Origin of the sequence: Flavobacterium rakeshii, from assembly GCF_009741375.1 — a bacterium.
Lineage (GTDB): Bacteria > Bacteroidota > Bacteroidia > Flavobacteriales > Flavobacteriaceae > Flavobacterium > Flavobacterium rakeshii.
Window position 1 is genome coordinate 1 of sequence record NZ_WOWP01000034.1, and the last position, 115,343, is coordinate 115,343.

Sequence of the window (115,343 nt, forward strand, 5' to 3'; positions counted from 1 at the left end):
ATCTACATTACCACCGGTGATTTCTGTGTCTTTTGTAGTTAAATCAAACTCCTCAATACCATCGTTAGCATCAGGGTCCGTCTGGTCACACTGAATGTAGTTCGTGATTGGGGTTAATATAACAGGTTTTTCATTAACTATTAAATCCATTGTTACAACTGAGTAACATGAAGCAACTACAGCTCCCTGCTCCTGTACTCTAAAATAGATTGTTTGTGCATTTGGTACAGTAGTCGTAAATAATGGTTGTGCCTGAGGGTTTATGTTTGCATCTGCATCTGCCTGAGAAAGGTGAACAGACACATCAAGAGTCATTCCCGGCTCATTTGCCATAATACCATCTATAGCATCTGTCAAATCAAACTCGGCAAGACCATCATTAGAAGCATCATCACACGTTTCCATTGATGCAGGACTAACTACATCGTTAGGAAACTCTGTAAGATTAACATTAAAATTTGTTATATCATAACATCCTTCATCACCAATAACAGCCACTCTTATAAATATTGTCTGACCATCTGCAGCATCATAAGCATCCGGAGTAGTTATAGCATTAGTATTAGAATCAGCATCAATTAGTGAATCATAATAAAATACTTCAAAAACATTTGGATTTAATCCAGCCATAACATCGTTATACTGTACTGTAAGATCTACAATTTCATTACCGCTACCGTCTAAATCACATACATTAATATCATCAACCTCTCCAGCAACAGGAGCCTCTGTTATTATAATATCAAAAGAAACAACTTGATAACATCCTGTAAGTACATTTTCTATCCTTGCAAAAATAGTCTGACTAGCATCTGTAGAATACGCAGTATCAGGAATTATCTGATTAAAAGGAGCCTCAGCATCAGCAAGTGAAGGGTGATATGTAATAGGATACTGGAATTGGTTATAACCATTTCTAATAATCGGTGTATTTTCAGTTAAATCAAATGTATATGGAGGAGGATTACTAGAACATACATAGAAGTTATTAGGAGTACCTAATTCAAGAGGTTCATTAACTTCTACCGTTACATTCTGTGTTTTAACAACTTCAGTACCATCACAAGCAGTATATATAGCCTGAGCAGTATATGTTGTTGTCTCTTCCGGACAAACCGTAATTGTAGTATCTGTGCCTATTTCGGTAGTTCCCAAAAGCCAAGAAAACTCAACATTTGAATCTCCGTTTGGAGTAAACCTCCAAGCTTCGTTTGTTGCTGTCCAGCTACCTGTATTACGTCCTGGAGGCACAGCAGCCTGTGTACCACCTGCATTTTGAATACCTATAACACCAACACCTTCTTGCCATGAAGTACAAGGCACCCTTCTCTGAACGTATACCTCTACAACATTTGTTGTTTCATATAATACTATTTGAGAAGTTTGGGCACCAATATTAGGATCACCTTCACAAGCACTATAAAACTGTGCTACCTGAGAGAAGTTAACCACAAGTGTGCGACATGGCGCACTACCTAAAATAGCATAGTTAATATTAGGGTCGGCAAATGTATTATTAACACCCGGATCAATATCCTGATAAACACCATAAATAGCATTTCTTATAGGAAAACTAGTATTAGGTATATCCCCACTAAACGCGTATTGACAGTACGCCCCAGGAGTAAATGTGTTAGTATCAAATGTAATAACACCGTTTGATCCAATTAATACATTGTCATAATTTTGACCATAAAAACAAAATGAAAACGGCAGTGTAACCAATGGAGACCACACGTCATCTGTATTTACGGATACCTGTGTACCACCAATAAAAGGATATGGCGGAGCATAATCAACAGAACTCACCTCATAAGAGGTAGTTTCACCTGTTTCGAAATACTCAGCAATAAGGTCGGTACAATCACCTGGGTTACACAAAGGCGCTGGAGCATATGTCCCTACATCAGGACAACCCGGAGCTTGCGAAAAACCTTTAAAACTTAAAATGCTCAGAAAGAACAACAAAAGGTACTTGTTTCTCATTTTTTTAATTGTTTTTTTGAAACGCGAAATTTACACAAATTTAAAGCGCTGACCAGAAAAAATTATTATTTTTTAGCTTTAAGTATAAAAATATAACTAAAACATACATAATAATACTACAACGCTTATTAATAACAGTTATTATTTAACTTACCCTACCTTGTTTATTTTTTTTAACATTTTATTTTTTTTAAGTAAATTTAAAAGGGTAAACATTATTTGTTACAAACATAACATATTATTTAATCTTTACACAAAACCCAAGTGAAGCAATAAAATAAAATTTCAATGAAAGCTACAGCCTTTAAAATCAACTTTTATAACTATCTTTGCGTCCTGACTTTTTAGAGTATATATTAATTATTGTATCAATGATTGCTAACGAGGATTTAAAAGACGATATTGGAGAAAACCATATTGCAACAAGCGCAGAAACCCCTTTAAGGGCAGACGCTTTTGAAATGAGTGATGACCAAAAGATAGAAGCCATAAAAAAAGATGTTGAAAGCATTTTACATACACTGGGAATGGACCTTACAGACGATAGTCTTAAAGGAACTCCTAACCGAGTGGCAAAAATGTTTGTAAAAGAAGTTTTTGGCGGACTGAACCCTTCTAAAAAACCGGGATCATCTACATTTGAAAACAAGTATAAGTATGGTGAAATGCTTGTAGAAAAAAATATAACTATTTATTCTACCTGCGAACATCACCTTCTTCCTATTGTAGGACGTGCTCACGTAGCCTATATATCTAACGGAACAGTTGTAGGACTTTCTAAAATGAACCGTATTGTGGATTACTTTGCAAAAAGACCTCAGGTTCAGGAAAGACTTACCATCCAAATTGTAGAGGAACTTAAAAAGGTGCTTAACACCGAAGATGTTGCCTGTGTAATTGACGCTAAACACCTTTGTGTTAACTCAAGAGGTATTCGTGATATTGAAAGTAGCACGGTTACTTCAGAATTTGGAGGAAAGTTCAAAGAAGAGAATGTAAGAAGAGAGTTTTTAGATTACATAAAACTTGATACACAATTCTAATCCTATTATTTTTATACCGTAACTTACGGATTCAAATTAACCCATATGCAATTGTATAAAAACCAGGCTTTAAAAATTTATAATTCGCTTAGCGGAGACAAAGAACTGTTTACCCCAATACACGAAGGCAGCGTAGGCATGTATGTTTGCGGACCTACGGTATATAGTAATGTACACTTAGGGAACTGCAGAACCTTTATCTCTTTTGACCTGGTTTTCCGTTACCTGAAACACCTTGGCTTTAAGGTTAGATACGTGCGTAATATTACCGACGTAGGCCATATTGAAGACGATGCCGATGAGGGTGAGGATAAAATTGCAAAAAAGGCAAGGATAGAAAAACTGGAACCTATGGAAATTGTTCAGCAATATTCTGTAGATTTTCACCAAATCCTTGAACTGTTTAATAATATGCCGCCAAGCATTGAGCCTACAGCTACAGGACACATTATTGAGCAAATTGAAACCATAAAGCAAATAATAGAAAACGGTTTTGCATACGAGTCTAACGGCTCAGTATATTTTGACGTGGTTAAGTTTAATGAAACCAACCACTACGGTAAGTTAAGCGGAAGGAATCTTGAAGACATGATTTCCAACACCCGCGACCTTTCCGGACAGGATGAAAAAAGAAACCCTCAGGATTTTGCACTTTGGAAAAAAGCCGAACCACAACACATTATGCGTTGGCCATCACCTTGGGGTGACGGTTTCCCGGGATGGCACCTGGAGTGTACTTCTATGAGTACAAAATATTTAGGAAATCATTTTGACATTCACGGTGGGGGTATGGACTTAAAGTTCCCTCACCATGAATGTGAAATTGCCCAAAATGAAGCCTGTACAGGTCAGTCACCTGTAAACTTCTGGATGCATGCCAATATGCTTACGCTTAACGGCAAAAAAATGTCAAAATCTACAGGGAACAATATTTTACCAAGAGAGATATTCTCGGGTAATAATGAAATTCTTAGTAAGGCATTTTCACCAACAGTTACCCGCTTCTTTATATTACAAGCACACTACCGTAGTATACTTGACTTTAGTAACGATGCTATTCTTGCAGCCGAAAAAGGTTTTAACCGCCTTATGGAAGCCCTTGAAGCACTGGAAGGACTAAAGACTTCAGACAAATCGAGTATTGACATCGAGGCTTGGAAACAATCCTGCTATGATGCCATGAACGATGACTTTAACAGCCCTATACTTATAGCTCAGCTTTTTGAAGCCGTTCGCTACATCAATCTCCTGAAAGAGAATAAGGAAACTATTACAGTAGCTGATCTTAAACTGCTTTCTGAAACATTAAACGCTTTTGTTTTTGATGTACTTGGACTTGTTGACGAAAAAACAGCTTCAAACAACAACGATAAGCTTGAAGGTGTTGTTAACATGCTAATTGGTATGAGAAATGAAGCCCGAGCTAACAAGGACTTTGCCCTTTCTGACCAGATTAGAAATAAACTGACAGAACTTGGTATAGAACTAAAAGACAGCAAGGAAGGTACTACGTTTTCAATTCAATCATAATGATTTGACATTAAGGAAAATTATAATAACACCCTTTGTATTATTAGTACGCTTTTATCAGGGTGCTATATCTCCTTTCCTGCCTTCGGCTTGCCGCTATACCCCTACCTGCTCTCAATACACTATTGAAGCCCTCCAAACGCACGGACTTTTTAAAGGCGGATGGCTAAGTATTAAACGTATTGCCAGCTGTAACCCATGGGGCGGACGCGGGTATGACCCTGTGCCTGAAAGAAAATGCCGTCATAATCATTAATTAACGGTTTTTAGACTTGGCAATCTTTCACATTTATTTATTTTTACAGAAATTAAACCAATTAAAATGACACACGCTTTAAGCTTTGTATGGAACCCTCACGAAGGTATAGACCTTGGATTTTTCCTTTTACGTTACTATAGCCTTATGTGGGTAGTAGCCTTTGGACTGGGATGGTATGTAATGAAAAACATATTTGTTCGTGAAGGCGAATCTATGGAAAAGCTGGACAAACTGTTTATTTATACTATAGTTGCCACCATGATAGGCGCTCGTTTAGGTCACGTAATATTCTATCAACCGGAACTGTTTAAGGAAGACTTCCTTAATGTTTTCTTACCATTCAGAACAACACCAAAATTTGAGTTCACAGGCTTTGCCGGACTTGCCAGCCACGGTGCTGCGATTGCCATTATACTTGTAATTTTTTATTACAGTAAAAAAATCATTAAAAGACCTGTACTATGGATGCTGGACCGTATTGTGGTTCCGGTAACACTGGGTGGAATTTTTATCCGTATAGGAAACTTTATCAATTCTGAGATTTTGGGTACCGAAACTACTGCAGATGTACCTACAGCCGTTAAATTTATTAGAGGCGAAGAAGGAGAACTGGGCAGACGTGCCATAATGGAAGCCACCCAACAAACAGACTACAATAAGGCATACAACCTTGTACAAAATGACCCAAGGTATACCGATATACTTAACGCTATACCCTATAGGCATCCGGCACAGTTATATGAAGCATTTTGTTATATATTCGTGTTTGCTATAGTATATTACATGTACTGGAAAACAGATTCAAGAAAACAACACGGACTTATTTTTGGAGTATTCCTTGTACTATTATGGACTGTACGTTTTGTAGTAGAGTTTGTAAAACAAAGCCAAGGAGGGTTTGAAGGAAAAGAACCTATATTACTTACAGGTCAATGGTTAAGCATACCTTTCATACTGGTAGGACTATACCTTATATTTACTTCTAAGAAAAGAACTGAAACGCTTTAATAAGAGCCCAAAATAACAAAATAAAAAGTCCCGCACATTTGCGGGACTTTTTATTTTTTATCTTCAAGAATTTTAAATCTAATCTGTAAGCTTAAAGTTGTAAACAATCTCACCTATTTGTTTATCAGGAGCACTGTCACTACTGTTAAACCTGGTATTCATTGCAGCAATTTTAGCCTGATCTAACAAACATTTAGCCGAATTGGTTGTACCTCTGGCACCAGGCTTAGCCGAAATAACAGTACCGTTTTTATCTACCGAGATTTCAACTACTACAGTCCCCTGCTCATTACACAAATACTTAGGAGCCGGTTTTGTTAAAGCTTTACGACCGGCAAGCCTGTAATTGCCAGAACCGGTACCTGCTGTACCTCCACCTCCGTTACCATAACCACCCTGTAGAGAACCATCAATTTTCCCCTTATCTCCGGCTTTATTATCATCACCCTGCCCCTGTGTTGCAGTACCTTCGCTTTTAGGCCCGTTTATAAGACTGTTTAAAGCATCTGTAGTCGTTTTTGACGGCTGAGGCGGCTTAGGGGTTTCCTTTGGTTTTTCCGGCTCTTTAGCAGGTTCTTTTTTAGGTTTCTCCTTAGTAATAACAGGAGCATCAACTGCATCTTCGGTAATTACATCTTCGGTAACCGGAGATGACTCAGGCGTTGATGGTTGCGGTTGCGGTGCCGACTGTATGGGCTGCGTAGGTTGTACATCCCCCATACCATAATCAGTAGTACCAAAATTAATGGCGATACCGTTTTCCGGTGGCGGATCCATATACTTAAGTCCGAGAAAGAAACACAAAAGCAATAGCAAAGCAAATACTGCTACAGTTATTGCAAACGATTTCTTTTCCTGTTCTGTTTCTAAATATTTCATTATTCCTATTATTTAGGATTAACTGCTAATACTATTTTAAGCTTATTCCTTTTAGCGATATCCATCACCATTACAGCATTTTCAATAGGCACACCCTTTTCAGCACGTAATACAATAGCTTTATTTTCATCTCCCGAAAGTAATTCTAAAAGTTTAGGCTCAAGCGCTTCTTCTGCTGTAGGCTCCTTATCAATATAATACTCCAAATCTTTAGTTATACTTACAGATACACTTTGATTATTTTCTGTCTTCCCTTTAGCATTTGGAAGGTTAAGATCAAGCGCATTGGTTGTAACCATGGTAGAAGTAAGCATAAAGAATATCAATAACAGGAATACAATATCTGTCATTGACGACATGTTAAACTCGGGCGTTACCCTGTTTCTGCTTCTAAACTGCATAATTATACCGGATCGTTTAATAGGTCAAGGAATTCAACTGCGTTGGCTTCCATTTGGTTTACAATTTTATCTGTTTTTACTACTAAGTGGTTATACCCTATGTAAGCTACAATACCTACAATCAAACCAACCACGGTAGTTGTCATTGCTGTATAAATACCACTGGCAAGAGCATCTACTTCAATTTGACCTCCGCCACTTGCTATTTCATGAAATGCAAGTACCATACCAACTACAGTTCCCAGGAAACCAATCATAGGACCCGCACCCGAAATGGTAGCAAGTATACTAACATTTTTCTCCAGGCTGTAAATTTCCAGTTTACCGGCACTTTCAATAGCTGTATTAATATCTTCAAGCGGTTTACCAATTCTTGAGATACCTTTTTCTACAAGTCTCGAAACCGGAGTATTTGTATGCTGACATAAAAGCTTAGCACTATCCAAACGACCATTCATTATATGATCCCTAATTTGATTCATAAATCCTTTATCTACCTTAGATGCCGCTTTAAGTGTAAGCAATCGCTCTATATAAAGATAAATGGCTACAAATAAAAGTACCGCCAGTACGATCATAATTATCTGACCGCCAATACCGCCACTTGTAAGAAGTTCGATAATAGATAATGTTTTTTCTGTAGACTGTTCGTCTAACAAAGCTTCCTGAGCCACTGCCAGGCTATCGGCAGCATTCTGAATGTTCACCATAGAGAATTAATTCTTAAAATATTTATCTTTTAAATTTTAACGCTAATATAGTCTAAAAATTGCTTAATAGCCATCACGCTAACATCTCTTTTAGAAATAAAAAAACCTGCCTGAAAATCAGGCAGGTTTTATATATAATGTAATCTGTTATATTATTCAGCTGTATTGTGAGCTGTCTCAACAGCTTTTTTCTCTTTTGCAGATACTGTATCTACAAGTATTGGAGTTGCAATGAATAGTGACGAGTAAGTACCTACTACGATACCTACAAGCATTGCAAATACAAATCCTTGTATAGACTCACCACCAAACATGAACATAATTAATAATACAAGCATTACAGTTAATGACGTATTAATTGTTCTTGATAATGTAGTGTTAATTGACTGGTTAACGATACTGTTAAAGTCTCCTTTAACAGAACCTCCAAGGAATTCCCTTACCCTGTCAAATACAATTACCGTATCGTTAAGTGAGTAACCAATTACCGTAAGGATAGCCGCTATAAAGTGCTGGTTCATTTCCATTTGGAAAGGAGCTACTTTATAACATACTGAGTAAATACCTAATACGATGATAACATCGTGAGCAACAGCTACTACCGCACCTAAACTAAACTGCCATCTTCTAAAACTTAGCATTAAGTAAATAAATACTATAGATAATGAACCAAGTACAGCCCAGTAAGAGTTTGTTTTAATATCTTTTGCAATTGTAGGACCTACTTTAGAAGCCTGCATAATACCTACAGTCTTTCCATCATAAGTATTTACAAAATCATCATAAGAAATCTCTTTAGAATAGAATTTCTTAAGATTATTGTATAGTATCTCGTTAACTTCTTTATCAACTTCAACACCGTGAGCATCAACTTTATATTTGGTAGTAATTCTTAACTGATCGTCAGTACCAAATACTTTAGCATCTACAGCACTACCAAAAGCATCGCTTAACACACTCTTAACCTCTTCTACAGATACTTTGTTTTCAAACCTTACCTGGAAAGTACGTCCACCCACAAAGTCAATACCCTGATCTAAACCATTTGTAAAGAACGAAGCGAAACTACCAAGGATAAGTAATCCGGAAATAAAGTAAGCAATTTTCTTTTTAGAAAGGAAATCAAAGTTAAACTTAGTAAACCAGTTCTTAGTAATACTTGTATTGAAAGTTAAGTTACCACTTTTGTTAACAGCCCAGTCAAGTAAAACTCTTGTGATAAAAATAGCTGTGAACAAAGAAGTACATATACCTATAAGTAATGTAGTAGCAAAACCTTTAACAGGACCTGTACCGAATATTAAAAGCACTAAACCTGTAAGGAACGTAGTTACGTTAGCATCGGTAATAGAAGACATCGCACCTTTCCAGCTAAATGAAGCCTTAATAGACTCTTCAAGCGTTTTACCCAGACGCATTTCTTCTTTTGCCCTTTCGTAGATAATAATATTAGCATCTACCGCAGTACCCATTGTTAATACGATACCAGCAATACCAGGTAATGTAAGTACAGCACCTAAGCTAGCAAGGATACCGAAAATGAACAGTAAGTTAACAGCCAGTGCAATGTTTGCATACCAACCTGCCTTACCGTAGTAGAATATCATCCAGAAAGAGATTAATAATAAACCTACTAAAGATGAAGTAATACCGTTATCAATAGCTTCCTGACCCAATGACGGACCAACAACCTCTGATTGTACTATATCTGCAGATGCAGGAAGTTTACCTGCTCTTAATACGTTTGCTAAGTCTTTTGTTTCAGTTACATCAAATGAACCTGAAATTTGTGAACGTCCACCTGAAATTGGACCTGAAGATACACCCGGTGCTGAGTATACAATGTTATCAAGCACAATAGCAATGTTACCTTGCTCCTGGTAAGCCTGACCTGTTAACTCTTCCCACTCTCTTGAACCTTTAGCATCCATTTGCATTTCTACACATGGCTTACCTAACTGGTCAAATGAATCGTTAGCTCCAGTGATAACACTACCGCTTAATGGCGGAACGTTTTCCCTGTTACCTCTTAAAGCATATAGCTCAACTATACCTTCATTGTTTTTGTCTTCTTTACCCCATGCAAAACGAGTATAACGAAGATCTCCCGCCAAAGCAGAACGAACCTCAGGCTTTTTTAAGTAAGAATTAATTTTAGCCGTATCTGATACAGAAGCCATACCTAATATAGGGCTACCCATTGGACCAGGGCTAAATATTTCAAATAATGGATTGTTACCTTTAGCTGTAGCAGAAGAATCCTGAGCATTGTTACCAATTAGAGTATCAATTTTAGCTGCCTCCGGCTGTTCAGTTGTTTTCACATCTGCTTTCATTGCCTCGTTAGCCGCTGTTAACACACCTACCATTTGGTCTACTTTGTAAGTTTGCCAAAATTCAAGCTGAGCTGTACTTTGTAAAAGTTTTTTCACCCTGTCAATATCCTTAGCACCCGGAAGCTCTACAAGAATTCTTCCTGATTCTCCAAGTTTTTGAAGGTTTGGCTGTACAACACCAAATTTATCTATACGCTTTGTTAGTACTCCAAATGCACTGTCAATAGCCTCATTAACTTTTCTTTTGATAACAGTTTTAACTTCATCGTCAGACATTTGTGTATTAACATCATCAGATAAATCTCTGTTAGCAAAAATTTCCGGTGAAGACAACTTAACTGTACCGTTTGATTCTTTAGCGAAGGCTACGAAAAACGCGTCCAGATAGTCCTGATTACCTTGTTGTTCCTGTGCAGCCACATCTAAAGCTTTGTTGAAAACAGGATTAGTAGTATTATTAGCTAAGTCCTTAAGGATATCTTTTACAGATATCTGTAGGATAACGTTAATACCACCTTCAAGGTCAAGACCCTTGTTAATTTGTTTGTCTCTTACCTGATTGTAAGTATAACCAAGAAAAACTTCCTGCTTCCCAATTGAGTCAAGGTATGCAAGCTCTTTTTGAGAGTCGCCGCCGGCAGCCGCCTTAGCATCTTCCTGAATACCATTAGAAACAAATGTGAATGAAAGCTGGTAAATACTTACTATCGCAAAAATAATTGCGAAAAATTTAATGAGTCCCTTATTCTGCATTAGTACTAAAAATTAATTATTCCATTTTTTAAAAACGAGCAAATATATAATTCTCCAAAAGATTAACCAATTTATTTTCTAAATATATCATAAAAAAAAGACTGCTTAAAGCAGTCTTTTGCTATATATTAAGAAAATGTTAAGCTAATACTGATTTCAACGCTTCATTCATATTCCTAACAGCGTCGGCGCTTTTAGCGAATAAAGCTTTCTCTTTCTCGTCCAGATTTATAGTAACAATTTCCTCTACTCCGTTTTTACCAATTATACATGGTACACCGATACAAATATCACTTTGACCATACTCTCCCTCAAGGTAAACCGAGCACGGTATCATTTTCCTCTGGTCGTTAAGAATACTATCTACAAGATATGCTACAGATGCTCCCGGCGCATACCATGCCGATGTACCCAGTAAACCTGTTAATGTAGCCCCTCCTACCATAGTATCGGCTGCTACTTTGTCCATCACTTCCTGAGAAAGAAAATCAGACACAGGACTACCATTGTAAGAAGCGATTCGTGTAAGCGGAATCATGGTAGTGTCACCATGACCACCTATAACCATCCCCTGAACATCGTTTGACGGTTTATCTAAAGCCTTAGACAGGTAATATTTAAAGCGTGAGCTATCCAGAGCCCCTCCCATACCTATAATTCTGTTTTTAGGCAATCCGGTTGCCTTAAGCGTTAAATAAGCCATAGTATCCATTGGGTTAGACACCACAACTATAATTGCATCGGGCGAATATTTAAGAACGTTATCTGCCACAGTTTTCACAATACCGGCATTAATACCTATAAGTTCCTCCCTGGTCATACCCGGTTTTCTTGGAACCCCCGATGTTATTACCACCACATTACTGTTTGCTGTTTTAGAATAGTCGTTTGTACTTCCTGAAACTTTTGTATTAAATCCGGTAGTAGTGGCACATTGCATTATATCCATAGCTTTACCCTCAGCAAAGCCTTCTTTAATATCTAATAAAACCACCTCACTGGCAATGCCTCTGTAAGAAATCACATCGGCACATGTAGCACCTACATTACCGGCACCTACAATTGTTACTTTCATAGTATTATATTTTTAGATTGGTTATCGAAAAAAAGTTATTGTTCCTAACAAATATAACAAAACCAACCATTTAAAACACGTCAAATTACCAATATTACATTAATATTTACCCTTTATTATATTTTAAATACAAAACGGGGTGCCATTAACATGACACCCCGTTTTTTCATAATTATTTTATCAATAAAGCCTATGCATCAATTTTTGCATATGCCGCATTTTTCTCAATAAACTCTCTACGTGGCGGTACTTCATCCCCCATTAGCATAGAGAAGATCCTGTCTGCCTCTGCAAGACTGTCAATACTTACCTGACGGAGCGTTCTGTACTCCGGATCCATGGTAGTATCCCAAAGCTGCTCTGCGTTCATCTCTCCAAGACCTTTATAACGCTGAATCGTTGCTCCACCACCCATTCTTTCATTAATCATATCACGCTGAGCGTCGTTCCATGCATACTCTTTTTTAGCACCTTTTTTAACAAGATACAATGGCGGAGTAGCAATATAAACGTGTCCGTTCTCAATAAGCTCTTTCATAAACCTAAAGAAGAACGTAAGGATAAGCGTAGAAATGTGGCTACCATCAACGTCGGCATCACACATAATCACTACTTTATGATAACGAAGTTTCTCTAAGTTAAGTGCTTTACTATCTTCTGCCGTACCAACGGTTACACCAAGTGCTGTAAAAATGTTTTTAATCTCATCGTTCTCAAACACTTTGTGATGCATTGCTTTCTCTACGTTAAGAATTTTACCCCTTAACGGAAGGATAGCCTGGAAGTTACGGTCACGACCCTGTTTTGCAGTACCACCTGCCGAGTCACCCTCAACAAGAAATATTTCGCATTTTGCAGGATCCTGCTCAGAACAGTCAGAAAGTTTACCCGGTAAACCACCGCCGCCCATAACGGTTTTACGCTGTACCATTTCGCGAGCTTTTTTAGCAGCGTGGCGTGCCTGAGCCGCTAAAATAACCTTTTGTACAATGGTTTTAGCATCGTTAGGGTTTTCCTCAAGGTAGTTTTCAAGCATTTCACTTACCGCCTGGCTTACAGGCGCCACTACCTCACGGTTACCGAGTTTGGTTTTGGTTTGCCCCTCAAACTGAGGTTCTGCCACCTTAACCGAGATAATTGCCGTTAAACCTTCACGGAAGTCATCACCCGAAATCTCAAACTTAAGCTTATCAAGAAGCCCTGATGAGTCGGCATATTTCTTTAAGGTATTGGTTAACCCCCTACGGAAGCCCGATAAGTGAGTACCACCCTCGTGTGTATTAATGTTATTTACATAAGAGAAAATATTCTCTGTATAACTGGTATTGTAAACCAACGCCACCTCTACAGGAATCTCACCCTTATCTGTCTCCATACTGATTACCTCTGCAATGATAGGCTCACGGTTACCGTCAAGGAATTTAACAAACTCCTTTAAACCTTCTTCAGAATGGAATGTTTCGCTTAGATACTCACCTTTATCATCTTTCTCTCTCATATCAGTCATTGTGATACTGATACCTTTATTAAGGAAAGAAAGCTCACGCATACGTGCAGCAAGTGTATCGTAAGAGTATTCTGTAGTTTGGGTAAAAATGGTTGCATCCGGTTTAAAGGTTACCGTAGTACCTCTTTTATCGGTTTCACCAACCTGTTTTACAGGATAAATAGCTTTACCCCTTTCATACTCCTGTTCGTATATTTTTCCTTCGCGGAATACTGTAGCTTTTAAATGATCGGATAGCGCGTTAACACACGACACACCCACACCGTGTAAACCACCGGAAACCTTGTAAGAGTCTTTATCAAACTTACCACCGGCACCAATTTTAGTCATAACTACCTCAAGTGCAGACACGCCTTCTTTCTTGTGCATGTCTACTGGTATACCACGACCGTTGTCTTCTACAGTGATCGAATCATCTTCATTAATAGTAACATAGATAGTATCACAATGCCCGGCCAGAGCCTCATCTATGGAGTTATCAACTACCTCATAAACAAGGTGGTGTAGACCTCTTGTACCCACATCTCCAATGTACATGGAAGGACGCATCCTTACGTGTTCCATTCCCTCCAGGGCCTGAATACTGTCTGCCGAATAATTGTTTTGCTTTACCTCTTCACTCATATAATCTGTATTCTTAATGAATTTTTAAGTTAACGAACAAATATATGAAAACGCAACCTATATTACTACCAAAAGCCCGCTTTTAGCAACTAAGTTATTAACAATTTATTAAATTTTGATTTTTAATGTAAATAAACCGCAATACACTCCCTAAACCCATAAAATAACCATTTAACAAGCTAAAAAGCAACCCGTTTAAACACAAAAAACACCATGCATTGCTTCATGGTGTTTTTAATAAACAAACAAACTAAAAATTCCAAAAAACACAACGTTATCACACCTCAACCCTAGCCTGTGCAATAGCCGTATCGGCCATTACGTGAGCCGCATTAGCCCTACCGCTGGGATCGGTATTTTCCTGCCATTTAGGTATCCATTTTCTTACGGTTTGCGCCGCACTCCTTTGTGGAAAGTGCTTATGGAAAACCGACCTGTAATAATAAGCTTCTTTTGTTGCCGGGGTATTGTACGGGAAACGCTCTTCGGCCTTTTCCATCTCTGCATCACTAACCTGCGAGGCACAATACTCAATAAGCGTATCTATCCAACTGTAACCTACCCCGTCTGAAAACTGTTCTTTTTGCCTCCACAACACTTCATCGGGCAGGTAAGGCTCTTGTGGCGTATCAAACGCTTTTCTTAAAATATATTTCTCAACTCCGCAGTAGGTTTTAGGCTGTTTTTCCTGTGGTTTGATTTTCATAGCCACTTCTAAAAACTGCTTATCTAAGAACGGAACTCTCGCCTCGAGACCGTGAGCCATGGTCGACTTGTCTGCCCTCAGCAAATCGGCTGTAAACAGCTTTTGCACCCTATCTATAAGTTCTTTCTGGAAATCTTTTTCGGTTGGTGCATTACGGAAGTACAGGTAACCTCCAAAAACCTCATCAGCTCCTTCACCTGAAAGCACGACTTTTATGCCTTTTTGCGTAATGGCCTCAGAAAGGAAATACATAGGCGTACTTGCCCTTACCGAAGTTACATCGTAAGTTTCAAGATGCCATATCAGTTTATCCAGTACGGCTATTCCCTGCTCAATGGTAAAATATATTTCATGATGCTTTGTATCTAAAAACTGAGCGACCTTACGGCCAGCCACCACATCGGGTGCGGCAGCATCAAGCCCTATTGAGAACGAATGCAACTCCTGCCCTCTTTGTTTTGCGAGCCTTGATGCGATAGATGATGTTAAGGAAGAGTCCAGCCCACCACTTAGCAACACCCCTACCGGTACATCACTCATCAGTCTTTTATCAACTGCCTGTGTAAGTCCTTCTCTTAAAGCTTCTAAATCTACTTCTTCCACGGCTGTTGCAGCATCTTCCCATTGTGGTTTGTAGTATTTCACAAATCCTGTTTCCGGCGTATAGTAATGCCCCGGCGGAAACGTTGAAAATGTTTTACACTGGTCTGCCAATGCTTTCATTTCGGAAGCAAAGTATATGCGTCCCCTTTCATCCAGTCCGTAATACAATGGTTTTACCCCAAGCGGATCACGCCCGGCAATAAACTCATCTCCTTTTATAACCACAAAGGCAAACATACCATCCAGTAAATGGCAAAACTCATTACCAAACTCTTCATACAGGTGTACTATCACTTCTGAGTCAGAATGTGTTCTGAACGTATGGCTTTTTAGCACCGTATCCCTAAGTTCCTGATGATTGTATATTTCTCCATTATGCACCATCCAGGCATTATTAGTACCCTGTATTGGCTGTTTACCCGTTGTTAAATCAATAATTGATAAACGTTCATGACTTAAAATATGCCCTTTCTCTGTTACATGCAGGTCACTTTCGTCCGGTCCTCTATGGGACATTCTTTTTGACAACTGCTTAACAAGGGCTTCATCTTTCCCTCTTCCGATGATTGCTAAAATTCCGCACATAGTATTTAAATTTTATCTCATTTTAACCCTTTTGGTTATTTTTTATAAGACAAATTTGAATTTTAACTTTCAATTTAAAAACATATAACAACTTAAAGATTACACTTTAAAACAAAAAATAAATAATTAAATACATTTTAAAAGTAAAACAGAAAAAACAGCCCCTTTTTGCTTACAAATTAAAAAAGCCACCTCTACAGGTGGCTTTTTTACTATTTATTTAATTTCAATATTGTTTTTAAGATAATCAGGCAAAGTAACTATTGCTTCTTTTAACTTCTCTTTACTGGCCAACCTGACAGCCTCATCACTGATAAAATGATTATAATTTACAAAAAGGCAATATATAAGCATCCTATTATAATCGTCAAGTTCACTATATTTAACCATATTAAGCATAGTCTGCTCAAAAACTACCCTCTCTTTAGATTCCGACAGCGCCCTGCCTACCCTACTTATACTGCCATAGTAATGGTTTTGCGAAGGATTTTCCACTCTTAAACAAATACCCAATAATAAATCAGGCACATTAATATCAAGCTCTTCCAGTTCCTTAATATAGGTTTGCCGTTCGGCCTGTGCATAACTACCATCACTCATTCTGTTAAACCTGTCGTTCATTATATCTAAGTGAGCCCGTAAAAATATTTCCCATGTAGCTGTTTCTCCTGCGAGTTCGGCAATGTGAAGAGCATGGTAACGCGGACTTCTGTCCATACTACATTGTCCAACAACCTTTCTGCTTCGTTTAAGAAAGAGTGCTTTTTGAGGTGAGTCAAAATGAGTAACATATCCCTCAAATTCATCACTTGCCCTTTCATCCCCTTTTAGTGTTATATCCAGCGCCTCATTAAACAGTTTTTGCGCTTTTTCATCCTCATTAAACAACTCAATTTTCTTTTCCCAATCACACTTCCACTTTTTCAACTTCATATAAGAAAGAAAAGTGAATACTTTACTTTTTGGATCATAACTGGGAAACATGTCGTCATTTGCATTTTCAAAAAACACCTGAGCAGTAGTATCTACAAGACATTCAGAATATTGAACTTTACGTGAATACTTTTCTGGGAGGGATGTGCTTTCCATCTTTCGATGTAAGTAATAAACCGTTAACTCTTCCTCGCTATACTCACTTTTTTCATGATAAAGATAATACCATTGCTGTTCCTTAAAATTTTCAGCTAATGTTTCATAATACGGAGTATCTCTCCAATCATAAGTTATAAAATCAAAACTAATCTTTTCTCTTTCTTTATAATCTTTATATTTATAAACAGCAAACACATATTCACCTTTAACTACTGCATCCGGATATTTTTCGATAAAGTCCTTATATGATATCCCTCCATCAATGTCCTTACTTGCTAAACGGGACTTTTCCCCTTTAAGACTAATACAGGTTGCACTACTTTGTTTTTTGGAATAAAACTCCTTATTCTCACAAACCTTAAATTTAAGATTAAGGGAATCTACGATATGCCGCAACTCTCCCATAGCCTTACCAGAGTAAATAAGTCCGTTATCGTTTTTGACAAACTCTCCGTTTTGACCAAAACACAACAGAGAAAAAAAGAAGCACGCAGAAAGAAAGAAAATGTTTTTCATAAACAGGAAATTTAAAGTTTAACAATCCCTTATTTACAAATTAAACGAATTCTTCAACAATATATTTTGTGTTATTAACCTCAACTTCAAACCCTTGTTCTCCACCAAGCAATTTACTACCTAACGGAGATTGTGGCGACAGGGCAAAAACGGTAGTCCCTTCAACCACAATTTTTGGCAGCGCCGTACTTAAAAACAAATACATATTATTTGCTTTTACCAAACTGCCTAATATAATTTTTGATGAAACCGCATCGGTCTCAATTTTATCTAATACTGATTTTTGCTCCAGTATCTCCTTTAGTTTATGATTTAGCTTTTCCTGCTCCAGGTGCATCATGGAAAGGGCTGTTTCATGCTTATCGCCAGCTGAACCTTTAGCATCGTTAGCAGCTCCTTCTGTAAGGGCATCTATCATATCCCTAAAAGCGTCTTCTTTATCCTGAACCTGCTGCCTGTAATAAGCAAGCACTTTAATTTTTAATGACTGCATAAAATCTTATATAAAAAGACAAAGCTACACAGGATTTTATACCTGTATAGCTTTGTATGTACTATTATTTAAATAAATCTTAGAAATTAAACTTGTAAGAAGCTCCCACAAGGAACTGGAAGCCCTGTACCGGGTAGTTTACCCAACGCTGGTAATTTTGGCTGGCAATGTTATTCAGTTTTAAGAAACCTGTTAACCTTTCACTGTACTTATACCCCACATGAGCATTAGCATCAAAATAACTATCCAGTGTAACAACAGCTTCTGTAGCTAAAGGATCAACAAAATCAGGATTGTTAACCGCTACAAAATCTTTTCTTTCACCTACAAAGAAAACATTAGCACCGGCATACCATTTTTCGGTAATATCAACATCCAGGTCAGCACCTATTTGTATAGCCGGAAGATTCCATGCTTCCTGAAGATTTTCCATAGAGTAGCTACTAAAAGTACCGTTTACGCCAAAGCTTACGCTTTTAGAGAAATCGGCTTTAAGTTCCCCAAAGAAACTAACGGTTTGCATTTTATCATAAACCAGCCCAAAAGAGTTACCGTTTGCATAAGCAGGAACCTCAACAGCAGGTTGTGGTTGTGGTACAAGAGCAGGATTATAGTTTGCAAAGAAAGCCCTGTTGTCTTCATTTTTATATGATCCGCGAATATTATAAGCCACATTGCTTGCCAACTTACCTTTTAAACCAACATAGATGTCATACTGCTGATCTGTTGGTGCAACGATAAGATTTGGCATCATAAAATGATTTTGTTCTACAAAATCAGCATACGAATTTTGTTTTAGTGTTCCTTCGGCACCGGCATAGGCAATCATTAAATCGCCCACTACTTTGTAAGAAGCCTTAACCTGCGGATATACATAAAACTTATTATCGCTTTCTCCCATTAGCTTACCCATACTGTAAAACAATCCGGCTCCAAGCTGTACCGAAAGATCATCTCTTTGGAACAACACACTTGGCTGAATACCTACGTTGAAGTAATTATAGTCTATAGCCGAATACAGGCCGTTCTCTTCAAAGTTACCACCTACATAATCAGCAATAAAATCTACTTTTATCTTTTCGTCAAGCACATCTATATCCAGTGACGGTTTTACATAAAAACGGTTTTCTGCCGAATTGAATGCATCCCAAAAACGTTTGTACTGTACTGTAGCATCTCTAAAGAAACTGTCTTCAGCAGCTACCTTACCACCCACATAAAACGTATGGTAGGTTTGCTGCGGATCTATAGTCGCTATATACTCGTCTGTAAAAGTTTGGTATTCCAACGGTAAACCGTACCAGTTGTACACCTGATTATGGTAGCCCAAATCGGCATTCCAGCTATAGGCCTTTTGCCTGTTACCATAAGTTAAATCAAGCGATGTGTCGTAGTACTTATCATCAAGTACCACATCTTTTATACCTCCCTGTGAGGAAAGGTGGCGCAACATACCGCCTACATACTCGTTACGGTTTAGGTTTTCGGTTACAAAAAGTTCGGCATTAACAGTACCGTAGTTCCCTGCACCAAGAGTGGCATAATTATTATAAAGCGATTCTCTTTTCGCTCTTTTAACCCCTGCTGCCTTACCCTTTGCAGGTGTAAATGTAGAGGCTACCGGAAAAGAGAATATGTTGTATTCTATTTCCTTTTTCTGCGCATTATCGTCGTCCTCCACAACCGGAGTTTCTTTTACTTTAAAAGCATCTGAAATAGTAGGGGTATATGGTTTTACTACGTTTACCACTTCGGTCCCTATATTCTCGTCTTTCTTTTGGGCCGTGGCAGCATGAAACCCTGCCAGGGCTAAAACAAAAGCTATTTTATATTGAAATTTGATTGTCATAACTAAATTTTAAGAGGCTTGGGTTATACTTAGTTTTGGATAGATGAATTGGTTTTTGCTTCTTCATCTTTAATCTTTTTAAGCTCTGCCTGAGCTTCCTCAACCACATCAGGGTAGTCTTTAAAGTTCTTGACCACACTCTCCAGTATGTATGTTGCCTGGAAACTGTCTTTTAAGCCATAGAAGTTTTTAGCCATTACCACAAGAGCTTTGGCTCCAAAATATTTATAACCCGAATAGTCTTTAGAAAGCTTTTGCACTGCTGCATTTGAAGCCTCATATTTCCCTTCCTTGTTCTTAAAGTAAGCATCATAATACAACGCCTCTGCTGCAAGCTCACCCTTTGCAATGGTTAGCAGTTTAGCATAAGCCGTTTTTGCTTTTGCTTCATCGTTAGTTTTAATGGCCGAACGCGCTATAATAATTTGCGCATCACTCTTAACCCTGTCTTCTGTTTTAGTATTAGCCATAACCTTCTCTGCATATACCACTGCATTGGCATAATCTTTTTGATCATAGTAACACTTCATAAGGTTAGACTGTGCAAACGTTACATTTTGCGGGAAGTCGGCCTCTGCCTCCAGTCTTTTCAGTACCGGAAGGGCTTTCTCATAATTTTTATTCTTTAAGTGTATTTCTGCAAGCCTAGCCAAAGATGATTCGGTAAACTCATTTCTTGATTTACCAATTACATACTCATAGTGTGGCACGGCATTGTTTTCTAACTTCTCTGTAAAATACGATTGCGCCAGATAGAAATTAGCTTTAAGCGCCGATATACCGTTAGGGAACTGTGCCAAATAACTTGTTAGTCCCGATATAGCACCTTTAGTATTGTTTTGCAGGTATTGTTTTTCGGCAGCCTCAAAAGCAGTATTATCAAGATCGGCATCACTTACATCAACAAAGTCAAGTGTTTTTACCCATGCTGCATACTCCTCAGTTCTTCCGCTATCCACATAAATAAGACGTGCTGTACTAACAGCCTCCATAGCCTCTGGCGTATTAGGGAAGTCGGCAACTACTTTCTTGAATTTATCAAGTGCCTGCTTATCGTTTTTCGCATTGTAATATATAAGCGCCTGACGCATCATGGCTTTAGATACATATGAACTGGTTTTATACTCAGCTATTAGCCTGTCGTACGTTTGTAATGCCTTTGTGGTATTGTTTTCTGTAACATAAGTATTACCCAACTCATACAGGGCATCATCGGCATATTTTGATTTAGGATACGATTGTACGAATTTGGTTAAATCTTCAATCTTCCTTTCATTCCTGCCTACAAAACCGTAGCTAATTCCTTTTTGAAAGAAAGCATAATCGGCATCAATACCTTTCATATCAATAGCCTTATTATAGGCCTCCATAGCCGGCCAGTATTTTGTAGAAACAAAGTAACTGTCACCAAGGCGCAGGTACGCATCGTTAAGTCTTACTCTGTCGTCTTTAGCGGTCTCTACATATTTCTGGAAAAACTCAGCTGCCTTTTCATATTCCTTCAGCTTAAAGTAGGTATACCCTAAGTTATAGTTTATATGCTTATACTCCGGAGTTGATTTTGCCTCGTCAAAACCTGTAAACTGCTTAAAGCTTAAAAGCGATTCGTTAAACAGCCCAAGTACATACTCAGTTTCTGCTTTCCAAAATGTTGCCCTTGCCGTAAACCTAGCATCACGCTGTTCGGCAATCGATTTTTTAAACAAATCAAGTGCATCATGGTAGCTACCGTCTGTATATAATTCAAGACCTCTGTAAAAAGCTACTTTTTGGTACGCCAGTCTGTTTTCTGGAGATTTGTTTTTCTCCAGTAAGCTTAAAGCCTCTTTGTAGTTTTTAGAAGTAATATAAGAGTCGATAAGTAATCCCTGAACTTCCTGCTTAAATGGTGTTTGCGGATATTTATCCATAAATCCTTTAAGCACTTCCGGCACGCTTTGGTACGGGTTACCTATCTCATAACTCAGCTTTGCATAGTTTAGGTAAGCATCTTCCTGGATTTTTAAATCATAATCCATCTCCGATGCATTTTTGAATGCATTAAGCGCCTGTTGTTTTTTATCGGTTTTCAGGTAACTTTCTCCTAAATGGTAGTAAGCATTTTGTGCCACAAAGTCGTTACCTTCAATAATTTTATTAAACTGGGCAATGGCGTTTTCATAATCACCCTGCTTGTAGTAAGCGTAACCCAACTGATAATAATCGGTATTGTTCCACTTACCACGTTTACCTTTATATTCGTTTAGGTAAGGGATAGCCTTATCATACTTTTTAAGGTTAAAGTAACTCTCCCCTATAATTTTATTTAGCTCTGATTTTTCCATAGTATTAGATTTGGCAAGTTGTGGCTCGCCTAAATCAATTGCTTTTTGGAAATTACCCAGCTTAAAGTTCATATCAGCTTGGAAGTAGGACATTTTCTCTTTGTACTCATCCTGATCTTCTACCTGATCAAAATACTCATTAGCACCTTTATAATTATCGCTTTCGTAAGCAAGGTAACCTAAGTAATATTTAGCCTGAGAGCCAAATTCCTTAGAGTTTATTACTTTGTTCAGGTATTTTTCGGCCTGCTTTTTATCGCCTGCATTAAAATAACTGTACCCCTTCTGGAAGTTATACCTTTCCCTCTCAGTATTTGACATAGAAGCTTCGTCTACCTTATCATACCACTTTAAGGCCTGTGGGTATTTCCCCTGATTAAAGTAGTAGCCAGCCACCTCAACATAAGCCTGGTTTTGCTTAGTGCTGGTTGGGTAGTCTTCCACAAAGTTTTCCATAAGCATATCGGCATTCATTTGCTCCAGTCTTATGGCACAGTTTGCTATATAGTAAGCACAGTCGGCCTGCACTTCCATTTCCTTGTTTTCGGTTTTGGTTTTCTCAAAAAGAATTTGTGCAGCCTGGTATTGCTTTTCACCATACAGCGTTACTGCCTTATCAAAGTCTTTTAGGTTGTGTGTGTAAATTTTAGATTGTTGTGCCGATAGGCTAAGGGCACATAACGGTACTGAAAATAATAGTAACCTGTTTAGTCTGCGCATATTGGTTTTTTTATTTTATGGGTAGCCAAATATATCAATTCTTATTCTATTAAACGGTTTTTAAGATAGATTTAGTATTAGTTTAATAAAAACCTCAAAAGCATAAAAAAGGTTAAATTACAACCGCCTTACAGAATAATTTTTTGAATAAAACCGTTTACTTTATTACTTTTACCAAATAAACCTACTAAGACTATGTCCCAACCCGTATTATCGTTAAAAAACGTAAATGTATATCAGGATAACAATGCCGTAATAACCGATATAAACCTTGAGGTTTTTCCCGGAGAGTTTATTTATATTATTGGTAAAACCGGGTCTGGTAAAAGTAGTTTTATGAAAACCCTGTATGGCGACCTTAAGCTAAAACAGGGACAGGGTACTTTTGTAGATTATGATCTTGCTACACTAAAAGAAAGAAACATCCCTTACCTGAGAAGAAAAATAGGAATCGTTTTCCAGGACTTTAAACTCCTACCCGACAGAAACGTGTATGACAACCTTTTATTTGTACTTAAGGCCACAGGCTGGAGCGAAAAAAGGGAAATGGACGTTAAGATAAACGAGGTACTGGATAAAGTAGGAATGAAAAATGCCGTATACAAAATGCCTCACCAAATATCTGGGGGTGAGCAGCAAAGGGTTGCAGTGGCACGTGCACTGCTAAACGACCCTGAGGTTATTATTGCCGATGAACCTACCGGAAACCTTGACCCGCAAACCAGTGTAGAGGTTATGCAACTGCTTAAAGAAATTAACCAAAACGGTAAAACCATTATTATGGCAACACACGATTATGCCCTTTTAATGAAGTTCCCTTCTAAAACACTTAAATGTGACAGTGGTACCCTGTTTGAAGTGGTACAGCGAACGGTTTAAAGCTTAGTCAAACCTTATATCTCCATGCTATCTGTACTTATACCTGTATATAATTATGATATAACTAATCTGTTACAGGTTTTGCACAAGCAATGTATTAATGCCGGTATACCCTTTGAGATAGTTGTAATAGATGACAAGTCTGATACGTTTTATGTAGAAAAAAACAAAACAGTTGCCGCACAGCTAAATTTCAAATTCATTAAGAACGAAGTTAATCTAGGGCGTACTCAATCACGCAAACTACTTGCCCAGGCAGCGCTTTATGATAAACTCCTTTTTTTAGATGCTGATGTTCTTCCTGTTACCAATGATTTTATAGCTACCTACATTAAAGTAATAAATAAGGCTGCGGTAATACTAGGAGGCATAGCTTATAAAACCGAACCAAAAGAACCAAATACTGTTTTAAGACTTAAATACGGGATTGAAAGGGAAGCAAAATCTGCACAAATAAGAAGTCTTAATCCTTATGGCAACATACTTTCGGCAAACTTACTGATTGACAAACACGTATTTTTGGAAAATAATTTTTCTGGAGAAACTAATCTATATGGATTAGACATCTATTTTGCTTATAACCTCTATATAAAACAGGTAACTATACTACACATAAACAACCCTGTTTACCATATTGGGTTAGAAAGCAATGAAATCTTTTTTCAAAAATCACTTAATGCCGTAAAATCCAGAAAAGATATTTTACTTCATAAAAAAGGGATAGAGAACATTAATTCCTTATTAAAGCATTACAAGAAACTTAAAAAATACAGGTTAAACGCCCTTGTTGCTTTTGGGTTCAAAATAGTAGAACCTGTTCTTAAAAGAAAAATATTAAACAGCAACCCTAACCTTTTTTACCTTGATTTATACAGGCTTGGTTATATTTGTTCTCTAAAAAATTGATACATGCCTTATTTCTCTGTAGTCATACCGGTATACAATAAACAAACCGACATAAAAGCAACTTTGCTTAGCGCACTTAAACAAAGTTTTGAGGATTTTGAGCTTATTGTTATTAATGACGGATCTAGAGATGATAGTGAAAGTGAAATACTTTCGGTTACAGATGAAAGACTGATTTATATAAAAACAGAAAACAGAGGTGTTTCTCAAGCCCGAAATCTGGGGATTGAAAAAGCAACAGGAACTTATATTGCTTTTCTAGATGCCGATGATTACTGGTACCCTAATCATCTTAAAGTACTTTATGAGCTTTGCAAAGCTTTCCCAAAGGCAGGTGCAGTTACCACAAATTATGAGTTTTTACATCCTGACGGATATATAGAAAACACTCTATTTAATGACATTGACAAAGCATATGTAGGTATTGTAAACGACTTTTTTAAATCAAGCCTCAAGTATCGCTTAATATGGACTACAGCTGTTGCTGTTAAAAAAAAGGTTTTTGACAGTATAGGTAATTTTGACAACAACATTACACTGGGCGCCGGTGAAGATACTGATATGTGGACCCGTATAGCACTAAAATACCCTATTGCTTATAATGATACTATTACGGCTACCTATAGACTTGAGGGCGGAAACAGAGTATCACATACCCAAACACTTAAAAGGGTATTTGCTAAACTCGATAAATTTAAGGACGAAGAAAAAACAAATAAATCTTTACAAAAATTCCTTGATTTATACAGGGCATCTTATGCCTTAAAACATAAACTTGCAGGAGATAAAAAAACATTTCGTTTTTATTATAACTCTATAGCTAATAAAAAAAATATATCTAATAAAAGTGCTGTATTACTGCGCTTACCTAAACCGTTATTAATGTTTTTTTATTGGTTAAAACAAAAGCTCAAAAAGTCAAACATTCACTTTGATATTTACAACTAAACCATTTTAAACTTAACAAACTCATCAAAATCGCGTATATAATCATCTTCAAGATATACTTCTGAAGCTATTACCAAGCATACTGCCCCCGATGAAAAGTTTTTGAGCTCACGCCATATTCCTTTAGGTAGTAATAATCCCTTATTAGGAATATTAAGAGTTACAGTCTTTTCATCTTTTCCATCGTGTAATACAACCTCAAAGCTACCGCTAAGCGCTATTAAAAACTGTTGCAGGTTTTTATGGGCATGCCCTCCCCTTTCAGCTCCACCGGGAACATCATACAAATAATAAACTCTTTTAAATTCAAAAGGTATAATATCCTTTTCTATTACCGAAAGGTTACCTCTCCTATCCTCAATTCGGGGTAATGAAATTATCTGTAAATCGTTTATGGTACTATTTGTATTCATTTTGTTTGTAAATAACTGTTTTTGCCTTTTATAAAATAACTAAATGCAAAAGGCACCTTAAAAAAAGATAGTTTTCCCTGTTTTATATTGAATCCAAAATAAATAAAAATCCACAACAAATAACTACCGGGAAACATTCTTTTATAATAAGAACCTAAAGTTTCATACCACTTTTTAAATGGTATTTTATCACTGTTTTTATCATTACTGTGCCTTACAATGTATTCTTTGTAAAAACCCAGTTTATAACCGGCTCTTTTTAAATCACCTAAAAAAATATGCTCTTCTCCCAAGGGAAAAGCAGCACCTAATCCAAAGTTCTCATCAAACCTTAATTTAGAACCCAGTATTTTTTCTTTATTATACACCAGTTCTATTGACATGGCCGAAAGAATATTTAGATATGACAGAGCTTTATTTTTTGAGGGGTAACTTTTTAACCTGTTTCGCTCTTTATCTTCAGCACAAAATTGTATAGCGGCAAAATCTTCACAACCATTATTAAATGCTTTTACAATATTCTCATCAAAGTCTGGTGTAAATTCAACATCATCATCGGTAAGTAAAATGAGTTTATTTTCTGCATTTTGAAGCGCCAAATTTCGGCTTTTACTTAATCCTTTTTCAAAAGAATTAATTACCCTAACACCCGGATAACCTGACTGCAACAAATTACCTTGGGTTGTTTGGTTTATAATCAATATTGAATAATCAGAGAAATGAACAGGAAACATTGGTTTTAAAAAGTCTAGAGTACTTCTATTCATGGTAGAAACCAAAATTTCAATATCCGTTTTTTTAAATCCTTCCTGCAATTGTTTATATATTTACACAAATATAAAAATTTCCCTACTCACTAATGAAAATACTTTTACTTGGCGAATATAGCAGGCTCCACAATTCTTTAAAAGAAGGTTTAACCGCTTTAGGTCATGAAGTAATCATAGTAGGCACAGGTGATAGTTTTAAAAAATTCAATACTGACTATTCAATATACCCTAAGCTTTTTAGCAACTACTGGTTTTTTAGAAAATTTAAAAATCTTGTACACAAATTAACAGATTATAATTTAGAGGAAACCGAAAAAAAATATCGCTTTAAAAAACTGTTACCCAAACTAAGAGGGTTTGACCACATTCAGCTAATTAACTCTGACGCTATTGAAGTACAGCCTAAGCAGTCCTTACAACTATACAAGAAGCTTTTATCACAAAACAGGCAAATGAGCTTGTTAATTTGTGGAGATGATACACCAATTATAGATTATTGCCTTAGCGGAGAACTTAAATATTCCATCCTTACCCCATTTCTGGAAAAAAAAGCTCCGCAAAGCTATTTTAAATACTCTCTAAAATATGTTAAACCCAATTATAAAAAGCTTTTTGAATGGGTAAAAAATAATTCTGTTTGCCTTATTACTTCTGATCTGGATTATGAAGTCCCCATGAAAGCAATGGGATATAAAACCCATTTTATACCTAACCCTATAAATACGGATACCATAACATATAATCAACCGGATATAACAGATAAGATTGTTGTTTTTTTAGGGATTAACCGATTGAGCTATATAAAAAAAGGAATTAACTTTTTTGAAGACGCTCTTACTGTAATAAAGGACAAATACAGTAACAAAGTAGAGATTATAATTACAGAAAATGTACCTTATAACCAATATATTAAACTATATGACAGGGCTCATATACTACTCGATCAAACTTATGGTTATGACCAGGGATATAACGCCCTAGAGGCAATGGCTAAAGGAAAAGTAGTTTTTACCGGCGCAGAAACCGAGTTTACACAACAATACAATCTTAAAGAAAGAGTAGCCATAAATGCGCTACCTGATACAAAAGCAATTGTTAACGAACTATCTTACCTTATTGAAAATCCAAATGAAATAAAAGCGATAAGCCTAAGAGCCAGATCTTTTATAGAGAAAGAACATAACTATATTAAGATTGCAGAAAAGTATCTTAAGGCTTGGAATCTCTAAATAAGTTTCTTCCTAAAAATCATTAATAAGAGTAGTAAGTATAAAGCATACGTAAAAGCATGAGCGATAACTGCACCTTCTGCCCCATACTGCTTTATAAAGTATGTTGCAGATAAATACAGGGTTACAAACGAAAAGACCTCTGTTGCTATAAATGCTTTTGTCATTTTCTTGGCAAAAAATTCGTATCCCAAAATAATGGAACAGGCCTTTAAAAAATCGCCCGCTAACTGCCATTTAAAAAGAGAACCAACGGGTAAAAACTCATCACTTAAAAGAACCTTAATAATTACATACTTCAAAACAAAAATTAAAAACAACCCTGCACCAAAAAGTGGGATTACGGTTTTATAATAGCTGTGAAACACGGTTTTGGTCTCTTTATTGGTTATTGCCGCACTTAGTTTTGGTAAAAAATAAACCGTTAGTAAAGTAGTAATAAACATAAGATAATATGACGAGAAGCGGTTAACCGCTTCCCAGTACCCTCCTTGTGTTTCACCGTATAAATCAATTATAAGGTTTCTTATATATAATGTAACCAATGAACCCGTAACTACCGTAACCAGCGTCATTAAGCTGTAATAAAAGAGATTTTTAAGCATTATAGCCCTAAAAAAAGATCTCCTTATAAATATTGTGAGAGATATCTCTCTTCTTAACATAATAAAGGAAAAAATTAATAGCAATGCCGGGCTAAGCGCTACAGCTATCAAAGCGCCGTTTAGCTGATGATAAATAATAAGAATAGCTGAAAGTAATACAGCACAAATATTACCTAAAATATTAACCTTTATTACTTTTTTATAATTACCTAAACCGTTTAAAACAGAAATTAAAAATATATTCCCGGCATACCATGGCATAGCAAAAGCTATCATTTTAAAAACCCATTTATAAGCTGTATCTTTAAAAAACACCTCGCTAAAATAACCGGCACCAAAAAAAACAGCAATACTTAGTATAGCAACTACTCCCAGTAAAATAAAAAAAACAGTACTTAAAATTTCTTTTAGTTTTGTTTCATTTTTTTGGTGCTGAGCGACATACTTAACAATACCGTTTTGAAAACCAAGCGTAGAAACCGAATCGGTTATGGAAAGTACATTTCTTAAATTACCTATAAGTGCAAGTCCTGCCGGACCAAGAAATTGTGCAATGATTTTTGAAGTTATTACACCACCTGCTAACCTTACTCCTACACTAAGAGAATTAAGGGAAAAAACCTTAAGAACAGGATTGCCTTTTATCGTATTGATTAACTTCAAATTTCAAATAATTTTTAAAGCTATTCAGTTATTACCACCTCATAAAAGTCCTGAACATATACACTACAGCCCAGTTCTTCTTTTTGCTTAAGTAAACCGGCATTATAACCGTTTTCCTCTGTAACAGTTCCCATATCAAAAAAACACTTTAAACTGCTAAACTTTTCAATAAGTGTTATAAAAAGATAGTCTAAAGCTCTTAGTTCTTCACCTTTATCTGTAGTAGCTCCATATTGTGATTTCACAACTGTTCCCGAATCAAAAAGCGTTATTCCCGCTACAATATCACCTTCAAAATAAACATTATACTGAAATATGTTTTCGGGAAAACGACTATGCAGCAACTCTATCTCTTCAACAGTATGTACCGGCTTTGCATTATGCCTTTCGGCAAGCCTTGGAACAAGAACATGTTGCCAAAAATCTTTAAAATTATTATCCTGCTTTATTTCCATCCCTAAGCCGCTTACTCTCCTGTAATGTTTCAATTTACTTTTGGAAATTGTAAGCGGAAGCGAATAATCAATTGCCAGATTCATATCCCTGCGGACAATATTTGCCCCTTTTTTAAAAAGGGCATAATCTGCCTCATAAGCCGGATATTTATGGTATATAGGTAATATTTGTTTTATACTGCCTTTTTTAAACCCTTTATCAGTAAGGTATCTAAAAACGGTGTCAACTATTTGCTCTGTTTTTGCTCCCCCTGTTTTGGTCTCTAACAGAAAACCTCCATATGTAAGCCCCTGATGGGAATATATAATATCGTTTTTACTATTAGCCGGAAAAAGCGCTATCAGTTTATTATTTTCAAATATAAGTAATGAGAAATCTATAAAACGATCACTGTGATATTCCATAAAATCACGATGAAACAAAAACGTACCATTTTTAGAACGGCTTACAAAATCATTCCATTGTGTGTAATAATCAACTGTATATTTCTCAATTCTATACATGTTTATTTTTCTGTCTTTTCAAACACATATTCTCCTTTATCATTTATATAAAGATAAAGACCTTTAGGCTCCCTTAGGCGCACATAGCTCTCATCTTTCTGCAAATTATCAAGATACGATTTATCCTGAGCCAGGTAAGAAAACAGTATCCTGAAAATATTCACATTTGTTTTCAGGTCTTTGTCATAATCAGTAACCTCAGCATCATTCCATTTTATTGCCAATAATGCTCCAAACATTGAGTTTATTTTATACTTATTAGTTGTTTTGTAGCTCGATTGTAAACTATAAGCAAAGCCGGCAAAACCACCATGATCGGCACCAATAATTATTATTGCTCCCGGATCTTTTTCCTCAATATGAGCAATAACCTTTTCTAACCATATATTAGCTTCCTTAACCCCGTTAAGGTATTTATCTTTTTCTTCTTTTATAGCTTGGTCTTCTGCAATTCTGCGTTCATAAACACTTATATGACCCGGAGTAAACTTTTCTATAAAGAAAAAATTTCCTGCATCAGATGTTTCCTGCATTTGCTTCTTCAAGTCATCAAAAACATTATAATTTTGAGACCATCCATCTTTTAAAAGCGGTAATTGCCCGTAAGATACATTGCAAAAATCATAACCTAAATCAGGTCTGTTTATTAACAGGTAAGGTTTTTCTGTTATAAAATGAGTTTTATAATCATTATGCTTTAATGTGCGCAATACAGCATTATCACCTACAATTATTTCTCTTGCTCTGTATTCTTCAATATCATTTGCGCTGTAATGATGCTTCATGGAAAGCATTGAAGAATTTGAAAGTAATGTAGAGTAATAATTAGATCTTTGATTTTCATACACTTTAAATCCTTGCTTACCAAGGTAACTCCAAAAAGTTGTATTGTCAAAGTTATAAATACTATCCCTAAAGTTTACGGGATTAGTGTAGCCATCTGGCTGAATGTAATAGATATTTGGTTTCTTTTTAAACTGTATCTTTTCGATATCATCTGGTTGCTTACTCCAACTGTTATCATATTTTAAGGCAATTACAGCAACCCTTACTAAAGGTTTTAAGTTAAACAGGGAAAGAAAAAACATAAGTACAATGAACAACTTATAGTATTTTTTATGTTTTTTAGAAACAAACCAGCTAACAATCAATATAACTATAAGTGTTCCCTTTTCTGTAAACGGTAATGTAATAAGTTCAAAAATGTAGTAAAAAAATAAAACAGGCATTACTACAAAAAGGTAATTTTTCCTGTAATTTTCCATTTTAAAGAGCGGCAATATTTTGTATCCTCCATATAAAATCACAATAGGTACTAGTACATAATAAGCCGCAAAAAATAAAAACTGAATTAGCGAATTAGCTAAAGCAAAGTTTTCAGAATAATAAAATAACATGAGGTAAAACCCTATTGCTAATCCTGCCAATATAGGAGTATCCTTCTCAGAATTAATAAAATCTAAAATACGTTGCCTTAGTTTTTCTATCATACTTATTTTCTTTTAAGTAAAAACATTGTTCTGTGTGTATTTGGTATTTTTTGTTTCTCTACAACATCAAAGTACACACTGTATTGCTTTTCAAAGTCGGTAAGATTATATCCGTCAAAGTGATTTTTAAATTCACGCTTACTCCTTAAAAGGAAATCAACCCATGAGTCTTCTCTATCGGGAAACTCTATAATAAGATAGGGCGTTAGTGAAGCAAACAACTTAGCCGACATATCAAAAGGCACATTACCTGTAAGGGAAATATGATGTATTAGGGCAAGCGCCATAGCTACATCATAATTAGCATTTTTAACTCTGTCCAGTAATGAATCTCTTTCGGTATTGTTTAAACCTATACCCGGCACCGGGTTAACTAAATCACTTACCAAAGGTAAAATATTAGTTTCCTTTTGCTTTAGTACCTCTATATAGTTTTGATCTACCGCATTTGGGTCAATATCGGTTACCAGTATCTCTTTGGCTAAATCTTTAAGAACTCTTGAAAAAGTACCGTCGTTACCGCCAAAATCAATTAATTTATCGGCATTAATACCCTGGTACCATTTTCTTACAAGCTCTTTTTTATAAGCAAACGAGTCGGCATCATAGTTGGTTACGCTATAGTAATCTTTCCACTCTGTCTTCTCTTTAAGCTCAAGGTCTTTTATATAATTGTATAAAGAATCAAGAATCTTAATTTGTGATTCCTTAGGTATATTAACTTTCTTTTCCTTGCTACTTTCCTTATCACCACTGTATTTAGAATCATACTTTGCCGTAAGGTAAATATTGGTGTAAAGTACAGGGCTAAACCTGCATTTAAACGGTAACATTTTAGCCACTTTATCTAGCGGAACTCCGTCAATATACTGCAACATTATTTTAAGCATATCGTTACCGTAGTATTTTGCTAAAAGTAAAGGTGCAAAAAAGTGCATTAAAAATTGCTTATACGCTCGCCAAGGCTCTCCTTGGTTATAAAAATCAAACGAAAGTGTATCTACAAATACAGGCTTCCCTTTATGGTAAGTTATATTAAAGGCTGTTGCATCTTTAAGGCTATAACCATTTTGCAGGCAATACTTTTGCAGCTTTAAGGTATGCAAAGCCGCATGCTTATATTGATTAAAACTCCACTCGTAGGGATAGGAAAAAAAAGATATATTTTCGGGTTTTAAGGTAATACCGGTTTGAGTTGCCTCAGTTTCCTCATGTGGAATAAGTAGCCCTACTTTAAAAAGCTTTTCATAAAAACCACTGGCTTTAAGCGAGTTATACTGCTCAAAATAAATGGGATTTACCTGCCTAAAAACCTGGTCTTGGTTAGTAAAGATATAACCTGACGGATCCCTGAACGAAGAAGAATGCCTATTCTTTGTCTGCATCTGATTTTTCTTCTATATCAATATCACCTAAAAGATTATCTTCCTGCTTTTTACCAAAAATCGATTTAAGCTTTAGGCTTATCCTTTTATAAAATAAAGCTATTGAAGCTCCTATCGCTACTAAAAACTGTACAATAAGCGCTCCCGTACCCGGATCGAAATATAAAAGTATGTGACTCATAATTATAATTTGAATTGGTAAAAATAAAAAAATCTACGGCATATACAGAATTAATCATACCTAATCGATAAAAACTTCCTTTTTATTACCTATTTAGGTAAAAAACAGCAGCTTTGGTAAATATTTTCTATTTTTAAGCAAAAAATTAAACAACTTGCAGTGAAGAGAAAACTACTTCCTTTTATATTTTTATTACTTTGTACTTTAACCGCTAACAGCCAGGTAGATATTGAACTATATGAGCAGTTTAACGGCAGGTATGATTTTACCTTTGTAGGTAATACATTAAACCTGCAACCTAATGGTGCCGGGGTAGACTGTAGTATACTTACATCATCATCGGCCGAACTTACACTTAACCCTGATGACACTATACTTAGAGCCTACCTGTACTGGGCAGGATCGGGCAGCGGGGATTTTAACATTCAGCTAAACGGACAGGATGTAGTAGCATCACGCACCTTCCCTGTAGTATTTACCAGTAGTACTGATTTTATTCCTCGTGATTTTTTTAGTGCCTTTGCCGATGTAACCGCACTAGTACAAACTACCGGAAACGGTACTTATACCGTATCTGATCTCGACCTTACCGATGTTATTAATAACGATGTACCGCCCACACAAAACCTATACTGTGTAAACGGAACTAACTTTGGCGGATGGGCCATATTTGTAGTTTATGAAAACGACAATCTTCCGCTTAACCAGGTTAATTTGTATGACGGACTACAGTTTGTACCAAACTCTATAGATATTGAACTCCCTAGCCTTAACGTTATTGATAACATAGGTGCTAAAATAGGTTTCATTGCCTGGGAAGGCGATGAGAATATTGCTAATAATGAAGTGCTTTCCATAAACGGAAACGTTTTGGGCAACCCTCCGTTAAACCCATCAAATAATGCTTTTAACGGTACTAATAGTGTAACAGGCGCAAGCGATATGTATAACATGGATTTGGATATTTACGACATTCAAAACCTTATACAAATTGGTGATGAGTCGGCAGATATTAGCCTGGAATCAGGTCAGGATTTTGTAATGGTAAATGCCATTATTACCAAGCTTAACAGTCAGTTGCCCGATGCTACCATAGAGGTAGATGATATTACCCTAGCCTGTAACTCACTTGTAATTGAGGCCGATTATACTGTGTACAACGTTAACAGTACCGATCCGCTTCCGGCAGGTACTCCTATAGCCATATATGCCGATGGTGTACTGGTAGCTACAACACAAACTCAAACAGAACTCCCTATTGACGGAAGTGAAAGTGGTTCTATAACTATTACTCTACCCGCAGGGACTCCAACCGATTTTGAACTTGTTTTTGTTGTAGATGATAACGGTACGGGGACAGGTATAATTACCGAAACCAATGAGAATAACAACAGCTTTAGTGTGAATGTAAGCCTACTGGTGTCTCCCCCATTCCAACAACTGGAAGACATAACCGTTTGCGAAACATTTAATGGCAGTGGTGTTGGTATTTTTGATTTTTCGGCTTATGAGGAAGAACTTAAAAACTCCCCTACTGATGTAGTTCGTTTTTACACTTCTATGGAGGATGCCGAAAATGAAACAGACCATATTACCAATCCGGAAAATTACACTTCAAACGGACCTTCAGAAATTATTTATGCCCGCCTGCAAGATGAGAACGGCTGCTATAGTATAGGGGCTTTTGCGCTGCATGCAGTAGACTGCTTTTTCCCCGATGCTACCATATCTATAAACGATATTGAAAAATCGTGTGACTCACGCATAATAGAGGTTGCCTTTACGGTTTATAATTTAGATAGCGACGATATACTGCCGGCAGGAACACCAATATCCATTTATGCCAACGGTCAGTTTATTGAGTATACCGAAACCCTATTAGACATCGCCATAGGCGGAAGCGAGGATGATGTAATTGTACTTACCATACCCGATGGTATACCTATGGATTTTGAACTTACTTTTGTGGTTGATGACGATGGTACAGGAAACGGAATTGTACAGGAAATTGATGAAACTAATAACAGCTATAGCATAAACGTATCATTGGTATCATCTCCTGTAATTACTGGGTTGGAAGATATAATTTCCTGTAACGAAGGTTTTGGTTTAGGTACTTTTGATTTTTCTGATTATGAACAAAGCCTGAAACAAAACCCCGATGATATTGTAGCTTTTTACCTTACTCAACAGGATGCCGAACAGGGAATTAATCCTATAACCAATACTTCACAGTTTATAACTACCGATAACCCTCAGGAAATTTTTGTGAGGTTAAACGATGAGTTTTGCTACAGTGTAGCATCATTTTTGCTTTATACCAAAAACTGTCCGCCACAAACTTACAATTATGTTACTCCAAACGGCGATGGTATAAATGACACGTTTTTTGTAAGGGGGCTGCGTAACATCTTCCTTAACTTTAAGATGAGCATTTATAACCGCTGGGGAGCACTGGTATGGGTAGGTGATCACAGTAAAGAAGACTGGGACGGAATAGCCAGCGAAGCCAAAATAGGAGCTGATAGCAGAACTGTACCTGTAGGTACTTATTATTTTGTGCTGGAACTTAACGACCCTGATTATCCGCAACCTATAGTAGGATGGGTATATGTAAGCAAATAACACACCTTAATGAGAATAAAAGACCTTAATGTTAACGAGGATATACTCGAACTTTTTAACTATACACTAAACGGTGATGCTAAAGCCGAAGTAAAGAAACTACTTTCCTTTCCGCTTGTTAGTACAAGTGAGATACTGGAGCGCCAAAACATACTCAAAGGTTTCATGGAAAACTTTTCGTTATTTGAGGGCTACTCCTATTCCCGTATTGATTTTAGGCAGGTATACATCTTTTTAAGAAACTTTGATGAGCATGACTTTCTTCCTAAACGACTGAAGTTAAGACTTAGACTCTCTAAAAAAAAGCATTATGATTACCGAGGGTGGTGTGTGCAGTTAATAACGCTTTTCCACAGGCTGCACAACCATTACATTAAAAGGCTTATTACAGCCCCATTCCCCGAAAAGTATAAAAACGACATTAGGTTACTGGATGATTTTTTAAACAGTTTTAAACTGGACTATTATGAAAACCTTATACGGGAACACAAATTTGGCGTAAAGCACATTGTACAAATTATAAAACACATTTCGCTAAAAAAGCAGAAAAAGGAGATTACACCCTTCCAAGATACTTATACCCTTTTTGAAGCCTACATATCAATCATTACAGGAATAAAAAAACATAATTTCTGTTTTCCTGAAATCAGTACAGGGCAGGTATCATTGACAGATTTTTACCATCCCCTGCTAAAAGACCCTGTTAAAAACACGTTTACCTCAAACAGTAATGTTATTCTTATAACAGGCCCTAATATGTCGGGCAAATCCACTCTGCTTAAAGCCATAAGTCTTTGTATTTATCTCGGCAATATTGGGTTTGCCGTACCTGCAAAGGCCGCCCAGTTACCACGGTACAACAATATATCGGTATTTATTAATCTTAATGATGACATGCAAAGCGGGTACAGTCATTTTATGACCGAGGTTATAAATCTCAAAAACGTAGCACTGGAAGCCACCAACGACAGTCCTAATTATGCAGTTTTTGACGAACTTTTTAGAGGTACTAATATTGAAGATGCACTGGAAATAAGCCAAACTACCCTTAGAGGGCTGCTTAATTTTAAAAATTCCCTGTTTTTAGTCTCCAGCCATTTGCATCAGCTTACCGAAATGAAAGAGATACAGGATAAAACAATTGATACTTTTTATCTGGACTGTAACCTAAAAGCAAACATACCGGCATTTACCTACACTTTAAAACCAGGCTGGAGTGATGTAAAAATAGGTCGCATACTTTTTGAAAAAGAAGGGCTAAATACCATTTTAAATCCTAAACATACCTTATCATGAACTCAAAAGGCTGGAAAAATTTTGCAGAATACATTAATGGAGAATACTTTAAAAAAGGATTTTGGTATCCGCCTGCGGTAAAAAAAGCACATAATGGCTATACCATAGTGTTTGAGAATTATTCTACAGGTGGTGAAACTCCTGTAACGTGTACAAAGGTTTACACCTACATTATCCCAAAAAAATATTTTGAATTTCATATATACAACAGCAATATATTTAGCTCAATAGGCAAGTACTTTGGCATGCAGGATATAGAAACCGGAGACCCTGTTTTTGATAAAAATTACATTGTAAAAAGTAATGATGGGTTTAAAATAAAACAGTTACTACGAGACCCAAAAGTAAAACATGAAATTGAAAACTTTAAACGTTTAAATTTAAAACTCTCAAAACCCGGAAAACTTTGGAAAAAACTTCCTGAAGGGGCTTATGAGATTGAATTTATAACGGAAAGAGACATTCATGATTACAGGGAGCTTGAAACCATTTACTTACTTATAACAACAGTATTAGATAAACTGGAAGAGATAGGTATTCTCAACAAATAAATTACATAGTAGTTAAATAAAACAGTAACAATATGGCAATATAAGCTACTAATTATTATGTAATACTATTTCGAGATATATCAATAAACAACACCTTACTATGAAGCCAGAAAAATGGAATGAGTTTGCCCAATATATTAATGGTGAATATATTAAAAACAGTGCATGGCACTCGGCAAAAACTATTAAAAAATATAAAGGCCATTCAGTAATTTTTGATAATTACACAACCTATCAAACGGTATCAAACACTACAATTACACAAGTTTTCACAAGGCTAACAATACCTCTTAATATAAATTATGAGTTCAGTTTTGAAATTTACAGAAAGAACCTCATAACCAGTATAGGTAAACTATTTGGTATGCAGGACATAGAGGTTGGACATACTAAATTTGACAGGGATTTTATTATAAAAAGTAATAATGGTTTTAAAATAAAGCAGATTTTAAACAATAAGGAAGTAAGAGAATCCATAGAACAGTTTAAAGGAGTTTATATCACAACCTCAAAAAAAGAGGGTATTTTTGGAAAAAAACTTCCTAAAAGCAAAACAGAACTTACACTCTATACCTACGATGACATAACCGATTTTGAAATGCTTAAAGCCTTTTATGACCTGTTAACTATTTTGACAGACAAGCTTGAAAGTATGGACTATATAAAAACCGAAGCTATCTAATTTTTACCCAGTGACGGCAACGACCATTTAAACACCACGGCCATTAACCTAACGGTAATAATAACCCCAGATGTAAGTATATACAGGAGTCCGTTAGATACATCTAACGTTTTTAGTAAAAAGAAAACACCTCCGCCTAAAATACAAATGGTGGCATATATTTCCCTTCTAAAAACAACTGGTATCTGGTTACATAATATATCACGGGTTACTCCGCCAAAACAGGCTGTCATGGTTCCCAAAGCAATACAAATTACAGGATGCAGGTTAACATCCAGTCCTTTTTCAAGCCCTATAAGGGTAAAAACTCCCAATCCTATAGTATCAAAAAAGAAAAGGGATGTGCGTAGCTTATCCAGTTTTTTCCTGAATATTATGGCCAGTACAAACCCGGCAGTAATAACGTATACATAGTTAAGGTCCTGCATCCACCCTACCGGTGTACGACCTATAAGTACATCACGCAGGGTACCACCGCCCACAGCCGTTACAAAGGCAATGACAAATACCCCAAACGGATCCATTTTTTTGTTTAGCGCCGTTAGCACCCCCGATATGGCAAAAGCCATAGTTCCTAAAATATCTAGCAGGTAAAAAAACATTACATGTTTTGGGTATAGTAGTTATAATCTTTTATAATAGTACTTACAAAGGCCATGTTGGTGTTTGACACCGATTTTATACCGGTAACCAATTCAATTTTATCTACCAGTTTAACTATAATTTCATGATCGGCAGATTTTATCGCTGTTTCATACGTTTCCTTAATAATCCTTACATCATTATCAGTAAGCTTTATTACCAACGGATAAGTAGGCACATAATCACTTTTAAGCTCAGTTAGTATAGTATGATTAATATTAATTTTATTTTTAAGGGTAATTACAGCCGTACCGGCTGCCATATCACCTATTCGTTGTGTTTTGTTACTTACTATCATAACAATAAGACCAATAAAACTAAACGGTGGTGTTACTTCAATTATCCTGAAAAGCCATCTTATAAGGTAATCGGCAAAACTGGACTGATATCCGTCTATTTTTATCACCTTTATTTTTAAAATCTTTTTTCCTACAGTTTGACCTTCCATCAGGTTTTCAAAAAACAATGCGTAAAAAGCCACAGGCAGGGATATAAATCCGTACACAGCCATTAATGAAGCACTGTCTGTCCCTATAAAATGTTCAATATCAAAAACATTGAACACCAAAGATATAACTACTCCATAGTAGCAAAAAATAATTAGTACATCAAGTAAATATGCCAGTACTCTTTCACCTACAGATGCGGTAGTGAAATTTATATTAACATTTTGAGTAGTTGTTATAGATAATTCTGACATATTTTTTATTTTAGCTTCCCTATGAGAGAAGTGGCATTTATAAAACAAAATAAAGAAAAATGGCTTGAATTTGAACAGGCTATTTTTGGTAAAGCTAAAAAAAATCCTGATGAATTAGCCAGTTTATATATTCATTTGGTTAACGACCTCTCGTTTGCACAAACCTACTACCCTAAAAGCAAAGCCGTTACCTATTTAAACCACCTTGCTTCTATTACCTATCAAAAAATTTATAAAACTAAAAGAGAAGAAAGCAATAGGTTTATAAGCTTCTTTAAAACAGAGGTGCCGTTAATAGTATATCAGTACAGGCGATATGTTTTATATGCTTTTATACTTTTTACAGTTTTTACGGCAATTGGAGTTATATCTGCAATGAACGACACCACTTTTGTAAGGCTGATAATGGGCGATAACTATGTTAACATGACACTTGAAAACATAGAAAAAGGCAACCCTGTAGCTGTATATAAAAGTGGCAGTAATTGGGGAATGTGGTTTTCCATTACAAAAAATAACCTGGAGGTAGGACTTAAATCTTATTTCTTTGGCATATTTGCCGGCATTGGTACTGCTTATATACTATTTAGAAACTGCGTTATGCTGGGATCGTTTCAGTATTTTTTCCAGGAGCAGGGTGTTTTTTGGGAAAGCGTTCGCGGTATATGGATACATGGTGCAATGGAAATATTTGCTATTGTGATAGAAGCTGCAGCAGGTTTAATTTTAGGCGCATCATTGCTGTTCCCTAAAACCTACTCACGTAAAGCTTCACTTAAAATAGGTTTTAAAAACAGTTTTAAAATAGTACTGGCTACAATGCCGTTTACCATAATGGCAGGTATACTGGAAGGTTTTGTAACCCGTTACTCGCCAGATATGCCTCTGTTTTTAAATATATTTATTATACTTGCTACTTTAGCACTTATATCTTTTTATTTTTTGATATACCCATTCATTGTACATAAAAAAACACACCTGAAAAATGTTTAAATTATACCGTCTTCGTGATTTTAATGCTCTAATTAGCGATAGCTTTTCTTTTTTTAAATATCACGGAAAAAATTATTTTAAAAATTACTTCATCATAAATGGAGGTATACTGGTTGTAATAGCACTACTTACCTATCTTGTTACTAATGTTATTTTTACTTCTATAGGTGACTTTAACTCGCCGGGAGCCCAAGAAATGATTTTGAATTATTTTGAAGATAATGTATGGTACTTTATTAGTGTAGGCGGACTTATATTACTATTATTAATAACACTCTCACTACTTAATTACAGTTACCCAATACTATACCTTAAAACATTACAGGATAAACAGGAGCCTACCGTTAAGGACATATTAACCCTGCTAAAATCAAAAGCAGGAAAAATAATATTATTCCCTATTGCTTCATTAATAAGTTTTATACCTTTATTTACAATAATTGCTCTTATATCGGCATTTTTTGTGGTCACTATAATTGGTATTCCGGTTGCGTGTATCATAATAGTTGCAATGGGAAGCTGGATATCACTATCTTTTTACGACAATATCACTACTAATAACGGTTTTTTCACTTCTTTCTCTCAGGGAATAACAATACTAAAAAATAATTTTTGGGCAAACATAGGTGTAAGTTTAATAATTGGTATTGTAGTATTTTGTATTGATTTATTCTTCTCAGCAATTCCTGAATTATTAGGAAGCTTCACCCTGTTAGATGAAACTACCGATACTTCTTCAATATCAGTAATCCTTACTATAATAGGTACTACTATATCAGTATTTGTGAGTTATTTATTAACCAATCTTACTGTTATCTCTCAGGGAATGATTTATTATAGCTATGAAGAATCAATTCATAACAGGTCACTTGATTCAGAAATAGACTTAATTGGAGGTGAACGTGAGTAAAAAGATTTTAATACTATATATATTCTGTATTTCATTTTTTCAACCTGTTTTTGCCGGAACAACCGTGCAGGACACACTGAAAACCGAAATGCATTTCCCTATATCTGATACGGTTAAATACACACAAAGACAATTATCCCCAAACTTTAAAGAAAAATATAAAGGGAAAGAGTTTGTGTATGAAGTTAAACCAAAGGCTAAAACTGCATGGGATCGTTTTTGGGAATGGGTTGGACGACTTATAAGGGATATTTTAGGAGCTGGTGATAAAACCTCAAATTCTAATTTTCTCATCTATACCATAAGGACATTTGCATTTGTTGCGATAGGGTTTGTAATTTACCTTACAATAACAGCGTTACTTGGAAAAGACAAATACTGGATTTTTAAACGTTCGAGCAAAAAAATAACTGCCGAAGAAATAATGACAGAAGAACTGTCTCAGGCAAACTTTAAAGATCTAATAGAAAAAACAAAACAGAACGGCGACTACAGGCTTGCTACAAGGTATTACTACCTGTGGCTGCTAAAGCTGCTTACCTACAGGGAAATTATACAATGGCATCCTGATAAAACAAATACAGACTATTTGTATGAAATTACAAACCCTGAATTAAAAGAAGATTTTAAATACCTTTCATACATATATGATTATATATGGTATGGCGAATTTGAAATAAAAAATGATGCTTTCATTAAAGCAGAAAAAGCATTTACTAAAACCATTAATACCCTTTAACCATGAAAAAAAGCCTTATTGCATATATAGTGCTGTTTGCATTGGTTTTAGTCGTTATTATGATTGTAGATGCAAATAAACCTGAACCTGTAAACTGGTTACCGAGCTATAAAACAGAAGAAAAAATCCCTTTAGGACTTTATGTTTTAGATAAAGAAGCAAAAACCATTTTTAAGGACAGTGAGCTTAAAAAGTTTAGTATTACTCCTTACGAATACATCACTCCCCTATATGACTATGATCTTGAAGATTATACCGAAAAAGGCACTTTTATAAACATTGACGAGTCAAGCAAAATTGATAACGAGTCGGTACAGGAACTGCTGTATTTTGCCGAATACGGGAGTACTGTATTCTTAAGCATGAAGGATTTCCCTAATGCTATTCTCGATTCTCTCCATTTAGGGATATCTTATCGTTATTACAGTAACGATTCGTTAAAACTTACCCTTGCCGATAAAACTAAAAACATCGACAAGCTATATTACAATGAAGGAGTTGGATTCACTTATTTTGATAGGCTGGATACCTTAAACACCCTAATACTGGGCTACCAAAGGCTGGACAAGAAAAAAGATGTCAATTTCATTAAGGTTCCTTACGGTAACGGCTCTTTTATATTACATACACAACCTGCGGCATTTACTAATTTTCATCTTTTAAAAAGTGATCATTACCGTTATGCCGAACAGGTACTGTCATACCTTCCTCAGGGTAATATATACTGGTACTCAAAATCGTTAATAGATGACCAACTTGAAGGCTCAGCTTTAAGATATTTCTTAAAACAACCTGCCTTTAAGGCGGTATACCGCTTAGGGCTATTATGTTTGTTTATATTTATATTCTTTAATGCCCGAAGAAAACAACGTATTGTAGATGATATACCCCCGGTAAAAAACACAACGATAGATTTTACAAAAACCATAGGTAACCTTTATTACCAGGAAAAAGATCATCATACTATAATCCAAAAGAAAATTATTTATTTCCTGGAACATATAAGAACCGTTTACCTTATAGATACTTCCAGTTTAAATAATGAGTTTGTAGAAAAACTACACCAAAAAACAGGAAAGCCTCTTGAAGATATTGAAAAAGCCGTAAGTTTGATAAAACGACACCGAAACAGCTTTGAAAGTAGCGAGGCAGATGTGATACAGATTAATAAAGCAATAGAAAAACTGATACTATAATGGAATCATTTGAAAATAATAACACCGAAAACAATCCGGAGAACCTTACTAATACACAAAACCACACACCGGAAAACAATAACGTTGAAACACAAAGCGACAATATTAACTTTGGTATGAGGCTTGATTTAAACGAGCTACAACAAAGCATAAATGATGTTAAGCAGGAAATAGGCAATGTTATTGTGGGTCAGCATAAAATGATAGACAGGCTGCTTGTTGCCATACTGTCTAACGGACACGTGTTGCTTGAAGGTGTACCGGGTGTTGCAAAAACCATTACGGCAAAACTTTTGGCAAAAACCCTTTCGCTTGATTTCAGCAGAATTCAGTTTACGCCCGATTTAATGCCTTCAGATATACTGGGAACATCGGTATTTGACATGTCTAAATCTTCCTTTGATTTTAAAAAAGGACCAATATTCTCTAATTTCATACTAATTGATGAGATAAACAGGGCTCCGGCAAAAACACAGGCAGCACTTTTTGAGGTAATGGAAGAAAGACAAATTACCATTGAAGGCAGCAGTTACAAAATGGAATCTCCGTTTCTTGTAATAGCAACACAAAACCCAATTGAGCAGGAAGGTACTTATCGCCTGCCGGAAGCTCAGTTGGATCGTTTTCTTTTCAAAATCACTATCGATTATCCAAAACTAGAAGAAGAGATAGCTATACTGCAAAGAGAAAATGCATTACAAAACAAAGAGAAACTGCAGGATGTAAAAACCATACTTTCTCAGGCAAACATTGTTAAATATCAGGCACTGGTAAAACAAATTGTTATAGAGCCTCAGCTTTTAGAGTACATTGCCAAGCTTGTAGCAAACACACGTGAAAATGCTTTCCTTTATCTTGGAGCCTCTCCGCGTGCCTCTATCGCTATACTAAACGCTGCAAAAGGATATGCTGCCCTTAGAGGCAGGGACTTTGTAACACCAGATGATATTAAAGATTCTGCCGTACCTGTACTACAGCACCGTGTTGTAATAGCACCGGAAAGAGAAATGGAAGGACTTACCGGAGAACAGATAATAAGACAGATAATTGACACTGTAGAAATTCCGCGTTAATGAAGTGGCTTAAGCAAATATATCTTAACAATTTCTTTTTCTATGTATTTATAGGCATACTAATAAGCTTTACACTAGCTTATTTTATCCCTGCACTATACCATGTAACCTGGATTTTGTTTTACATTTTTATTGCCTTTACGGTGATTGATTTTGTATTGCTTTTTACCAACCAGAAGTTTAAGGCATCCAGAAACACGCCCGAAAAGTTCTCTAACGGGGATGAAAACCCTGTTACAGTAACAATAGAAAGCAGTTATAATTTCCCGGTACATGCAAAAATTATAGATGAAATTCCGTTTCAGTTTCAGGAACGCAATTTTGAAATTAAAAAGAAACTCTCTGCCAATACAAAAGAAACCCTTAAATACCAGCTTAGACCGCTAGAAAGGGGTGAATATCACTTTGGTAAACTAAATATTTACATATCCTCCCCGCTACAGTTGGCATGCAGGAGGTTTATTTTTAATGAAGGTGAAATGGTACCCACCTACCCTTCGTTCATGCAGCTTAAAAAGTACGATCTTATTGCTTTTTCTAATACACTTATGCAGTATGGATTAAAAAAAATAAGACGCATAGGTCATACTATGGAGTTTGAGCAAATTAAAGAGTACGTATCGGGCGATGATATTCGTACCATTAACTGGAAAGCCACTGCAAAAAGAAAGCAACTTATGGTAAACCAGTTTCAGGACGAAAAATCACAAAACGTATACATGGCTATAGATAAAGGCCGTGTTATGAAAATGCCTTTTAACGGGTTAAGCCTTTTGGATTATGCCATTAACTCAACCCTTGTACTCTCTAATGTTATTTTAAAAAAACAGGACAAGGCAGGTATGTTCTCTTTTTCCAAAAAAGTAGAAAACCGTGTTGCATCGGAAAGGCGTACTTCCCAAATGCAAAAAATAATGGACAACCTATACAATGTTGAGACCGACTTTTTTGAAAGTGACTATGGCAGGTTGTATGCAGATATTAAAAGGAACATCAACCACAGGAGCCTTATTATTTTATATACTAACTTTGAGACTATGGATGGGCTTAAAAGGCAATTACCCTACCTAAAAGCCATTTCAAAAAACCACCTGCTTGTGGTTGTATTTTTTGAAAATACCGAGTTGGATGAGTTTATCAATAAAAAGGCCGATGATATTCAGGAAGTGTATGACAAGGTGATTGCCGAAAAGTTTGCTTTTGAGAAAAGGCTTATTGTAAGCGAACTAAAGAAATACGGTATCCATTCGGTACTAACAAAACCCGAAAACCTTACTATAGAAAGCATTAATAAGTATTTAGAGATAAAAGCAAGGGGTATATTATAATTAATATACTTTGTACCTTTACCGCCTTTAACCCTGCTTACATGAAACAGATTTCAAGTACACAAAATCCCTATATCAAATCGCTTGTACAACTTCAGGACAAAGCCAAAGCCCGCAGGCAAAGCGGAACTTTTCTTATTGAAGGGCAACGTGAAATAATGCTTGCTGCAAAGGGAGGCTATACTGCCGAAACAATTTTGTTTGTACCCGATATGATTAGCGAATCTCAGGTAAGGGAACTTAGCCAGCCTGATACCGAATTAATTGAAATAAGCAGGGACGTATACCAAAAACTGGCCTATCGTGATACTACCGAAGGGATTTTGGCTGTTGCCAAAACAAAATCATTAAGCCTTGATGATTTAAAACTGGGCGATAATCCTTTAATTATGGTAGCCGAAGCCACCGAAAAACCGGGTAACCTGGGTGCTATACTCCGTACTGCCGACGCCGCTAACCTGGATGCGGTTATTATTGCCAATCCAAAAAGCGACATGTACAACCCTAATATTGTACGCTCCAGTGTGGGTTGCCTGTTTACCAATCAAATTGCTACAGGTAGCACTGCCCAAGTAATAAAATATCTTAAAAACAAAGGCATAAGCATATACTGTGCAACCCTACAGGATTCTACCTACTACCATACACAAAACTACACCACCCCTACCGCACTTGTTGTAGGCACCGAAGCTACAGGACTAACACAGGAATGGCGGGATGCATCTACCAAAAATATTATAATACCCATGCAGGGCGAAATAGACTCCATGAACGTTTCTGTAGCGGCTGCCATACTTATTTTTGAAGCTAAAAGACAGAGAGGTTTTTAACTTCGGCTTTATACTATAATTACAGGAGAAACCGTTATTTTACTAAATTTATTCCTGTATAAATTTATGGAGCATATAATCGCACCTAATCAGTAAAAACAACAAAATAAAAAATGCACACTAAACTATTAGCCTTATTCATTACACTTATTTCTTTTACTGTTTATGCTCAGGAAAACGAGGGTATTAACTGGGACGAGTCGACCATAAACGACAAAATAAAACTCAGCATCCCGCTTAGCGAGTTTCAGGATCGTTATAAAAGTGCCGATAGTACTGCTACTGTTTACAGATATTCATGCACTGATACGCAGGAAAAAGAAACCAAATTTTACTACTACAAAGGCGTAGCTTTTGAGTTGGTTAACGATACATTACACTTTAGAAGCATTGATTTTACTGCCCGAAAAGCCATGTATTTTGCTACAGATGACGACTGGTTTGACCATACCACAAAACTAAAAAGCTTTGGACGTTCTTTCCCCGAACAGTCTCAGTACGTGGAAGACCTTTATGACGAAGTAACTGACGAAGAGTACCAAAGAGTAGTGATTTTCCCGAGAAACCTTTCGGCAGATTACGAATGGAATTTCAATTTTAAAGACGGAAAACTCTCCTCTATTGAATATGTAGAAAACTGCATGTAATGGGTATACCAAAAGCCTATCATAACCCCATAAACGGGGAATATACCAAAATACTGGAAAGCGCTGCCGATACTAATGGCGAATACACATTCCTTGAAGTAAGCCTTATGCCGGGTGGCGGGAATCCGCCGCATTACCACACTAAATTTACCGAAGAGTTTATTGCCGTAAAGGGGCTGCTGGGCATACAGTACGAAAAGCAGGATATTCACCTTAAACCCGGCGAGAGCAGGTTGGTACCCATACGCACCGTGCATCGTTTTTTTAATGATTCCGATGAGGAAATTGTTTTCAGGATTATACTCCGCAAAGGGCAACCCGGTTTTGAGAACTTTATAAAAACCCTTTTCGGACTCGTAAACGACGGTAAAACAACCAAAAGGCAAACCCCTAAAAATCCGTTACACGCGGCACTATTACTACGCTGGGGCGACACCTATTTAAAAAATCCGTTTTTTTACCTCCTTACCCCTTTTGCCGGACTGGCATATTTTTTGGCGAAGGTTACAAAAACCGATACTAAACTGCAAAACAAATACTGCCGCTAACCCTTATAAAATAAGGCTATAGCATTATAATATAATGTTATGCATACCTATTGTTAATATTAATATATTTCACTATTTTTAAGGCTATTGTTACAGATATATGATAGAGATAGATATAGAACAGGAAAACAAGGCAATTGCCAAAGAGTACAAAGAGCTACTGCGCATTAGTTACCAAACCCTTACAGAGGAAGACAAAAAACTGATACGTAAGGCTTTTGACGTGGCTGTAGATGCCCATAAGGACCAAAGAAGGAAATCGGGAGAAGCATACATCTTCCACCCTATTGCCGTGGCTAAAATTGTAGCTGCCGAAATTGGTTTAGGCGCCACCTCTATTGCCTGTGCCCTTATGCATGATGTTGTTGAGGATACTGATATTACTGTAGAAGACATCGAGAAGATGTTTAATCCTAAAATTGCACAAATTGTTGCCGGACTTACCAAAATTGCCAAGGTAAAAACCGATCAGGAAATATCAATACAGGCAGAGAACTTCCGTAAAATGCTTCTTACCCTTAATGATGACGTTAGGGTAATACTTATCAAAATTGCCGACAGGCTACACAATATGCAAACCATGGAATCGATGGTTGACTATAAGCAGGCAAAAATAGCATCGGAAACGCTTTATATATATGCCCCACTGGCACACCGCCTTGGTTTATACAACATTAAAACCGAGCTGGAAGACCTTGGCCTTAAGTATACAGAGCCCGAAACTTACAATGATATTGTGAGTAAAATGAAGGAAAGCAAGGAAGAACAGGATGCTTATATCAAATCTATTTCAGATGTGCTTAAGGATTCCCTAAATGATGAGGGTATTGAATACAATATTAAAGGAAGACCAAAATCCATATACTCCATAAGGAGAAAAATGCTGGCACAGGGAGTTACCTTTGACGAGGTTTACGACAAATTTGCTCTTCGTATTATTTATAAAGCCAAACCACAGGAAGAAAAATTCCTGGCTTGGAAAATATACTCCATTGTTACAGATCATTACAGGCCCAGCCCAAGCAGGTTAAGGGACTGGATTTCTTCACCTAAATCTACCGGATATGAAGCCCTGCACATTACCGTGATGGGACCTAAAGGACGATGGGTAGAAGTACAGATTCGTAGTGAACGTATGGACGAGATTGCCGAAAAAGGTTATGCAGCACACTATAAATACAAAGGTAATGGCGGTGAGGAACACGGACTGGAAACATGGCTTAACCTTTTAAAAGAGGCGCTGGAAAACACATCGGGCAGTGCTGTTGACTTTGTAGAGGACTTTAAACTTAACCTCTACTCTAAAGAGATATATGTATTTACACCAAAAGGAGATATCAAGTCGTTACCTAAAGGAGCCACATCGCTGGATTTTGCTTTCAGTATCCACTCTGAAATTGGTATAAAAACAAGAGGTACACGTGTAAACGGTAAACTGGTTCCGTTAAACCACGTGCTTAACAGTGGGGATCAGGTAGAGATTATTACTTCTGCCAACCAAAAACCGAATCCGCACTGGCTGGACTATGTAACCACCTCACGTGCCCGAAACAAAATAAAGAATGTACTTAACGAAAGTACCAAGAAAATTGCCGAAGAAGGTAAAGAACTGCTTACACGTAAACTACGCCACCTTAAGGTTACACTTAATGAGAGCGTGGTTAACGAACTGGTTAACTATTTTAAATTAAAAACCAGTCTGGATTTATTTTACCGCGTGGGTGTAGGTACTATAGACAACCAGCAACTTAAAGAGTATGCCGCGCTTAAAAGCAACACCTTTATGAACTTCTTTAAGGGTAATAAAATTAAGCGAACCCCTAGCCATCCGCAGGAGCAGGTACATAAAGATGAAATCAGCAGGAATTATGACCTGTTGGTATTTGGTAAAGATCAGGATAAACTGGACTATAAGCTTGCCAACTGCTGTAACCCTATACCGGGAGACGATGTATTTGGTTTTGTAACCATAAACGAGGGGATCAAGGTGCATAAAAAAGACTGTCCTAATGCTATAAGGCTACAGTCTAACTATGCTTACCGTATTATCCCTGCAAAATGGATAGATTCTTCTCAGGAAGAATTTAAGGCTACCCTTAAAATCACCGGAATGGATACACTGGGGCTTGCCAACGAGATTACCAAGGTAATTTCAAACAATATGCATGTAAACATACAAAGCATATCCCTTAGCGGAAATGCCGGAATATTTAACGGACAGGTATCGGTTATTGTACAAAACAATACCATACTTAAAAAACTAATGGAAAATATTAAAAAGATAGACGGAATTGATAAAGTAACAAGGATTACTAACAATTAACTACCTAACCTTTTACTTCACAAAATTTAGTTTATCTTTGCACTTTGATTCACAAACTGATGGAAGAGAATAAAAACCAGGAGATTGTAAAAAATGTTTTCACGAAGTTCCTTGAAGATAAGGGACATCGCAAAACCCCTGAGCGTTATGCTATACTTCAGGAAATATACAACAGCCAGGAGCATTTTGATATAGAGTCACTTTATATCAAAATGAAAAACAAAAACTACCGTGTTAGCCGTGCTACGCTATACAATACTATAGAACTGCTTTTGGAAAGCGGCCTTGTAAGGAGGCACCAGTTTGGCCAAAACCAGGCACATTACGAGAAATCGTATTTTGATAAGCAACATGATCACATTATCATGACAGATACCGGAGAGGTTATAGAGTTTTGCGATCCAAGGATACAAAGCATCAAAAAAACCATAGAGGAGATTTTTGGTATTGAAATTCATAACCATTCTTTATACCTTTACGGCCAGAAAAAACAACCTGCTACCGATAATTAATTCGGTTGCATTAAGAGATATAACAAACCAACTCTTTATAAGAAGTTGGTTTTTATTTTGTTAAGGACATACAATATCAGCATAATATAAACAAACAAGAACACAGAATGACTGTAGATTTGCTACTTGGGTTACAATGGGGAGACGAAGGCAAAGGTAAAATTGTTGACGTACTAACTTCTAAATATGATATTATTGCCCGTTTTCAGGGAGGGCCTAACGCAGGGCACACTCTTGAATTTGACGGTATAAAACATGTTTTAAGAACTATTCCATCCGGAATTTTCCATGAAAGCTCCGTTAACATCATCGGTAACGGTGTGGTTATGGATCCGGTTGTTTTCCAAAAAGAACTGGAAGGCCTTGAAAAATTCAATATCGATATTAAATCAAGACTGCTTATATCCAGAAAAGCACATCTTATCTTACCTACTCACCGTTTGCTTGATGCAGCATCTGAGGCTTCAAAAGGTAAGGCAAAAATCGGTTCTACATTAAAAGGTATTGGCCCAACTTATATGGATAAAACCGGAAGAAACGGTATCCGTGTAGGCGATATTGAGCTTGAAGACTTTAAAGAGCGTTACAGAGCTTTAGCTGATAAGCACGAGGCTATGATTTCTTTTTATGATGTAAACCTTCAGTACGACCTTAAAGAAATGGAACAGGAGTTCTTTGCAGCTGTAGAAGCACTTAAAGAACTTACCTTTATAGATAGTGAAGCTTACCTAAACCAAGCGCTTAAGGATGGTAAATCTATCCTTGCAGAGGGTGCACAGGGATCGCTTCTTGATATCGACTTCGGTACTTATCCGTTTGTTACATCATCAAACACAACTGCTGCAGGAGCATGTACCGGTTTAGGTATTGCACCAAACAGGGTTAAAGATGTATTTGGTATCTTTAAAGCATACACTACACGTGTAGGTAGCGGACCATTCCCTACTGAGCTTTTTGACGAAGTTGGAGCTACTATGGCTAAAGTGGGTAACGAATTTGGTTCTGTTACAGGACGTGCAAGACGTTGCGGATGGTTAGACCTTGTAGCACTTAAATATGCTGTACAGGTTAATGGTGTAACTCAGCTTTACATGATGAAAGGTGACGTGCTTTCGGGCTTTGAAACTCTTCAAATTTGTACTGCATACAAATACAAAGGACAGGAAATAGACCACCTTCCTTACAACATTGAGCCGGAAAACGTAGAGCCGGTATATGTTGAGAAAAAAGGCTGGAACGCCGATCTTACCGGAATGACTTCTTACGAAGAGTTCCCGGCAGAATTAAAAGAATATATCGAATTTATTGAGAAAGAACTGGAAGTGCCTATCAAAGTTATCTCTGTAGGGCCAGACAGGACTCAAACGATAATAAAATAATAACAAAGCGCTTTAGAATCCTAAAGCGCTTTTTTTATACTTTGGTTCGGTTATTGCTCTCCCACAACAGTTATAAACAATTAAGGTTAATGAATTGTATTTTACTTAAATTTGCAACAAATTTTTACACATTGAAAAGACTGTTTTTTATTTTACTCTCATTTTTAGCTTTTTACAGCACCCCTGCCCTTGCCCAGGAAAAAATAAGAGTACTGCATACCGACTATACCGATAAAAACGAAAACGAAGTACCGGGTGCCATTACCCTTATAGGCAATGTTGAAGTAGAGCATAACGGTTCTATCATGAAGTGTAACAAGGCCTATATACTGGAAAAGGAAAACTACCTAAAGGCTTATGGTAACATAAAATTCAATCAGGGGGATACCCTGCACATGAATAGTGATTATGCCGAATATAACGGTAATAAAAACTTTGCATTTGCATCGGGCAATGTAGTGATGCGTTCACCGGAAATGACCCTTACTACCGACACCATTTATTTTGACCGAAACAAACAGGAGGCTTATTACAATTCGTATGGTACCATAGTAAACGGCGACAATACACTTAAAAGTAAGTCGGGTAGGTTTTATGCCAACCAAAAGAAATACCAGTTCCTTACTGCGGTTACGTTAACCAATCCGCAATATGTATTAAAGTCAAACCATCTTGATTATTATACCAACTCGGGCCATTCCTATGTATTTGGGTCAACAACCATTACAAGTGAGGAGAACTATATTTATACCGAGAAAGGTTTTTATGACACTAAAAAGAACTTTGCCCACCTGTTAACTAACTCCTATATTAAATATGACACTCAGGTTATAAAGGGTGATAGTATTTATTATGACAGGAACAGAGAATTCTCATCGGCAACAAATAATGTAAGGGTTACCGATACCGTAAATAAATTTGTGGCAAGAGGGCATTATGCCGAAGTATACAAACAACTGGATTCCCTATACCTTACAAAAAGAGCCGAAGTGGTTACACTGGTAGAGAAAGATTCGCTTTATACGCATGCCAAACAAATTGTAATTACCGGTAAGGAAGGCGAAAGAGTTGTGAGAGGTTATAACGATGCGCGTTTTTACAAAGTAGACATGAGCGGTAAGTGTGATTCTATACATTCTGAAGAAGTAACCGGACTTACACAGCTTATTGGTCGCCCTGTGATATGGAATGGCAAAAGCCAGCTTACAGGCGATGTTATGCACCTTATATCTGACACTAAAACCGAAAAGCTGGACTCCTTAAAGGTAATCAACAATGCCTTTATGATACAACTGGACACTATATCGGCAAAGAACAACCCTAACTACAACCAAATAAAAGGATTAAACCTGTATGGTAAGTTTAAGGATAATAAACTCTCGTATGTAGAGTTCAACAAAAATACCGAGAAGATACTTTATAATTATGATAAGGAAAACCTAATAGGAATAGACAAAAGCGTGAGCAGTAAAATTAGCTTACATTTTGCGGACAATGAATTATCTCAGGTTTTTTCACACAACAACTTAGAGGCTGTTACCTATCCTCCCGATATGTTCCCCGATAATATTAAAAAACTAAGAGGCTTTATTTGGCGTGGCGATGAGATGATTGAAAAACGGGAAGATATTTTCCCTCCCGAAGAACAGGAACTGCACGAACAAATCGTGAAAGAAAGTCTGGAAAAGAAAAAAGAAGAAGACACACCTATGGAAGTGCTGCAGGAAACACTTGATTATGACAAGAACAATCCTAAGCCTAAACCTCCTGTAAGTAAAGAATAACACATTTACATTATGATTAATGACTTTTTAAAGTACCAGGCACAAACTTCTCCCCATCCGCTGGGAATGGAAGTTTCACACGCCAGGGGCTCTTATATATATGACACTGATAACAAAGCCTATCTTGACTTTGTAGCCGGAGTATCGGCAGCCAGCCTGGGGCATCAGCATCCTAGGGTAAACAATGCCATAATCGATCAGCTTAACAAGTATTCGCATGTTATGGTATATGGCGAGTATGCACAGCATCCTGCCACCGAGTTTTGCAGGCTTTTAGCCCAAAACCTTCCGGCTAAGCTTAACAAAACCTACCTGACCAATTCGGGTACCGAAGCAACCGAGGGAGCTTTAAAACTGGCACGCAGGGTTACAGGCAGGAGTCAGTTAATATCGTGCTTTAACGCCTACCACGGCAATACTATGGGCTCTATGAGCGTTATGGGATTTGAGGAGCGCAAGCAAATATTCAGACCTTTAATTCCGGATGTAGACTTCATTACGTTTAATAACGAGGAAGACCTGCAAAAAATAACCCATAAAACGGCCGGTATTATACTGGAAACCATTCAGGGTGGTGCAGGATTCATTCAGCCGGAAAACGATTTCCTTAGAAAAGTAAGGGAACGCTGTGACGAAGTAGGTGCGGTAATGATACTCGACGAGATACAACCGGGCTTTGGCCGTACCGGAAAACTGTTCGGTTTTCAAAACTATGATATCGTTCCTGACGTAATTATTATGGGGAAAGGTATGGGCGGAGGAATGCCTGTAGGTGCCTTCACCGCATCGGATGAAATGATGGACCTGCTTAGCCACGATCCTAAACTGGGGCATATCACCACTTTTGGCGGGCATCCGGTTATTGCAGCAGCCTGTCTTGCTACATTACAGGAGCTAACGGAAACCGACATAATGGCACAAACCCTTGAAAAGGAAAAACTGTTTAGGGAACTACTCGTACACCCTTTAATAGATGATGTAAGAGGCCGCGGACTAATGCTTGCAGCAATGACCAAAAGCGACGACATCACTAACAGAGCCATTTTAAGATGCCAGGAAAAAGGACTTATTCTTTTCTGGTTGCTGTTTGAAGGTAAGGCCATACGAATTACTCCTCCCCTAACTATCTCAAACGAAGAGATTAAAGAGGGATGTGGCATTATTATTGAAGTATTAAATGAGATTTTAGCAGAACAATAACAGGATAAAACCCTCAAAAAATTGTTAATTAAATTGTTCAAAACAAATAAGGATATATTCTTATTGAGTGTTACATTTTGTAACTTTAATAAGGATAATTTTAAACTAAAGGGAGTATGAATTTGAGCCACGAAGAAGAAGATCGCAGTTTATCCTTATCAAAGTTCGAATCAATGTTGAAAACCAACAAAGTATTCTTCTTTGATTCCGAAGAGTTTGAAGACATTATTCTTCATTATCTTGATTCCGGAAAAATTAATTTAGCTAAGAAGGCCTTAAAATTAGGTTTGGAACAACATCCCAAATCAACAGGTTTAAAATTAGTACAGGTTGAACTATTAGTGTTTGATGACAGGCTTGATATAGCCGAAAGATTACTTAATGATCTTTATGCCATCGAACCTACAAACGAAGAAATTTACATCCAGAAAGCCAATATTTATTCTAAAAGGGACCAGCACGATAAAGCCGTAGAGCTGCTACATGTTGCCCTAAAGTATACAGATGATTATGCCGATGTATACTCACTTATTGGCATGGAATACCTGTTTATGGATAACCTTGAGCAGGCAAAAGAAAGTTTTATTAAGTGTCTTGAAGAAGATACTGACGACCACTCTGCATTATACAATGTAGTGTATTGCTTTGACTTTTTAGACCAAAACCTTGAAGCAATTGATTTCCTTAACAGCTTTATTGACCGAAATCCATACAGCGATGTGGCATGGCACCAGCTGGGCCGCCAGTACTATGCTGTAAACAATTTCGAGCAGGCATTAAGGGCATTTGACTATGCTACCCTTATTGACGAGAGCTTTCTGGGTGCTTTTCTTGAAAAAGCAAAAACTCTTGAAAAACTAAAACGTTATGAGGAGGCTATTGGGTGCTATAATATCACTATGGAGCTTGATGACCCAACCTCTTTTGCACTGCTTCGTGTAGGTAAGTGTTATGAAAGACTTGGCGATCATGAAAAGGCACTTAAGTTTTATTTAAAAACGGTTCACGAAGATCCGTTACTGGACAAGGCATGGATAGCTATAACTGATTTTTATATCCGTCGCCAAAATTACCAGAAAGCACTTTACTATGCCAACAAAGCAATAGGCATAGACAACGAAAATAAAATGTACTGGAAACGCTATGCCGTAATTAACAAAGCGCTTAACTTCCATGAAGAAGCCGAAGAGGGTTACCGTAAAGCTGTAGAATATGGCGATTACCAGTTAGACACATGGTTGTTTTGGACAGATACACTTCAGTTCCTTGGCGAGTATGAAACAGCTGCAAATACCCTGCTACAAGCATCTGAATATTATCCCGAAGAGTATGAGGTAGAATACCGCCTTGCCGGATTGTACTTTATGATGCACCAGGAAGACAAAGGCGTTTTCCACCTTAGCAACGGGCTTAGGCTTAATTTTAAAAACCATGTTCTTTTAGAAGAGTTTTTCCCTACCATATGGGAGAACACTACCGTACAGGAAACTATTAAAAAGAACAGGGCAAAATAACAGAGAAATAAATACCGTAATATTGGCTGGCAACATAGAATTTACAATCTTTGTTGCCAGTTTTTATTTACAAAAACCACCAACACATAAATTAACAATTAGAACACAGCCTGATAACAAAGAAATAGCAATCTTTGTGAGAAGCTTTTATAAATTGAGCCAAATAAATGAAGGACATTTTGAAAAAGAAGTCAAAAAAAATATACGGACTTGTAGGCAAAGGGATTAGCTATTCGTTTTCTGCCAAATATTTTAATGATAAATTCACCAAAAAGGAGCTGGACAACTGCTACTATCAGAATTTTGATTTGGAATACATCGGTGAACTACGTAACATACTGGAGGAAACCAAAAAGCTTAGAGGCCTTAATGTTACCATACCGTATAAGGAAGATGTTATTTCCATGCTTGATTCGCTTCATAAAACAGCACGTGTAATAGGCGCAGTAAACACTATAACCATTTCCAAAAAAGGAAAGCTTAAAGGCTATAATACCGATCATACCGGATTTAAAAAAGCACTAAAGCCATTACTGGAATCACACCATCAAAAGGCACTTATACTGGGAACAGGCGGAGCATCTAAAGCTATAGCCTATGCCCTGCGCAAACTAAAAATAGAGTACGACTTTGTTTCCCGCAAAGAAAGTGATGTGATATTTTCATACAACGACCTTGACAGGGAAATTTTTAATGAGTACCAAATAATCATAAATACCACTCCACTGGGCACTCACCCTAATGTAGACGAATGTCCGCCGTTGGATTACAGCCTGTTTACCGATAAGCACATCGCTTTTGATTTGGTATACAATCCCGAAGAAACAACCTTTATGAGAAAGGCTGCCGAACACGGAGCCAAAACATCTAACGGGTACAAAATGCTGGTATATCAGGCAGAGAAAGCCTGGAAGATATGGAATAAATAAAAATTTAAATATTTAAACTTATTTAAATCAAAAAGTTAACTAAATATTCAAAACCAAACTATAATTAACATAAAATAGCGTTTTTTTTTGAATTTTAAACAGGCTTTACTATCTTCGGGAAGTAAAGTACAATATAAACCTTAAGCATTTAAAGAAATGTTAGAAGAAAAGAATGATAACCTGCAGGATGCAGATGGAAAGGAGTTAAAGGAACTAAACGGAGCAATAGACAAGAATGAACTTGCCAACGTACCCAATGAAGAAAACAAAGGGCTTAACGAATTTGGCGATATTCATGAAACCGAAGGGCAAATGCCTTTTGCTCCCGAAGAACTATTGAGTGCAGGAAACGAAAACAACGAGCAGGAAGGCACTCCTAAGAAAAAATCAGCAGTCGAAGCGATAGAAGATTCTAATGCAGAGGACAGCGAAGATGATTCCGCTTCAGAAAGGCATAATATACCTATGCAGAACTACGAAGCTTTTTCTATGGAAAAACTTACCGATGAGCTGGAAAAATTAGTAGCTCACGAGAAAGTAATGTCTGTTAAAGAGCACGTTGAAGAAATAAAGAAAGAATTCTATTCTAAATATAATCATCTCATCGAAGAGAAAAGAGATGAATACAGCCATGATAATGATGGCGATACATCGGGGTTTGAATATCACTTTCCGTTAAAAAGCAGGTTTGATTCTGCCTACAGTGAATACAGAGATAAAAGAAATGCACATTTCAAATCACTGCAAAACAACCTTAAAAACAACCTTGATAAAAGGCTTGCACTTATAGACGAGCTTAAAAAGGTTATAGATGGTGACGAAAGTATAAGCGATTCACTTAAACACGTTAACACTATCCGTGAGCAGTGGAAAACTGCGGGACCTATTCCGCGAGATAAATACAACCACGTTTGGAATAACTTCCATTTCCACATTGAGCGTTTTTACGACCATCTTCACCTTGACAGGGAAGCACGTGATCTAGACTTTAAGCACAACCTTGAGCAAAAGCAAAAAATCATAGAGCGTGTTGAGGAACTATTGCAGGAAGAAGACACTAACAAAGCCTTTAGGGAACTACAGTCTTTACATAAAATATGGAAAGAAGAGATAGGTCCTGTAGACAGAGAACACCGCGAGGAAATATGGAATCAGTTTAGCGAACTTACAAAACAGCTACACGATAAGCGTGAGGCGTTTTTTGCTCAACTGAGAGGTAAGGAAGAAGAGAACCTTGCAAAGAAAAAAGAAATCATTGCCAAAATTGAAGAGATTGCTAATGAAAAAGTTAGCTCTCACAATGCATGGCAGGGACAAATAGAAAAAATTGAAGCTTTAAGATCTGCGTTCTTTGAAGCAGGTAAAGTACCTATTGAAGTTAACGAAGACACTTGGGCACATTTTAAGTCGGCAGTAAGAGAGTTTAATGCTAACAAAAACTCTTTCTATAAAGACATTAAGAAAGAACAGCAGGACAACCTTACCAAAAAAATGGAACTGGTAGAAAAGGCAGAATCACTTAAAGACAGTGAAGACTTTAGTGCTACCACTCCTATCATGAAACAGATTCAGGAAGACTGGAAAAAAATAGGTCATGTTCCAAGAAAGTATTCTGATAAGGTTTGGAAGGAATTCAAAGCGGCATGTAACCACTATTTCGACAGGCTTCACGCTGTTAGAAACGAAGTTAACAAAGAGGAAATTGAGGCTTTTGACAAGAAGAAAGAATACCTTGAAGACCTTAAGAGTTTTGAGCTTACAGGCGACCATAAAACCGATCTTGATGCTATTAAGCAACATATAGACAACTGGAAAAACTTGGGTCGTGTACCACAGTCAAGACGCCATATTGAGGGTAAATTCAATAAAATACTGGATGCATTGTTTGACAAACTGAGCCTGTCTAAAAAAGAGGCTGAGATGGTTAAATTCAATAATCGCCTTGAACAACTTGTAGACAGCGATGACTCCCGCAAACTTGAAAACGAACAGATTTTCATTATGCGTAAGATTGACGAAGTACAAAGCGAAATACTACAGTTAGAAAACAATATTCAGTTTATCTCTAACGCTAAGGCCGATAATCCTTTCATAAAAGAGATTCACAAAAATATTGACCGCCATAAGGAAGAGTTAAAAACCTGGAAGGAAAAACTTAAACAAATAAGAACTATCCAAAAGGAAAATAACGATAACGACGAATAATAAAAAAGCCATCTCAGTGAGATGGCTTTTTTATTTATAGTTTTTTAGCCTCATTCCAAAACACATCCATTTCGGCTAGTGTCATATCGGCTAGTGATTTACCCATTTCGCCTGCTTTACTTTCCAGATAGGTAAACCGTTTAATGAATTTTTTATTGGTACGCTCCAAAGCATCTTCGGGGTTTACATTTAAAAAGCGTGCGTAATTAATCATGGAAAACAGCACATCACCAAATTCAGATTCGATTTTATCCTGATCGCTTCCCTGTACCTCATCATGCAGCTCCTGAAGCTCTTCCTGTACCTTTTCCCAAACCTGTTCGGGCTCTTCCCAGTCAAACCCTACTCCTTTTGCCTTATCCTGAATACGGCTGGCTTTTACAAGTGCCGGTAAACTTTTAGGAACACCTTCAAGCACTGATTTTTTCCCCTCTTTAAGCTTAAGCTTTTCCCAGTTTTGTTTTACTTCCTCTTCATTTTCCACCTTTACATCACCATAAATATGCGGATGGCGGTGTATTAACTTTTCACAAATTTCGTTTGCCACATCGGCTATATCAAAATCATTTGTTTCGCTTCCTATTTTGGAATAAAACACAATGTGCAGCAATATATCGCCCAATTCCTTTTTAACTTCCTGCAGGTCGTTATCCAGTATGGCATCACCCAGCTCATAGGTTTCCTCAATGGTTAAGTGACGTAAGCTCTGCAGGGTTTGTTTCCTGTCCCACGGGCACTTTTCCCTTAAATCGTCCATTATATCCAGTAACCTGTTAAAAGCCTCTAATTGCTGCTGTCTTGTATTCATAAGAAGTATGTTTTAAACAAAGATAAAATATAAAAAGAGTTTATCCCTAATGAGTATTTTATAAGTGTGTAAAATAAAAAATCCTGCCGCTGTATGGGATAGCGACAGGATTAGTTAATTTAGTAAGATAAATTTTTATTCCTCTGATTTAACTTCTGCTTCTGTAGCAGGAGCTTCTTCACCTTCTGCAGGCTCATCTTTAGAAACAAGTCCTTTTGGCTGAAGCATGTTATACCAGTTAAGTATTTTTTTGATGTCAGAAGCATATACTCTGTCTTCGTCAAACTCAGGAAGCACTTCTCTAAAGTAGTTAGTAAGCGTATCGTTGCTTTCTTTGTGAGAAATAGCAGAACCGTTATCTTCTTTTTTAGCGATTGCTGTGAATACTTCGCTTAGGCGAACTTCTCCGTCATACGTATAAATAGAGATCTCAGATAAAAGGCTAACATTACTTCTTAAACCTACAGTAATTTTTTTACCATCTACTAAAGACTCTGCAACAAACCCTGTACGAGTTTGTAATTTAAGGGCATATAAACCCGGTTTTCCTGAAATTGATAATATTTTCTGAATGCTCATTATTGTTGTTTTTTTTTAAGGGAGACAAATATCTAATCTTTGGCTATAAAAACAAAAATTATCTGCCTTTTTTGGCAACAAATTTCATTTTATAATCAGGTCTTGTTTTCCCTTCCATTATATTTTGCAGTTTTTTCTTAATAAGCTTCTTTTTAAGCGTAGAAATCCTGTCTGTAAATAATATACCTTCTATATGGTCATACTCATGCTGAATCACCCTTGCAATAAGTCCGTCATACACATCAGTATGCTTATTAAAGTTTTCATCATAGTATTCAATTGTTATTCTCTCTTTACGGTATACATCTTCACGTACATCCGGTATACTAAGGCAACCTTCATTAAAGCCCCATTCTTCTCCTTCTTCCTTAGTGATAACAGGATTTATAAACGCCTTTTTAAAACCGCTTAACTGCTCCTGCTCTTCTTTAGAAAGCTCCTCATCATCTGCAAACGGACTCGTATCTATAATAAATAGTCTAACAGCAAGCCCTATTTGTGGTGCAGCAAGACCTACACCATAAGCATTATACATCGTCTCAAACATATTAGCTACCAGTTCGCTAAGGTTTGGATAATCCTGTGGTATATCTTCTCCTTTTTTCCTTAAAACCGGATCGCCATATCCTATAATCGGTAAAATCATATCTATTTTAATTTATTTTGGGCTGAGCGCAAAAATAGTAAATAAAAACGATACTCTTTTTGTATAAACTCCTTATAATGCCAAATGCTAAAGTTTTGTGAGAATTAACTCGTAAACAAACATAAATTTTAAAGCATTTAGTAACTTTGCACATCATTCGGACACGTATGATTGAGAGATTAAGACGCTTTGCAGACAGCACCAATTTTACTAAAGCAGTTATAGTAACCATAGCTTCGGCAATGCCGCTTATTATACTCACGCAACTGGGTTACTTTCAATATGGTATCGCAGTGGCACTGGGCGCTTTTCTTACCTACCCTGCCGATATTCCCAGTAACCTGCAACACAAAGTAAGAGGATTACTTATCACTACCCTAATAGTATCGGGCTGTACCTTTATGGTAAACCTGCTACACCCTGTACCATTGCTTTTTTACCCGTTTGCCATAGTAATGGTATTTTTCCTTTCCATGATTTCGGTTTATGGACAAAGAGCTACTATGGTATCGTTCTCAGGACTGCTTGCCATAGCACTTGCTACAGGGCACCTTCGTGACGGATGGGACATTGCAATATACACAGCACTATCACTTGCCGGCGGACTTATATACACTACCATATCAGTACTGTTTAAGCTTGTTAGTCCGCACCGATACACCGAACTCCAAATGGTAGAATGCCTTAAACTTACTGCCAAGTACATGAAACTGCGCGGTAACCTTTGGGAAAAAGATGCCGACAGGGAAAAAATAGTAGAGAAACAGCTACACCTTCAGGTGGAGTTAAACACCATACACGAGAGTTTAAGGGAAATACTTATACGTAACAGATCTACAGCGGGTAGTTCCAACCGTACCCGTAAAATGCTTTTGGTTTTCATATCCATGGTAGATATACTGGAACTGGCACTCTCTACCTCATTTGACCACAGTAAGCTACAACATAAATTCAGTGACCATCCTAAGGTGCTTGATACTTATCAAAACCTGGCGTATAACTTAGGGGCTTCACTTAAAAGGATTGCCAAAAGTATAGAGAACCGAAAAAAATACATCTCCAAACACAACCTTATTGAAGATTTGGAAAGTGTACAAAGAGCCATAGAGTCTTACCGTAATGCCCTTAGCGAAGCCGAAGCCTCTGAAGGGGTATGGATGCTTTTAAACATGCTGCATTATGCCGAGAAACAGGTTGAAAAAATCAAGACTATTGAAAGGGCTTTTACTACCACAATGAACTTTAAGGAATTAAAGGAAAGAGATAAGGATTTGCAAAAATTCCTCACTCCCGAATATTACCCTTTCAGGATACTTAAAGAAAACCTTAGTTTATCGTCTACCATTTTCAGGCATTCGTTACGACTAACAATTACCATGATAATAGGTTTTGGTTTAGGGCTTATTTTCCAGATGCAAAACCCTTACTGGATACTGCTTACCATAATCGTGATTATGCGTCCCGGTTACGGACTTACCAAACAGCGTTCCTTTCAGCGTATTATAGGTACGGTTGCCGGTGCAGTTATTGCCTTTGCATTGTTAAGCGTTATAAAAAACACATCCATAATTGCCATACTGGCTGTTACTGCTATGGTACTGGGACTTGCTTTCACTTCCATCAATTACAGTATAGGAGCTACTTTTGTTACCATATATGTAGTGTTCCTATATGGTATGCTTACCCCAAATGTTAGGGAAGTAATCCAGTACAGAGTATTCGATACTGCCGTTGGTGCAGTGCTGGCTTTTGCAGCTAATTATTTCCTGTGGCCGGCATGGGAGTTTTTGAGCCTTCCGGTATATATTAAAAAATCTATTGAGGCTAACAGGAATTACCTTAATGAAATATCTCTTTTCTATAATGAAAAAGGAAGTGTATCTACCGCCTATAAACTGGCTCGTAAAAGTGCCTTTGTAGAACTGGGCAACCTGATGTCATCCTACCAGCGTATGATACAGGAACCAAAATCAAAACAAAAACAGGTACAGCAGGTATACAAACTGGCGGTACTTAACCATACACTGGTATCGTCACTGGCATCGCTGGGTACTTATATACAATCGCACAAAACATCAAAAGCATCTGAAGCTTTTAATGTAGTGGTAAATGCCGTTATAAAAAACCTGGATCATTCGGTTGCATTGCTTTCTGCAGAAACCTCAACACAGGCTTACTGTTCTGACAAGGAAGAACTGGCTATGCGTTTTACAGAGCTCAGAAACATACGGGCTCGTGAGATTAAAGAAAGTACACCTGATGATGAAAATGAATTCCGTTTAAAAATGGAGGAAGCCAACCTGATAATTGAACAGTTGGTTTGGCTTAACGGACTATCGGAAAAAATACTTACCGCAACAAAACAACTGGAACTTACCAAATAAAAAAATCCCCTGCATGGCAGGGGATTTTTTATGTATATACTATTTTGTATTAATCTTCTAAGCTTACAAGGCCAAGCATCTTTTCAGAATGCTTTCTTACTTCTTTAAGAAGCTCCTCGTTCTCATTAAGCGGTTGCCCGAAAGAAGGTATCATTTCCTTAAACTTAGCCTGCCATTCCGGCGAAGCTACTTTTTCAGGGAAACAACGCTGAATAAGATCCAGCATAATAGATACTGCTGTAGATGCTCCCGGAGATGCTCCTAAAAGCACTGCCAGCGATCCGTCGGCACTATTAATAACCTCTGTACCAAACTCAAGCTTACCTCCTTTTTCCTCATCTTTCTTGATAACCTGAACACGTTGTCCGGCATTTTCAAGAACCCAGTCTTCCATCTTAGCATCCGGAAGATATTCTTTAAGCGCTTCAAGCCTGTCGGCTTTAGATTGTGTTACCTGTTCAATAAGGTATTTGGTAAGTGACATGTTATGGTAACCTGCTGCAAGCATTGGTCCAATATTGTTTGCTTTGATAGAAGTAGGCAAATCAAAATAAGAACCGTTTTTAAGGAACTTAGTACTGAACCCTGCATAAGGACCAAATAACAACTCTCTCTTACCGTTTATCATACGGGTATCAATGTGAGGAACCGACATAGGCGGTGCTCCAACCGATGCTTTACCGTATACTTTAGCCTGGTGCTTTTTAATAACTTCTTCGTTAACGCATTTAAGCCACTGGCCGCTTACAGGGAAACCTCCAAAACCGTTACCTTCAGGGATTCCTGCTTTCTCTAACAGGTGAAGTGACCCTCCACCGGCACCGATAAACACGAACGGCGTGTATTGCCTGAACTTTTTACCCGTTTCAAGGTTTTTGATTTTAAGTTTCCATTTTCCGTTACCAAGGCCTGAACGTCTCATACTCGATACTTCGTGACCGAAGTATAGGTTTACTCCTTCCTGCTCGCCTAACCATGCAAACATATCACGTGTTAGTTCGCCAAAGTTCACATCGGTACCAATTTTCATATTGGTCGCTGCAATAGGCTGTTTCTCATCACGACCCTCCATAACAAGAGGCATCCATGATTCGATAGTTCCCCTTTCGGTAGAGAATTCCATTCCTTTAAAAAGTGGGAATTTTTGTAAAGCCTCAAAACGTTTTTTAAGGTACTCCACATTATCTTCACCCCAAACAAAACTCATGTGTGGTACACTCCTCACAAAATCTTCGGGGTTAGTAATACGGTTTTTCTCTACAAGATAAGCCCAAAATTGTTTTGAAACCTCAAACCATTCGGCAATCCTCACGGCTTTTACAGTTTCTATAGAGCCATTGGGAAGCTCGGGAGTATAATTTAGTTCACAAAAAGCAGAGTGCCCTGTACCCGCATTATTCCATGCATCAGAACTTTCGGCAGCTGCCACATCCAGCCTTTCATAAATATCAATCTTTACTTCAGGCATAAGCTCCTTCAGGAACATACCTAAAGTGGCGCTCATAATACCGGCGCCAATAAGAACCACATCTGGTTCGTACTGTATAGTAGTGGACATTGTGTAAATTTTGAAAGTGCAAAGTTACTTTTTAACTATCAAAAAACTATCATAAACCTCCCCTATACTTATGTTAAAGTTAATTTTTATGAAATGTTAACAAAAAGTTATATTTTTTTTCTTGATAAATAATCCTGAAGCAAAATTGTTGCAGAAATCTCATCAATTAAAGCTTTATTCTGTCTTTGCTTCTTTTTAAGCCCACTATCTATCATGGTTTGAAACGCCATCTTACTTGTAAAACGTTCATCTACCCTTTCTAATTCCATATCAGGAAATTGCAGTTTAAATTTCTCCACAAAAGCGTTAATTAACGGCGCACTTTGTGATGGTTCGTTATTCATTTGTTTTGGCTCTCCAATAAGTACTTTTCCTACATTTTCTTTAGCGAAATAATCGGCTAAAAAGTCTAGGAGTTTAGGGGTATCTACAGTGGTAAGACCCGATGCTATTATCTGCATATCATCGGTTACTGCTATACCTGTTCTTTTTTGTCCGTAATCTATTGCCAGTACTCTTGCCATGTTATAAATTTTGCTGTTTAAAGTGTAGTTTGCTTACGCTTTCCAATACGCAAAAGTAATGGAAAATAAACTTTTTTATCCCCTTTTTGCCAGGCTTCTCTCAGCGATTCCCTAATCAGGTCGACAGGATTGGAATTGTGCTGTTTTATATAATGATGCACTGCCGACCATGTTTCAAGGTACCCTATAAGTTGTTCAAACTCCCATGTAAATTCATTTACAAACTTAGGGACTTCCTGTTCTTCAAAAGGAAATGGTATTGTAGTATAGTTTTCATCCAGATATTTACGTTCGGGGTCCCAGTACGGCCCCACTATATCTGTATAAAAATCATGCAGTACCCTGTCGGCTCCGGCATTGGTGTAAAGGAGTCCGTACCCCAATACAGCAAACAATCCGTTTGGTTTTAATATACGATATACCTCTTTATAAAAAGCATCAAAATCAAACCAGTGTATTGCCTGTGCCACAGTTATCAAATCAAAAGTATCTGCATCAAAGTCTGTTTGTTCGGCAGGGCTAATGCTGTAAACTATATTCTCCTTTTTTATGGCATTGTCCAGTTGTTTTTGGCTAATATCATTAGCAAACACTTTTGTAAAATGTTCTGATAACATCCCGGCTACCTGTCCATTTCCCGTAGCAACATCGAGCGCCTGTTCTTTATTTACAACCTGCAATACTATATAATCAATCATCTCCTTAGGATAAGAGGGACGAAATTGCGCATACAAACCTGCCTGAGTGGAAAAATTGTCTTTCATACTTTGATTCGCTAATACTGTAAAGATACCAAATAAGGAATAATTTAATAGAATGGCGTTAGTTTGTGATATTTGTTTATTCGTTTTCAGTTTTGTAACACCTATGCTTATCTTTGCGCAAAATAAAATTTGAACATGAGCAATTTACAAACCATTATAGAACAGGCCTGGGAAAACAGAGCCCTGTTACAGGAGGAGACAACAACAAATGCGATTCGTGAGGTTATTGAGCAGCTTGACTTAGGTAAGCTTCGTGTTGCCGAACCAATTGAAGGCGGATGGCATGTAAACGAATGGGTTAAGAAAGCAGTGGTTATGTATTTCCCTATCCAGAAAATGGAAACCCTTGAAGCAGGTATTTTTGAATACCACGACAAAATGCCTTTAAAACGCAATTATGCCGAAAAAGGTGTTCGTGTGGTACCAAATGCTGTGGCACGTCATGGTGCTTACATCTCATCGGGTGTTATTCTTATGCCAAGTTATGTAAATATTGGTGCCTATGTAGATGAAGGCACAATGGTAGATACCTGGGCAACTGTGGGTAGTTGTGCTCAAATTGGTAAAAATGTTCACCTTAGCGGTGGTGTAGGTATAGGCGGTGTATTAGAGCCGTTACAGGCCGCTCCGGTTATTATTGAAGATGGTGCCTTTATAGGTTCAAGATGTATAGTGGTAGAAGGTGTAAGAGTAGAGAAAGAAGCCGTACTTGGCGCTAATGTTTGCCTTACTGCATCTACAAAAATTATAGACGTTACCGGAGATACTCCTGTAGAGATGAAAGGTATTGTACCTGCGCGCAGCGTAGTAATACCAGGTAGCTATACCAAGAAATTTGCAGCCGGAGAATATCAGGTTCCGTGTGCGCTTATTATTGGTAAACGTAAAGAATCTACCGATCTTAAAACATCCCTTAACAATGCACTTAGAGAGTATGATGTAGCAGTATAATCATACCGTTCATATAACAAAAAAGGGATTGTTTTCACAATCCCTTTTTTATATACTGAAATTAAATAATATTCACTCCTTTCTCTCTGTAAATACTCAATTCCTTATTATCAGAAGAAGCTTCAGAAATAATGACGTCAATATCATAAATACCGCATACTTTATAAGGTTCGGCAGTACCAAGCTTTTCCAAGGTAGACAATGCAATTACTTTAGATGTCATTTTACTCATAACTTTATTTACCTGTGCATCTTCATAATTCAAGGCAGTTAACCCAGCCTCAGGATGGAGAGCACAAACCCCCATAAAACAAACATCAGACTTGATATTATTAAAAACCTCTATTGTTTCATGACCTCTGGTTATAAATGAAGGTTTAAACAAACGTCCTCCTGCAAAAATGAGTTCCGCCTTGGGATGATCTTCTATAACAGCAGCCACCGGAAAACTATTAGTTACAACAGTAATATTAAGATCTTTAGGGAGGTTTTGAGCAACAGCCAATGCCGATGTACCTCCATCAAAAACAACAATTTGTCCGTCTTTAAGAAAAGACAAGGCTTTTTGTGCAATAATCTGCTTATTGGCTACATTATAATTTTCACGAGCCCTATAGTGATGTGGTATAGGCGAATGAGCAATGGCACCACCTCTCACAGCTTGCAAAAGCCCTTTATCTGACAGTATTTTTATATCACGCCTCACAGTATCTTCTGATACATTGAGCAACATACTCAAATCCCCCAGCAACACCTTTTGGTCTTTAGACAGTTGGTCTAATATTATCTGTAAACGCTCTTCTTTAATCATAAAATTGCAACTTTATGCAAAGTTAACATTTTTTTGTTGCAAAATATTGCAATATTAAATTAACTTTGCTTCACTAAAAAATTTATTGAAAATGAGAAAATCAATTGCAATTGACATGGATGGCGTTATGGCCGATGTTGAAGCCCAGATTATAACCTATTACGAAAAACAGTATGGCAAGAAACTGACTAAAAAAGATCTTGAAGGTGCTGTTGAGCGACAACTTTTTCCCGAAGAAAATGCCCTGTTAAACATATTACACACGCCAGGTTTTTTTAGAACGTTACCTGTAATGGAAAATGCCATAGAAACCATACAGAACCTAATGACAGACTTTGATGTATACATAGTTTCTGCCGCTATGGAGTTCCCTCTTTCTTTAAAAGAAAAGTATGACTGGCTGGAAGAGCACTTCCCTTTTATAAGCTGGAAAAATATAGTTTTGTGCGGAGACAAAAGTATTATTAATACCGATTTTATGATTGATGACCATTCCAAAAACCTTGATTATTTTAAAGGCACACCTATAATGTTTCATGCCTTTCATAACATACATGAAAACCATCATAAAAGAGTAAATAACTGGAATGAGGTTGCAACCTTAATGCAGGAATACGTATAAAATTGCATTTTATTGCAAAAAAAGGGATTATTTTCACAATCCCTTTTTTTATTTCTTTTTCCCTTTCAGCTTTCGCTTCAGGTATTTCTTTTTGGTAATCTTCTTTTTAAACGCTAACGTTTTTTCCATTAATATAGCATAAAGCTTTTCGGCAGGCTGGTTGCTTAGTTCGGCATACTTATCCGCCATAATCTTAACCATAGCTCGCGACGGCCATAACTTTTTAAAGTTATCCATACGGGCTTCGGTATCCATATCCTCAAACTTCATCCTGTTAAGATCAATCAGGTAAAAATCATATTGCCCGTTACCCTTATTCACAATAAGTGTATTTCCCGGCGAATGATCTAAAAAGTTAACCCTGTTTTCATGCATCTTAAAGGTAAACTCGGTAAACTGCTCCAGTATAACCTTTCGGTTTTCAAACATAGGATCGTGTATCAGCTCCCTAAAGGTAAAATCATAATCTATATGCCTGCAGATGTAAAAACTCTCCTTTAACCCTGTTACCGTACGTTCTTCCACATAAGCAATAGGAAATGGCGTAAGTATATTATGCTCCAAAAGGTACTGTGCATACTCAAACGATCGCCTGGCTTTAGAGGGCCTTAACCACGAATACACTACCGAATTCATTGCATTAGGTCGTTTAAAGTACTTGATATTGACTTTTTCGTTGCCTAGTGTGTTTATCTTTATAATGTTTCGGGAGCCTTTAACCAGCAGTTGCCCCTCGTTGTGAAATCCCTGCACCAAACTGAGTATTAAGTCTTTTTGGGAAGCATAGTCGGGATGGGTATAGATGTTTAAAGGCATAGAATAATTTTGCCTTAAAAGTAGAAAAAAAGTATTACTTTGCAATAGATTTAGTTGTATGAAGAAAGTACTTATTATCCAAAATAAGCGAATAGGCGACGTTTTAATCGCATCGGTAATTGCAAATAACTTTAAGGCAAAATACCCTAACAGTGAAATCCACCTTATGGCATACGATTTCACCGAAGGTGTGGTAATGAACAACCCTAATATTGACCGCTTTATTTCGCTTAATGAAAAGGAACTGAAAAGACTCCCTGTACTTATTGAAACCATACAACAGGTTAGGGCTGAAAAATATGATATTATTTTTGACTCCTACTCCAAAACACAAAGCAGGATTATCTGTAAATTCTCGGGCGCTAAAATGACCATCGGCAACAAAAGCCGTAAAAAGCTGGGCAACTGGGGGTACTACACCCACCCTACCCGTCCGCTGAAAGAAGGGACACATATTTGCGGAAAAGCCATTGAAGACCGTATACACCTGTTAAGGATAGCCGATAATTTTGAAACGGTAGACTATGAGCCGCACATATTCCTTTCGGAAGAAGAAAAAAAGGAAGACTGGCTAAGCAAATACAGCGACAAAAAGGTTATTGTTATGGGCGTACTGGGCAGCACGCCACAAAAATCAATGCCTTATGAGTATGTTGCCGAAATGTGTGACTTTATTGCCGAAAACTATAACGTGTACATCTTTTTCAACTATGCGCCGCACCAAAAGGACGAGGCCATGAAAATTTATGAGATGTGCAAACACAAAGAAAACATAATACTGGATATATACCCTAAAACTATTCGCGACTTTATTAAAGTAATGTATCAGGCCGATGCCCTTGTAGCAAACGAAGGCGGAACGGTACACATCGCTAAGGCTTTAGGCAAACCTACATTTACTATTTTCTCTCCCTATGTAAACAAGGCACACTGGGCAAGTTTTGAAGACGGCAAGTTTCATAAAAGTGTACACCTGCTGGAAATGAAACCTAACCTGTTTGACAGCTTTACTTATGACGAACGTAAGAAAATAGAGAAAGACCCACACGAACTGTACAAACAGCTTACCCCGGAAATGATTTTACCGGAACTGGACACTTTCCTTAAAGGTAACCTATAGAGCAAAAAAAAGCACCGTTATTTAACGATGCCATAGTCTGTCCATTTTCTTTTCTCGGTTCGGGTTACTTTCCTTATCGACCTGTTTTTGTTTATCGATTCGGGAGTTGCATAACCTCTTGGGTGATCTAAGTGCAGGCAAATAGTACTGTAACGTATTTGTTTTGGTATAATCCCAAGATTAACCAGCCTTTCTCCCAGTTCCCTGTCCTGTCCGCCATACTGCATTCTTTCATCAAAACCGTTTATAGCCTTAATGTCTTTTATCCAACCCGAAGAATTGTGACCGTTCCAGCTTGGCTTAGTTGTGGTTACCATATTAAGTATAGCACTCTTTACCCCCATAGCATCTACCTTATTATTTTTAAATGAGGTAGCCATACCATTCTTTTTAAGCCAGTCTACATCAAAGCATCTGCCCGAATATATATCTTCTTTAGAAAGTGATTTTGAAAGCTCCATAGGCAGTTTATGGTATCCTCCCGAAAGGAAATACCCCTCTTCCCTAAACTTAATGTGCTGCTCCACAAAGTCAGGTCGTGGTATACAGTCACCATCGCTCATTAACACATAATCTGTAGTACAGGCAAGCAGCGCCTTGTTTAAAATTTGTGATTTTTGGAATCCGTTATCTTCATGCCAAACGTGAATAATAGGGTAAGAAACCTCTTCCCTCATTACATCAATCATTTGCTTTGTATCCTCACGTGAACCATCATCTGCAATAACCATTTCAAACTCTTTATAAGTTTGAGTGTTATAACCCCATAGCACTTTTTTCAGCCATTCTACCGAATTGTACGTACTAATTATTACAGAAATATTCTTTTGCATCATGCCGCAAAGATAATTCAATTTTTTTTAGTTTTGTGTAATTCTAACCCGCTATAGCTTATGAATAAACTTTCTGTAATTATCCCGACCTATAATGAAGAAGCCTATATAGAGGATGCTGTAAAATCTGTTAAAGGAGCTTATGAGATTATTGTAATAGACTCCTATAGTACTGACAGCACCAAAGAAAAGGCTCTTGCACTGGGATGCAAGGTTATAGAAAGGAAGTTTGATAATTTTTCGGCGCAAAAAAACTTTGCCCTACCACATGCTACCGGAGACTGGATACTATTTATGGATGCCGATGAGCGTGTTACCCAAAAACTATGGTTTGAAATACAGGACACTATAGCCAACCCAAAACACCAGGGCTATAAAATTAAGTTCCTGCACTTTTACATGAACCGCTTTTTATACCACAAAATAGACCGTGTTACCAGACTGGTAAAAAACAATGATATTAAATTTACCGGAGACGTACACGAAAAACTAAACGTAAACGGCAGTATAGGCAAACTTAAAAACTTTATGGTTCACTACACCTATAAAGGCTTTTTTAACTGGTTACAAAAAAAGGATTCTTACGCTTGGTTCCAGGCAGGCATGAGCCTTAAAAAAGGAAAAAGGGTAACTTATTTCCACCTTATATTTAAGCCTATGTATCGTTTTTTTCATACCTATATTATTAAAGGAGGCTTTTTAGACGGTGTACCGGGACTTGCCCTTGCCAGTATTAATGCCTATGGAGTATTATCACGCTACGCAAAGCTATTACTATTGCAAAGAGGCCTAAAATAGTTTTAGCTTACCAAATTTCAGTTTTAGTTTAAATTTAAAAAGGCTGTCTTCGCCCTTTACATCAATGCGCTGTATTTCGTAGTTTTCCCTTAACGGATATTTATTAATCCTGTTACCTATTTTAAGTCCCATTTTCATTCCGTTTTTATTTAGCAACTCCTTAAAATGAGATTTTGCAGGCTCCTTTTTAGGATAATTCCCATATGGGTAAGCTACCGCCGGATATACTTTAAGATTGTTTTCGTCAATAAAAGCATGGCATTGGTCAAAATCATTATCTATCTGCTCATCATTCATTTGCGCATAACGACTGTGCATAAAAGAATGATACCCCAACTCAATCAAATCACTATTAAGCGACTTTAACTGCTGTATATCCATAATCGGTTCAGTACCTTTATTCCACATATCTGATTTACCCACATAATTAAACGGGATAAAAAAGGTTGCCTTAAGCTTATATTTCTCTAATAACGGCACGGCAAACTCTAATTGATTTACAGTAACATCGTCAAAAGTTATTACAACACCCTTGCCTATATTTTTTTCATTTTTATTTTCATTTTTTTCGAGTTCAGATAAATGAAAAGTAGTATAATTGCATGCAAGATATTTAAACTGCTCCTCTAGTTTTTCTTGCGAAATTGTTAGCCCTTTGCTCATTTCGTTAAAAGCACACACGTTATGATACATTAAAACAGGTAATTGTGTCATTTTTTTTAAAAATTTTAGTAAGCGTAAAATTATTACATTTGCCAATTATATAACATTTATGCCAGAAAATAATTTGAGTACGAAAATAACTGCCCTCGCCATTACTTATAATGAAGAAGAGAATATAAACAGGTATGTGGAAAGCCTGTCTTTTGCAGATGAAATTATTATCGTAGACTCATATAGTACTGACGCTACCGAAAAACTGGCAAACGAGCTTAATGTAAAGTTTATAAAAAACGAATTTATTGATTTTTCCAGCCAAAGAAATTTTGCCATTGAGCAGGCGTCTAACGACTGGATATTATTTTTTGACCTCGACGAAATTGTTACTCCTGAACTTGAAACCGAAATAAAAAAAGCTGTAGAAAACAAAGACGGTATTGTTGCCTATTTTGTTAAGCGTAAATTCCACTTTATGGGTAAACACATTCGCTTTGGCGGATGGAGAACCGATAAGGCTGTTCGTGTTTTTAACAAAAAACACTGTAAATATACCGGGCTTGTACACGAGGTGATTACAGCAAAAGGGAGAGTTTGCACACTAAAGGAAAAAGTAGATCATTACAGCTACCGAAGCTTTGACAATTACAACAACAAGCTAAACCTTTACAGCAAACTACAGGCAGAAAACCTATATGGAAGAAAAGTAAGACCAAATGCCTACCATTTTTTATTCAGGCCGTTTTACCGTTTTTGCTGGCAGTACTTTTACAGGCTTGGAATACTGGATGGTAAAGAAGGCTTTATACTTGCCTACATCCACTCCTTCTCAGTATTTAAACGTTACATTCAGCTTTGGATGAAGTACAGAAAAATAAGCTAACAATTACAGGTACTGGCTTACCCCCTGTTCACAACGCACTATTTTATTAGCAATAGTTTCCTGTTGTATCCTGTCGTTAGCCTCAAAGTTATCTCTTGAGTTTATTTTGTGGTGTATATGGAAAACAATTCCTGCATAGCGCAGTCGCTTTGCTATAACCCCGTTATTCCCCATACGGATAACCAAATCAGAGTCTTCCCTGCCCCAACCTTCAAAAGCTTCGCTATAGCCGTTTACCGCTATAAAATCACTTTTCCAGTAAGACACATTACATCCCCTAAATTTATCTGAATATTCTTTGTGAGGTTTATACATACCTGCTAAAAAAGGAATATGCAGGCTGCGTGTTTTATTTTTTATCAGTTTTGAAGAAAACCCAAATGAAGTAACCTTATCCTCAAGCACCTGTGCTACTCCGTTTTCCAGTATATTTACCCTGGCACCATACAGATACATCCCCTTTCGGGCTGCCTTTACATGATCTTCAATAAAATTGCGATGCATAATACAGTCTCCGTCAATTTGGATAATATAGTCAGATGTGCTTCCTGCAACTGCTTTATTAAGTATTTTAGATTTCCTGAAACCGTCGTCTTCCTGCCAAAAGTGTTTTACAGGCATATCTATTTGGTTCGCAAAACGGTCTATTAATTGTCTGGTTTCATCTTTAGAACCATCGTCAGCAATAAGAATCTCACTAGGCTGTACAGTTTGTTCTTTAAGGCTTTTAAAAACCAGTTCCAGAGCCTGTGGCCAGTTATAAGTAGATACTAATAAAGAAGTACGCATTGATTGTGTTTTAAATACGGGCTTTTGCAAAACTATTATTTTTTTTGTTATTACTTTGCGAAAACAATAAATTGCACCAAAAACAACTTTACCTATGTTTGATATAGCGGTTATACTTGTTCATTATAACTCAGGAACGCTTACTGCCGATTGTGTAAAATCAATAATTAAAAGTACTTCAGACACACTGAATTATCAAATTATAATTGTAGACAACTGCTCTGAATTTGAAGATTACCAAAACCTTAAACAGGCATGTGAAACCATTGATTTTCCTAATATTAAACTGGTAAGAAGCAGAATAAATACCGGTTTTGGCGGAGGAAACATGATGGGGGTTCAATATGCAAATGCAAAATACCTGGCATTTATTAACAACGATACTTTGTTTAAAAACGATTGCCTTAGCATATTAAAAAACAATCTTGAAAACAACAGCGATATAGGTATTGCAGGCGGACAATCATTTAAGCCAAATAACGACTTTATGGTTTCTCTTGATCACTTTGCCTCTCCTGCCCGCGAAATTTTCGGGCGTAGTTTTCTGGAAAAAATAAACCCAAAACATTATCCTAAACGTAAAAAACGATATACAGATCCCGTAAAGGTTAATTTTGTACCCGGCAGTTTTATGCTTGTACGTTCGGCAGACTTTTATGAAATAGGCGGATTTGATACTAACATCTTTCTTTACTACGAGGAGACCGATTTATGCAAGCGACTTAAAGCCAAAGATAAATATGCCTATCTTATTCCTTCGGCAGAATTTATTCATTATCACGGGGCCAGTACAGGAAAATCAATAGCTATAAAAAAAGAGCTGCGTATTTCACTACTTTATATTATGCGCAAACATTATGGTATTGCCGGCTATTTTTCGGTATTACTGTTTTTGCTTATAAAATATTTTTTCAGTAGTATCTTTAAGCCTAAAAACTGGCCTTTATTTTTTCTTTTCCTAAGGGGCGCACCAATTTCTGACTCCCTTAAACTCAAACAAAAAATAGCAACTAATTAGGCATAAAACAACGCAATTAAAAAAGAAGAAATAAAACCATATTTAGATAACAGTTACCTAAATAACAAATAGTAAAATATGTAGCAAGTTATTCTTTTACTTAAAAACCAACAGAAATGTTGCAAAACAATACAGTAAAAGAATAACTTAAGCACCATAAAAGAATTATACCTTAATTACTAACAAAGTATTATTGATTATCTTAACAACGTAAATAATTGTTTTCCATATTGTTTGAACCGAAAAAAGAACAGAAACACCTAACAACTGAATTTGTTAATAGATATTTAATTACATTTCAAAAAAACAATTATCAGTTTTTAAAGGCAATAAAAATGGAGGCTAAAATCAGTGATATTTAACGCTTATGCTAATGATAAAATTCCTCGACATACAAAAAATCAACCTGCAACACCAGCAGGAAATAGAGGAACGACTTCTAAAAACCTTTAGAAGCGGGTGGTATTTGCTTGGCGAAGAGGTAAAAGCTTTCGAGAAACAGCTGTGTGAATACATAGGCTGTAATCATGCTATTGGTGTGGCAAACGGGCTGGATGCACTACGTCTTATATTCAAAGCCTATATTGAACTTGGTATCATGAAACCGGGTGATGAGGTTATAGTACCGGCTAACACCTATATAGCATCAATACTTAGTATTACCGATAACGGACTGGTTCCTGTTTTTGTTGAGCCAGACATAAATACCTATAACATTGATTTCTCATTAATAGAGCAAAAGATAACCGAAAAAACTAAAGCTATAATGACCGTACACCTGTATGGGCAAACGGCTTTTAGTGACTTGCTAATAAAATTAGCAACAAAATACAACCTTAAAATAGTAGAAGATAATGCACAGGCTATAGGAGCCGACCTCAACGGAGTAAAAACCGGAAACCTTGGCGATGCCGCAGGCTTTAGCTTCTATCCGGGTAAAAACCTTGGGGCATTAGGCGACGCCGGTGCCGTTACTACAAATAACAGTGAACTTGCACAGGCTGTGCGTACACTAGCCAATTACGGTTCGCAGCAAAAATATGTAAACCAATATCAGGGCCTTAATTCAAGGCTGGACGAAATACAGGCTGCCGTGCTATCGGTTAAGCTAAAGTACCTTGATACCGAAAACCAGACACGCAGGGAAATTGCCCAGCGTTATATTGATTCGGTTAATAACCCCGAAATCATACTACCCGAAACGGGGAATGTTACCATAAAAAGCAGGCATGTATGGCACCTGTTCGTAATCAGGACAAAAAACAGGGAAAGGCTGCAACAACACCTTTTGGAAAATGGTATACAAACGCTTATACATTACCCTACACCACCATACAAACAGGAAGCTTACAGGGAATACAATTACCTGTCGTTCTCAATTACAGAACAAATACACAACGAAGTACTGAGCCTGCCGATAAGCCCGGTACTTACAGATAAAGAGATACAACACATTATAGATACACTAAACAGTTATACAAGTTAGCCATGAGCACAGAAAATGTAAATGAAGAGGTACACAATGCCTATGAGGTAATTAAGAACGGAGGCATAATACTTTACCCCACTGATACGGTATGGGGAATAGGCTGTGATGCTACAAACGAAGAGGCTATTAAAAAAATATATGCCCTTAAACAGCGCGAGGAAACCAAAAGCATGATTGTTTTAATGAACGGCGACCGCATGCTGTATAATGTTTTTAATGAAGTGCCCGAGGTAGCCTGGCAAATACTGGATGTGACAGATAAACCCACTACCCTAATACTTGATAACCCGCGCAATGTGGCAAAAAACATTGTAGCGCCAGATAATACTTTAGGCATGCGACTGGTTAAAGAACCTTTTTGTTATAAGCTTATGGAGAGGATGAAAAGACCCTTGGTATCTACCTCTGCTAACATAAGCGGAATGCCTACACCTAATTCTTTTAAAGAAATAGACCATCATATTTTGGACGGAGTAGACTATATCGTAAATTTGCACCACGATAAAGTTGCCGCCAAGCCTTCAACAATCATTAAGCTTGGCAATGATTTACAGGTAAAAGTGATACGACCTTAAATGGAAAACAAAACTTCATATAAAGAAGCTCTGGATAACAGGATATTTGAAATCATTTCTCAGGCCGCAGCACAGCTTAATTTAGAAAGCTACGTGATAGGCGGTTATGTAAGGGATTTTCTTTTAAAACGAAACTTTAAGAAAGATATAGATATCGTTGCTGTAGGCAGCGGTATAGAACTGGCAAAACAGGTTTCTGCACTGTTGCCAAACAAGCCAAAAGTACAGGTATTTAAAAACTACGGTACCGCCATGCTGCGCTATGAAGAGAGCAAAGGCGAGTTTATAGACATTGAGTTTGTAGGTGCCCGTAAGGAATCTTACCGCAGTGAAAGCCGTAACCCTTTTGTGGAAAGCGGCACGCTGGAAGACGACCAAAACCGCAGGGATTTCACCATCAATGCACTGGCACTTTCGCTTAATAAAGATAATTATGGCGAACTGGTAGATCCGTTTAACGGGGTAAGTGATTTGCACAAAGGCATTATCCGTACACCATTGAAACCGGATATTACCTATTCAGACGATCCGCTTAGAATGATGCGTGCCATACGTTTTGCCACTCAGCTTAACTTTACCATTGAGGAAGAGTCGCTAAAGGCAATCACTAAAAATAAGGAGCGTATTAAAATTATATCGGGTGAGCGTATTGTAGACGAACTGAATAAAATACTTCTGTCTACAACACCTTCCATTGGTTTTATACTGATGGAAAAAACAGGCTTGCTTGATATAATAATCCCCGAACTTACTGCACTTAAAGGTGTAGAGGAAGTAGAAGGACAAACCCATAAGGATAATTTTTACCATACACTGGAAGTGGTAGACAACATTGTACCAAACACCGAAGATGTATGGCTGCGATGGGCTGCACTACTGCATGATATAGGCAAAGCACCTACCAAAAAATTCAGTAAAAAGCACGGGTGGACATTCCACGGGCATGAGTTTTTAGGAGGTAAAATGGTAAAAAAACTGTTTGAAAGGCTACACATGCCACTTAACCACAAAATGAAATATGTGGCAAAAATGGTTATGCTTAGCTCCCGCCCTATTGTACTGGCTCAGGATATAGTAACCGATTCGGCTGTACGCAGACTGATATTTGATGCAGGGGAAGATGTAGATGATTTAATGACACTGTGCTCTGCAGATATCACAACCAAAAATCCGCAAAAATTCAAAAAGTACCATAACAACTTTAATATTGTACGCCAAAAAATTGTAGAGGTTGAGGAAAGAGATCATGTTCGTAATTTCCAACCGCCCATATCGGGAGAGGAAATCATGGAGATATTCAACCTGAAGCCATCACGCGAAATTGGTGTGCTTAAAGAAGCTATTAAAGAAGCCATACTGGAAGGAGAAATCCCTAACGAGTATCAGGCTGCTCATGATTTCATGATGAGCAAAGCAAAAAAAATGGGACTTATTACCAAATAACATTAAACCTGTAGGGACTCCCCCGCAGGTTTTGTTTATATACCTGTACGATTATATGGTAAAGTATGATATAAATCATATACAGCACAGGGCAACCAAATGTAAATTTGCAGCACAAACGAGATTTAGTATTTAAACAATGAAAATAAATTTTATAAAATCGGCAAGAATAGCCTTAATACTGGTTTATCTTGTAATTGTAGCAGGGGCTTTAGTACGTATGACAGGTTCGGGGATGGGATGCCCAGACTGGCCTAAATGTTTTGGCTACTACATACCTCCTACCGATGTTACCGAACTTACCTGGAGTCCTGAACATGAGTTTAAAAAAGGACAGGTTATTATTAAAGATGAAAAACTTTGGGTTGCCAAAGCAACCTTTACCACTACCAACAGTTACAATGAAGGTAACTGGGAAGCCTATACCAAACACGATTATGCCGAGTTTAACCCTGTACATACCTGGGTAGAATATGGTAACCGCCTGGTTGGCGCACTTGCCGGAATTGCCGTTTTTATAATGGCGTTACTGTCGTTCACCACGCGTAAAAAAATCATTATCACACTATCATGGATAACTGTTTTTTGTATGGGCTTTCAGGCATGGCTTGGAGCTACAGTAGTGTACTCGGTACTTAACCCTATAAAAATCACAGTACACATGGTTATGGCGCTGCTTATAGTAGGGTTTATTCTGTACATTATACACAAGGCTAAAGAAACAACTGCCGAATTTAAACAGGATAAACTGTTTAAAAACCTGCTTGTTTTTGCCATACTGCTAACCTTAATACAGGTAGTACTGGGTACACAGGTACGCCAGTTTGTAGATGAGCAGATAAAATCACTGGGCTACGACAATATGGACATGATACTTAACAGCCCTGAAGTTTCCTTTTACATCCACAGAACATTCTCGTTTGTAGTATTTGGTATAAACCTATGGCTGTATTTACGTAACAAAAAGCTTGGACTTGGGTACAACAAAGTAAACTGGGTAATTGCATTATTGTTGGTTGAAATAGCATCGGGTATTGCCATGTATTACCTTGACTTTCCTTTTGGATCACAAACCATACACCTTGTAACTGCTTCTTTACTGTTTGGTATACAATATTACATTTGGCTGGAAACTACACGAAGTAAAGAGCTACAGCCCGGATAAATTTTCACATAGCTTTAAGGTGGGGTTAAAGTTGTACTAAACCTCTGGCATTAGTCATTATATGTTGGTACCTTTATGTAAAGAAAAATCAACATAAAATAAAAAAGCTATGCCAAACAAAGAAGAAATCCACGGAAACTGGAGCGAGTTTAAAGGTAAACTCAAACAAAAATACGCCCAACTTACAGATGACGATTTGATGTATGAAGAGGGCAAAGAAGATGAAATGTGGGGAAAACTTGAAAAGAAACTGGGTAAGGCAAAAAAAGAGATACTATCAGTCTTTGAGTAAACTCACTCCTTTTCAGGCAAAATACTACATTTCGAAGCTGTTCTGTAAACATGTAATGGTTTGCAGAACAGTTTTTTTATGCATTTACCCTAACCACTCCCTAAAGTCGTTAACACGCTCACGGCTTACAATAACCTCATCACCGTCGTAAGTATTAAGTACCAGTTTTAAACGGGAATTGGTATACATTACAATATCTTTAATGGCATTTACCGATATGATAAACTTACGACTCACGCGGTAAAACTTAGCCGGGTCCAGTTCGCCTTCAAGCAGTTCCAGGGTGCCATCCAGTAAATAATCCCTGTTATCGTTAGTATGCAGGTAAGTTCCTTTGTTTTCACTGTAAAAGCACTCCACATCCTCAATGTTAATCATTTTAAGGCGTTGCCCCATTTTAATGGTAAAACGTTTCTTATAGCTTTTATCAAGCGGGTTTACCAGCATCCGTTTTATCTGGTCGAAATCAAAAGAGAAACTGTCTTTTGCAGGTATGCGTTCGCGGTATTTATTTACAGCAACTTCAAGATCATCCTCATCAATAGGCTTTAGCAGGTAATCAATACTGTTAAGCTTAAAGGCACGCAGGGCATACTCATCATAAGCCGTAGTAAATATAATAGCACTGTTAACCGGTACGGCATCAAATATCTCAAACGAAAGTCCGTCAGAAAGCTGAATATCCAAAAATATCAAATCAGGATGCTCGTTGTTACTAAACCATTCTACAGCCTCTTCTACCGAGTGTAACATGGTATTAGCCTCAAGGTTAAGTTTTAGCAGTTTGCGTTGCAGGAGTCTTGCTGCAGGCTTTTCGTCTTCTATAATTAAAACATTCATTGGTTGGCGTTTATTTGTATTTGTTGTATTGTTTATTCCCAGCGGTTTTCGCTTTTACGCTTTTTATTTTGCTCCATTATTTCGTTAATCTTACGTTCTTCCCAGTTACTCCCGAAAAAAACATTCCTCCCGAAAACACTTACTCCGTGTAAAAGCAAACCTATTCCCCATGGTATTGCTGTTGAGAAGGTATGCCATTCCCAAAAACTCACACCCGGATCCATATTAATATAATGCATAACTAATATAAATGCATTAATACACATATATACTACAAAGTGCCTGTAAAATCCTTTTATTGCTTTTACTCTTTTTCTGGCACGCTCAAGTCTTAAATTTTCCTGAAATGTATTTTCCATGCTTATTGTTATATTTTCTTTTTGGTTTTAGATAGTATCTTTTTAATCATTCTCTCGTCCCATCCTTTCGGCAGTAAATAGTTGTGCCAAAACAATATGATAGCATGGGTCAAAACAGCCAATCCTCCTAAACCTGCAGTTATAAAAAAGGTTCGTTCCCAAAATATGTCGGCTATATTAAAATCAAGACCCCACATTATAAGCAAAACTATATTAAGCCCTGCGTAAGCAAACAGGTGTGTGTAAAAACTACGTATACATTCTATCCTGTTATGAGCCCTTTCAAGCGGCGTAGTTGTTTTCATAATTATTCGTATCGGGTTCGTTCCTGTCGTTCCTTTTCCATAAGTTCCCTCATTTTGCGTTCTTCCCAACCGCGTCCTAAAAACGGATTGTATCCAAACACTTCCATAGCGTGAAACCCTAATCCAAGTCCCCACCCTATTAGCGAGAAAAAGAACCATAAAAACTGTGGTGAAAAGGTTAGGTTAATAAAAATTATTAACGGCATTATTACTAAGTAGCAGGTTAGGTGATAATAAAACCCGCGAAGTTCTTTAACTTTCTTTCTGGCTTTTCTGTACAAAAGCCTTTCTTCTTCTGATTTGTTGTAAAAATTGTCCATAACTACTCTTTTTTACCGGATTGCTCCTTTTTCATTATTTCCTTCATTTTCTTTTTTTCCCAACTCTTCCCTAAAAAAGGATAGAACCCAAACACCTTCATGGCATTTAAAAACACTCCAAAACCCCAACTGACTGTTATAATTAAAAACCAGTACAATAATGGTTTAAAAGTAAGATCAAGCAGTATAAGCATTGCAAAAACACTTATTAAGTAACAGATTAGATGAATGTAAAAGGCCCTTAAATCCCTTACTTTTCTTCGGGTCTTTTTATATAAAATACTGTCCTCGTCAAATTCATTATAATACTTCATACCTACTGCCATTTATTGGATTTTTCTTTCTCTATAAACTCCCTTATTTTTCGTTCTTCCCAGTCCCTGCCTAAAAAAGGCATAAAATTAAACACGTTCAATCCGTGGATTATAACCCCAAGTCCCCATCCGAATAAAGGGAACAAAAACCAGTAAAACTGTGGTGAGGTTATATAGTTTAATATACCCAGCCCCGGTACTACAACAAGGTAAGACATTAGGTTACCGTAAAATCCTTTTATATCCTCTACCCTTTTCTGGGCTTTGTAGTAATCATTCTCTTCCTCATTGTATGTTATATGATCCATAATTTCTACCTGTTTGGTTAAAATAGGCAGGTAAACGGTAAAGTATTCTGTGGTTTGTTCAATCTCTACCTTTCTGCTGGTTAAAATGGCATAGCGGCTTACAATGTTTTCCAGCCCTACACCTTTCCTGTCCTGCAACACCTCTTTTTTCTGTAAATTATTCTCTACCACGAGGCTGCCGTTTTTCTCGTAAATACGAATGTGTAACGGCTTTTGCGGACTCACTATATTATGCTTTATCGAATTTTCCAGTAATAACTGAAGCGATAACGGTACTACCTTCCCTTCGGGATTAGCCAGTTGTGTAGGAGGTTCATAAAAAAGGCTGTTTTCAAACCTCATCTTAAGGAGGTTCATGTAAGTTTTAGCGAATGATAATTCCTCCTGTATACTTACCAGCTCTTTATCCCTTTGTTCCAACACGTAGCGGTATACTTTTGAAAGTGACGTTGTAAAACGCTGTGCATTATCGGGGTTTTCCTCTATAAGCGAACTCAACACATTAAGGCTATTGAAAAGGAAATGCGGGTCGATTTGGTTTTTTAAAGTTTCAAACTTAGCCGATGCCGTACCTGCAATTATCTTTTCCTTTTTAACCCTGTTTTCCTGATACCTTTTATAAAAATGAAAAGCATGTATTAAAAGGGTAACTATAAGGGTAATACCCAGAGCAAAGTAATAATGAGATAAGGTTTCGTTCCTGAAAAACTCGGCAAAAGACCTGTTTTCCATTATTACATCTTCAAAAATTCTGAGCAGGAAAATAAAAAAGCCACTTACTGCAAACGATATTAGTATTCCGACTACTACACGCTTTGCCGATGTTTTTCCTTTTCCAAACATCCTGTCCAGAACAATGAAAACCGAAACATTTACCATATAGAGCACCACACTGTAAAGCATAGTGTATAAAAAGGCCGTAAACACTGCTTCACTTGTAGAGAAGCCATCACTTACAATATTGTTTAGAACATACAGTATCACAAAAACAACTGCGCCCAGTGATACGGCCTTTAAAAGCTCTTTAATTATTAATCTCATTTTTCTTTGCTATAATACGTTCATCAAGTATACCTCTATACACTTTAAGGAGCTGATATACTGTCATTATTCCCCAAAATATAAATATAAAAACCATCCATCGCAATGCATCGGTTGTTCTAACAATGGCATGATTATATTCCTGTAGTAACTTTAATACTTTTTCCTGACTATCTATATCTGTTACCGTGTCAGGGTATCCAAAAGTGCTTAGGCTTGCTGTTGTAGGAAGTGTCAAAAATATAACCGCTAAAATTACTCCTATCATGATAAGCATTGTCTGCAATGTTTTAACTCCATCCCTTAGAGCATTCCCTGTTTTATTTTTTACAACCCTTACATAAAATACCCCTCCTATAAAAAAGGGTAATAATATCCACATTAAATTTATATTATCTAAGCCTATCGCTTCCATTGAATATTGTATATCTGTTAATTATTTCTTCTCGCTATTGCATTTTGCCAGTGTAGCCTGAGCTCTGTCCAGTCCCCATTGTGGGTAAAATGCCTCTTCTGCCTTAAAGTTATTAAAAAGCGCAATAGAACGTTCTACCTCAGCACACATAGGTGTGGTATCCTGACCGAAAAAGGCTGCTCCTCCCATATCAAATTCTGCTGCACAAAATACAACTCTCGGGTTTTCGGGTGCTAAGGTTTTTGCCTTTGTATAAAGTTGTTTTACAACCGGCGAAAGCTTCATCCCATTTGTCATTGGATCAAACGCTATCCAGGCGGTGTGAATCATTGCCTGCATTACCAGTAGCTCTGCATTATCCGGCGAAATCAAATCGGCCTTATCATACGCCTCCTGTGCTTTGGTTAATAGCGCATTTACCTGCTCTTTATCTTTTGTTTGGAACGCTGTTGTTGTATTAACAAGTGCCACATAATAGTTAGGAAGCCAGTTATCTTTTTCGGCTGCTGCTATTCTTTCAAATAATGCCGATGCTTCTGCACTTTTACCTTCTCCCCAAAGAGCAAAGGCTTTTTGCATTCCTGTTTCATATTGTGACTGTCCGCAAACGGTGTGACATACAAATAAAATTATAACTGTTATTGCTCTAATCATGACTGTTGGTTTTTTAATTAATAATTGTTTGATTTTGATGCGACAAATATCATAACAAAAACACACCTGTTAAAAAGTGATTTACCCAATTGTAGAATAAAAGGGATGAATTGTTATTTTAATTATTTTTACCATCATGTTGTAAGATTCTTTTTACCCTAACCGGGCTAAAGATACAAAATATCTTTACCGCAAAGGGTAAGACATATTACTGAACCCTATCACATTAAAGAAGATAAAAAACAGTATTTCAGCAAATTAAACCAACCTAAAGCAGTTACAAACACCAACCTATAATTACTTAAAAACAACAGCACGAAATGGAAACTAAAATAATTAAGTTTAATAAGGGCCGAATAATTACATTACTACTTATGGCATTAACGTTTATAGTTGTAAGTATATTTATAATTAGCCAGCCAATAAAAATACCTAACCTGTTAAAATACCTTGCAGGGGTATTAGGTATTTTATTTTTTGGTGCAGTTTTTATCACAATGATATTAAAATTAGCCAGTAACAAACCTGCAATCATTATTGATGATAAAGGAGTAACCGATAATGCCAGCGGAGTTAGCGCCGGGCTAATTGAATGGCAAGATATACTTGGTGTTGAAATAACCTCTGTAACCAATCAGTTATTTATAAGTATTTATGTAAGAGACCCGGAGAAGTACATGCAAAATAGTAGCGTGGTAAAAAAATGGATGATGAAAATGAACCAGTCTATACAGGGTACAAACATTAATATCCCAAAAACCACACTGGGAGATGATTTTGATGAACTATACAAATTACTGGTTTTAGAACTGCAATTAAGAAACGGAAATAAAATTGCCTGATATGAAAAAAATAATCGTTGCCATTACCTTACTTTCACTATTAAGCTGTAGTAAAGAGGAGAAAAAATCATCTGCTGATTTTGATATGTTTGTTTTCTCTTTTGCTACCGATGCAAAGACGTTTAGTATTAAATTCACTCCGGGTGATACCGTTTACATGAAAACCTCACCGGTTGATTATTCCTACTCACTTTTATCCGAAAAGAAAAGAGACTCGGCTTACGCAATTATAAAAGAAATTAAATTTGCCGAATATGACACCATATATACTAATGAGAATATTGTTGACGGAACCTCATTTAAATTCTACAAAACCAAAAACGATACTGTTAACTGGGTATATGTGTATGAAAATAAAACGCCTAAAGAGCTATACAAAATTGCCGATAAACTAATACAGTTACAAACAGGACAAAATTGGGTTCCTGTAAAAGGGAAACAGGACTTTGGCAACCTTGACTATGTTGAATTACCAAATCTTTTAAATACTATTAACTAAATAAAATGAAATTACATTACACACTTTACACCCTTTTACTTACCACCTTTATTAGCCCTGTATTCTCACAATCGTTTATTACAGTTGATGAAGATACTTATGAATTTATAGCCGATGTAAATTATTCAGTATTCAAAAACAACAAACTTGTTTCAAAAGGAGTTACAGTTATAAACGAGTTTAATATCATTAAAACCGACTTTGACTCTATAAGTTTTAGCAGGTTAGACTACGAGACTGCAGGTTTTAAAAAAAGGGAGTTAGACTCATTAGTTTTCTTAAAAAAAAGCACTATTTACCTTGATGAAATAGTTATATCAAACACTAAAGAAGACCTAACAGTTATAGGAGAGCAAAATAGATTTGTAAAACGACAAGCGAACTCTCTTAGCAAAGAGTTGCTTTACGGTTTAGTTTTCAGGAATAAATGGGATACTGATATTACAGTTACAAAAGCAGATATTTTTGTAAATAAAGTAAAACATAAAACAGCTTATACAATTAAGTTTTACACCTTTCAGGAATCATTTATTATGAACGGGAATCAGGACATTAAAAATCCTGAACCGGTTTTCACTACAGATACACTTTTTCTTGATCCGCGTACCAAAGGAAAAGTTACCATTGATATCCCTCAGGGCTTTGTTTTAGAAGCTGGTGAGAACATTTTAGTATCTGTAGAACTCGTTGATTACTATGATGATGAAGGTAATATTATCACCCCTGAATTTAAAGACCTTACCAAACTAAAGTTCCAACTATCTGACAGGGCTGATTATTATGCAAAACTCATGAACCAAAACACTCATGAATTAACGCCAAACCTACGCAATATTAACCTCTTGATTAATTATGATTTTGCACATCACTTCTTTAAAAAACCGCATAAAAGCAGTATAGTAGCCCCTGCAATTTTACTATATATTGTTAAGTAATAAATAAACAATTTGTCTCAAACAAGGAAAGCAGGGACTATGGCTGTTTTGATTATATCAAATTACCAAAATCCCTGTTAACTAACTACAAATTATCAAGTTGGTTGGATTTTTTGTCATCACTAATGGTCCAAAAGAAACCTACGAAAAAGAACCTGTCTGCAGGTTGTACTACTGCCTGTCTTGCAAACTGCCCGTTTACATCGGGGTTATTAGCATAGTCGTATCCAAATACGTTTTTACTACCCATTACATTTGAAACCGAGAAGTAAAGTATTTTTTGCTGACTTAACAACCATGCCCAGCTTACACTAAGGCTGTTGTAGCTTTTTGTAAGTCCGCTCATAAACTCGGTATCATTAGGGTTATCATAAGGTCTCCCTGAGTTGAAGCTGTATGTTACTCCTAATTGTGACCTTAGGCTGTTTACCCAATACTTTGTCACTAAAGAAAAATTGTGTTTTGCCACATAGCTTGGAGTAACCTTATTTTCATAATTTTTATAATCTCTTTCGGTATCAATAAAGGAATACGACACCCAGTAATCCAGGTTTTTAATAGATTTGCTGTCTCTCCACATAAGGTCAATACCCTGAGCATACCCGCTACCGTTACTGTTGTATAATGAATTGTACATTGGCATTTCACTATCATACTTTACAAGACTTGAATAATCTTTATAATACGCCTCTGCCCTAAACATTTTGCCTTCGCCATTATACAGGTAGTTTAAAATATAATGACTGGTTTTCTCGTATTCAAAGTTTTTATAATACTTTAGGTAATCAGCATTAGGTGTTTGATGAAAATCACCATAGGCAAGAGAAAACTGTCCTTTTTTACCCGCTTTATAAGCCAGTGATGCACGCGGTTCTACTACAGATTTACCCAACACATCAGAGTACGATCCTCTCACACCGGCCTTTAATGCCAGCTTTTTTGAGAAAAAGATATCAGCCTCGGCATAAGTAGCAGCGATTGAATTGTTATAACCACTATTATAAACAAAACCTGTAGGCTCGCTGTAATCCTCTGTAAAATCGGTTAGGAAATAATCGGTTCCAAAGCTCAGCTGAAAACGGTTACTGAATTTTTTACTTAGCTTCAGTTTCATGTGTGAACTGTTTTCTGCGTTGTCCACTTTGTTTCCGGCTGGTCTAATATCGTTATGACCATAACCGTAACTTAGTCCTGTTTGTATGGTCCAGTAGTTACCCAGTGAACCTTTGTAGGAAGTATTCAGGTAAAAGTTATTATTGGTAAGTGCAACCCTTACAGGATTTGGCTCATTAATATCCTCCTGATTGATATCAAAGTCAGAATAATCAAACGCAGCATATATTTTGAGCATACCACTATTAAACTTGTGGCGATAAACCGTTTCTCCCGAAAGGGACTGTACAGGTTTGTTCCAGTCAATATTTTGAGGCACTACCCACTGGTATGGCTGTAGGTTAATGTAAGACATGTTGAAGCTAAGTGAATTCTTCCCCCATTTTTGGGTATTACCCAGTCCCAGCCCCACTGTCATTAACGAAATATTGGTTTGTTCCTGGTCGGGTTCTTCAATAGTATTAAGAAGTAGTACACTGGATAAGGCTTCACCATATTCTGCCGAATAACCTCCGGTTGAGAATGTCATCCCTTTAAACAGGAATGGTGAAAAGCGTCCGCGGGTAGGCAGGTTGTTTGTTGTAGAGCCATAAGGTTGTGCTACACGTATACCATCAACATAAGTTTGCGTTTCGTTTGCCTCACCACCACGCACAAAAAGCCTTCCGTCTTCCCCTACGGTTTGTGTACCCGGTAAAGTTTGCAAGGCAGCGATTATATTCCCTGCCGATCCTGCTGTTGTTACAATATCAAGAGCGTTTAGCGCTGTTACCTTACTATTATCTCCGGCAGAAAAAGTACCTGCCGATATCACTACGGCATCAAGCGTATTAACACTTTCACGCAGTTTAAAGTTTTGTGATGTGTAGTTCTCAACAGTTATTTTCTGCATTACATCTTCAAACGATAAAAATGTAATAACAAGTACCTGTTCGCCTTTTGCAGTGGTCTCAAAAGAGAAATCACCTTTTGCATCGGTAATAGCACCGTCATAAGTTCCCTCTAAATAAACATTAGCTCCCGGTAAAGGTTCACCTTTATGGTCGGTTACATGGCCCTTTAATACATGCTGTGCATTAAGGTTTAAAGCTGTAAGCAGAAATAAAATAATAACTGTTGGTTTCATGTGATTGATGATTAAACTAATTGTTTGGTTGTTTTGTTGGGACAAATTTGCTGCGGTTATTTCTCTTATCATAAAGAATAATACCCAACTGTAATTTTTTTGGGATGAATTGTAAAATTTAATTTAAAAGACTTTTCATTTCAATTACAACACGGTAACTTTATATACCAATCAAGTTTACATTATGAAAATTCCTGACAATTACTTACCCGTTATGCCTTACCTGGTTCTGGACAAGGCGGTTGAATTTAAACAGTTTTGCGAACACACCTTTAATGCCACCGAACAGATGATTGTTCCCGGTGAAGACAGCAGGGTAATAATGCACGGCGAACTCAAAATAAACGATGCCGTGATTATGTTTGCAAACAGTAACGACAACTGGAAACAAAAAACATCGGGTATATTTATTTTTGTGGAAAATGTAGATACCGTTTACAAACGCGCCATTGAAGCAGGCAGTACATCACTGCAAAAACCTACTCATGAGGTATACGGTTATGCAGCTGGGTTTGAAGACCCTTTTGGCAACCACTGGTGGATTAATGAAATAAAATAGCATGCTTAATATAAAAAGGGTACATCATACAGCGATTATTTGCAGTGATTACCAAAAATCAAAACACTTTTACACCAACATACTGGGTTTTACTATTGATGCCGAAAACTACAGGGAGAGCAGGCAATCTTATAAACTGGATTTATCTTTAAATGGTGTTTATACTTTAGAACTTTTTTCATTCCCTAATCCGCCACAAAGAGTTTCCCGCCCCGAAGCTGCCGGACTAAGGCATATTGCCTTTGAAACCGATGATATTAACAAAGCGGTAAACTGGCTTTCACAAAATAATATCGCAACCGAACCCATAAGGACCGACGAATTCACCGGAAAAAAATTCACTTTCCTGTCAGACCCTGATAATCTGCCTATTGAGCTTTACGAAATATAGTTTTTTTACTATTTTAGGCTACCCTTATATCTAAAAAATCTAAAATTCCAAAAAGCAAAATCAGAATTAATGGCTTACCTTTGGGGTTCAAAAATAACATAAACTATGGTTTACAAATTCAGAGTAATACTTGATGCTGAGGAAGATATTTTCAGGGATATTGCCATCCAGGAAAATGACACGCTGGAAGATTTACACAATGCTATTGTTAATGCTTTTGGTTTTGACGGACTTGAAATAGCTTCTTTTTATACCTGTGATGACGAATGGACACAACAGGATGAAATTCCGCTTTTTGATGCTGGCGAAGTTCCGGGTGAAATGAAAGCAATGGCAGATTATCCGCTTAGCTCCATTTTAGACAGTGAGAACACTAAAATAATTTACGTATACGATTTCCTTAATATGTGGACGTTTTTTGTGGAACTGGGAGCTATTGAAGAGCCTGAAAACGGTGTGAGCTATCCTGACCTTTTATTCTCTCACGGACATATGCCTAACACTGCACCTGAAAAAGACTTTAGTGCCGAAGGTGATGATATTTATGGTGATTTTGAAGACGATTATGACGATGATGATCTTGATATGTTTGGCGACGGAGAAGATTTTGACGACATGAGCTTTGATGACAATCAGTGGAATTAAACTTAAAGATTAAGTCACTGACAGACAAACAAACTAAGCACCTAACAAACTAAGCATCTTAAAAAAAATGATAAACCTTTTTAATACTCACATTGAAACCCTTTCTGTACACAGGGTAGGAAACAAAAGCCGTAATGAGGCTATCTTTTTATCAGAACAGCCTTATAACCTAAATGACGAGATTGCACCGCTTTTAAAGGAGTATTTCTTTAAGCCTTTTAGGGAGAAAGAGGAAAACTATTTCCAGTTTGCTCACGAGGTAGATTTAGATTACCACGATATGTACAACCTGGTAACCGAAATGTTTACCAACCCGAGCGATGCCCACGAGATTTCTAAAAAAATAACCAAGCACCTTTTTGATCAGTCAAACCACCCGCACATTAAAAACGGAGAGGTATATGTTACTTACTTAACTAACCTGTCTATAGACAACAATACGGTAGATGCTGTAGGTATATTTAAAAGTGAGATTAAAACCGATTTCCTTCAGTTTGAAGAAAAAAGCAGCAACCTTGATATAGTACTTCAGCAGGGTATTAACCTAAACAAGCTGGATAAAGGTTGTATTGTTTTCAATTATAAAAAAGAAGAAGGTTATAAAATATTAACTATAGACAGCAACAGGTATGATGCACGTTACTGGCTGGAGCATTTCCTTTCGGTAGATGCTTTCCAGGACGAGAACTTCGTTACTAAAAAGTACCTTAAATTCTGTCAGGATTTTGCTAAAGATGTAGTACTACCGGCAGAAGACAAAAAAGAAGAGGTTATGTTTATGAACCGTTCTGTAAACTACTTCGCTAAAAATGATGAGTTTGAAGAAACGGCTTTCCTTAACGAGGTTATTGATAACCCAGACCTTATTCCTGAATTCAAAAACTATAAGGTAGAAAAAGCACCTAAATACAGTATTGAAGATGTTACTACCTTCCCTATTGCTAACTCGGCAGTAACCGATGCACGTAAGAAAATCAAAAACGTAATTAACCTGGACACTAACATCCAGATTAAAATGGACTTTGTAAACCCTGAAAGTGCCGAAAAGTTTGTGGAAAAAGGATGGGACGAGGAAAAACAAATGTACTATTACCTTGTTTACTTTAACAAAGAACAAAAAAGCTAAACCACTTAGCTTAAGCATACTAAAAAGAGGCCCTGAGCCTCTTTTTTTATTGTGTTAAATGAATGGTAAAACGCGCTATACTGCCCTATTTTAGCGTTTACTTATAGTTTAATTTCATAACTTACAATTTGTAAAGCTTTTCGCAGTAAATGACCAAAACATTACGGTTACTCATATTATTAACCTTACTTTTTGTGGCTGTACCCATGGCCGCACAGGTCACTCCTGTACAGGACTCTATACCCCAACTGAACGATACTGTAAAACAGAAACGGGATGAGATGTACAAAAACATACAGAACTACTCTAAAAAAAGAAAGTTCACCAAGTTTTTACACAAGCTTATATTTAGACCTGTACGCGAACAGGAAGCATCGGGTACTCGTAAAAGAACAAGGGAAAACGCGCCCGAAATGCAGGATCGCTATACCAAATACAGTGACAAGGTAATCAGAAAAATAAATATAGTAACGTTAGATCCTTTTGGGTATTCCATAACCGATACTGCACGAAAGCCCGGCAATTGGGCCGAACGATTTGGTAATGGCATTCACCTTAAAACAAAGCAAATGACAATAAAAAACCTGTTGCTGTTTAAGGAAAAGGAACGACTGGACACCCTCATAGTTGCAGAAACCGAACGTTTAATACGTTCGCAACGCTATACCCGCAGGGTAATTATAAATGCCATACCTGTTAACGGTACAAAAGACTCTATAGATGTAGAGGTAAGAGTACTGGACTCCTGGAGCCTTATACCAAATGGTTCGGCTTCATCTTCAAGAACCACCTTTGAACTTACTGAACGGAACTTCTTTGGGCTTGGGCATGAATTTCGTAATGAATTTGATAAGGAACTCAACACAGGTCAAACGGCTTATTTGGGGCAATATACCGTATATAATATTCTTAACACTTATATGCAGGGACAGCTTACCTACAAAATACATACTGATGAAAGCTACCTTAAAAGTTTTGGGTTACAAAGGGAGTTTTTCTCGGCATATACCCGCTGGGCAGGTGGTATTTACCTGGAAGAAAAACTGGTTAGGGACTCGCTCCCCGATATACAGAATGTATATGCCATGCAGAATATGAAATCTGACTTTAAAGAGTTTTGGGGAGGCTATTCCTTTAAAATATTTAAAGGCTTTACCGAAGAAGACCGTACTACAAACCTAGTGACAACCGCAGGCTTCAATACCAGGCGATATACAGAAAAACCATCTGTTATATACGACTCGGTTGGGTATTACTCTAACGAAAGGCTTTATTTGGCAAGCATTGGTTTAACCTCAAGAAAATTCGTTCAGGATAAGTTCCTTTTCAATTATGATATTGTTGAAGATATCCCCATAGGGCGCACCTATTCCTTAACCGGAGGCACACAGGCAAAAAACGGAGAAAACCGCATTTATCTGGGCGGGCGGTATGCTATAGGTAACTACTTTAAATGGGGTTTTTTAAGCCTTAGTACTGAGCTAGGATCCTTTTTCTATAAGGGCAAAACCGAACAAACTACACTACGGTTTGACCTGCTTTACTTTACCAACATGAAAGAATGGGGAAACTGGCGTTTCAGGCATTTTATACAGCCCCGCCTTGTTTTTGGCGATAACAGAATGCCTTTCATTAAAGACCAGCTTAATCTTGGTAACGATACCGGTATACAGGGCTTTGAAAGTACCACACCACTGGGAACTAAAAAATTCATTTTAACACTGCAAACTCAAAGTTACGCTCCGTGGGAGGTTTTAGGTTTCCGTTTAAATCCTTTTGCTAATATTACCCTTGGTGTAATAGGTGATGAATACAACAAATTATACGAAAGTAAGTTTTACAGTAAATTTGGTGTAGGGTTGCTTATTACTAACGACTACCTTGTATTTAGCAGCTTCCAGTTATCGTTTGCCTTTTTCCCTAGCATCCCCGGAAATGGCGATAACATATTCAAAACCAATAGCTTTAAAAATAACGACATTATATTACCAGATTTCCAGATTGGCAAACCCGAGGTGGTACCTTATAATTAACAGATTTACTTTTTCCTGAAAATTTTATTTAAATTGGTAACAAAACCTTACATGGTTCGTCATATTATCAAAGTAACCTAAAACAAGAAGCTTTTGGAAACCATACTAACCATCAACAACCTACACAAAAAATTTCGCCATGTACATGCGGTAAACAATGTTTCCTTTGAAATAAAAAAGGGAAATGTTTATGGAATATTAGGCCCTAACGGAAGCGGAAAATCTACCACTTTAGGTATCATCCTTAATGTTGTAAACAAAACATCGGGCAGCTATAGCTGGTTTAACGGTGACCTTGAAACCCATGATGCCCTTAAAAAAGTAGGAGCTATTATTGAAAGACCTAACTTTTATCCTTACATGACAGCTTATGAAAACCTTAAGCTTGTATGTGGTATTAAAGGGGCTCCGTTAGAAAAAATTGACGAAAAACTGGAACTGGTAGGGTTACTGGAAAGAAAAGACAGCAAATTTAAAACCTATTCTCTGGGTATGAAACAAAGACTGGCAATAGCCAGTGCCCTGCTTAACGACCCTGAAATATTAATACTTGATGAACCTACAAATGGACTTGACCCACAGGGAATACGACAGATAAGGGATATCATAAGGCATATTGCCTCACTGGGCACTACCATACTACTGGCTTCTCACCTGCTTGACGAAGTAGAAAAAGTATGTTCGCATGTTGTGGTACTTAGAAAAGGAGTTGTACTTTACACAGGTACTGTTAACGGAATGATTTCAAACGAAGGTTTTTTTGAACTTCAGGCTAACGATAACCAAACGCTTAAAACTATTTTACAGCAACACCCGGCTATCGATAAAATTGAGGAGAACGAAGGCAAACTAATCGTTTACCTTAAAGAGTCTCTTGAAGCTGCCGATCTTAATAAACACCTAACAGCACAGGGTATTTATCTAAGTCATTTAGTTAAGCGTCAATACAGCCTTGAAGAACAATTTATCCAGTTAACCTCATCTGCAAAATAAACCGCCACCATGAAACGACTTTTAAATATAGAACTGCAAAAACTTTGGAAAAACAGATCCAGTAAAGTACTCATTATAACTTATTTCATACTGTTAAGCTTTTTGGCTTTCATGTCAAGCATTAAGCTAACTCTTTTTGGACAGGAAGTAAAACTTGCCGATCAGGGAATATTTGATTTCCCTTACATATGGCACTTTAACTTTTTTGTTGCCGGGCTACTTAAAATTTTCCTTGCCTTGGTTATTGTTTCCATGATGTCTAACGAATACACTTATGGCACCCTGAAACAAAACCTTATTGACGGATTGAGTAAAAAGGAGTTCCTTATCTCAAAAATGCTTACGGTCTTATTATTCTCGGCAATATCTACCATTTTCGTATTTACAGTGAGTATTATATTGGGTTACAGCTTTTCTTCTTACACAGAGGCTTCAATAGTATTTTCTGATTTATTTTACATACCATCATACTTTTTAAAACTGGTTGCTTTCTTTTCATTCTGCTTATTTGCAGGGGTATTAATAAAGCGTTCGGCATTTGCTATTGGTTTTATAGCAGTATGGTATATAATAGAGAAAATTATACACTTTTCTTTATTTAAATATGTATTCGGAAACGACAAGACACTGGAAACCGCTATAGGTTTTTTGCCTTTAGAATCTATGTACAACATGATGAAAGAACCCATCACAAGGTTTAAAACTTATAATGCCATAGAGAATCAGGTTAGCGGTGTTGGTGAAGTCCGTTTTTACGGTGTACACTGGTATGAAATTGTTATAGTTTTAGCGTGGACTGCTATATTTATAACATTATCATATAATATTTTGAAAAAGAGAGATTTATAAAAGCAATAGCACAGAGGTTTTATAAATTTTATATAAATTTACAAAAACCTTAACGTTACTGCTGTGAAATTGAAATTTATATATTTATTACTCCTTTTTTTTAATATTTCTGTTTGGGCACAAAGTGACTGCCCTGAGGCCATAATAGTTTGTGGCGGCATGGACTATTATGGGCTTAGTGCAGGAGGAGTAGGTAATATCGTAGAATTAAGCACTGCAACTAACGATTGTCATAGTGAAGAGCACTTTAGCGTTTGGTTTAAAATCCAGATAAAAGACGGCGGTACACTGGGTTTTGTACTTACTCCTGAAGAAATAGATGACCTTGTTGTTGATTTTGATTTTTGGCTATTCGGGCCTAATCTTGAATGCGGCAATCTTGGTGATCCTATTAGGTGTTCTACCACTAACCCACTACAGGCAGGACTGGATTACAACACAACCGGAATGAATGAAACCGAGATTGATGTATCTGAAGGTCCTAGTGCTGACGGAAACGGATTTGTACAATGGGTTGATGTTGAAGATGATGAAATTTATTATTTAGTGGTAGACAGGCCACACGGCTTTAGTAACTTCTCTATAGAATGGACCGGTACAGCTACTTTTCACGAAGTTCCTTATTTTGATAACCCAAACGACATTCCGCTTGGATTAACCCAGTGTGATGGTGATGACGGGGTGTACGACCAAATGGCTGTTTTTGATCTTACCATATATCAGGATATGTTTATAGGTACACAAACCGATGTTGACCTTACCTATCATGTGAGTATGAATGATATGATTACCGGCGAAAACCCAATGACTTCCCCACAATCATTTACATGTGGTGCCCCACTAACAACAGTATACCTGAGAATGACAAACCCGGTTACGGGCTGTTACGATATACAAACCTTTAATCTTGTTATACCTGTTATTAGCGGAGATGCTGAAAACATTACACTATGTGACGATAACCAAAACGGTATACGGGAGTTTGACCTCACGGTTAATGACCCCGATATTATAGGCAATACCGATAATGCTTCTGTAACTTATTATACCTCTATGCAGGATGCCGAAAATGCCACAGGAGCTATTGGTCCTTTATACGAAAACACCACTCCCTATGAAAGTGAAATAATATGGGCCCGACTGGAAAAAACAAATGAAAACTGCTTTGACTTAATTCCTTTTACCATAAGTATTTATAGCTTTGAAATTCCCCCAATGCCTATTAATCTTTGTGATAGCGATGGTACTGAAGACGGACTTACAACTTTTAACCTTACTGTAAATGAAGATTCCCTTTCGGGTAACATTTCAAATACTTCTTTTTTATACTATGCTTCGGGCTCTGATTTACAGAATGACAATCCTATAAATAATCCGGAAAATTATTTCAGCACGGCTAATCCGCAAACAGTATATGTAAAAATGACCAATAACGACACCGGGTGTTTTGCCACACAGTCGTTTTCCATAGGTACATCAACAGTAACGCCGGGAACACCGCAAAATATTGCCATGTGTGACGATAATCAAAACGGAATACAACAGTTTGATCTTTCTGTCAATGATTCCCTCGTGCAGGATGGTGATACTTCAGCCGATATAACCTATTACAGTTCGCAAGAAGATGCTGTTAATGCTGCTAACCCGCTTAACCTGCCTTATCAAAACCAACAACCTTATACCGATGAGACTATTTGGGTAAGAATGGAAAGAAATAATGACAACGAATGTTTCAGTATAACATCCTTTACCATTAGTATAATCAATCTTCCTGTTTTCAATAATCCAAACGATATATTGTTAGACCTTAGCCAGTGTGATAATGATGGTATAGACGACCAGTCTAACGCATTTAACCTTACTGCTCACGAAGAAATGTTTACCGGAACACAAACCAATTTGGTATACTCTTACTACGCCAGTATGGACGATTTTAATGTCGGTAATGCAATTGTAAATCCGCAGGCTTATGCTAATATTACCAATCCGCAAACAATTTATACACAAATTTATAATACAGAAACAGGTTGTTACAGTCCGTTGCAAAACTTCACTATCGAAATCATCAACCCTATTGTAGCAGGCGAACCTTCCGATTTATGGCAGTGCGACCTTCACATGAATGGCTTGCAACTTTTTATACTAAGCGTTAACGATGAACTTATTGCAAATGGCGAGTCTAACAGGGAGGTTACTTATTATCCCTCACTTCAGGATGCTCAAAATGAAACCAATCCGTTAAATGATGTACACCAAAACAGTGTTCCTTACACAGGACAAACCATTTGGGCAAGGCTCGAAAGTACTGATGGCTGTTTAGGGTATGACATTACATCATTTACTATTAGTGTAGCCCAACTACCCGAAATAAATTATACCATAAGAATTGAAGACTTTACCAAATATGACAATTCCATAGCTATTGATATTGCAAATTGGGAAGATTTTGAATACTCTATGGATGGCGAAAATTATACCAATATACCTTATTTCGGCAGTCTTATTCCGGGAGTATATGAGGTATACATTCGATCTAAAGACGGATGTAAAACCGAACAGGAAGATGTAGTGCTTTTAAACTACCCTAAATACTTCACTCCAAACGGAGACGGTATTAACGAAACCTGGCAGGTTTATTTTATTTACTTCCTCCCTAAATCAAAAATTTCAATCTTTGACCGCTATGGCAAACTGGTTAGCAGCTTTTGGGGAGACAGCATAGGCTGGGACGGTATGTATAACGGAGAAGCCCTTCCGTCAACCGATTATTGGTTTTTACTTGAATTAGAGGACGGAAGAAACATCAAAGGACATTTTGCCATGGTTAGGTAATTTTTTTTTGTAATTTTATAAAACCTTTAACGTTAATCCGTTAAACGGGCTATGCTATGAAAAAAATTACCTTACTATTACTTTTACTTTTATCCTTAAAAGCTTTCGCACAAAAAGAAGCTAATTACTGGTATTTCGGCAACAAAGCAGGTCTTCATTTTCTGGACAACGGTACTGTACAAACACTATCTGACGGACAAATGACAACCAATGAAGGTTGTAGCTCAATATCAGATGAACTGGGTAACTTACTCTTTTATACTGATGGTCGTACCGTTTGGGACCAAAACCATGTAATTATGCCTAATGCTAATTATTCTACAGGCACCGGGCTTTTAGGCGACCCTTCCAGTACACAATCGGGTATTATAGTACCAAAGGCAGACGACCCTAATATCTATTATATTTTTACGGTTGATGAACCTCATCATGAAAATACCGCTACCTATCCCAACCCTTTTCCAGGTCCCTACATAGATGGTAGTACCATACCGGCATCTGACGACGGACTCAACAATGGTTTCAACTACTCAATAGTAGACCTTTCTGTAACAGGAAATAACGGCAGCATAGGTGACGTTACAACCAGAAATGTACATTTAGTTACTTATGACGATACTAATATTGAGGAGTTAAAATACAAATGTTCTGAAAAAATTACAGCAGTTAAAAACGCTGAAGGAACCGGATACTGGGTTATAACTCATTTTATAAATAAATTTTACGCCTTTTTTGTAGATAGTAACGGGGTAAACGAAACTCCGGTAATAAGTGAGCTTGAACCTCTAATTCCCACTTCAGGTTATCGCAGAAATGCTATTGGGTGTATTAAAATATCACCTACAGGTAACAAACTTGTAGTAGCCCACACCCAGGCAGGTACAGAAACAGGTGAAACCACATTAAGCGGAAAAGTATACCTGTATGATATGGATAACGCTACTGGAGAAATATCTAATCCGGTATTAATAAAAGATAATATAACACCTTATGGTGTAGAATTCTCTCCTTCGGGAAAAAAACTATATGTATCTTATGATCCTGCCGGAGGGTTAAACGGTGTTTATCAATATGATGTTGAAAGCAGTGATATACCGCTTTCACAAGTACTTATAACAAGCACACCACAATCTGGAACATTACAATTAGGACCTAACGGTAAAATATACAGAGCTGTAGTAGCGTCTCAAAACCTTGATGTTATAAATAACCCCGAAGAAACAGGCATTGCCTGTGGTTATCAAACTAATGCCATTACTTTACCTGCAGGAGCCGAATGCTTTTTTGGGCTTCCGCCTTTTATAACTTCTTATTTTTTTGCCAGTATTGAGGTCCAAAATACTTGTTTAGGCGAGGAGTCACAATTCACTCTTCTGGTTTCTAATGAGTTTGACGCAATATCCTGGAATTTTGGCGATGGTTCACCCGCTTCAAATGAAACAATACCAACACATACATACACCAGCCCCGGTACATACAATGTAGTTGCAAACATAACCTACGCAGGAGAAGATTTTACTTTTTCACAAACCGTAACCATTGTTGCAATTCCGGTTGCTAATGATGCCCCTAACCTAACCCTTTGTGACATTAGTGATGATGGTACCGAAAACTTTGTTTTAAGCAATAATACCGATATAATATTAGGAGACCAGGACCCCGATGATTATGATGTAACTTACTACGATTCACTGGAAAATGCCCATAATGCAAACCTACCGGTTAATCCAAATAGTTATAATAACAGTAGTGACCCTCAAACCATATATGCACGTGTACAAAACAAAAGCAATACAAACTGTTATGACATAACCTCATTTATGGTAAGCACTATAGCTATACCGGCTATTAATGCTACTGATGACGTGAGGATATGCGCCAACTCTAACAGCCATATAACACTTAGTTCGGGTATTACAAGTTCACAATATACTTACGAATGGTCTACCGGAGAAACTACACCTGTAATACAGGTAAGCCGTCCCGGCACCTATGCTGTTACCCTAACTAATCAAAACGGCTGTAAAAAAACACAAGTTATAACCGTAACGCCTTCTGACGTTGCCCAAATAGAAAGTGTAGATGTAGTTGATCTTGTAGACAACAATACAGTAACTGTACACGTTACACCTACAGGAGGAGTTAATACTACTTATGGATATAGTATAGATATGCCTAATGGTCCGTTTCAGGAATCTAACTTTTTTGAAAGAGTAAAGCCTGGGGTACATACAGTTTATGTTTCAGATGTAAACGGATGTGGTACTGTATTAAAGCAATTCTCTGTTCTCTCCATACCAAAATTCTTTACTCCAAACGGAGATGGTGTTCACGACACATGGGATATTGTAGGTATGAACTTAAAATTTTATCAAAACAGTACCATATTTATTTATGACCGATATGGAAAACTGTTAGCCAGTGTAGACCCGAAAGGCAAAGGATGGGATGGCACCTTTAATGGTCATCCTTTACCTTCTACAGATTACTGGTATGTTGTAGCTCTTGATGACGGAAGGGTAATTAAGGGTCATTTTAGTATGATCAGGTAAAAAAATGCGATGAAAAAACACCTTACATTTTTAGTCCTATTATCAGAACTATACTGCTATTCTCAAGCCGAAGCTTCTAATTGGTATTTTGCCCGCTATGCCGGACTAAAGTTTTTAGAAGATGGCACTGTAGTGACCTTACTTGATAGCCAAATGACAACTTATGAAGGTTCCAGCTCTATATCTGATTTTAATGGTAATCTCCTTTTTTATACTGACGGAAAAAGTGTTTGGGATAAAAACCATGTAATTATGCCTAATGCAGATTATGACAATGGTACGGGTTTACTGGGCGACCCTTCCAGTACACAATCAGGTATTATAATACCTAAAAAAGGAAATCCAAATATATATTATGTTTTTACGGTAGACGAACCTCATGATGAAAATGCCGAAACTTATCCCGATCCTTTCCCCGGGCCTTATCAAGACGGTAATACCATTCCCAGCGAAGACGATGGCTTAAACAACGGGTTAAATTATTCTGTTGTAGACCTTAGCATAACCGGAGCTAATGGAAGCGCAGGTGATGTAATTTCCAGAAATAACCATTTAATTACCTATAACCCCGAAAGTGATGAAGCACGCTTTAAATGTTCGGAAAAAATAAGTGCCGTTAAAGATGCATCAGACAACGGATACTGGATAGTTACACAATTTACAAATAGGTTTTACGCATTTCACATAGATGAAAACGGTGTAAATGAAACCCCTGTAATATCATCACTTAATCCAAGTATACCAACTACAGGATACAGGAGAAATGCAATAGGTTACATGAAAATATCACCAAACGGAAAAAAAATTGCAGTAGCACACTCGCAACGTGCTACACAGGCTGGTACTACTACCCGCGATGGTGCTGTATACCTATATGATTTTAATAATGCAACAGGAGTTGTTTCCAACCCAATCGCTTTAGTAAACGAAGGAAATCCTTATGGCATTGAGTTTTCTCCTCAAAGTAAAAAATTATATGTAACGTTTGAATCTATATACAATACTAAGCAATTTGACCTTGAAAGTAACGGAACAATAAACAGCTATGAAATAAATGCAAGCGGAAAAGCCCTTCAGTTAGCTCCTAACGGCAAAATATATATTGCTCAGTTAGGAAGCGATTCTTTAGGGGTTATTAACGACCCAGATGAAACAGATTTTGCCTGTAACCCCGGTCAGGGACCAAATTTAGGAGAAGGAAGGTTTTCGGCATTTGGCCTCCCTCCTTTTATCACTTCATTTTTAGAAATCTCTATTGAAATTTCTAATGCCTGCTTGGGCGAAGAGTCTCAAATTGAAATGAATATTTATGGTAATATAGATAGTATTATGTGGGATTTTGGGGATGGTAGCCCTACAACAACTCAATTAAACCCAACACACACTTATACAACACCGGGTAACTATACAATAGCAGCAACAATTACAAGAGGAATTGAAGAACATACATATAGCAGAGAAATTGTTATAACAGAAATTCCTGTTGCTAACCCTGTTGATGATTTATATGCCTGTGACCCCGAAAATAACGGAACAGAATCTTTTGACTTATCACAAAACACTGCCGATATATTAGGAAGTCAAAGTCCTGATGATTTTGAGGTGCTTTATTTTGATTCATTAAATAGTGCAGAAAACAACAGTAATCCACTACCCGAAGCTTATGAGAGTACACAACAATCACAAATTATTTATGCCCGTGTACACAGTAAATTTAATGCTGATTGTTATGATATAACAACATTTTCGCTTCATGCTACCGAAACACCCATTATACAAACTCACGATGAAAACTATTTGTGTATAGAGAACTCAACACCGCTTACTATCAATGCAGGTACAAATTCATCCCAATTTACCTATTTATGGTCTACAGGAGAGACTACATCTTCAATAAATGTAAACGAAATGGGAACCTATGAGGTAGAGGTAACAAATAGTTCTGGCTGTAGTAAAACAAGAACAGTAACTGTTTATAATTCACAAATACCAACCATACAGAACATTGAAATAAATGATCTTATAGAGAATAACACCGTCACTGTTTATGTATCGTCACAAACAGGGGTAAACACAACCTATTACTATAGCCTTGATTTGCCAAACGGACCTTTCCAAGAGTCAAACTTTTTTGAAAATGTACAACCTGGCTTACATACCGTTTATGTTACCGATGCAGGTAATTGCGGAATTACCAAAAAAGAAATATCTATACTCTCCATACCAAAATTCTTTACTCCAAATGGAGATGGTGTTCACGACACCTGGGATATTGTAGGCATGAACATTAAGTTTTACAGTAAAAGCTCTATATATATTTTTGACAGATATGGTAAACTCCTTACCAGTGTAGACCCTAAAGGAGCCGGGTGGGACGGAACGTATAATGGATACCCCTTACCTTCTACTGATTACTGGTATTTAATAAAACTGGATGACGGCAGGGTTATTAAAGGACATTTTAGTATGATAAGGTAAAGATTTTATAAAAAAAGCCCCGCATTTGCGGGGCTTTAACTTTATATATCATTAAGCGATTTTAAAACGCTTTCTGTCATTTTCATTCAGGTAGATTTTACGTAAACGTAAGCTTTTAGGCGTTACCTCTACATACTCATCTTTCTGGATGTACTCAAGTGCTTCCTCAAGAGAGAATTTGATAGCAGGAATAATTCTTGCTTTATCATCTGCACCCGATGAACGAACGTTAGTAAGTTTTTTGGTTTTAGTCACGTTTACAACCATATCGTCTCCACGAGAGTTCTCACCAATAACCTGACCTTCATAAATATCTTCGTTAGGATCTACAAAGAATTTACCACGCTCCTGTAGCTTATCAATAGAGTAAGGAATAGCCTTACCGTTTTCCATAGAGATAAGAGAACCGTTAATACGCCCTGGTATATCTCCTTTAAACGGTTGGTACTCTAAGAAACGGTGTGACATGATAGCCTCACCCGCAGTAGCTGTAAGCAACTGGTTTCTTAAACCTATAATACCACGTGAAGGAATGATGAATTTAACAATCATACGCTCACCTTTTGGCTCCATACTAATCATCTCACCTTTACGAACAGTTACAAACTCAACTGCACGTCCTGAAAGGTTTTCAGGTAAGTCGATAGTAAGTTCCTCAACCGGCTCACATTTAACACCGTCAATTTCTTTGATGATAACCTGTGGCTGACCGATTTGAAGCTCATACCCCTCTCTTCTCATCGTTTCGATAAGTACAGATAAGTGAAGTACACCACGACCAAATACCATAAACTTATCAGCACTGTCGGTTTCATTCACTCTAAGAGCAAGGTTTTTCTCAAGCTCCTTGTTTAATCTTTCTTTAATGTGTCTTGAAGTAACAAATTTACCTTCTTTACCAAAGAATGGCGAATCGTTAATAGTGAAAAGCATACTCATTGTAGGCTCATCAATTGCAATGGTTGCAAGAGCTTCAGGATTTTCAAAATCAGCAACAGTATCACCAATCTCAAAACCTTCAAGACCTACAAGTGCACAAATATCACCTGCTTCTACTCTGTCTACTTTTTTACGGCCAAGACCTTCAAAAGTATGTAATTCTTTTATTTTTGATTTCACTACTTTTCCGTCACGCTTAACAAGAGATATGTTCATACCTTCTGTTAGGTTACCTCTTTGAAGACGACCGATAGCGATACGTCCTGTAAAGCTTGAAAAGTCAAGTGAAGTAATAAGCAATTGCGGAGTACCTTCAGATACTTTTGGAGCAGGGATATGCTCAATAACCATATCAAGAAGCGGCTCTATATTTTCTGTTTTTTGTTTCCAGTCAGTACTCATCCAGTTTTGCTTAGCAGAACCGTATACTGAAGGGAAATCAAGCTGCCATTCTTCTGCACCAAGTTCAAACATAAGGTCGAATACTTTTTCGTGAACCTCATCAGGGGTACAGTTTTCCTTATCTACCTTATTGATAACCACACAAGGCTTAAGTCCAAGGTCAATCGCTTTTTGAAGTACAAAACGCGTTTGCGGCATAGGTCCTTCAAAGGCGTCTACTAAAAGAAGTACGCCATCGGCCATATTAAGCACACGCTCTACCTCACCACCAAAGTCGGCGTGACCAGGGGTATCGATAATGTTAATCTTAGTTCCCTTGTAATTAACCGATACGTTTTTAGAAGTAATGGTAATACCTCTCTCACGCTCTAGGTCGTTGTTATCAAGTATCAGGTCGCCTGTGTTCTCGTTTTCACGGAATAACTGGCAATGGTACATAATTTTGTCAACCAGCGTAGTCTTACCGTGGTCAACGTGAGCAATAATTGCAATGTTTCTTATAGACGCCATCTTTATTTTTTTGAAGGTGCAAAGGTACACTTTATTTTAATACAAAATACACTAACTATTAGACACTTAAGAAATTTATAACCTAATAGTAATAAAACAAAAAAAGCTCCTTATTACAGGAGCTTAGAAATTTTATAATTTAAACAAGTAACGCAATCTGATTAAAGAGCTGCTACGTGTCTAGTTAGCTTTGATTTTAAGTTTGAAGCCTTGTTAGCGTGGATGATATTTTTCTTTGCTAATTTATCAATCATTGAAATAACAGAAGATAATTTTCCTGAAGCTTCATTCTTATCTGTAGCTAAACGTATTGCTTTAATTGCATTACGAGTAGTTTTATGTTGATACTTGTTCAACACTCTTTTCTTTTCGTTGCTTCTGATTCTTTTTAAAGCTGACTTGTGATTTGCCATTTTGTTAACTTAAATATCTTGTTATATAAAATTTGTAGTCCGTAGGGGAATCGAACCCCTGTTACCAGGATGAAAACCTGGCGTCCTAACCCCTAGACGAACGGACCATTGTTTGTTACTCTGAAGTCCTTTTTTTGGATTATTCTCAGTAAATTAATTTAGAACTTCAATTTTGTAGTCCGTAGGGGAATCGAACCCCTGTTACCAGGATGAAAACCTGGCGTCCTAACCCCTAGACGAACGGACCGTTTTGTTTCGTTATTGCGGTTGCAAATGTACAACTATTTTTCATTTACGCAATAGCTGAAACAAAATTTTTTATTTTTTTTTAATAGGCCTTAGCAAACAGCACTCGTCCCTTTGATGGCGCGCCTGTAAGTACACATTGACCTTCCTCTTCTACCCTATCAAGAGCTATACATCTGATTGTAGCCTTAGTAAGGTCTTTTATCTTCTCTTCAGTCTCACTTGTACCGTCCCAATGAGCCGCTACAAAACCACCTTTATTGTCTAAAATATCCTTAAATTCTTCAAAAGAATTTACTTCGGTAATATGCGAATTTCTGTAATCAAGAGCCTTGTTAAATAGTTCAGACTGGATTTTTTCCAGTAAGTCCTGTATGTAATTTACGACATCGTCCTTAGCGACTACCTCTTTAGTAAGGGTATCACGACGGGCAACCTCAAAAGTTCCGTTCTCAAGATCTTTTGGTCCCATAGCGATTCTTACAGGTACACCCTTAAGTTCATACTCGTTAAATTTCCACCCCGGCTTGTGCGTGGTCCTGTCGTCAAACTTAACCGATATATTCAGCTTTCTTAGTTTAGCAACAAGCGTATTTACCTCCTCACTAATTTCGGCAAGCTGTTCGTCTGTTTTATGTATCGGTACAATCACAACCTGTATAGGCGCAAGATTTGGCGGTAATACAAGTCCGTTATCATCACTATGCGTCATTACAAGAGCCCCCATTAAACGGGTAGACACTCCCCATGATGTAGCCCAAACATAATCCTGCTTACCTTCCTGGTTGGCAAATTTCACATCAAAAGCCTTAGCAAAGTTTTGACCAAGGAAGTGCGAAGTACCTGCCTGCAGTGCTTTACCATCCTGCATAAGCGCTTCGATACAGTAAGTCTCCTCTGCTCCTGCAAAACGCTCGTTAGCAGTTTTAACTCCTTTTACTACCGGTATCGCCATGAAGTTCTCGGCAAAATCAGCATACACGTTCATCATCTGTTCTGCCTCAACTATTGCCTCCGCTTTTGTAGCATGGGCTGTATGCCCTTCCTGCCATAAAAACTCTGCAGTTCTTAAAAACAAACGTGTTCTCATTTCCCAGCGCACAACGTTAGCCCACTGGTTAACAAGTATAGGCAGGTCACGGTACGATTGTACCCATTTCCTGTAGGTATCCCATATAATGGTTTCAGAGGTAGGTCTTACAATAAGCTCTTCTTCCAGCTTAGCATCAGGATCTACTTCTATTGTTTTTCCGTCTTCACCGGTTTTCAGCCTGTAATGAGTAACCACTGCACATTCTTTAGCAAACCCATCTACGTGGCTTGCCTCCTTACTAAAGTAAGACTTGGGTATAAATAAGGGGAAATAAGCGTTTTGATGTCCGGTTTCTTTGAACTTCTTATCTAATTCTGCCTGCATTTTTTCCCAAATTGCATAGCCGTATGGTTTTATCACCATACATCCCCTAACCCCTGAATTCTCAGCAAGGTCTGCTTTTACAACCAGTTCATTATACCATTTGGAATAATCTTCTGACCGTTTAGTTAAATTCTTACTCATTTCTAATAAATTGGCACAAATATTGTTTTTATAAATATATTACTAATTATGTTTGGCAAAACTAACTATTTTTGTGTAGTCCAACAATAAAAAAAAATGCAGCGTTATGAAAACTAACTACTTTACATTACGTCAAATCTCCTTATACTCTGTATTGGGACTTCTGGCGATAACTGCATCGTCGTGCAGTTCGTACCAGAATAACTCATCATACAACGACGGCATTTACGGAACTGTACCAAGAGACAACAACAATAACCCTGTGTACACATACAACGACGGAAACGTACAACAATACAGGGACGGTGAAGTCTCTGGTCAAAACATGAATTACCAGGGATATTTCAGCTCCCTTGAAAACGAATTCCCTATATACGATGAGCAAAACGACGCTTATTATGATAACGATACCGTTGTTAGTGTTACTAACTACAACAGCAATTACAACGGAAACTCTTATGCCGGATGGGGCGAAAACCCTAGCGATGTAACCGTTAACTATTATGGTGGCGGCTATGGCGGCTATTACAACAACTGGTATAATCCCTGGTGGGGTTATGGCGGATGGGGTGGTCCGGGCTGGAGCATTGGCCTTGGATGGAACTCCTGGGGCGGTTGGAACGTTGGCCTTGGATGGGGCTGGGGTTACGGCGGCGGATGGGGCTACGGCGGTGGCTGGGGTTACCCATACTATGGTTGGGGAGGCTATGGCTATAACAACTGGTATTACTACCCTTACGGACACTCATACTACTATAACCACAATGGTTACTACAACAACAGAGGCCGATCTAATGTTGCTTATGGCGGTAACAGAAGCGGAATTGCAGGAAGAAGCCCATACAGCGGAAGAAGCAATGTAGCCGGAAGGAATAACATATCCGGAAGGAGTAACGTAGCCGGACGAAACTACACTCCGGGGAGAGGCACTACACAATCCAGAAACAGTGCAACAGTAAGAAGCAGAGGAAATACTTCCGACAGAAGCTCTTACTACAATAACTCTTCAAGAACAAGAAGTACAAGAAACTATACTCCTTCTACAAACTCTACAAACACAAGAAGTACAAGAAGTTATACTCCTTCTACCAGATCGAGTTCACCTAGCAGATCGTACAGCCCATCGCCTTCCAGAAGTTCTGGTGGCGGATTTGGCGGCGGAAGATCCGGTGGCGGAGGTGGAAGATCCGGCGGCGGTGGCGGCGGAAGAAGAGGCTAATTACTACACAATACACAGCCCCGTGGTAACGCGGGGCTAAAAAAACCACTAGACTATGAAAAGATATTTATTTATAGCTGCTTTTTCACTAACAGCAGCAGCACTACACGCGCAACAAAACCTTAATACCCCCGAAGATGCTGTAAGGTATGCTACCGGAAATCTTAACGGTACAGCACGTTTTAGAGCAATGAGTGGTGCATTTGGCGCACTGGGCGGAGACATGTCGGCAATTAATGTAAACCCTGCAGGTTCTGCCGTTTTTAACTATAACACAGCTACTATATCACTTACCAATTATAACATCAGTAACAAATCTGATTACTTTGGGACAGGAACTAAAGACACCGACAGCTCCCTGGAATTAAACCAACTGGGAGCTGTTTTTGTATACAACAACACTAAAGAAAATGCTACAATTAAAAAGTTTGCTATAGCATTTAACTACGAGAATACCGATAATCTGGACAATAGTTTATTTTCTGCCGGATTCAATCCAAACAATTCTATAGATCAATACTTTTTACGTTATGCTAACGGTATTGGCGACGAGGGCGGAATTTATTTAAGCACCCTAAACAATTCTTACTATGAAGATTTAAGCTTTATAGACCAACAGGCTTTTTTAGGATATAACGCTTATATTTTTAACCCGGATGTATCGTCACCAGACAATACTACCTATTCCAGTAATGTGCCGGCAGGACCTTATTACAACGAAAACAGTATTACTACAAGAGGATATAACGGCAAGGTAGCTTTTAACTTTGCTATGCAAATTCAAGACTGGCTTTACCTTGGCGCTAACCTTAATGCACATTTTACCGACTACATTAAAACATCTTCCCTGTATGAAGATTATGACAACCCTACCACAGGACTTGAGGCTGTTCGTTTTAATAACAGACGATATACTTATGGCGGAGGCTTCTCTTTTAACGTAGGTGCGATTGCTAAGGCTACCGAATCACTTCGCTTTGGTTTAGCCTACGAATCGCCAACATGGTACAGGCTACAAGACGAGATAACACAAAACATAGTAGCACGCTATAACGGAAACAATGTTGTTACAGACCCGGGAATTACATTTATTCTTGACGATTACGGATTAAAAACTCCGGGCAAATATACCGGTAGTTTAGCTTACATATTTGGCGGATCGGGATTAATAAGTTTCGACTACTCCCTTAAAGATTACAGCCAAACAAAATACACCAGTAGTGGTTATGGCTCTATAAACAGCGAACTGGAAAACAGCCTGGACACAGCAAGCGAATTTCGTGTAGGCGCTGAGTACCGCATTAAATTTCTTAGCTTAAGGGGTGGTTACCGCTATGAGCAAAGTCCGTATAAAAACGGTTATACTGTAGGCGACCTTACAGGTTGGTCTGCCGGTTTAGGTTTTGCTTTCAACAATTCAAGAGTAGACCTTGCTTATTCTTATTTTGAACGAAAATCAAACGCACCGTTACTAACTGCAGGTCTTACCGATTCGGCAAGAATAAACAGCAGTAATAATAATGTAACGCTGTCATACACACTTGACTTATAATTTTTCATCTTGCTTTATACTGAAAAAACCGTCTCTTTTTATAAAGGGCGGTTTTTTTATTACTGCTCCCTCATATAAATTTTAACGCTATATACTCCTGTTTATCAATAAAAAGCGTAATTTTGCACTCCAATTTTCAAATACATGAGAACCAAATCGTTAAAGAAAAATAAAATCAATGTAATAACCCTGGGCTGTTCTAAAAATGTTTATGACAGCGAAGTGCTTATGGGCCAGCTTAAAGCAAGCGGCAAAGATGTTACCCACGAAGCTCCGGCTGAAGAGGAAGGAAACATCATTGTAATAAACACCTGCGGTTTTATTGATAATGCAAAAGAGGAATCGGTTAACATGATCCTTAATTATGCTGATAAAAAGGAACAGGGAATTGTAGACAAGGTTTTTGTTACAGGATGCCTTTCTGAACGATACAAGCCCGATTTGATGAAGGAAATTCCTAATATTGACCAGTATTTTGGTACAACCGAGCTACCATTACTGCTTAAAGCACTAGGAGCCGATTATAAACACGAACTTCTTGGGGAACGCTTAACCACTACCCCAAAAAACTACGCTTACCTTAAAATTGCCGAAGGTTGTGACCGCCCTTGCAGTTTTTGCGCTATCCCTTTAATGAGGGGTAAACACGTTTCCCAACCTATTGAAAAACTGGTTAAGGAAGCCGAAGGTTTAGCTAAAAACGGAGTTAAAGAACTTATACTTATCGCTCAGGACCTTACATACTACGGTCTTGATCTTTATAAAAAACGTAACCTTGCCGAATTACTTGAAAACCTTGCTAAGGTTGAAGGTATAGAATGGATAAGACTACACTATGCTTTCCCTAGCGGATTCCCTATGGATGTACTGGAGCTAATGAAACGCGAACCTAAAATATGTAACTACATAGATATTCCGCTTCAGCATATTAGCGACAATGTATTAAAATCAATGCGCCGTGGTACTACCTATGAAAAAACTACTAAGCTACTTAGAGACTTTAGGGAAATGGTACCGGGAATGGCTATCAGGACTACTCTTATTGTAGGATATCCGGGAGAAACCGAAGAAGATTTCCAGATACTTAAAAACTGGGTAGAAGAAATGCGTTTTGAGCGTTTAGGATGCTTTACTTACTCTCATGAGGAAAACACCCACGCTTACCTTCTTGAAGATGATGTTCCTGCCGATGTAAAACAACAGCGCGCTAATGAAATCATGGAGTTACAGTCCCAAATTTCATGGGAGCTTAATCAGGAAAAAATCGGTCAGGTATACCGTTGTATTATTGACCGTAAGGAAGGAAACTATTTTATAGGGAGAACCGAGTTTGACAGCCCTGATGTAGATAACGAAGTACTTATTGATGCTACCGTTACCTACCTTAAAACAGGAGAGTTTGTTGATATAAAAATTACCGACGCTACAGAGTTTGACCTGTATGGCGCTCCGGCAAGTGCAACTGCCGAATAATACCTAAAAAGCTAAAGTTCAAAAACTTTAGCTTTTTTGTTTAAAAATTGATTAAGTTTGAATTTCTTTAAAGCAATACAGTTATGAAATATTTTAAGCTTTTGGTTTTTGCCTTCCTTCTTTTGTCAGGATATGAATCTATGGCACAATATGGCTATGGCAGCTACTACGATCCTTATTATGGTTCAGGCTATAGACCGGGTGTAGACAGAAGGATAGACACCCAAAGAAACAAAAAAAGCATAAGGAAGAAAAAAGATGAAAAGCCTAAAGACCTATCGGTAGTAATGACCGAATATTTAGGCGAAGAACTTAAACTTGATGATTTTCAAAAAGCTGCAATAAAGTCTATTTATGACGAACGTAAAGATGAGATTTTGGCACTTTCACATAATGAGGCTGACACAAGAGATGTTTTAAAAGATAAATTCAGAATAATAAGTGACGAAATAGACAAAGAGATTCTTCCGTTACTTTCTGACGAACAAAAAACAGCTTATCAAAAAATGATAGACGAGCGTAACAAGAGCTAACAGCCCTGCTACAAGTTACAATATAAGAAGCCCGTATTCACGTAAAGTGTTTACGGGTTTACTATACCAAAACAGTTCGAAATCATCCATTCCGTTAGCTTCATAACTTTGTTTTACATGCTGAAAACCGATTACTTTATTTTCTGGGTTAGCAGTAATTTGGTTTAGTAAATTAACCAACCACTCACCCTGCTCACGGTTTACCTGTATACTGTAACTTTCCTTTTTATCATGAAAGGTTAGTGAAGCGGTTTCAAAAGTTCTCCCTTTTTTGTTTTTGCTAAAATAAGACACCGTAGGCTTACCCCCTATCCATACTACTTTTGCAGTAGGCTTAACAGTAAACATATCATCTTCATGAAGTACGTTATATATATAATCCTCACTCACCTTGGTACGCGGCACTTTAAATTCAAACCAGTCCTGTAACGGATAGTCAAAACAAATGCCGTGCATAAAATTGAACAGTGATTTTTTGAGTCCGAAACTAAACTTATCGTGGTTAGCTCCCGTTTTATCAATATGCACAATATCATTATTAGCAAAAGCCCCTATTGCTTCGGTTTCCTTTAGCACGCCAAACTTTTCGGGATACATCCCTACAGGACTATGAGCCGTCATGGCAAACTGATGCCAAAAGCCCGACTGTAATATACCCAGCTCAAACATTTGCCTCACCATTTCAAGTGAATCGATAGTTTCCTGAGCCGTTTGTGTAGGGAAACCATACATAAGGTAAGCATGCACCATAATACCGGCTTCGGTAAAGTTGCGCGTAACTCTAGCCACCTGTGCTACAGTCACTCCTTTCTGGATAAGTTCCAGCAACCTGTCGGAAGCCACTTCAAGTCCGCCCGAAACCGCTATACAGCCCGATGCCTTTAGCAGTCGGCATAAATCGGCCGTAAAGCTTTTTTCAAAACGAATGTTGGTCCACCAGGTAACAGCCAGTTTACGACGTATAATTTCCAGCGCCAGTTCGCGCATTAGTGCCGGCGGCGCGGCTTCGTCTACAAAATGAAAACCGTTTTGTCCTGTTTGCTCTACCAGTTCTTCCATACGGTCTACCAGTAGTTTTGCAGCAATAGGTTCGTATATCTTTATATAATCTAACGATATGTCACAAAAAGTACATTTACCCCAGTAACAGCCGTGTGCCATAGTAAGCTTATTCCACCTTCCGTCACTCCACATACGGTGCATAGGGTTTACAATCTCTATGACCGAAATATAATCGTCCAGCAATAAATCAGAATAATCAGGTGTACCTACCTCGCTTTGCTTGTAGTCCCTGCACCCTGAGTTATCTATATAAGTAACCTTACCCTCAATCAAGGTAAAAGTACGCTTCAGTTTGTTTACCTCTCTTTTCCCTTCAAGATGCTCCACAAGGCATTCCACCGGAGCTTCC

General features: G+C 37.3%; 102 protein-coding genes, 2 tRNA genes and 1 pseudogene (1 of these 105 running past the window's edge). 58 read left to right on the forward strand and 47 right to left on the reverse strand.

The window, feature by feature from the left end:
• A pseudogene (locus GN157_RS09705) lies at nt 1-1,986 on the reverse strand (hypothetical protein); the annotation flags it as partial.
• A 371-nt stretch (nt 1,987-2,357) separates the two neighbouring features.
• Here GN157_RS09705 and folE point away from each other — a divergent pair.
• The 4 genes from folE (at nt 2,358) to lgt (ending at nt 5,826) form a co-directional block, all read left to right on the forward strand.
• On the forward strand, nt 2,358-3,029 hold the full coding sequence (gene folE / locus GN157_RS09710; RefSeq protein ID WP_157483219.1) for a GTP cyclohydrolase I FolE: 672 nt from the start codon (nt 2,358-2,360) through the stop codon (nt 3,027-3,029).
• Nucleotides 3,030-3,074: 45 nt separating this feature from the next.
• Entirely contained in the window at nt 3,075-4,559 is a 1,485-nt protein-coding gene (gene cysS, locus GN157_RS09715; protein WP_157483220.1) for a cysteine--tRNA ligase, read from the forward strand.
• Between the two features lie 4 nt (nt 4,560-4,563).
• Nucleotides 4,564-4,815, forward strand: a complete 252-nt coding sequence (gene yidD / locus GN157_RS09720) for a membrane protein insertion efficiency factor YidD (protein ID WP_157483221.1) — start codon at nt 4,564-4,566, stop codon at nt 4,813-4,815.
• Between the two features lie 66 nt (nt 4,816-4,881).
• Nucleotides 4,882-5,826: a prolipoprotein diacylglyceryl transferase gene (lgt, locus tag GN157_RS09725; RefSeq protein ID WP_157483222.1), complete on the forward strand. Its 945-nt coding sequence runs from the start codon at nt 4,882-4,884 to the stop codon at nt 5,824-5,826.
• A gap of 78 nt (nt 5,827-5,904) precedes the next feature.
• Here the strand turns inward: lgt and GN157_RS09730 are convergent, their stop codons facing one another.
• The 11 genes from GN157_RS09730 to GN157_RS09780 form a co-directional block, all read right to left on the reverse strand.
• Complete coding sequence (locus GN157_RS09730; protein WP_157483223.1) at nt 5,905-6,705, reverse strand: energy transducer TonB family protein; 801 nt, start codon at nt 6,703-6,705, stop codon at nt 5,905-5,907.
• A gap of 8 nt (nt 6,706-6,713) precedes the next feature.
• Complete coding sequence (locus GN157_RS09735; protein ID WP_157483224.1) at nt 6,714-7,106, reverse strand: ExbD/TolR family protein; 393 nt, start codon at nt 7,104-7,106, stop codon at nt 6,714-6,716.
• Nucleotides 7,107-7,108: 2 nt separating this feature from the next.
• Nucleotides 7,109-7,816, reverse strand: a complete 708-nt coding sequence (locus GN157_RS09740) for a MotA/TolQ/ExbB proton channel family protein (RefSeq protein ID WP_157483225.1) — start codon at nt 7,814-7,816, stop codon at nt 7,109-7,111.
• 152 nt (nt 7,817-7,968) lie between these two features.
• A complete protein-coding gene (secDF, locus tag GN157_RS09745) occupies nt 7,969-10,905 on the reverse strand; it encodes a protein translocase subunit SecDF (RefSeq protein WP_157483226.1) in 2,937 nt (978 codons plus the stop codon).
• Between the two features lie 139 nt (nt 10,906-11,044).
• Nucleotides 11,045-11,980: a malate dehydrogenase gene (locus GN157_RS09750; RefSeq protein ID WP_157483227.1), complete on the reverse strand. Its 936-nt coding sequence runs from the start codon at nt 11,978-11,980 to the stop codon at nt 11,045-11,047.
• Nucleotides 11,981-12,170: 190 nt separating this feature from the next.
• Nucleotides 12,171-14,111 carry a DNA topoisomerase (ATP-hydrolyzing) subunit B gene (gene gyrB / locus GN157_RS09755; RefSeq protein ID WP_157483228.1) on the reverse strand — a complete coding sequence of 647 codons (1,941 nt, stop codon included), beginning with the start codon at nt 14,109-14,111 and terminating at the stop codon, nt 12,171-12,173.
• Nucleotides 14,112-14,388: 277 nt separating this feature from the next.
• A complete protein-coding gene (gene asnB, locus GN157_RS09760) occupies nt 14,389-16,005 on the reverse strand; it encodes an asparagine synthase B (RefSeq protein ID WP_157483229.1) in 1,617 nt (538 codons plus the stop codon).
• 216 nt (nt 16,006-16,221) lie between these two features.
• Nucleotides 16,222-17,613 (reverse strand): hypothetical protein, encoded by a 1,392-nt coding sequence (locus GN157_RS09765; protein ID WP_157483230.1) that lies wholly within the window; start codon nt 17,611-17,613, stop codon nt 16,222-16,224.
• A gap of 40 nt (nt 17,614-17,653) precedes the next feature.
• The gene (locus tag GN157_RS09770; RefSeq protein ID WP_157483231.1) at nt 17,654-18,106 is read right to left on the reverse strand and encodes a hypothetical protein; all 453 of its coding nucleotides are present in this window, start codon (nt 18,104-18,106) and stop codon (nt 17,654-17,656) included.
• Between the two features lie 79 nt (nt 18,107-18,185).
• Nucleotides 18,186-19,955 (reverse strand): TonB-dependent receptor, encoded by a 1,770-nt coding sequence (locus GN157_RS09775; protein ID WP_157483232.1) that lies wholly within the window; start codon nt 19,953-19,955, stop codon nt 18,186-18,188.
• A 29-nt stretch (nt 19,956-19,984) separates the two neighbouring features.
• Nucleotides 19,985-22,999 carry a tetratricopeptide repeat protein gene (locus GN157_RS09780; protein ID WP_157483233.1) on the reverse strand — a complete coding sequence of 1,005 codons (3,015 nt, stop codon included), beginning with the start codon at nt 22,997-22,999 and terminating at the stop codon, nt 19,985-19,987.
• 195 nt (nt 23,000-23,194) lie between these two features.
• Here GN157_RS09780 and GN157_RS09785 point away from each other — a divergent pair, with 195 nt between their 5' ends.
• From GN157_RS09785 to GN157_RS09795, 3 genes are read left to right on the forward strand one after another with little or no spacing between them, the layout of a single operon-like run.
• Nucleotides 23,195-23,878, forward strand: a complete 684-nt coding sequence (locus GN157_RS09785) for a cell division ATP-binding protein FtsE (protein WP_157483234.1) — start codon at nt 23,195-23,197, stop codon at nt 23,876-23,878.
• A 24-nt stretch (nt 23,879-23,902) separates the two neighbouring features.
• Nucleotides 23,903-24,784 (forward strand): glycosyltransferase family 2 protein, encoded by an 882-nt coding sequence (locus tag GN157_RS09790; protein ID WP_157483235.1) that lies wholly within the window; start codon nt 23,903-23,905, stop codon nt 24,782-24,784.
• 3 nt (nt 24,785-24,787) lie between these two features.
• Nucleotides 24,788-25,732, forward strand: coding sequence for a glycosyltransferase family 2 protein (locus GN157_RS09795; RefSeq protein WP_157483236.1), 945 nt, complete (start codon nt 24,788-24,790; stop codon nt 25,730-25,732).
• Here the strand turns inward: GN157_RS09795 and GN157_RS09800 are convergent.
• Together GN157_RS09800 and GN157_RS09805 are read right to left on the reverse strand one after the other, a co-directional pair.
• Nucleotides 25,729-26,145, reverse strand: coding sequence for a sugar 3,4-ketoisomerase (locus tag GN157_RS09800; RefSeq protein WP_157483237.1), 417 nt, complete (start codon nt 26,143-26,145; stop codon nt 25,729-25,731). The two genes, GN157_RS09795 and GN157_RS09800, sit on opposite strands and share 4 nt — an antisense overlap.
• Nucleotides 26,142-26,912 carry a glycosyltransferase family 2 protein gene (locus tag GN157_RS09805; protein WP_157483238.1) on the reverse strand — a complete coding sequence of 257 codons (771 nt, stop codon included), beginning with the start codon at nt 26,910-26,912 and terminating at the stop codon, nt 26,142-26,144. Before GN157_RS09805 ends, GN157_RS09800 begins: the two co-directional genes overlap by 4 nt.
• Nucleotides 26,913-27,004: 92 nt before the next feature.
• Here GN157_RS09805 and GN157_RS09810 point away from each other — a divergent pair, with 92 nt between their 5' ends.
• Nucleotides 27,005-28,144, forward strand: a complete 1,140-nt coding sequence (locus GN157_RS09810; protein ID WP_157483239.1) for a glycosyltransferase — start codon at nt 27,005-27,007, stop codon at nt 28,142-28,144.
• Here GN157_RS09810 and GN157_RS09815 read toward each other — a convergent pair.
• The 5 genes from GN157_RS09815 to GN157_RS09835 are packed head-to-tail and all read right to left on the reverse strand — an operon-like array spanning nt 28,141 to nt 33,427.
• Nucleotides 28,141-29,412, reverse strand: coding sequence for an O-antigen translocase (locus GN157_RS09815; protein ID WP_157483240.1), 1,272 nt, complete (start codon nt 29,410-29,412; stop codon nt 28,141-28,143). The two genes, GN157_RS09810 and GN157_RS09815, sit on opposite strands and share 4 nt — an antisense overlap.
• A 20-nt stretch (nt 29,413-29,432) precedes the next feature.
• On the reverse strand, nt 29,433-30,371 hold the full coding sequence (locus GN157_RS09820) for a FemAB family protein (RefSeq protein WP_157483241.1): 939 nt from the start codon (nt 30,369-30,371) through the stop codon (nt 29,433-29,435).
• A 2-nt stretch (nt 30,372-30,373) separates the two neighbouring features.
• Complete coding sequence (locus GN157_RS09825) at nt 30,374-31,861, reverse strand: alkaline phosphatase family protein (RefSeq protein WP_157483242.1); 1,488 nt, start codon at nt 31,859-31,861, stop codon at nt 30,374-30,376.
• A 2-nt stretch (nt 31,862-31,863) separates the two neighbouring features.
• Nucleotides 31,864-33,246, reverse strand: coding sequence for a methyltransferase domain-containing protein (locus GN157_RS09830; RefSeq protein ID WP_157483243.1), 1,383 nt, complete (start codon nt 33,244-33,246; stop codon nt 31,864-31,866).
• Nucleotides 33,230-33,427, reverse strand: coding sequence for a hypothetical protein (locus GN157_RS09835; protein WP_157483244.1), 198 nt, complete (start codon nt 33,425-33,427; stop codon nt 33,230-33,232). The genes GN157_RS09830 and GN157_RS09835 overlap by 17 nt, the downstream gene beginning before the upstream one ends.
• A 159-nt stretch (nt 33,428-33,586) precedes the next feature.
• Between GN157_RS09835 and GN157_RS18020 the strand changes: the two genes are divergently transcribed.
• The 4 genes from GN157_RS18020 (at nt 33,587) to GN157_RS09855 (ending at nt 38,581) form a co-directional block, all read left to right on the forward strand.
• Complete coding sequence (locus tag GN157_RS18020; RefSeq protein ID WP_157483245.1) at nt 33,587-36,052, forward strand: T9SS type B sorting domain-containing protein; 2,466 nt, start codon at nt 33,587-33,589, stop codon at nt 36,050-36,052.
• Between the two features lie 9 nt (nt 36,053-36,061).
• On the forward strand, nt 36,062-37,348 hold the full coding sequence (locus GN157_RS09845; RefSeq protein WP_157483246.1) for a MutS-related protein: 1,287 nt from the start codon (nt 36,062-36,064) through the stop codon (nt 37,346-37,348).
• Nucleotides 37,345-37,899: a hypothetical protein gene (locus GN157_RS09850; protein WP_157483247.1), complete on the forward strand. Its 555-nt coding sequence runs from the start codon at nt 37,345-37,347 to the stop codon at nt 37,897-37,899. The genes GN157_RS09845 and GN157_RS09850 overlap by 4 nt, the downstream gene beginning before the upstream one ends.
• Before the next feature lie 100 nt (nt 37,900-37,999).
• Nucleotides 38,000-38,581, forward strand: a complete 582-nt coding sequence (locus tag GN157_RS09855; protein WP_157483248.1) for a hypothetical protein — start codon at nt 38,000-38,002, stop codon at nt 38,579-38,581.
• Here GN157_RS09855 and GN157_RS09860 read toward each other — a convergent pair.
• Together GN157_RS09860 and GN157_RS09865 are read right to left on the reverse strand one after the other, a co-directional pair.
• Nucleotides 38,578-39,183: a trimeric intracellular cation channel family protein gene (locus GN157_RS09860; RefSeq protein WP_157483249.1), complete on the reverse strand. Its 606-nt coding sequence runs from the start codon at nt 39,181-39,183 to the stop codon at nt 38,578-38,580. The two genes, GN157_RS09855 and GN157_RS09860, sit on opposite strands and share 4 nt — an antisense overlap.
• Nucleotides 39,183-39,923 (reverse strand): RDD family protein, encoded by a 741-nt coding sequence (locus GN157_RS09865; protein WP_157483250.1) that lies wholly within the window; start codon nt 39,921-39,923, stop codon nt 39,183-39,185. Before GN157_RS09865 ends, GN157_RS09860 begins: the two co-directional genes overlap by 1 nt.
• Nucleotides 39,924-39,944: 21 nt before the next feature.
• On the opposite strand from GN157_RS09865, the gene GN157_RS09870 reads away from it, so the two are divergent.
• From GN157_RS09870 to GN157_RS09950, 17 genes are all read left to right on the forward strand, one after another.
• Complete coding sequence (locus GN157_RS09870) at nt 39,945-40,916, forward strand: stage II sporulation protein M (RefSeq protein ID WP_157483251.1); 972 nt, start codon at nt 39,945-39,947, stop codon at nt 40,914-40,916.
• Nucleotides 40,909-41,826: a hypothetical protein gene (locus GN157_RS09875; RefSeq protein ID WP_157483252.1), complete on the forward strand. Its 918-nt coding sequence runs from the start codon at nt 40,909-40,911 to the stop codon at nt 41,824-41,826. The genes GN157_RS09870 and GN157_RS09875 overlap by 8 nt, the downstream gene beginning before the upstream one ends.
• A 64-nt stretch (nt 41,827-41,890) precedes the next feature.
• Nucleotides 41,891-42,565, forward strand: a complete 675-nt coding sequence (locus GN157_RS09880) for a DUF4129 domain-containing protein (protein WP_157483253.1) — start codon at nt 41,891-41,893, stop codon at nt 42,563-42,565.
• A 2-nt stretch (nt 42,566-42,567) separates the two neighbouring features.
• The gene (locus GN157_RS09885; protein ID WP_157483254.1) at nt 42,568-43,761 is read left to right on the forward strand and encodes a DUF4350 domain-containing protein; all 1,194 of its coding nucleotides are present in this window, start codon (nt 42,568-42,570) and stop codon (nt 43,759-43,761) included.
• Between the two features lie 116 nt (nt 43,762-43,877).
• A complete protein-coding gene (locus tag GN157_RS09890) occupies nt 43,878-44,834 on the forward strand; it encodes an AAA family ATPase (RefSeq protein ID WP_157483398.1) in 957 nt (318 codons plus the stop codon).
• Nucleotides 44,834-46,162 carry a DUF58 domain-containing protein gene (locus GN157_RS09895; RefSeq protein WP_157483255.1) on the forward strand — a complete coding sequence of 443 codons (1,329 nt, stop codon included), beginning with the start codon at nt 44,834-44,836 and terminating at the stop codon, nt 46,160-46,162. The genes GN157_RS09890 and GN157_RS09895 overlap by 1 nt, the downstream gene beginning before the upstream one ends.
• Before the next feature lie 41 nt (nt 46,163-46,203).
• Nucleotides 46,204-46,992 carry a TrmH family RNA methyltransferase gene (locus GN157_RS09900; RefSeq protein WP_157483256.1) on the forward strand — a complete coding sequence of 263 codons (789 nt, stop codon included), beginning with the start codon at nt 46,204-46,206 and terminating at the stop codon, nt 46,990-46,992.
• A 113-nt stretch (nt 46,993-47,105) separates the two neighbouring features.
• Nucleotides 47,106-47,639 carry a hypothetical protein gene (locus GN157_RS09905; protein WP_157483257.1) on the forward strand — a complete coding sequence of 178 codons (534 nt, stop codon included), beginning with the start codon at nt 47,106-47,108 and terminating at the stop codon, nt 47,637-47,639.
• On the forward strand, nt 47,639-48,187 hold the full coding sequence (locus GN157_RS09910) for a cupin domain-containing protein (protein WP_157483258.1): 549 nt from the start codon (nt 47,639-47,641) through the stop codon (nt 48,185-48,187). The genes GN157_RS09905 and GN157_RS09910 overlap by 1 nt, the downstream gene beginning before the upstream one ends.
• A 100-nt stretch (nt 48,188-48,287) precedes the next feature.
• Nucleotides 48,288-50,510 (forward strand): RelA/SpoT family protein, encoded by a 2,223-nt coding sequence (locus GN157_RS09915; RefSeq protein WP_157483259.1) that lies wholly within the window; start codon nt 48,288-48,290, stop codon nt 50,508-50,510.
• Between the two features lie 59 nt (nt 50,511-50,569).
• Nucleotides 50,570-51,022, forward strand: a complete 453-nt coding sequence (locus tag GN157_RS09920; RefSeq protein ID WP_035132575.1) for a Fur family transcriptional regulator — start codon at nt 50,570-50,572, stop codon at nt 51,020-51,022.
• A gap of 107 nt (nt 51,023-51,129) precedes the next feature.
• Complete coding sequence (locus GN157_RS09925) at nt 51,130-52,401, forward strand: adenylosuccinate synthase (protein WP_157483260.1); 1,272 nt, start codon at nt 51,130-51,132, stop codon at nt 52,399-52,401.
• 131 nt (nt 52,402-52,532) lie between these two features.
• On the forward strand, nt 52,533-54,185 hold the full coding sequence (locus tag GN157_RS09930; protein WP_157483261.1) for an OstA-like protein: 1,653 nt from the start codon (nt 52,533-52,535) through the stop codon (nt 54,183-54,185).
• Nucleotides 54,186-54,197: 12 nt separating this feature from the next.
• Complete coding sequence (locus tag GN157_RS09935; RefSeq protein WP_157483262.1) at nt 54,198-55,385, forward strand: aspartate aminotransferase family protein; 1,188 nt, start codon at nt 54,198-54,200, stop codon at nt 55,383-55,385.
• 116 nt (nt 55,386-55,501) lie between these two features.
• Nucleotides 55,502-56,899: a tetratricopeptide repeat protein gene (locus GN157_RS09940; protein ID WP_035132569.1), complete on the forward strand. Its 1,398-nt coding sequence runs from the start codon at nt 55,502-55,504 to the stop codon at nt 56,897-56,899.
• A 167-nt stretch (nt 56,900-57,066) separates the two neighbouring features.
• Entirely contained in the window at nt 57,067-57,828 is a 762-nt protein-coding gene (locus tag GN157_RS09945; RefSeq protein WP_157483263.1) for a shikimate dehydrogenase family protein, read from the forward strand.
• A 156-nt stretch (nt 57,829-57,984) separates the two neighbouring features.
• A complete protein-coding gene (locus GN157_RS09950) occupies nt 57,985-60,033 on the forward strand; it encodes a DUF349 domain-containing protein (protein WP_157483264.1) in 2,049 nt (682 codons plus the stop codon).
• A 34-nt stretch (nt 60,034-60,067) separates the two neighbouring features.
• On the opposite strand, the gene mazG is transcribed toward GN157_RS09950, so the two are convergent.
• From mazG to def, 3 genes are all read right to left on the reverse strand, one after another.
• A complete protein-coding gene (mazG, locus tag GN157_RS09955; protein WP_157483265.1) occupies nt 60,068-60,841 on the reverse strand; it encodes a nucleoside triphosphate pyrophosphohydrolase in 774 nt (257 codons plus the stop codon).
• 135 nt (nt 60,842-60,976) lie between these two features.
• Complete coding sequence (locus tag GN157_RS09960) at nt 60,977-61,420, reverse strand: DUF5606 family protein (RefSeq protein ID WP_157483266.1); 444 nt, start codon at nt 61,418-61,420, stop codon at nt 60,977-60,979.
• A gap of 58 nt (nt 61,421-61,478) precedes the next feature.
• Nucleotides 61,479-62,066, reverse strand: coding sequence for a peptide deformylase (gene def / locus GN157_RS09965; protein ID WP_035132561.1), 588 nt, complete (start codon nt 62,064-62,066; stop codon nt 61,479-61,481).
• Between the two features lie 167 nt (nt 62,067-62,233).
• Between def and GN157_RS09970 the strand changes: the two genes are divergently transcribed.
• Entirely contained in the window at nt 62,234-64,450 is a 2,217-nt protein-coding gene (locus GN157_RS09970) for an FUSC family membrane protein (RefSeq protein ID WP_157483267.1), read from the forward strand.
• Between the two features lie 49 nt (nt 64,451-64,499).
• Here GN157_RS09970 and GN157_RS09975 read toward each other — a convergent pair whose 3' ends face one another.
• From GN157_RS09975 to GN157_RS09985, 3 genes are all read right to left on the reverse strand, one after another.
• Nucleotides 64,500-66,008, reverse strand: a complete 1,509-nt coding sequence (locus GN157_RS09975; protein WP_157483268.1) for a malate:quinone oxidoreductase — start codon at nt 66,006-66,008, stop codon at nt 64,500-64,502.
• A 107-nt stretch (nt 66,009-66,115) separates the two neighbouring features.
• On the reverse strand, nt 66,116-66,532 hold the full coding sequence (gene ruvX / locus GN157_RS09980) for a Holliday junction resolvase RuvX (RefSeq protein ID WP_157483269.1): 417 nt from the start codon (nt 66,530-66,532) through the stop codon (nt 66,116-66,118).
• 17 nt (nt 66,533-66,549) lie between these two features.
• Nucleotides 66,550-67,296, reverse strand: a complete 747-nt coding sequence (locus GN157_RS09985; protein ID WP_157483270.1) for a class I SAM-dependent methyltransferase — start codon at nt 67,294-67,296, stop codon at nt 66,550-66,552.
• Nucleotides 67,297-67,431: 135 nt separating this feature from the next.
• Here GN157_RS09985 and GN157_RS09990 point away from each other — a divergent pair, with 135 nt between their 5' ends.
• Nucleotides 67,432-68,247 carry a 2,3,4,5-tetrahydropyridine-2,6-dicarboxylate N-succinyltransferase gene (locus GN157_RS09990; protein ID WP_157483271.1) on the forward strand — a complete coding sequence of 272 codons (816 nt, stop codon included), beginning with the start codon at nt 67,432-67,434 and terminating at the stop codon, nt 68,245-68,247.
• A 61-nt stretch (nt 68,248-68,308) separates the two neighbouring features.
• Here GN157_RS09990 and GN157_RS09995 read toward each other — a convergent pair whose 3' ends face one another.
• Nucleotides 68,309-69,058 (reverse strand): DeoR/GlpR family DNA-binding transcription regulator, encoded by a 750-nt coding sequence (locus GN157_RS09995; RefSeq protein ID WP_157483272.1) that lies wholly within the window; start codon nt 69,056-69,058, stop codon nt 68,309-68,311.
• A gap of 91 nt (nt 69,059-69,149) precedes the next feature.
• Here GN157_RS09995 and GN157_RS10000 point away from each other — a divergent pair, with 91 nt between their 5' ends.
• Nucleotides 69,150-69,680 (forward strand): 5' nucleotidase, NT5C type, encoded by a 531-nt coding sequence (locus GN157_RS10000; RefSeq protein WP_157483273.1) that lies wholly within the window; start codon nt 69,150-69,152, stop codon nt 69,678-69,680.
• A 48-nt stretch (nt 69,681-69,728) separates the two neighbouring features.
• On the opposite strand, the gene GN157_RS10005 is transcribed toward GN157_RS10000, so the two are convergent.
• Nucleotides 69,729-70,496, reverse strand: a complete 768-nt coding sequence (locus tag GN157_RS10005; RefSeq protein WP_157483274.1) for a lipopolysaccharide kinase InaA family protein — start codon at nt 70,494-70,496, stop codon at nt 69,729-69,731.
• Nucleotides 70,497-70,554: 58 nt separating this feature from the next.
• Here GN157_RS10005 and GN157_RS10010 point away from each other — a divergent pair, with 58 nt between their 5' ends.
• Complete coding sequence (locus tag GN157_RS10010) at nt 70,555-71,616, forward strand: glycosyltransferase family 9 protein (protein ID WP_157483275.1); 1,062 nt, start codon at nt 70,555-70,557, stop codon at nt 71,614-71,616.
• 17 nt (nt 71,617-71,633) lie between these two features.
• Here GN157_RS10010 and GN157_RS10015 read toward each other — a convergent pair whose 3' ends face one another.
• Nucleotides 71,634-72,452 (reverse strand): glycosyltransferase family 2 protein, encoded by an 819-nt coding sequence (locus GN157_RS10015; RefSeq protein ID WP_197429434.1) that lies wholly within the window; start codon nt 72,450-72,452, stop codon nt 71,634-71,636.
• A 57-nt stretch (nt 72,453-72,509) separates the two neighbouring features.
• On the opposite strand from GN157_RS10015, the gene GN157_RS10020 reads away from it, so the two are divergent.
• Nucleotides 72,510-73,247 (forward strand): glycosyltransferase family 2 protein, encoded by a 738-nt coding sequence (locus GN157_RS10020; RefSeq protein WP_157483276.1) that lies wholly within the window; start codon nt 72,510-72,512, stop codon nt 73,245-73,247.
• Here the strand turns inward: GN157_RS10020 and GN157_RS10025 are convergent.
• Complete coding sequence (locus GN157_RS10025) at nt 73,239-73,961, reverse strand: polysaccharide deacetylase family protein (protein ID WP_157483277.1); 723 nt, start codon at nt 73,959-73,961, stop codon at nt 73,239-73,241. The two genes, GN157_RS10020 and GN157_RS10025, sit on opposite strands and share 9 nt — an antisense overlap.
• A 73-nt stretch (nt 73,962-74,034) precedes the next feature.
• Between GN157_RS10025 and GN157_RS10030 the strand changes: the two genes are divergently transcribed.
• On the forward strand, nt 74,035-74,787 hold the full coding sequence (locus tag GN157_RS10030; protein ID WP_231749114.1) for a glycosyltransferase family 2 protein: 753 nt from the start codon (nt 74,035-74,037) through the stop codon (nt 74,785-74,787).
• A 3-nt stretch (nt 74,788-74,790) separates the two neighbouring features.
• Here the strand turns inward: GN157_RS10030 and GN157_RS10035 are convergent, their stop codons facing one another.
• Nucleotides 74,791-75,576 (reverse strand): glycosyltransferase family 2 protein, encoded by a 786-nt coding sequence (locus GN157_RS10035; RefSeq protein ID WP_157483279.1) that lies wholly within the window; start codon nt 75,574-75,576, stop codon nt 74,791-74,793.
• A 94-nt stretch (nt 75,577-75,670) separates the two neighbouring features.
• Between GN157_RS10035 and GN157_RS10040 the strand changes: the two genes are divergently transcribed.
• The 6 genes from GN157_RS10040 (at nt 75,671) to GN157_RS10065 (ending at nt 81,558) form a co-directional block, all read left to right on the forward strand.
• Nucleotides 75,671-76,594: a glycosyltransferase family 2 protein gene (locus GN157_RS10040; RefSeq protein ID WP_157483280.1), complete on the forward strand. Its 924-nt coding sequence runs from the start codon at nt 75,671-75,673 to the stop codon at nt 76,592-76,594.
• 373 nt (nt 76,595-76,967) lie between these two features.
• A complete protein-coding gene (locus tag GN157_RS10045; protein ID WP_157483281.1) occupies nt 76,968-78,080 on the forward strand; it encodes a DegT/DnrJ/EryC1/StrS family aminotransferase in 1,113 nt (370 codons plus the stop codon).
• A gap of 2 nt (nt 78,081-78,082) precedes the next feature.
• Nucleotides 78,083-78,658 carry an L-threonylcarbamoyladenylate synthase gene (locus GN157_RS10050; RefSeq protein WP_157483282.1) on the forward strand — a complete coding sequence of 192 codons (576 nt, stop codon included), beginning with the start codon at nt 78,083-78,085 and terminating at the stop codon, nt 78,656-78,658.
• Nucleotides 78,659-80,101, forward strand: a complete 1,443-nt coding sequence (locus tag GN157_RS10055) for a CCA tRNA nucleotidyltransferase (RefSeq protein WP_157483283.1) — start codon at nt 78,659-78,661, stop codon at nt 80,099-80,101.
• Nucleotides 80,102-80,240: 139 nt separating this feature from the next.
• Nucleotides 80,241-81,266, forward strand: a complete 1,026-nt coding sequence (locus GN157_RS10060; protein ID WP_157483284.1) for a COX15/CtaA family protein — start codon at nt 80,241-80,243, stop codon at nt 81,264-81,266.
• Between the two features lie 109 nt (nt 81,267-81,375).
• Nucleotides 81,376-81,558 carry a CsbD family protein gene (locus GN157_RS10065; protein WP_035132521.1) on the forward strand — a complete coding sequence of 61 codons (183 nt, stop codon included), beginning with the start codon at nt 81,376-81,378 and terminating at the stop codon, nt 81,556-81,558.
• An 84-nt stretch (nt 81,559-81,642) separates the two neighbouring features.
• On the opposite strand, the gene GN157_RS10070 is transcribed toward GN157_RS10065, so the two are convergent.
• The 8 genes from GN157_RS10070 to GN157_RS10105 are packed head-to-tail and all read right to left on the reverse strand — an operon-like array spanning nt 81,643 to nt 86,114.
• On the reverse strand, nt 81,643-82,398 hold the full coding sequence (locus tag GN157_RS10070) for a LytR/AlgR family response regulator transcription factor (RefSeq protein ID WP_157483285.1): 756 nt from the start codon (nt 82,396-82,398) through the stop codon (nt 81,643-81,645).
• Nucleotides 82,399-82,430: 32 nt separating this feature from the next.
• The gene (locus GN157_RS10075; RefSeq protein ID WP_157483286.1) at nt 82,431-82,757 is read right to left on the reverse strand and encodes a 2TM domain-containing protein; all 327 of its coding nucleotides are present in this window, start codon (nt 82,755-82,757) and stop codon (nt 82,431-82,433) included.
• Between the two features lie 8 nt (nt 82,758-82,765).
• Complete coding sequence (locus GN157_RS10080; protein WP_157483287.1) at nt 82,766-83,062, reverse strand: 2TM domain-containing protein; 297 nt, start codon at nt 83,060-83,062, stop codon at nt 82,766-82,768.
• Nucleotides 83,063-83,064: 2 nt separating this feature from the next.
• On the reverse strand, nt 83,065-83,382 hold the full coding sequence (locus GN157_RS10085) for a 2TM domain-containing protein (RefSeq protein WP_157483288.1): 318 nt from the start codon (nt 83,380-83,382) through the stop codon (nt 83,065-83,067).
• 2 nt (nt 83,383-83,384) lie between these two features.
• Nucleotides 83,385-83,708, reverse strand: a complete 324-nt coding sequence (locus tag GN157_RS10090; RefSeq protein ID WP_157483289.1) for a 2TM domain-containing protein — start codon at nt 83,706-83,708, stop codon at nt 83,385-83,387.
• Nucleotides 83,699-85,045, reverse strand: coding sequence for a 2TM domain-containing protein (locus GN157_RS10095; protein WP_157483290.1), 1,347 nt, complete (start codon nt 85,043-85,045; stop codon nt 83,699-83,701). The genes GN157_RS10090 and GN157_RS10095 overlap by 10 nt, the downstream gene beginning before the upstream one ends.
• Entirely contained in the window at nt 85,029-85,460 is a 432-nt protein-coding gene (locus tag GN157_RS10100) for a hypothetical protein (RefSeq protein WP_157483291.1), read from the reverse strand. The genes GN157_RS10095 and GN157_RS10100 overlap by 17 nt, the downstream gene beginning before the upstream one ends.
• Nucleotides 85,461-85,481: 21 nt before the next feature.
• Nucleotides 85,482-86,114: a tetratricopeptide repeat protein gene (locus tag GN157_RS10105; protein WP_157483292.1), complete on the reverse strand. Its 633-nt coding sequence runs from the start codon at nt 86,112-86,114 to the stop codon at nt 85,482-85,484.
• A gap of 320 nt (nt 86,115-86,434) precedes the next feature.
• Here GN157_RS10105 and GN157_RS10110 point away from each other — a divergent pair, with 320 nt between their 5' ends.
• From GN157_RS10110 to GN157_RS10120, 3 genes are read left to right on the forward strand one after another with little or no spacing between them, the layout of a single operon-like run.
• Nucleotides 86,435-86,956 carry an STM3941 family protein gene (locus GN157_RS10110; RefSeq protein ID WP_157483293.1) on the forward strand — a complete coding sequence of 174 codons (522 nt, stop codon included), beginning with the start codon at nt 86,435-86,437 and terminating at the stop codon, nt 86,954-86,956.
• 1 nt (nt 86,957) lies between these two features.
• The gene (locus tag GN157_RS10115) at nt 86,958-87,455 is read left to right on the forward strand and encodes a hypothetical protein (protein WP_157483294.1); all 498 of its coding nucleotides are present in this window, start codon (nt 86,958-86,960) and stop codon (nt 87,453-87,455) included.
• A gap of 5 nt (nt 87,456-87,460) precedes the next feature.
• Nucleotides 87,461-88,390 (forward strand): hypothetical protein, encoded by a 930-nt coding sequence (locus GN157_RS10120; RefSeq protein WP_157483295.1) that lies wholly within the window; start codon nt 87,461-87,463, stop codon nt 88,388-88,390.
• Nucleotides 88,391-88,475: 85 nt separating this feature from the next.
• Here the strand turns inward: GN157_RS10120 and GN157_RS10125 are convergent, their stop codons facing one another.
• Nucleotides 88,476-90,629, reverse strand: a complete 2,154-nt coding sequence (locus GN157_RS10125) for a TonB-dependent receptor (protein WP_157483296.1) — start codon at nt 90,627-90,629, stop codon at nt 88,476-88,478.
• 184 nt (nt 90,630-90,813) lie between these two features.
• Between GN157_RS10125 and GN157_RS10130 the strand changes: the two genes are divergently transcribed.
• The 10 genes from GN157_RS10130 (at nt 90,814) to GN157_RS10175 (ending at nt 105,087) form a co-directional block, all read left to right on the forward strand.
• Nucleotides 90,814-91,188: a VOC family protein gene (locus GN157_RS10130; protein WP_157483297.1), complete on the forward strand. Its 375-nt coding sequence runs from the start codon at nt 90,814-90,816 to the stop codon at nt 91,186-91,188.
• Nucleotide 91,189: 1 nt separating this feature from the next.
• Nucleotides 91,190-91,579 (forward strand): SMU1112c/YaeR family gloxylase I-like metalloprotein, encoded by a 390-nt coding sequence (gene gloA2 / locus GN157_RS10135; protein WP_157483298.1) that lies wholly within the window; start codon nt 91,190-91,192, stop codon nt 91,577-91,579.
• 105 nt (nt 91,580-91,684) lie between these two features.
• The gene (locus tag GN157_RS10140) at nt 91,685-92,224 is read left to right on the forward strand and encodes an IS1096 element passenger TnpR family protein (protein WP_157483299.1); all 540 of its coding nucleotides are present in this window, start codon (nt 91,685-91,687) and stop codon (nt 92,222-92,224) included.
• Nucleotides 92,225-92,291: 67 nt separating this feature from the next.
• Entirely contained in the window at nt 92,292-93,350 is a 1,059-nt protein-coding gene (locus GN157_RS10145; protein ID WP_035132497.1) for a nucleoid-associated protein, read from the forward strand.
• A gap of 149 nt (nt 93,351-93,499) precedes the next feature.
• A complete protein-coding gene (locus GN157_RS10150; RefSeq protein WP_197429431.1) occupies nt 93,500-95,383 on the forward strand; it encodes a hypothetical protein in 1,884 nt (627 codons plus the stop codon).
• A gap of 93 nt (nt 95,384-95,476) precedes the next feature.
• Nucleotides 95,477-96,376 carry an ABC transporter ATP-binding protein gene (locus GN157_RS10155; protein WP_157483301.1) on the forward strand — a complete coding sequence of 300 codons (900 nt, stop codon included), beginning with the start codon at nt 95,477-95,479 and terminating at the stop codon, nt 96,374-96,376.
• Between the two features lie 9 nt (nt 96,377-96,385).
• A complete protein-coding gene (locus tag GN157_RS10160) occupies nt 96,386-97,225 on the forward strand; it encodes an ABC transporter permease subunit (RefSeq protein WP_157483302.1) in 840 nt (279 codons plus the stop codon).
• A gap of 63 nt (nt 97,226-97,288) precedes the next feature.
• A complete protein-coding gene (locus GN157_RS10165) occupies nt 97,289-100,057 on the forward strand; it encodes a T9SS type B sorting domain-containing protein (protein WP_157483303.1) in 2,769 nt (922 codons plus the stop codon).
• Nucleotides 100,058-100,113: 56 nt separating this feature from the next.
• Nucleotides 100,114-102,609, forward strand: coding sequence for a T9SS type B sorting domain-containing protein (locus GN157_RS10170; RefSeq protein WP_157483304.1), 2,496 nt, complete (start codon nt 100,114-100,116; stop codon nt 102,607-102,609).
• Nucleotides 102,610-102,618: 9 nt separating this feature from the next.
• Nucleotides 102,619-105,087 carry a T9SS type B sorting domain-containing protein gene (locus tag GN157_RS10175; RefSeq protein WP_157483305.1) on the forward strand — a complete coding sequence of 823 codons (2,469 nt, stop codon included), beginning with the start codon at nt 102,619-102,621 and terminating at the stop codon, nt 105,085-105,087.
• A 51-nt stretch (nt 105,088-105,138) separates the two neighbouring features.
• Here GN157_RS10175 and typA read toward each other — a convergent pair whose 3' ends face one another.
• The 5 genes from typA to proS all read right to left on the reverse strand — a co-directional run bounded on the left by typA (nt 105,139) and on the right by proS (nt 109,155).
• Nucleotides 105,139-106,938, reverse strand: a complete 1,800-nt coding sequence (gene typA / locus GN157_RS10180) for a translational GTPase TypA (protein WP_157483306.1) — start codon at nt 106,936-106,938, stop codon at nt 105,139-105,141.
• Between the two features lie 161 nt (nt 106,939-107,099).
• Nucleotides 107,100-107,351, reverse strand: coding sequence for a 30S ribosomal protein S20 (gene rpsT / locus GN157_RS10185; RefSeq protein WP_157483307.1), 252 nt, complete (start codon nt 107,349-107,351; stop codon nt 107,100-107,102).
• A gap of 35 nt (nt 107,352-107,386) precedes the next feature.
• A tRNA-Glu gene (locus GN157_RS10190) sits at nt 107,387-107,458 on the reverse strand.
• A gap of 68 nt (nt 107,459-107,526) precedes the next feature.
• Nucleotides 107,527-107,598, reverse strand: a tRNA-Glu gene (locus GN157_RS10195).
• An 81-nt stretch (nt 107,599-107,679) separates the two neighbouring features.
• Nucleotides 107,680-109,155 (reverse strand): proline--tRNA ligase, encoded by a 1,476-nt coding sequence (proS, locus tag GN157_RS10200; protein ID WP_157483308.1) that lies wholly within the window; start codon nt 109,153-109,155, stop codon nt 107,680-107,682.
• A 106-nt stretch (nt 109,156-109,261) separates the two neighbouring features.
• On the opposite strand from proS, the gene GN157_RS10205 reads away from it, so the two are divergent.
• From GN157_RS10205 to GN157_RS10220, 4 genes are all read left to right on the forward strand, one after another.
• Nucleotides 109,262-110,374, forward strand: a complete 1,113-nt coding sequence (locus GN157_RS10205; protein ID WP_157483309.1) for a hypothetical protein — start codon at nt 109,262-109,264, stop codon at nt 110,372-110,374.
• A gap of 55 nt (nt 110,375-110,429) precedes the next feature.
• Entirely contained in the window at nt 110,430-111,926 is a 1,497-nt protein-coding gene (locus tag GN157_RS10210; RefSeq protein WP_157483310.1) for an OmpP1/FadL family transporter, read from the forward strand.
• A 144-nt stretch (nt 111,927-112,070) separates the two neighbouring features.
• A complete protein-coding gene (gene rimO, locus GN157_RS10215; protein ID WP_157483311.1) occupies nt 112,071-113,399 on the forward strand; it encodes a 30S ribosomal protein S12 methylthiotransferase RimO in 1,329 nt (442 codons plus the stop codon).
• Nucleotides 113,400-113,482: 83 nt separating this feature from the next.
• Nucleotides 113,483-113,932: a hypothetical protein gene (locus GN157_RS10220; RefSeq protein WP_157483312.1), complete on the forward strand. Its 450-nt coding sequence runs from the start codon at nt 113,483-113,485 to the stop codon at nt 113,930-113,932.
• 15 nt (nt 113,933-113,947) lie between these two features.
• On the opposite strand, the gene GN157_RS10225 is transcribed toward GN157_RS10220, so the two are convergent.
• Nucleotides 113,948-115,343: the 3' portion of a B12-binding domain-containing radical SAM protein gene (locus GN157_RS10225; RefSeq protein WP_157483313.1), read on the reverse strand. 818 nt of this gene lie beyond the right edge of the window; the window shows 1,396 of its 2,214 coding nt (coding positions 819-2,214); its start codon lies off the right edge, out of view; it ends in the stop codon at nt 113,948-113,950.

Excerpts from the sequence above, each read along its gene's own strand:
- GN157_RS10045 (WP_157483281.1), top strand. The coding sequence starts at position 76,968 with ATGATAAAATTCCTCGACATACAAAAAATCAACCTGCAACACCAGCAG.
- GN157_RS10065 (WP_035132521.1), top strand. The coding sequence starts at position 81,376 with ATGCCAAACAAAGAAGAAATCCACGGAAACTGGAGCGAGTTTAAAGGT.
- ruvX (WP_157483269.1), bottom strand. The coding sequence starts at position 66,532 with ATGGCAAGAGTACTGGCAATAGATTACGGACAAAAAAGAACAGGTATA.
- GN157_RS09775 (WP_157483232.1), bottom strand. The coding sequence starts at position 19,955 with ATGACAATCAAATTTCAATATAAAATAGCTTTTGTTTTAGCCCTGGCA.
- GN157_RS10120 (WP_157483295.1), top strand. The coding sequence starts at position 87,461 with ATGAAATTACATTACACACTTTACACCCTTTTACTTACCACCTTTATT.
- GN157_RS10160 (WP_157483302.1), top strand. The coding sequence starts at position 96,386 with ATGAAACGACTTTTAAATATAGAACTGCAAAAACTTTGGAAAAACAGA.
- GN157_RS10060 (WP_157483284.1), top strand. The coding sequence starts at position 80,241 with ATGAAAATAAATTTTATAAAATCGGCAAGAATAGCCTTAATACTGGTT.
- GN157_RS10105 (WP_157483292.1), bottom strand. The coding sequence starts at position 86,114 with ATGATTAGAGCAATAACAGTTATAATTTTATTTGTATGTCACACCGTT.
- GN157_RS10110 (WP_157483293.1), top strand. The coding sequence starts at position 86,435 with ATGGAAACTAAAATAATTAAGTTTAATAAGGGCCGAATAATTACATTA.
- GN157_RS09925 (WP_157483260.1), top strand. The coding sequence starts at position 51,130 with ATGACTGTAGATTTGCTACTTGGGTTACAATGGGGAGACGAAGGCAAA.
- GN157_RS10010 (WP_157483275.1), top strand. The coding sequence starts at position 70,555 with ATGAAGAAAGTACTTATTATCCAAAATAAGCGAATAGGCGACGTTTTA.
- GN157_RS10005 (WP_157483274.1), bottom strand. The coding sequence starts at position 70,496 with ATGCCTTTAAACATCTATACCCATCCCGACTATGCTTCCCAAAAAGAC.
- GN157_RS10175 (WP_157483305.1), top strand. The coding sequence starts at position 102,619 with ATGAAAAAACACCTTACATTTTTAGTCCTATTATCAGAACTATACTGC.
- proS (WP_157483308.1), bottom strand. The coding sequence starts at position 109,155 with ATGAGTAAGAATTTAACTAAACGGTCAGAAGATTATTCCAAATGGTAT.
- GN157_RS10130 (WP_157483297.1), top strand. The coding sequence starts at position 90,814 with ATGAAAATTCCTGACAATTACTTACCCGTTATGCCTTACCTGGTTCTG.
- GN157_RS10205 (WP_157483309.1), top strand. The coding sequence starts at position 109,262 with ATGAAAACTAACTACTTTACATTACGTCAAATCTCCTTATACTCTGTA.
- GN157_RS09890 (WP_157483398.1), top strand. The coding sequence starts at position 43,878 with ATGAGGCTTGATTTAAACGAGCTACAACAAAGCATAAATGATGTTAAG.
- GN157_RS09995 (WP_157483272.1), bottom strand. The coding sequence starts at position 69,058 with ATGATTAAAGAAGAGCGTTTACAGATAATATTAGACCAACTGTCTAAA.
- GN157_RS09960 (WP_157483266.1), bottom strand. The coding sequence starts at position 61,420 with ATGAGCATTCAGAAAATATTATCAATTTCAGGAAAACCGGGTTTATAT.
- GN157_RS10050 (WP_157483282.1), top strand. The coding sequence starts at position 78,083 with ATGAGCACAGAAAATGTAAATGAAGAGGTACACAATGCCTATGAGGTA.
- GN157_RS09940 (WP_035132569.1), top strand. The coding sequence starts at position 55,502 with ATGAATTTGAGCCACGAAGAAGAAGATCGCAGTTTATCCTTATCAAAG.
- GN157_RS10070 (WP_157483285.1), bottom strand. The coding sequence starts at position 82,398 with ATGAATGTTTTAATTATAGAAGACGAAAAGCCTGCAGCAAGACTCCTG.
- GN157_RS09850 (WP_157483247.1), top strand. The coding sequence starts at position 37,345 with ATGAACTCAAAAGGCTGGAAAAATTTTGCAGAATACATTAATGGAGAA.
- GN157_RS09790 (WP_157483235.1), top strand. The coding sequence starts at position 23,903 with ATGCTATCTGTACTTATACCTGTATATAATTATGATATAACTAATCTG.
- GN157_RS09990 (WP_157483271.1), top strand. The coding sequence starts at position 67,432 with ATGAGCAATTTACAAACCATTATAGAACAGGCCTGGGAAAACAGAGCC.
- rimO (WP_157483311.1), top strand. The coding sequence starts at position 112,071 with ATGAGAACCAAATCGTTAAAGAAAAATAAAATCAATGTAATAACCCTG.
- GN157_RS10100 (WP_157483291.1), bottom strand. The coding sequence starts at position 85,460 with ATGGAAGCGATAGGCTTAGATAATATAAATTTAATGTGGATATTATTA.
- GN157_RS10025 (WP_157483277.1), bottom strand. The coding sequence starts at position 73,961 with ATGACACAATTACCTGTTTTAATGTATCATAACGTGTGTGCTTTTAAC.
- GN157_RS09810 (WP_157483239.1), top strand. The coding sequence starts at position 27,005 with ATGAAAATACTTTTACTTGGCGAATATAGCAGGCTCCACAATTCTTTA.
- GN157_RS09855 (WP_157483248.1), top strand. The coding sequence starts at position 38,000 with ATGAAGCCAGAAAAATGGAATGAGTTTGCCCAATATATTAATGGTGAA.
- GN157_RS09805 (WP_157483238.1), bottom strand. The coding sequence starts at position 26,912 with ATGAATAGAAGTACTCTAGACTTTTTAAAACCAATGTTTCCTGTTCAT.
- GN157_RS09830 (WP_157483243.1), bottom strand. The coding sequence starts at position 33,246 with ATGCAGACAAAGAATAGGCATTCTTCTTCGTTCAGGGATCCGTCAGGT.
- GN157_RS10075 (WP_157483286.1), bottom strand. The coding sequence starts at position 82,757 with ATGGAAAATACATTTCAGGAAAATTTAAGACTTGAGCGTGCCAGAAAA.
- GN157_RS10095 (WP_157483290.1), bottom strand. The coding sequence starts at position 85,045 with ATGAGATTAATAATTAAAGAGCTTTTAAAGGCCGTATCACTGGGCGCA.
- GN157_RS09800 (WP_157483237.1), bottom strand. The coding sequence starts at position 26,145 with ATGAATACAAATAGTACCATAAACGATTTACAGATAATTTCATTACCC.
- GN157_RS09795 (WP_157483236.1), top strand. The coding sequence starts at position 24,788 with ATGCCTTATTTCTCTGTAGTCATACCGGTATACAATAAACAAACCGAC.
- GN157_RS09785 (WP_157483234.1), top strand. The coding sequence starts at position 23,195 with ATGTCCCAACCCGTATTATCGTTAAAAAACGTAAATGTATATCAGGAT.
- GN157_RS10020 (WP_157483276.1), top strand. The coding sequence starts at position 72,510 with ATGAATAAACTTTCTGTAATTATCCCGACCTATAATGAAGAAGCCTAT.
- GN157_RS09770 (WP_157483231.1), bottom strand. The coding sequence starts at position 18,106 with ATGCAGTCATTAAAAATTAAAGTGCTTGCTTATTACAGGCAGCAGGTT.
- GN157_RS09935 (WP_157483262.1), top strand. The coding sequence starts at position 54,198 with ATGATTAATGACTTTTTAAAGTACCAGGCACAAACTTCTCCCCATCCG.
- GN157_RS10055 (WP_157483283.1), top strand. The coding sequence starts at position 78,659 with ATGGAAAACAAAACTTCATATAAAGAAGCTCTGGATAACAGGATATTT.
- GN157_RS10040 (WP_157483280.1), top strand. The coding sequence starts at position 75,671 with ATGTTTGATATAGCGGTTATACTTGTTCATTATAACTCAGGAACGCTT.
- GN157_RS09910 (WP_157483258.1), top strand. The coding sequence starts at position 47,639 with ATGGGTATACCAAAAGCCTATCATAACCCCATAAACGGGGAATATACC.
- GN157_RS10170 (WP_157483304.1), top strand. The coding sequence starts at position 100,114 with ATGAAAAAAATTACCTTACTATTACTTTTACTTTTATCCTTAAAAGCT.
- GN157_RS09750 (WP_157483227.1), bottom strand. The coding sequence starts at position 11,980 with ATGAAAGTAACAATTGTAGGTGCCGGTAATGTAGGTGCTACATGTGCC.
- rpsT (WP_157483307.1), bottom strand. The coding sequence starts at position 107,351 with ATGGCAAATCACAAGTCAGCTTTAAAAAGAATCAGAAGCAACGAAAAG.
- GN157_RS10210 (WP_157483310.1), top strand. The coding sequence starts at position 110,430 with ATGAAAAGATATTTATTTATAGCTGCTTTTTCACTAACAGCAGCAGCA.
- GN157_RS09870 (WP_157483251.1), top strand. The coding sequence starts at position 39,945 with ATGAGAGAAGTGGCATTTATAAAACAAAATAAAGAAAAATGGCTTGAA.
- GN157_RS09895 (WP_157483255.1), top strand. The coding sequence starts at position 44,834 with ATGAAGTGGCTTAAGCAAATATATCTTAACAATTTCTTTTTCTATGTA.
- typA (WP_157483306.1), bottom strand. The coding sequence starts at position 106,938 with ATGGCGTCTATAAGAAACATTGCAATTATTGCTCACGTTGACCACGGT.
- GN157_RS09860 (WP_157483249.1), bottom strand. The coding sequence starts at position 39,183 with ATGTTTTTTTACCTGCTAGATATTTTAGGAACTATGGCTTTTGCCATA.
- GN157_RS10150 (WP_197429431.1), top strand. The coding sequence starts at position 93,500 with ATGACCAAAACATTACGGTTACTCATATTATTAACCTTACTTTTTGTG.
- GN157_RS10115 (WP_157483294.1), top strand. The coding sequence starts at position 86,958 with ATGAAAAAAATAATCGTTGCCATTACCTTACTTTCACTATTAAGCTGT.
- GN157_RS09900 (WP_157483256.1), top strand. The coding sequence starts at position 46,204 with ATGAAACAGATTTCAAGTACACAAAATCCCTATATCAAATCGCTTGTA.
- cysS (WP_157483220.1), top strand. The coding sequence starts at position 3,075 with ATGCAATTGTATAAAAACCAGGCTTTAAAAATTTATAATTCGCTTAGC.
- GN157_RS10000 (WP_157483273.1), top strand. The coding sequence starts at position 69,150 with ATGAGAAAATCAATTGCAATTGACATGGATGGCGTTATGGCCGATGTT.
- GN157_RS10125 (WP_157483296.1), bottom strand. The coding sequence starts at position 90,629 with ATGAAACCAACAGTTATTATTTTATTTCTGCTTACAGCTTTAAACCTT.
- asnB (WP_157483229.1), bottom strand. The coding sequence starts at position 16,005 with ATGTGCGGAATTTTAGCAATCATCGGAAGAGGGAAAGATGAAGCCCTT.
- GN157_RS09875 (WP_157483252.1), top strand. The coding sequence starts at position 40,909 with ATGTTTAAATTATACCGTCTTCGTGATTTTAATGCTCTAATTAGCGAT.
- GN157_RS09915 (WP_157483259.1), top strand. The coding sequence starts at position 48,288 with ATGATAGAGATAGATATAGAACAGGAAAACAAGGCAATTGCCAAAGAG.
- def (WP_035132561.1), bottom strand. The coding sequence starts at position 62,066 with ATGATTTTACCGATTATAGGATATGGCGATCCGGTTTTAAGGAAAAAA.
- mazG (WP_157483265.1), bottom strand. The coding sequence starts at position 60,841 with ATGAATACAAGACAGCAGCAATTAGAGGCTTTTAACAGGTTACTGGAT.
- GN157_RS10090 (WP_157483289.1), bottom strand. The coding sequence starts at position 83,708 with ATGGCAGTAGGTATGAAGTATTATAATGAATTTGACGAGGACAGTATT.
- GN157_RS09975 (WP_157483268.1), bottom strand. The coding sequence starts at position 66,008 with ATGTCCACTACTATACAGTACGAACCAGATGTGGTTCTTATTGGCGCC.
- GN157_RS10220 (WP_157483312.1), top strand. The coding sequence starts at position 113,483 with ATGAAATATTTTAAGCTTTTGGTTTTTGCCTTCCTTCTTTTGTCAGGA.
- lgt (WP_157483222.1), top strand. The coding sequence starts at position 4,882 with ATGACACACGCTTTAAGCTTTGTATGGAACCCTCACGAAGGTATAGAC.
- GN157_RS09950 (WP_157483264.1), top strand. The coding sequence starts at position 57,985 with ATGTTAGAAGAAAAGAATGATAACCTGCAGGATGCAGATGGAAAGGAG.
- GN157_RS10145 (WP_035132497.1), top strand. The coding sequence starts at position 92,292 with ATGATAAACCTTTTTAATACTCACATTGAAACCCTTTCTGTACACAGG.
- GN157_RS10085 (WP_157483288.1), bottom strand. The coding sequence starts at position 83,382 with ATGGACAATTTTTACAACAAATCAGAAGAAGAAAGGCTTTTGTACAGA.
- GN157_RS09730 (WP_157483223.1), bottom strand. The coding sequence starts at position 6,705 with ATGAAATATTTAGAAACAGAACAGGAAAAGAAATCGTTTGCAATAACT.
- GN157_RS09985 (WP_157483270.1), bottom strand. The coding sequence starts at position 67,296 with ATGAAAGACAATTTTTCCACTCAGGCAGGTTTGTATGCGCAATTTCGT.
- GN157_RS09865 (WP_157483250.1), bottom strand. The coding sequence starts at position 39,923 with ATGTCAGAATTATCTATAACAACTACTCAAAATGTTAATATAAATTTC.
- GN157_RS09765 (WP_157483230.1), bottom strand. The coding sequence starts at position 17,613 with ATGAAAAACATTTTCTTTCTTTCTGCGTGCTTCTTTTTTTCTCTGTTG.
- gyrB (WP_157483228.1), bottom strand. The coding sequence starts at position 14,111 with ATGAGTGAAGAGGTAAAGCAAAACAATTATTCGGCAGACAGTATTCAG.
- GN157_RS09735 (WP_157483224.1), bottom strand. The coding sequence starts at position 7,106 with ATGCAGTTTAGAAGCAGAAACAGGGTAACGCCCGAGTTTAACATGTCG.
- GN157_RS09740 (WP_157483225.1), bottom strand. The coding sequence starts at position 7,816 with ATGGTGAACATTCAGAATGCTGCCGATAGCCTGGCAGTGGCTCAGGAA.
- secDF (WP_157483226.1), bottom strand. The coding sequence starts at position 10,905 with ATGCAGAATAAGGGACTCATTAAATTTTTCGCAATTATTTTTGCGATA.
- GN157_RS10080 (WP_157483287.1), bottom strand. The coding sequence starts at position 83,062 with ATGAAAACAACTACGCCGCTTGAAAGGGCTCATAACAGGATAGAATGT.
- GN157_RS10140 (WP_157483299.1), top strand. The coding sequence starts at position 91,685 with ATGGTTTACAAATTCAGAGTAATACTTGATGCTGAGGAAGATATTTTC.
- gloA2 (WP_157483298.1), top strand. The coding sequence starts at position 91,190 with ATGCTTAATATAAAAAGGGTACATCATACAGCGATTATTTGCAGTGAT.
- GN157_RS09885 (WP_157483254.1), top strand. The coding sequence starts at position 42,568 with ATGAAAAAAAGCCTTATTGCATATATAGTGCTGTTTGCATTGGTTTTA.
- GN157_RS09780 (WP_157483233.1), bottom strand. The coding sequence starts at position 22,999 with ATGCGCAGACTAAACAGGTTACTATTATTTTCAGTACCGTTATGTGCC.
- GN157_RS09905 (WP_157483257.1), top strand. The coding sequence starts at position 47,106 with ATGCACACTAAACTATTAGCCTTATTCATTACACTTATTTCTTTTACT.
- GN157_RS10015 (WP_197429434.1), bottom strand. The coding sequence starts at position 72,452 with ATGATGCAAAAGAATATTTCTGTAATAATTAGTACGTACAATTCGGTA.
- GN157_RS09920 (WP_035132575.1), top strand. The coding sequence starts at position 50,570 with ATGGAAGAGAATAAAAACCAGGAGATTGTAAAAAATGTTTTCACGAAG.
- GN157_RS09970 (WP_157483267.1), top strand. The coding sequence starts at position 62,234 with ATGATTGAGAGATTAAGACGCTTTGCAGACAGCACCAATTTTACTAAA.
- GN157_RS09845 (WP_157483246.1), top strand. The coding sequence starts at position 36,062 with ATGAGAATAAAAGACCTTAATGTTAACGAGGATATACTCGAACTTTTT.
- GN157_RS09835 (WP_157483244.1), bottom strand. The coding sequence starts at position 33,427 with ATGAGTCACATACTTTTATATTTCGATCCGGGTACGGGAGCGCTTATT.
- GN157_RS09945 (WP_157483263.1), top strand. The coding sequence starts at position 57,067 with ATGAAGGACATTTTGAAAAAGAAGTCAAAAAAAATATACGGACTTGTA.
- GN157_RS10035 (WP_157483279.1), bottom strand. The coding sequence starts at position 75,576 with ATGCGTACTTCTTTATTAGTATCTACTTATAACTGGCCACAGGCTCTG.
- GN157_RS09825 (WP_157483242.1), bottom strand. The coding sequence starts at position 31,861 with ATGATAGAAAAACTAAGGCAACGTATTTTAGATTTTATTAATTCTGAG.
- GN157_RS09820 (WP_157483241.1), bottom strand. The coding sequence starts at position 30,371 with ATGTATAGAATTGAGAAATATACAGTTGATTATTACACACAATGGAAT.
- folE (WP_157483219.1), top strand. The coding sequence starts at position 2,358 with ATGATTGCTAACGAGGATTTAAAAGACGATATTGGAGAAAACCATATT.